At 60.4% G+C, this 115,343-nt stretch carries 93 protein-coding genes, 4 tRNA genes and 2 riboswitches (1 of these 99 running past the window's edge); of the genes, 53 read left to right on the top strand and 44 right to left on the bottom strand.

The genetic code is table 11. The features are described from left to right. The 6 genes from WHX55_RS17175 to WHX55_RS17150 all read right to left on the bottom strand — a co-directional run. On the bottom strand, nucleotides 1-610 hold the 5' portion of the coding sequence (locus WHX55_RS17175; RefSeq protein ID WP_353740868.1) for a DUF4435 domain-containing protein. The gene continues 422 nt to the left of window position 1, outside the view; the window shows 610 of its 1,032 coding nt (coding positions 1-610); the start codon lies at nucleotides 608-610; its stop codon lies beyond the left edge, outside the window. Between the two features lies 1 nt (nucleotide 611). Then, nucleotides 612-1,763, bottom strand: a complete 1,152-nt coding sequence (locus WHX55_RS17170; RefSeq protein ID WP_353740867.1) for an ATP-binding protein — start codon at nucleotides 1,761-1,763, stop codon at nucleotides 612-614. 444 nt (nucleotides 1,764-2,207) lie between these two features. Next, nucleotides 2,208-3,032 carry an abortive infection family protein gene (locus WHX55_RS17165; protein ID WP_353743060.1) on the bottom strand — a complete coding sequence of 275 codons (825 nt, stop codon included), beginning with the start codon at nucleotides 3,030-3,032 and terminating at the stop codon, nucleotides 2,208-2,210. 144 nt (nucleotides 3,033-3,176) lie between these two features. Further along, the gene (locus WHX55_RS17160; protein ID WP_353740866.1) at nucleotides 3,177-3,386 is read right to left on the bottom strand and encodes a hypothetical protein; all 210 of its coding nucleotides are present in this window, start codon (nucleotides 3,384-3,386) and stop codon (nucleotides 3,177-3,179) included. 292 nt (nucleotides 3,387-3,678) lie between these two features. After that, nucleotides 3,679-4,188, bottom strand: a complete 510-nt coding sequence (locus tag WHX55_RS17155) for a hypothetical protein (RefSeq protein ID WP_353740865.1) — start codon at nucleotides 4,186-4,188, stop codon at nucleotides 3,679-3,681. Between the two features lie 496 nt (nucleotides 4,189-4,684). Next, nucleotides 4,685-4,772, bottom strand: a tRNA-Ser gene (locus WHX55_RS17150). Between the two features lie 123 nt (nucleotides 4,773-4,895). On the opposite strand from WHX55_RS17150, the gene WHX55_RS17145 reads away from it, so the two are divergent. After that, entirely contained in the window at nucleotides 4,896-5,567 is a 672-nt protein-coding gene (locus WHX55_RS17145; protein ID WP_057714309.1) for a Bax inhibitor-1/YccA family protein, read from the top strand. 60 nt (nucleotides 5,568-5,627) lie between these two features. On the opposite strand, the gene WHX55_RS17140 is transcribed toward WHX55_RS17145, so the two are convergent. Beyond that, nucleotides 5,628-5,957, bottom strand: a complete 330-nt coding sequence (locus WHX55_RS17140; RefSeq protein ID WP_150723587.1) for a YceK/YidQ family lipoprotein — start codon at nucleotides 5,955-5,957, stop codon at nucleotides 5,628-5,630. 56 nt (nucleotides 5,958-6,013) lie between these two features. After that, nucleotides 6,014-6,451 carry an Lrp/AsnC family transcriptional regulator gene (locus WHX55_RS17135; protein ID WP_046038550.1) on the bottom strand — a complete coding sequence of 146 codons (438 nt, stop codon included), beginning with the start codon at nucleotides 6,449-6,451 and terminating at the stop codon, nucleotides 6,014-6,016. Nucleotides 6,452-6,587: 136 nt separating this feature from the next. On the opposite strand from WHX55_RS17135, the gene WHX55_RS17130 reads away from it, so the two are divergent. Further along, nucleotides 6,588-7,481: a DMT family transporter gene (locus WHX55_RS17130; RefSeq protein ID WP_353740864.1), complete on the top strand. Its 894-nt coding sequence runs from the start codon at nucleotides 6,588-6,590 to the stop codon at nucleotides 7,479-7,481. A 68-nt stretch (nucleotides 7,482-7,549) separates the two neighbouring features. On the opposite strand, the gene WHX55_RS17125 is transcribed toward WHX55_RS17130, so the two are convergent. After that, nucleotides 7,550-9,175: an NADP-dependent glyceraldehyde-3-phosphate dehydrogenase gene (locus tag WHX55_RS17125; protein ID WP_150755768.1), complete on the bottom strand. Its 1,626-nt coding sequence runs from the start codon at nucleotides 9,173-9,175 to the stop codon at nucleotides 7,550-7,552. Between the two features lie 265 nt (nucleotides 9,176-9,440). Between WHX55_RS17125 and WHX55_RS17120 the strand changes: the two genes are divergently transcribed. The 3 genes from WHX55_RS17120 to WHX55_RS17110 all read left to right on the top strand — a co-directional run bounded on the left by WHX55_RS17120 (nucleotide 9,441) and on the right by WHX55_RS17110 (nucleotide 12,527). Further along, the gene (locus WHX55_RS17120; protein ID WP_353740863.1) at nucleotides 9,441-9,827 is read left to right on the top strand and encodes a c-type cytochrome; all 387 of its coding nucleotides are present in this window, start codon (nucleotides 9,441-9,443) and stop codon (nucleotides 9,825-9,827) included. 22 nt (nucleotides 9,828-9,849) lie between these two features. Next, the gene (locus tag WHX55_RS17115) at nucleotides 9,850-11,244 is read left to right on the top strand and encodes a D-arabinono-1,4-lactone oxidase (protein ID WP_353740862.1); all 1,395 of its coding nucleotides are present in this window, start codon (nucleotides 9,850-9,852) and stop codon (nucleotides 11,242-11,244) included. Between the two features lie 74 nt (nucleotides 11,245-11,318). After that, entirely contained in the window at nucleotides 11,319-12,527 is a 1,209-nt protein-coding gene (locus WHX55_RS17110) for a DSD1 family PLP-dependent enzyme (protein WP_353743059.1), read from the top strand. 105 nt (nucleotides 12,528-12,632) lie between these two features. On the opposite strand, the gene WHX55_RS17105 is transcribed toward WHX55_RS17110, so the two are convergent. Continuing rightward, entirely contained in the window at nucleotides 12,633-13,577 is a 945-nt protein-coding gene (locus tag WHX55_RS17105; RefSeq protein ID WP_150756895.1) for a transporter, read from the bottom strand. A 208-nt stretch (nucleotides 13,578-13,785) separates the two neighbouring features. On the opposite strand from WHX55_RS17105, the gene WHX55_RS17100 reads away from it, so the two are divergent. The 15 genes from WHX55_RS17100 (at nucleotide 13,786) to WHX55_RS17030 (ending at nucleotide 30,340) form a co-directional block, all read left to right on the top strand. Further along, nucleotides 13,786-14,826 (top strand): AraC family transcriptional regulator, encoded by a 1,041-nt coding sequence (locus WHX55_RS17100; protein ID WP_150755764.1) that lies wholly within the window; start codon nucleotides 13,786-13,788, stop codon nucleotides 14,824-14,826. Between the two features lie 110 nt (nucleotides 14,827-14,936). Continuing rightward, the gene (locus tag WHX55_RS17095; protein ID WP_353740861.1) at nucleotides 14,937-15,824 is read left to right on the top strand and encodes a Dyp-type peroxidase; all 888 of its coding nucleotides are present in this window, start codon (nucleotides 14,937-14,939) and stop codon (nucleotides 15,822-15,824) included. Between the two features lie 16 nt (nucleotides 15,825-15,840). Beyond that, nucleotides 15,841-16,809, top strand: a complete 969-nt coding sequence (locus tag WHX55_RS17090) for a Gfo/Idh/MocA family oxidoreductase (RefSeq protein WP_353740860.1) — start codon at nucleotides 15,841-15,843, stop codon at nucleotides 16,807-16,809. A 231-nt stretch (nucleotides 16,810-17,040) separates the two neighbouring features. Then, nucleotides 17,041-17,793, top strand: a complete 753-nt coding sequence (locus tag WHX55_RS17085) for a GntR family transcriptional regulator (protein ID WP_353740859.1) — start codon at nucleotides 17,041-17,043, stop codon at nucleotides 17,791-17,793. Beyond that, a complete protein-coding gene (locus WHX55_RS17080; RefSeq protein WP_353740858.1) occupies nucleotides 17,790-19,520 on the top strand; it encodes a fumarate reductase/succinate dehydrogenase flavoprotein subunit in 1,731 nt (576 codons plus the stop codon). The genes WHX55_RS17085 and WHX55_RS17080 overlap by 4 nt, the downstream gene beginning before the upstream one ends. Nucleotides 19,521-19,546: 26 nt before the next feature. Continuing rightward, complete coding sequence (locus WHX55_RS17075) at nucleotides 19,547-19,792, top strand: ferredoxin family protein (protein WP_008050632.1); 246 nt, start codon at nucleotides 19,547-19,549, stop codon at nucleotides 19,790-19,792. Nucleotides 19,793-20,033: 241 nt separating this feature from the next. After that, nucleotides 20,034-21,440 carry an ABC transporter substrate-binding protein gene (locus WHX55_RS17070; protein WP_353740857.1) on the top strand — a complete coding sequence of 469 codons (1,407 nt, stop codon included), beginning with the start codon at nucleotides 20,034-20,036 and terminating at the stop codon, nucleotides 21,438-21,440. A gap of 139 nt (nucleotides 21,441-21,579) precedes the next feature. After that, nucleotides 21,580-22,362, top strand: a complete 783-nt coding sequence (locus WHX55_RS17065) for an ABC transporter permease (protein WP_353740856.1) — start codon at nucleotides 21,580-21,582, stop codon at nucleotides 22,360-22,362. Continuing rightward, nucleotides 22,362-23,210 (top strand): ABC transporter ATP-binding protein, encoded by an 849-nt coding sequence (locus WHX55_RS17060; protein WP_150755758.1) that lies wholly within the window; start codon nucleotides 22,362-22,364, stop codon nucleotides 23,208-23,210. Before WHX55_RS17065 ends, WHX55_RS17060 begins: the two co-directional genes overlap by 1 nt. Beyond that, on the top strand, nucleotides 23,207-24,169 hold the full coding sequence (locus tag WHX55_RS17055) for a HEAT repeat domain-containing protein (RefSeq protein WP_150756904.1): 963 nt from the start codon (nucleotides 23,207-23,209) through the stop codon (nucleotides 24,167-24,169). The genes WHX55_RS17060 and WHX55_RS17055 overlap by 4 nt, the downstream gene beginning before the upstream one ends. Further along, a complete protein-coding gene (locus tag WHX55_RS17050; protein WP_150756905.1) occupies nucleotides 24,166-24,459 on the top strand; it encodes a DUF971 domain-containing protein in 294 nt (97 codons plus the stop codon). Before WHX55_RS17055 ends, WHX55_RS17050 begins: the two co-directional genes overlap by 4 nt. 149 nt (nucleotides 24,460-24,608) lie before the next feature. Continuing rightward, a complete protein-coding gene (lexA, locus tag WHX55_RS17045; protein ID WP_150756906.1) occupies nucleotides 24,609-25,226 on the top strand; it encodes a transcriptional repressor LexA in 618 nt (205 codons plus the stop codon). Further along, entirely contained in the window at nucleotides 25,226-25,843 is a 618-nt protein-coding gene (imuA, locus tag WHX55_RS17040) for a translesion DNA synthesis-associated protein ImuA (RefSeq protein ID WP_150723602.1), read from the top strand. The genes lexA and imuA overlap by 1 nt, the downstream gene beginning before the upstream one ends. A gap of 7 nt (nucleotides 25,844-25,850) precedes the next feature. Continuing rightward, nucleotides 25,851-27,266, top strand: coding sequence for a DNA polymerase Y family protein (locus tag WHX55_RS17035; RefSeq protein WP_353740855.1), 1,416 nt, complete (start codon nucleotides 25,851-25,853; stop codon nucleotides 27,264-27,266). Further along, on the top strand, nucleotides 27,242-30,340 hold the full coding sequence (locus tag WHX55_RS17030; RefSeq protein ID WP_353740854.1) for an error-prone DNA polymerase: 3,099 nt from the start codon (nucleotides 27,242-27,244) through the stop codon (nucleotides 30,338-30,340). Before WHX55_RS17035 ends, WHX55_RS17030 begins: the two co-directional genes overlap by 25 nt. Before the next feature lie 121 nt (nucleotides 30,341-30,461). On the opposite strand, the gene WHX55_RS17025 is transcribed toward WHX55_RS17030, so the two are convergent. The 7 genes from WHX55_RS17025 to WHX55_RS16995 form a co-directional block, all read right to left on the bottom strand. Further along, entirely contained in the window at nucleotides 30,462-31,124 is a 663-nt protein-coding gene (locus WHX55_RS17025; protein ID WP_150723605.1) for a flavin reductase family protein, read from the bottom strand. A 12-nt stretch (nucleotides 31,125-31,136) separates the two neighbouring features. Then, nucleotides 31,137-32,624 (bottom strand): amidohydrolase family protein, encoded by a 1,488-nt coding sequence (locus WHX55_RS17020; RefSeq protein ID WP_353740853.1) that lies wholly within the window; start codon nucleotides 32,622-32,624, stop codon nucleotides 31,137-31,139. Further along, a complete protein-coding gene (locus tag WHX55_RS17015) occupies nucleotides 32,621-33,817 on the bottom strand; it encodes an amidohydrolase family protein (protein ID WP_151213703.1) in 1,197 nt (398 codons plus the stop codon). Before WHX55_RS17015 ends, WHX55_RS17020 begins: the two co-directional genes overlap by 4 nt. A 139-nt stretch (nucleotides 33,818-33,956) precedes the next feature. Continuing rightward, complete coding sequence (locus tag WHX55_RS17010) at nucleotides 33,957-35,024, bottom strand: extracellular solute-binding protein (protein ID WP_353740852.1); 1,068 nt, start codon at nucleotides 35,022-35,024, stop codon at nucleotides 33,957-33,959. A gap of 16 nt (nucleotides 35,025-35,040) precedes the next feature. Then, nucleotides 35,041-35,829, bottom strand: coding sequence for an ABC transporter permease (locus tag WHX55_RS17005; RefSeq protein WP_057714357.1), 789 nt, complete (start codon nucleotides 35,827-35,829; stop codon nucleotides 35,041-35,043). Continuing rightward, a complete protein-coding gene (locus WHX55_RS17000) occupies nucleotides 35,826-36,743 on the bottom strand; it encodes an ABC transporter permease (protein WP_353740851.1) in 918 nt (305 codons plus the stop codon). Before WHX55_RS17000 ends, WHX55_RS17005 begins: the two co-directional genes overlap by 4 nt. 1 nt (nucleotide 36,744) lies before the next feature. Then, nucleotides 36,745-37,830 (bottom strand): ABC transporter ATP-binding protein, encoded by a 1,086-nt coding sequence (locus tag WHX55_RS16995; RefSeq protein ID WP_353740850.1) that lies wholly within the window; start codon nucleotides 37,828-37,830, stop codon nucleotides 36,745-36,747. 140 nt (nucleotides 37,831-37,970) lie between these two features. Between WHX55_RS16995 and WHX55_RS16990 the strand changes: the two genes are divergently transcribed. The 3 genes from WHX55_RS16990 to WHX55_RS16980 all read left to right on the top strand — a co-directional run bounded on the left by WHX55_RS16990 (nucleotide 37,971) and on the right by WHX55_RS16980 (nucleotide 41,453). Continuing rightward, the gene (locus tag WHX55_RS16990) at nucleotides 37,971-38,660 is read left to right on the top strand and encodes a GntR family transcriptional regulator (RefSeq protein WP_046038514.1); all 690 of its coding nucleotides are present in this window, start codon (nucleotides 37,971-37,973) and stop codon (nucleotides 38,658-38,660) included. A gap of 274 nt (nucleotides 38,661-38,934) precedes the next feature. Next, complete coding sequence (locus WHX55_RS16985) at nucleotides 38,935-41,046, top strand: ATP-binding protein (protein ID WP_353740849.1); 2,112 nt, start codon at nucleotides 38,935-38,937, stop codon at nucleotides 41,044-41,046. A gap of 173 nt (nucleotides 41,047-41,219) precedes the next feature. Beyond that, nucleotides 41,220-41,453: a hypothetical protein gene (locus tag WHX55_RS16980; RefSeq protein ID WP_150723611.1), complete on the top strand. Its 234-nt coding sequence runs from the start codon at nucleotides 41,220-41,222 to the stop codon at nucleotides 41,451-41,453. 272 nt (nucleotides 41,454-41,725) lie between these two features. On the opposite strand, the gene WHX55_RS16975 is transcribed toward WHX55_RS16980, so the two are convergent. The 5 genes from WHX55_RS16975 to WHX55_RS16955 form a co-directional block, all read right to left on the bottom strand. Continuing rightward, nucleotides 41,726-42,805, bottom strand: a complete 1,080-nt coding sequence (locus WHX55_RS16975) for an SMP-30/gluconolactonase/LRE family protein (RefSeq protein WP_150755743.1) — start codon at nucleotides 42,803-42,805, stop codon at nucleotides 41,726-41,728. Beyond that, the gene (locus tag WHX55_RS16970; RefSeq protein WP_150755742.1) at nucleotides 42,802-43,947 is read right to left on the bottom strand and encodes an SRPBCC family protein; all 1,146 of its coding nucleotides are present in this window, start codon (nucleotides 43,945-43,947) and stop codon (nucleotides 42,802-42,804) included. The genes WHX55_RS16975 and WHX55_RS16970 overlap by 4 nt, the downstream gene beginning before the upstream one ends. A gap of 106 nt (nucleotides 43,948-44,053) precedes the next feature. Further along, nucleotides 44,054-44,917 (bottom strand): LysR family transcriptional regulator, encoded by an 864-nt coding sequence (locus WHX55_RS16965; protein WP_150755741.1) that lies wholly within the window; start codon nucleotides 44,915-44,917, stop codon nucleotides 44,054-44,056. 139 nt (nucleotides 44,918-45,056) lie between these two features. Beyond that, nucleotides 45,057-45,371, bottom strand: coding sequence for an SCP2 sterol-binding domain-containing protein (locus tag WHX55_RS16960; protein ID WP_015094878.1), 315 nt, complete (start codon nucleotides 45,369-45,371; stop codon nucleotides 45,057-45,059). Nucleotides 45,372-45,435: 64 nt separating this feature from the next. Then, nucleotides 45,436-46,146 (bottom strand): histidine phosphatase family protein, encoded by a 711-nt coding sequence (locus WHX55_RS16955; RefSeq protein WP_150756914.1) that lies wholly within the window; start codon nucleotides 46,144-46,146, stop codon nucleotides 45,436-45,438. A 201-nt stretch (nucleotides 46,147-46,347) separates the two neighbouring features. Here WHX55_RS16955 and sohB point away from each other — a divergent pair, with 201 nt between their 5' ends. The 3 genes from sohB to WHX55_RS16940 all read left to right on the top strand — a co-directional run bounded on the left by sohB (nucleotide 46,348) and on the right by WHX55_RS16940 (nucleotide 53,365). Then, on the top strand, nucleotides 46,348-47,370 hold the full coding sequence (sohB, locus tag WHX55_RS16950) for a protease SohB (protein ID WP_150723616.1): 1,023 nt from the start codon (nucleotides 46,348-46,350) through the stop codon (nucleotides 47,368-47,370). A gap of 483 nt (nucleotides 47,371-47,853) precedes the next feature. Then, nucleotides 47,854-49,275, top strand: a complete 1,422-nt coding sequence (gene ltrA, locus WHX55_RS16945; protein ID WP_353740848.1) for a group II intron reverse transcriptase/maturase — start codon at nucleotides 47,854-47,856, stop codon at nucleotides 49,273-49,275. Nucleotides 49,276-49,477: 202 nt separating this feature from the next. Then, nucleotides 49,478-53,365: a DUF6543 domain-containing protein gene (locus WHX55_RS16940; protein WP_353740847.1), complete on the top strand. Its 3,888-nt coding sequence runs from the start codon at nucleotides 49,478-49,480 to the stop codon at nucleotides 53,363-53,365. A gap of 51 nt (nucleotides 53,366-53,416) precedes the next feature. Here WHX55_RS16940 and WHX55_RS16935 read toward each other — a convergent pair whose 3' ends face one another. Then, a complete protein-coding gene (locus tag WHX55_RS16935) occupies nucleotides 53,417-53,911 on the bottom strand; it encodes a DUF934 domain-containing protein (RefSeq protein ID WP_150723618.1) in 495 nt (164 codons plus the stop codon). Beyond that, on the bottom strand, nucleotides 53,895-55,553 hold the full coding sequence (locus WHX55_RS16930; protein WP_150723619.1) for a nitrite/sulfite reductase: 1,659 nt from the start codon (nucleotides 55,551-55,553) through the stop codon (nucleotides 53,895-53,897). Before WHX55_RS16930 ends, WHX55_RS16935 begins: the two co-directional genes overlap by 17 nt. 523 nt (nucleotides 55,554-56,076) lie before the next feature. On the opposite strand from WHX55_RS16930, the gene WHX55_RS16925 reads away from it, so the two are divergent. Next, entirely contained in the window at nucleotides 56,077-57,162 is a 1,086-nt protein-coding gene (locus tag WHX55_RS16925) for an ABC transporter substrate-binding protein (RefSeq protein WP_150755738.1), read from the top strand. Nucleotides 57,163-57,168: 6 nt separating this feature from the next. On the opposite strand, the gene WHX55_RS16920 is transcribed toward WHX55_RS16925, so the two are convergent. Next, the gene (locus WHX55_RS16920) at nucleotides 57,169-57,387 is read right to left on the bottom strand and encodes a DUF2970 domain-containing protein (protein WP_150755737.1); all 219 of its coding nucleotides are present in this window, start codon (nucleotides 57,385-57,387) and stop codon (nucleotides 57,169-57,171) included. A gap of 263 nt (nucleotides 57,388-57,650) precedes the next feature. On the opposite strand from WHX55_RS16920, the gene WHX55_RS16915 reads away from it, so the two are divergent. Next, nucleotides 57,651-62,123 (top strand): leucine-rich repeat domain-containing protein, encoded by a 4,473-nt coding sequence (locus WHX55_RS16915; RefSeq protein ID WP_353740846.1) that lies wholly within the window; start codon nucleotides 57,651-57,653, stop codon nucleotides 62,121-62,123. A gap of 61 nt (nucleotides 62,124-62,184) precedes the next feature. Further along, a complete protein-coding gene (locus tag WHX55_RS16910; RefSeq protein ID WP_353743058.1) occupies nucleotides 62,185-64,191 on the top strand; it encodes an NEL-type E3 ubiquitin ligase domain-containing protein in 2,007 nt (668 codons plus the stop codon). A gap of 179 nt (nucleotides 64,192-64,370) precedes the next feature. Here WHX55_RS16910 and metH read toward each other — a convergent pair whose 3' ends face one another. Continuing rightward, nucleotides 64,371-68,081 carry a methionine synthase gene (metH, locus tag WHX55_RS16905; protein ID WP_150723623.1) on the bottom strand — a complete coding sequence of 1,237 codons (3,711 nt, stop codon included), beginning with the start codon at nucleotides 68,079-68,081 and terminating at the stop codon, nucleotides 64,371-64,373. Between the two features lie 156 nt (nucleotides 68,082-68,237). Here metH and WHX55_RS16900 point away from each other — a divergent pair, with 156 nt between their 5' ends. Further along, nucleotides 68,238-70,535: a fatty acid cis/trans isomerase gene (locus tag WHX55_RS16900; RefSeq protein ID WP_353740845.1), complete on the top strand. Its 2,298-nt coding sequence runs from the start codon at nucleotides 68,238-68,240 to the stop codon at nucleotides 70,533-70,535. A gap of 135 nt (nucleotides 70,536-70,670) precedes the next feature. Next, a complete protein-coding gene (gene nfuA / locus WHX55_RS16895; RefSeq protein ID WP_007912592.1) occupies nucleotides 70,671-71,255 on the top strand; it encodes a Fe-S biogenesis protein NfuA in 585 nt (194 codons plus the stop codon). A 142-nt stretch (nucleotides 71,256-71,397) separates the two neighbouring features. Here the strand turns inward: nfuA and cobM are convergent, their stop codons facing one another. The 4 genes from cobM to WHX55_RS16875 form a co-directional block, all read right to left on the bottom strand. Then, nucleotides 71,398-72,144 (bottom strand): precorrin-4 C(11)-methyltransferase, encoded by a 747-nt coding sequence (cobM, locus tag WHX55_RS16890; RefSeq protein WP_150755734.1) that lies wholly within the window; start codon nucleotides 72,142-72,144, stop codon nucleotides 71,398-71,400. A gap of 83 nt (nucleotides 72,145-72,227) precedes the next feature. Beyond that, nucleotides 72,228-72,641 carry a cobalamin biosynthesis protein gene (locus tag WHX55_RS16885; protein ID WP_102671349.1) on the bottom strand — a complete coding sequence of 138 codons (414 nt, stop codon included), beginning with the start codon at nucleotides 72,639-72,641 and terminating at the stop codon, nucleotides 72,228-72,230. Then, a complete protein-coding gene (locus tag WHX55_RS16880) occupies nucleotides 72,638-73,345 on the bottom strand; it encodes a CbtA family protein (protein WP_353740844.1) in 708 nt (235 codons plus the stop codon). Before WHX55_RS16880 ends, WHX55_RS16885 begins: the two co-directional genes overlap by 4 nt. An 11-nt stretch (nucleotides 73,346-73,356) precedes the next feature. Beyond that, nucleotides 73,357-73,548, bottom strand: a complete 192-nt coding sequence (locus WHX55_RS16875) for a CbtB-domain containing protein (protein WP_353740843.1) — start codon at nucleotides 73,546-73,548, stop codon at nucleotides 73,357-73,359. Between the two features lie 120 nt (nucleotides 73,549-73,668). Then, nucleotides 73,669-73,895, bottom strand: a riboswitch (cobalamin riboswitch). Between the two features lie 176 nt (nucleotides 73,896-74,071). After that, a riboswitch (cobalamin riboswitch) is annotated at nucleotides 74,072-74,285 on the top strand. Between the two features lie 102 nt (nucleotides 74,286-74,387). Here WHX55_RS16875 and cobW point away from each other — a divergent pair. The 4 genes from cobW to WHX55_RS16855 all read left to right on the top strand — a co-directional run bounded on the left by cobW (nucleotide 74,388) and on the right by WHX55_RS16855 (nucleotide 81,135). Continuing rightward, nucleotides 74,388-75,458 (top strand): cobalamin biosynthesis protein CobW, encoded by a 1,071-nt coding sequence (gene cobW / locus WHX55_RS16870; RefSeq protein WP_150753465.1) that lies wholly within the window; start codon nucleotides 74,388-74,390, stop codon nucleotides 75,456-75,458. Nucleotides 75,459-75,461: 3 nt separating this feature from the next. Continuing rightward, nucleotides 75,462-79,304 carry a cobaltochelatase subunit CobN gene (gene cobN, locus WHX55_RS16865; RefSeq protein ID WP_353740842.1) on the top strand — a complete coding sequence of 1,281 codons (3,843 nt, stop codon included), beginning with the start codon at nucleotides 75,462-75,464 and terminating at the stop codon, nucleotides 79,302-79,304. A 158-nt stretch (nucleotides 79,305-79,462) separates the two neighbouring features. Beyond that, nucleotides 79,463-80,470 carry an ATP-binding protein gene (locus WHX55_RS16860; RefSeq protein WP_150756919.1) on the top strand — a complete coding sequence of 336 codons (1,008 nt, stop codon included), beginning with the start codon at nucleotides 79,463-79,465 and terminating at the stop codon, nucleotides 80,468-80,470. Between the two features lie 119 nt (nucleotides 80,471-80,589). Further along, the gene (locus tag WHX55_RS16855) at nucleotides 80,590-81,135 is read left to right on the top strand and encodes a VWA domain-containing protein (RefSeq protein WP_191624869.1); all 546 of its coding nucleotides are present in this window, start codon (nucleotides 80,590-80,592) and stop codon (nucleotides 81,133-81,135) included. Nucleotides 81,136-81,283: 148 nt separating this feature from the next. Here WHX55_RS16855 and WHX55_RS16850 read toward each other — a convergent pair whose 3' ends face one another. Further along, nucleotides 81,284-82,507 carry an NADH:flavin oxidoreductase/NADH oxidase family protein gene (locus WHX55_RS16850; RefSeq protein ID WP_353740841.1) on the bottom strand — a complete coding sequence of 408 codons (1,224 nt, stop codon included), beginning with the start codon at nucleotides 82,505-82,507 and terminating at the stop codon, nucleotides 81,284-81,286. A 76-nt stretch (nucleotides 82,508-82,583) separates the two neighbouring features. Between WHX55_RS16850 and WHX55_RS16845 the strand changes: the two genes are divergently transcribed. The 9 genes from WHX55_RS16845 (at nucleotide 82,584) to WHX55_RS16805 (ending at nucleotide 89,933) form a co-directional block, all read left to right on the top strand. After that, nucleotides 82,584-82,988 carry a MerR family transcriptional regulator gene (locus tag WHX55_RS16845; RefSeq protein WP_150756922.1) on the top strand — a complete coding sequence of 135 codons (405 nt, stop codon included), beginning with the start codon at nucleotides 82,584-82,586 and terminating at the stop codon, nucleotides 82,986-82,988. 270 nt (nucleotides 82,989-83,258) lie between these two features. Beyond that, complete coding sequence (locus WHX55_RS16840; RefSeq protein WP_150756923.1) at nucleotides 83,259-84,107, top strand: transporter substrate-binding domain-containing protein; 849 nt, start codon at nucleotides 83,259-83,261, stop codon at nucleotides 84,105-84,107. Between the two features lie 51 nt (nucleotides 84,108-84,158). Next, nucleotides 84,159-84,821, top strand: coding sequence for an amino acid ABC transporter permease (locus tag WHX55_RS16835; RefSeq protein ID WP_353740840.1), 663 nt, complete (start codon nucleotides 84,159-84,161; stop codon nucleotides 84,819-84,821). An 8-nt stretch (nucleotides 84,822-84,829) separates the two neighbouring features. After that, entirely contained in the window at nucleotides 84,830-85,492 is a 663-nt protein-coding gene (locus tag WHX55_RS16830) for an amino acid ABC transporter permease (protein WP_150723636.1), read from the top strand. Further along, a complete protein-coding gene (locus tag WHX55_RS16825) occupies nucleotides 85,489-86,283 on the top strand; it encodes an amino acid ABC transporter ATP-binding protein (protein ID WP_353740839.1) in 795 nt (264 codons plus the stop codon). The genes WHX55_RS16830 and WHX55_RS16825 overlap by 4 nt, the downstream gene beginning before the upstream one ends. A gap of 30 nt (nucleotides 86,284-86,313) precedes the next feature. Next, nucleotides 86,314-86,703, top strand: coding sequence for a RidA family protein (locus tag WHX55_RS16820; protein WP_046038467.1), 390 nt, complete (start codon nucleotides 86,314-86,316; stop codon nucleotides 86,701-86,703). 145 nt (nucleotides 86,704-86,848) lie between these two features. Continuing rightward, nucleotides 86,849-87,613 (top strand): IclR family transcriptional regulator, encoded by a 765-nt coding sequence (locus tag WHX55_RS16815; RefSeq protein ID WP_150753697.1) that lies wholly within the window; start codon nucleotides 86,849-86,851, stop codon nucleotides 87,611-87,613. Between the two features lie 39 nt (nucleotides 87,614-87,652). Then, nucleotides 87,653-88,870: an amino acid deaminase gene (locus WHX55_RS16810; RefSeq protein ID WP_353740838.1), complete on the top strand. Its 1,218-nt coding sequence runs from the start codon at nucleotides 87,653-87,655 to the stop codon at nucleotides 88,868-88,870. Nucleotides 88,871-89,000: 130 nt separating this feature from the next. Further along, entirely contained in the window at nucleotides 89,001-89,933 is a 933-nt protein-coding gene (locus tag WHX55_RS16805) for a sugar kinase (RefSeq protein WP_353740837.1), read from the top strand. A gap of 115 nt (nucleotides 89,934-90,048) precedes the next feature. On the opposite strand, the gene WHX55_RS16800 is transcribed toward WHX55_RS16805, so the two are convergent. The 12 genes from WHX55_RS16800 to WHX55_RS16745 all read right to left on the bottom strand — a co-directional run bounded on the left by WHX55_RS16800 (nucleotide 90,049) and on the right by WHX55_RS16745 (nucleotide 106,192). Next, on the bottom strand, nucleotides 90,049-90,324 hold the full coding sequence (locus WHX55_RS16800; protein ID WP_007898282.1) for a peptidylprolyl isomerase: 276 nt from the start codon (nucleotides 90,322-90,324) through the stop codon (nucleotides 90,049-90,051). A gap of 65 nt (nucleotides 90,325-90,389) precedes the next feature. Next, on the bottom strand, nucleotides 90,390-92,927 hold the full coding sequence (locus WHX55_RS16795) for a PAS domain-containing sensor histidine kinase (RefSeq protein WP_150756926.1): 2,538 nt from the start codon (nucleotides 92,925-92,927) through the stop codon (nucleotides 90,390-90,392). A 190-nt stretch (nucleotides 92,928-93,117) separates the two neighbouring features. After that, nucleotides 93,118-95,076, bottom strand: coding sequence for an acetoacetate--CoA ligase (locus WHX55_RS16790; protein WP_353740836.1), 1,959 nt, complete (start codon nucleotides 95,074-95,076; stop codon nucleotides 93,118-93,120). A 126-nt stretch (nucleotides 95,077-95,202) separates the two neighbouring features. Further along, complete coding sequence (gene hbdH / locus WHX55_RS16785) at nucleotides 95,203-95,976, bottom strand: 3-hydroxybutyrate dehydrogenase (RefSeq protein ID WP_353740835.1); 774 nt, start codon at nucleotides 95,974-95,976, stop codon at nucleotides 95,203-95,205. A gap of 7 nt (nucleotides 95,977-95,983) precedes the next feature. Beyond that, on the bottom strand, nucleotides 95,984-97,375 hold the full coding sequence (locus WHX55_RS16780) for a GntP family permease (RefSeq protein ID WP_150756929.1): 1,392 nt from the start codon (nucleotides 97,373-97,375) through the stop codon (nucleotides 95,984-95,986). Between the two features lie 286 nt (nucleotides 97,376-97,661). Beyond that, entirely contained in the window at nucleotides 97,662-99,077 is a 1,416-nt protein-coding gene (locus WHX55_RS16775) for a sigma 54-interacting transcriptional regulator (protein ID WP_353740834.1), read from the bottom strand. Between the two features lie 140 nt (nucleotides 99,078-99,217). Further along, nucleotides 99,218-100,795: an ABC transporter ATP-binding protein gene (locus WHX55_RS16770; RefSeq protein ID WP_353740833.1), complete on the bottom strand. Its 1,578-nt coding sequence runs from the start codon at nucleotides 100,793-100,795 to the stop codon at nucleotides 99,218-99,220. Nucleotides 100,796-100,834: 39 nt separating this feature from the next. Continuing rightward, nucleotides 100,835-101,857: an ABC transporter permease gene (locus WHX55_RS16765; RefSeq protein ID WP_191627990.1), complete on the bottom strand. Its 1,023-nt coding sequence runs from the start codon at nucleotides 101,855-101,857 to the stop codon at nucleotides 100,835-100,837. After that, on the bottom strand, nucleotides 101,857-102,918 hold the full coding sequence (locus tag WHX55_RS16760) for a microcin C ABC transporter permease YejB (RefSeq protein ID WP_150756932.1): 1,062 nt from the start codon (nucleotides 102,916-102,918) through the stop codon (nucleotides 101,857-101,859). Before WHX55_RS16760 ends, WHX55_RS16765 begins: the two co-directional genes overlap by 1 nt. Beyond that, nucleotides 102,918-104,786 carry an extracellular solute-binding protein gene (locus WHX55_RS16755; RefSeq protein ID WP_353740832.1) on the bottom strand — a complete coding sequence of 623 codons (1,869 nt, stop codon included), beginning with the start codon at nucleotides 104,784-104,786 and terminating at the stop codon, nucleotides 102,918-102,920. The genes WHX55_RS16760 and WHX55_RS16755 overlap by 1 nt, the downstream gene beginning before the upstream one ends. 135 nt (nucleotides 104,787-104,921) lie before the next feature. After that, the gene (locus tag WHX55_RS16750; RefSeq protein ID WP_008051985.1) at nucleotides 104,922-105,203 is read right to left on the bottom strand and encodes a peptidylprolyl isomerase; all 282 of its coding nucleotides are present in this window, start codon (nucleotides 105,201-105,203) and stop codon (nucleotides 104,922-104,924) included. Nucleotides 105,204-105,310: 107 nt separating this feature from the next. Then, complete coding sequence (locus tag WHX55_RS16745; RefSeq protein ID WP_151213681.1) at nucleotides 105,311-106,192, bottom strand: triacylglycerol lipase; 882 nt, start codon at nucleotides 106,190-106,192, stop codon at nucleotides 105,311-105,313. A gap of 338 nt (nucleotides 106,193-106,530) precedes the next feature. On the opposite strand from WHX55_RS16745, the gene WHX55_RS16740 reads away from it, so the two are divergent. Continuing rightward, the gene (locus WHX55_RS16740; RefSeq protein WP_151213680.1) at nucleotides 106,531-107,595 is read left to right on the top strand and encodes a hypothetical protein; all 1,065 of its coding nucleotides are present in this window, start codon (nucleotides 106,531-106,533) and stop codon (nucleotides 107,593-107,595) included. 72 nt (nucleotides 107,596-107,667) lie between these two features. Here WHX55_RS16740 and WHX55_RS16735 read toward each other — a convergent pair whose 3' ends face one another. Continuing rightward, nucleotides 107,668-108,732, bottom strand: coding sequence for a 3-deoxy-7-phosphoheptulonate synthase (locus tag WHX55_RS16735; RefSeq protein WP_150753486.1), 1,065 nt, complete (start codon nucleotides 108,730-108,732; stop codon nucleotides 107,668-107,670). A 651-nt stretch (nucleotides 108,733-109,383) separates the two neighbouring features. On the opposite strand from WHX55_RS16735, the gene WHX55_RS16730 reads away from it, so the two are divergent. The 8 genes from WHX55_RS16730 (at nucleotide 109,384) to WHX55_RS16695 (ending at nucleotide 115,050) form a co-directional block, all read left to right on the top strand. Continuing rightward, nucleotides 109,384-109,857, top strand: coding sequence for a GNAT family N-acetyltransferase (locus tag WHX55_RS16730; RefSeq protein WP_353743057.1), 474 nt, complete (start codon nucleotides 109,384-109,386; stop codon nucleotides 109,855-109,857). Nucleotides 109,858-109,953: 96 nt separating this feature from the next. Then, nucleotides 109,954-110,595, top strand: coding sequence for a UvrY/SirA/GacA family response regulator transcription factor (gene uvrY, locus WHX55_RS16725; RefSeq protein WP_008015884.1), 642 nt, complete (start codon nucleotides 109,954-109,956; stop codon nucleotides 110,593-110,595). Nucleotides 110,596-110,597: 2 nt separating this feature from the next. Continuing rightward, a complete protein-coding gene (gene uvrC / locus WHX55_RS16720) occupies nucleotides 110,598-112,421 on the top strand; it encodes an excinuclease ABC subunit UvrC (RefSeq protein WP_353740831.1) in 1,824 nt (607 codons plus the stop codon). Nucleotides 112,422-112,453: 32 nt separating this feature from the next. Beyond that, complete coding sequence (gene pgsA / locus WHX55_RS16715; protein WP_007992985.1) at nucleotides 112,454-113,014, top strand: CDP-diacylglycerol--glycerol-3-phosphate 3-phosphatidyltransferase; 561 nt, start codon at nucleotides 112,454-112,456, stop codon at nucleotides 113,012-113,014. A 63-nt stretch (nucleotides 113,015-113,077) separates the two neighbouring features. Next, nucleotides 113,078-113,153 (top strand) — tRNA-Gly (locus WHX55_RS16710). Between the two features lie 46 nt (nucleotides 113,154-113,199). Beyond that, nucleotides 113,200-113,273, top strand: a tRNA-Cys gene (locus tag WHX55_RS16705). A 195-nt stretch (nucleotides 113,274-113,468) separates the two neighbouring features. Beyond that, nucleotides 113,469-113,555 (top strand) — tRNA-Leu (locus WHX55_RS16700). 172 nt (nucleotides 113,556-113,727) lie between these two features. Continuing rightward, the gene (locus WHX55_RS16695) at nucleotides 113,728-115,050 is read left to right on the top strand and encodes an integrase arm-type DNA-binding domain-containing protein (RefSeq protein ID WP_353740830.1); all 1,323 of its coding nucleotides are present in this window, start codon (nucleotides 113,728-113,730) and stop codon (nucleotides 115,048-115,050) included. The last annotated feature ends 293 nt before the right edge of the window (nucleotides 115,051-115,343 follow it).

The following is a 115,343-nucleotide window of genomic DNA, read 5'->3' as shown; positions in this document are numbered from 1 at the left end:
TTAGTTTCAAGCGTTGGATCGCCGAATGCAATCCATTTCTTAGTGTTTCAGCCGCTTGTGGGGTAATTACATTGGCGTAAGAAAGCAACGCCACTGTATCATGAGAGCTACAACTGAGCGCTTCAATAAGGTCGGACGGCTTCAGAACCAGTTTATTTAATTCACAAGCTGAGATGTTTGCTAGCACGCGATCAACGTGCATGGGTACCAAAAAAGCGTTATCAATCGAAAATATTTTGGTGGTATAGATGTGTTTTTTGTTTATTTTGTCTTCGTATTCGTTGCAAAACGACGAGAGAAATGATCCGTCATCATCTATACAAAAAATATTGTGTTTGCTAAGAGTGACTTCCTTGCGATCCAACATTGCCATCAGGCGTTTACACCCGGTAGCAGCTTTTCCATCAACAGAAAGAAATTGATCTGGGAGTTTGATTTCAAATTTGTAGTTGTTGTTGTCTTTTAATAGGCTGCGCCAAAATCGCTTATCTTCTCGGGACTCAACCCAAACGAATACTGTTTGTGTTTCCAGTCCGTCAAGGTTGAAGTATTTAAGTTTGCTTAGATGCGATCCGTCAATGACAAAACCCAGTTCTGAAGATTTGTGCATCTTATGCGTCCGGTGTGTATTTTGCCATGTTTATAACCTGCTCCACATCTGTATTCATTATGAGGAATGGAGAGTGGGTTGCAATTATAAATTGCGAATTAGGTGCCAGCTTTTGAAGGGCGGGTAGAAGTCTTTGCTGCCATTCTACATGTAAAGAGGTTTCAGGTTCGTCGAGGAAAAATAGCGAGCTATCTTTATATAAGTACACCATCAAAAATAAGGATAGTAATGTTTTTTCTCCCTTCGAAAACAAGAACCAATCCACCAATGTTCCATCGCACAATCTAAGCCTGATTGTGTTGTCATTCCATACAAGTCTACGTTTTGTGAGTGTGAAGAACTCATTGGATATTACAAAAAAATCGTTCGAGGAAAATACGGTGTCACTCAGGTTTGCTTCTTCTAGCTTTATTTTTTCTGAAACATATTCGACTGCTTTTTCTTCTGTTATTTCCAGTTTTTTCTTTTTGGCAGCTTTGAAGTATTCTCTCATTGCATCTTTTACAGATGATTCCAGTACGGAGCTAACGGAATCTTTTACAATGCTGGATGATACAAATTCGGTGATCAGGACTAGCAGTGTGTTATTTAGATTGTGGACGTTTTCAAATAATGCGTTTTCAACTTTTCGGGCGTAGTTGAAGTGAATTTTTTCATCGATGTACGCAACAACATTTATCGAGTTTTCAATTGCCTCTAATTCATTTTGATCGCAAAAGATAGTGCCGGCACAAAAGTTGCGAGAGTCTTCGTTTTCCGATTTTTGCGAAGAGTATGAGCCCCGGGTTTTTCCAGTTTGCAAATATTTTTCGACATCTTTGTATGTTTTCGAAAGGCTCTCACGTTTGGTTAAAATTGAGCCAACCTTTTTTTGGACCGAATCGTGGGGCATAGTTCCTCGATCGGCTTTAATTGCTCTAACTTCTATGTCGTCTTGCAATGCAATGCTCATCACCCAGTCAGATTCCTTTGCAGGAAAGTCATGATTTCGAGCTAGCGATAATGTTTCTAGAAGAGCCGATAGAACCCGCGATTTTCCTGAGCCATTGTAGCCAGTCAAAATCAAAAATTGACAGCCTTGGTCCACATTGATTTCGATTCCGTGACCAAGCCAAGGCATATTATGCAAGCCGATCCGCTCTATTTTTCTCAAAACTCACTCCTTAAAGATCCGTCAAAGTTAGCTAGCCATCGATGACGGTAAAGCTAGAAACGTTAGGTTTCGGAATGCTTCCTAACGGTTTCAGCGATGTTTGCAAATCATATAGCCTTTTTCTCATAGGCGAAATTTTTTTCAGTGCTCCTTTGCCATTATGCACGCACGATTCGATGCTAAGGAAGATAGGATGGTGGTGGTCTGGGCTCCAGTTGACTCCGGCACCTTCTATGCCAGTTGCCAAAGGGTTTTGACTGTTTTGAGCAACGATGACGATCGGAACTGCGCAAGAAACTGGGCGTGATACTAGCCCAGGGATGCGCGACCTATCTTAGGAGAGCCTACCTTTCAACAAGATCGACCCAAAGCAAGTACGTATTTCAAGCGTATCCTGTCGGTTTTGGTGCGCATCGGAAAAGCCTGTCCGCGTTGTCTCTGTTGTTAGCATGCATTCAGCTTATCCAGCATGTATCCAGCTATTACGCCGGCGAGCTCTACGGCGGCCTCTGCCTCTGCTTTTGTGATGCCTGCGGACCAAGGTCGACCGTGGCCAGTACCTTCTTTATTCCGAAGACGGTTTACACCAACAGCAGTTTGATACATGCCACGTTCCATCATGCGGCAAGGGGCCTCACTAGATAATGGTGGATCTTCGGGTGTGGCTAAGCCGAGAGCAACGAAGGCTTGGCCAAGCAAAGCAGGAAAATTGGCTTGCTGCGGGTACGCGCCGAATTTCACCGTTATAACGTGGGCTGCGGTAGCTTCCAGTAAGTCTTTGCTCGTGCCGGAGAGCAGGGCTGCATCCTCCGCGCCTTTCTTGGCACGTCTAGCGTAGGCTCGCAATGCATCTGTGAGGCTCCGGCCACTCAGTGATTCTAAGTTCTTAGATCGTAGGTCGCCATCCATTGCGAGTACGTAGCCTTCTGAGCTGAAGGCTTCTACAGCCCGCAAAATGACGTCCTTCCCAATATAGTTATCGGACGTTTCCCTGAAACCTCCGGACGCTCTAATCTTCGAGATCAAGCTCTCGATTAGCTTACCACCGGCAGCCTGGTCATTATCGAGCGCCCAAGAGAGAACAGCCCGCAAACGTTTTGATTTACCGACGCTTTGACCTTGTACCTTTGGATCGACGTTCGATAAGCCTGCGCGACCAATGTAGAAGTCCAGGTCAGAATGACTTGGTTCCCTGTATGCTCCTGATTGTGAATCATCGACCATCTTACTCACTGTGGCCACGATCAAGTCGGTAATCGGCAATGTCATTTCGTTCAATACTCTCTCTTTTGGGTTCTCGCTAACGATTGAGTCAACTGGCGGATGGAGTCTGTAGGCCGGATGTCGTTTGAGTTTGATGTGCCGGCGCCTGATCAAGTTTGGTGTGGCGATGTCCGCTTCAGCTGAAAGTAGTCATTCCGGCGCCATCATCACCGCAAGCGTCATTTTGATGAATTCTTCATTCTTGTCGATTGCTTCCAGGGCGCCGCGCACGTTATCGGCGACTTCTGCGGACCCGCGCTGCTCGACCCAATTCGAAAGCTCCATCACGGCGGCCTCTAATGCGAGTTGATTTTCATGAATTTTGAACAGTAGTGACGGTAGCAGATCAGAATTGGGCATTGGGCATCCTCCATGGTGATTTCAGCGTAGCAGCAGAAATCGAGAGGAAACGTGGGCTAGCAGGTCGATAAAACGACCTGGGAGAGAGTCAGACATTTCAGAGTGGTTTCTGGATCCTCAGTGGGAGTGGGTTGCGGAGATGGTCGAAAAGATGCGGAAACGATCATGAAAGTGGCGGCAGGGAGATCCAAACCCCAGAAACGACAAAGCTCTGAATAATCAGGGTTTTGTCGTATAAAAATGGCGGAGGCGATGGGATTCTAACTACGAAGAGAACAGCTTGAACCGCATGTTAGGCGTGGGGTGTACCTAGGCCAGGAAAGGTTTTGAGAGATTCCAAATCAAGCTTTTCCACACGGAAAGCAACGAAGTTGTGAATAAGATCCTCCGCGCAACGCTCTGAACGGTCAACGATCTCAACAAGCGCCTCGTACGACAAGATCTTCTGATCGTTGGTGTGATGCGCAACAGCTTCAAGGAAAGGGCGATCAAGAGAGTCTTGGAAAAATACGAGGCAAAGCGGGTTGTGTGCAACAAGATTTCGATTTTGCGCAAGTTTCTTGGCGCTGAGAAGCGATTGCACGAAAGCCTCCTGTGTTGCATATGTCGCATCCTGAGCCTTTGCCAGATCCCGAGCAAAGTCGATACGTGCGGATAGCGGAGCATTGGCAAAATGCTTATGGATTATTTCTCCGGCCCAATCGCGGATGCATTCATGTGTCGTTCGTTCAATGCTTCCAAAAGCGATGAACAGTCGGCCAATGATCGGGGCCCAACGAGCTGAATCTACGAGACTAACCATGTGTACGCCTGACGCCGTTATTAAGCCGAGTCGCGAAGCGGCTTCGGCGGGAATGAATTGTTAGGCCCCGCCCAGTGCACGGATGGTATTGGCCCCGGCATAGAAGATGGCAGCCTCAATTGCGGTAAATATTCATGAGGCAGCCCCGACGCTACCGATTTACAACTATTCTGTCCACTGACTGCTTATGGTTGTGGATTCAACCGGTCGATGCAAGAGATTAGCTAAAACGTTAGGCGAGCATTTCGTTGATCTTGAACAGCCGGGAAGGGAGCAGGTCTGAGTTTGGCATCGAGAATCCTCGGTTATGAGGTCAGCGTGGCACTGCGTTTCATGAAGGATTTTTAACCGTTGGCAGGACGCCGGGGAGAGGGAAAATCAGGAAAGTTTTGTAACGGTTACCAAATAGTTTTGTAACGACCTCCAGAGGCTGCACCGATTCACAGACTCCAGAAACGACAAAGCCCTGAAAAATCAGGGCCTTGTCGTATAAAGATGGCGGAGGCGATGGGATTCGAACTCATGGACCTGTTACAGTCGACGGTTTTCAAGACCGTTGCCTTAAACCACTCGGCCACACCTCCGTTTGCGTTGCGGGCGCCATAATACCTGAATGAAACACACTGTCAAACTCTCTGCATAGCTTGTTACAGAGCGTCTGTTATGATCTTTGCGACTGAACGTTTCAAACCAACAGGAGTGTCGCCATGCGCGAACAGGATTACGCAGTTAATAACAGCGTGCAGGCTGAGCAGCTAGAGGTTAGCCGCGTCCTGCGCAACACATACGGCTTGCTCGCCCTGACCCTGGCATTCAGCGGTGTGACAGCCTACGTTGCCCAGCAGATGCATGTTGGCTACCCGAACATTTTCGTGGTGCTGATCGGCTTCTACGGTCTTTTCTTCCTCACCAACAAACTCCGTGATTCGGCCTGGGGCCTGGTGTCGGCATTTGCCCTGACCGGTTTCATGGGTTTCCTGCTGGGCCCGATCCTCAACCGTTACCTGGGTATGCAGGGCGGCGCTGAAGTGGTCAGCTCGGCTTTCGCGATGACGGCGCTGGTGTTCGGCGGTCTGTCGGCGTATGTGCTGATTACCCGCAAGGACATGAGCTTCCTCGGCGGTTTCATCACGGCAGGTTTCTTCGTGCTGCTGGGTGCAACGCTGGCGAGCCTGTTCTTCCAGATCAGCGGCCTTCAACTGGCAATCAGCGCAGGTTTCGTGCTGTTCTCCTCGGTCTGCATCCTGTTCCAGACCAGCGCCATCATTCATGGCGGCGAGCGTAACTACATCATGGCCACCATCAGCCTGTATGTATCGATCTACAACCTGTTCGTCAGCCTGTTGCAGCTGTTCGGCATCATGAGCCGCGATGACTGATCCTCGGCCTTGAACTGAAAAACCCGCTCAGGCGGGTTTTTTTTTGCCACAAATCTAAAATTACTCTGCAATGACGATGCTGCCATCGGCTTGCTGGCGGTAGATGGTGTAGGGCAGCAGCAGTGTGTCCATCGCCCCGGACACGACCACGTCGAGCAGCACGATAGCGGGGGCTGGGCCATGTACCTGCGCATCCCGACCGTCCTCGAGGGGCGCGTTCAGGTAGCAGAAATCGTAGGTCACGCCGCTGTAGATTCGCGGTACCGCGCCGCAATAACTCTTTTGTTCCTTGAGGCTTTTTGCGGCCACTTCGTCACTGCGCACAACCGTCTGAATCGTGCCGCAACCCGCCAGCATCATTGCCACGAGTAGCATTGCCTGAGTTTTCATGCCGTCAATCCTTCGCCGGAAACCGTCAATCTACTTCAGGCTGAAACAAATATCACTCACGCCATGGGCGGCAACCGGCGCTTGACCGGGGTTTTCTTGACGATCGCCGTATTGGTTTCAGCGTGGGTGTTGAGGCGGTCGAGCAGGGTGTCCAGTTGTTCCATCGAGCGCACATGCAGGCGCGCAATGAAACAGTCGTCGCCGGTCACCTTGTCGCACTCGGTGAATTCGGGAATGGCCATGATTTGCCGTTCCACTTCCTGCAATTGCCCCGGCAGCGGACGAATACGCACGATGGCCTGGAGTTGATAGCCAAAGCATTTCGGGTCGATTTCAACGGTGTAGCCCTTGAGCACGCCACGCTCTTCCAGGCGACGCAGACGCTCGGCAACACTGGGTGAGGACAGGCCGCTGATTTGCGCCAGGGCCTTGAGCGAGCGCCGCGAGTCTTCCATCAGCGCCGTGATCAGCAGCTGGTCGATGTCATCGGTCATGGCGAAACCCTCTGTTAGGCATTTTTTCAAAACGGCCTTTATAAAAAAGGCAGATCCAGAGTTTAGCCTGCTTTTTGCTCTGGAGTAGCCCCTGGGTGCATTGGCATACTTTGGCCACAAACACAGGAGTCTGATGATGGACAAAACCCTACGCCGCGGTTCGTTCGAAATGACGGCCGCCATGCTGATCTCCGGCACCATCGGCTGGTTCGTGCTGGTGTCCGGGCAACCGGTGCTGGACGTGGTGTTCTGGCGCTGCCTGTTCGGTGCCGGCACCTTACTGCTGATTTGCGCGGCTTTCGGCTTTCTGCGCCCGGGCATTCTGACCCGCACCACGTTCCTGCTCGCCGTGCTGAGCGGTGTGGCGATTGTCGGCAACTGGGTGCTGTTGTTCGCGTCCTATTCCCGGGCGTCAATTGCCATTGGCACCGCCGTCTATAACGTCCAGCCGTTCATGCTGGTCGGGCTGGCGGCGTTGTTCCTCAACGAAAAGATCACCGCGCAGAAACTGACCTGGCTGGGCGTTTCGTTTCTCGGGATGCTGGCGATTGTCAGCGCCCATGGCAGCCAGGGTGGGAGCGGCAGCGATTACCTGATGGGCATTGCCTTGGCCTTGGGCGCGGCGTTTCTCTATGCGATTGCCGCGCTGATCATCAAGCGTTTGACGGGCACGCCACCGCATTTGATCGCGCTGATCCAGGTCAGCACCGGCGTGTTGTTGCTCGCGCCATTCGCGAATCTTTCGGTATTGCCGCAGGCACCGAGCGCGTGGGCCAGCCTGGTGACGCTGGGCATGGTGCACACCGGCGTGATGTACGTGTTGCTGTACGGTGCGATACAAAAACTGCCGACTGCGCTGACGGGCGCACTGTCTTTCATCTACCCGATCGCGGCGATTTTCGTCGACTGGTTTGCTTTCGGCCATCGCCTGGAGCCGCTGCAATGGATCGGAGTCGCGGCAATTCTGCTGGCCGCTGCCGGCATGCAACAAGGCTGGTCACTGAAGTTTCGGCGCACGGTGACGCCCTGAGCGTCACCGTGCGGCGTCAGATGTTCCGGCGATGTTCGTCGGCGGTTATGGCCTGGCCGTACGATGACTCAGAAGATGTAGTCGGTGGTCAGGAAGCTCGAACTGCGGCCGCTGATGATCTCGCTGATCAGGTCCTTGTTGGTCTCCTGGAACTTGGTGGCCACCAGGGTGCGGATCGAAAACACCCGCAGTGCGTCATGTACCGACAAGGTGCCTTCGGCCGAGTTCTTGCGACCATTGAAGGGGTAGGTGTCCGGGCCGCGTTGGCACTGGGCATTGAGGTTGATGCGCCCGACCTGGTTGGCGAAGGTGTCCACCAGCCGGCCGACCGCCACCGGGTTGGTGCCGAAGATGCTCAATTGCTGGCCGAAATCCGACTCCAGCACGTAGTCGATCACAGTATCCAGATGACGGTACGGCACGATGGGGATGACCGGGCCGAATTGTTCTTCCTGATAAACCCGCATCTGTGGCGTGACCGGGTACAGCACCGCCGGGTAGAAGAACGACGCACGAGCCTCGCCGCCGTTGGGGTTGACCACCTTGGCGCCTTTGCTCTCGGCGTCCGCCACTAGTGCATGCAGATAGTCGACCTTGCCCGATTCCGGCAGCGGTGTCAGGGCTACGCCACTTTCCCAGGGCATGCCGGGTTTGAGGTTGGCGAGCCTGGCATTGAATTTGTCGATGAAGGACTCGACCACGTCTTCGTGGACAAACAGGATTTTCAGGGCGGTGCAGCGCTGGCCATTGAACGACAGCGAACCGGTCACCGCTTCACTGACCGCATTGTCCAGATCCACTTCCGGCAGGACGATGCCCGGGTTTTTCGCATCCAGGCCCAGCGCCGCGCGCAAGCGGTGGGGTCTCGGATGGAGTTTTTTCAGGTCACTGGCGGCCTTGTTGGTGCCGATGAAGGCAAAGATGTCGATCTTGCCGCTGGCCATCAGCGCACTGACGGTCTCGCGACCGCTGCCGTAGATGACGTTGATCACCCCGGTCGGGAAACTGTCGCGGAAGGCCTCCAGCAGCGGGCGAATCAGCAGCACGCCGAGCTTGGCCGGCTTGAACACCACGGTGTTGCCCATGATCAGCGCCGGGATCAGCGTGGTGAAGGTTTCGTTCAACGGATAGTTGTAAGGCCCCATGCACAGGGCCACGCCCATCGGCACGCGACGGATCTGGCCGAGGGTGTCCTGTTCCAGTTCGAAACGGCTGGAGCGGCGGTCGAGTTCCTTCAGCGCGTTGATGGTGTCGACGATGTAGTCGCAGGTGCGGTCGAACTCCTTTTCCGAGTCCTTGAGGTTCTTGCCGATTTCCCACATCAGCAACTTGACCACGGCGTCGCGCTGCTCGCGCATGCGTCCGAGGAAGGTTTCGACGTGCTGGATGCGCTCGGCCACGCGCATGGTCGGCCACAATCCCTGGCCGCGGTCGTAGGCGCGCACGGCAGCGTCGAGGGCGGTCAATGCGGTCTCGGCATCGAGCAACGGCGTGCTGCCGAGGATCACTTGCTCGTCGCCATTCGGGCCGGTCAGGTACACCGGGCTGCGGACCTGAGCCAGCGGCCCGTTCCAGGTTCTGAGTTGTCCATCGACCAGGTACTCGCGCTGCTCGGTCTGGCCGTCAAGGCGGTACTTTTCCGGGATGTCGGCGGGGCTTGGGAACAGGTTCTGGAGAATATTGGCTGTGGTCATGTCGCTACCCCTCTGGATTGGCTGATGCACTGATGAATCGTTTTAGCAGACCTCAGCAACGCTTGTCATGACTCATCTCAGCGTTTTGCCGCACGGCGTGATGTCCGGGGACTTATCGGGCCTTGCGTCATGGCCTCAGAAGCTCCCCTTGTTGGCCCCCAATGCCCTCAACCCGCCCACGCGGGGTGCCTTAATGTTGACTCTCCTTGATCACAACAAAAAAAAGCTGCACCCGGCTGGCCGGGCAGCCAATGAGAGGACAGCCATGCGGGCAAGCCGACTAACTGAAAAGCCTAGCCTTTGTTTGGCCTTGGTGGGGTGTGTCTTTGCGGCGTTGCTTGCAGGGTGCGGTGAGGAGCCGAACAACCCGCCGACCCGCAGCGAAGCAAACGCCGCAAGGCCCGCCGACGCCGAGCTGGCGCAGGTCTACGACAACAGCTGCAAGCTGTGCCACGCCAACCCGGCGGCCGGGGCGCCGCTGACCGGCGATATCAAGGCCTGGCAACCACGGGTATTGCAGGGCGCCGACACGCTGCTCGACCACGCGATCAACGGTTACAACGGCATGCCGCCGATGGGCATGTGCATGCAGTGTTCGCAAGAACAGTTCCTGGCGCTGATTGCCTTTATGTCCGGCCAGCAAATCCAATAACAAGAACGGCAGGGTGCGATTCATGACGATGGACCTGACACGGCGTCAGTTGTTGCAACGGGCGAGCGTCATTGGCGCCTTTACCGCGCTCGGCTCAACGTCGGCACTGGCCGAGCTGCTGCGCGCTCCACGCCTGATTCCCTGGCGCAACTGGTCGGGCGGCCAGAGTTGCCTGCCGGCGGCGCGGCTGGCGCCCAAGAACCTGGATGAGTTGACGCAAGTGGTGCGCCAGGCCCCCGGTAGGATTCGTCCGGTGGGTTCGGCGCACTCCTTCAGCGCGCTGGTGCCCACCGACGGCACCTTGCTGTCGCTGAGCTATTTCACGGGTTTGCTTGATCACGATGCGAAAACCCTGCAGGCCGAGTTCGCCGCTGGTACGCCGATGTCACGCATGGGCACGCCGCTCAAGGACATCGGCCAGGCCCTGCAGAACATGGCTGACATCGATTACCAGACCCTGGCCGGCGCGATCTCGACCTCGACCCACGGTACCGGCAAGAACTTTCAATCGTATTCGGCGCATGTCTGCGGCATGCAGTTGGCGACCGCCAGCGGCGACGTGCTGGACTGCGACACCAGCCGCCATCCTGAAGTGTTCAGCGCAGCCCGGGTGTCCCTGGGGGCGTTGGGCGTGGCAACCAAAGTGCGCCTGCAAAACCGCCCGGCGTATCGCTTGCGGGAACGGCAGTGGATCGCCAGGACCGAAGAGTTGCTGGAAGACCTGGACAAGAACACCCGGGAAAACCAGCACTGGGAAATGCTCGTGGTGACCCATTCCGACTACGCCTTGTCGATCGCTCTGAACGAAACCACCGACCCGGCCACACCGCCGGTGCCGGCGGATGAGGAGGGCGGCAACGAGTTTGTCACGCTGATCGAGAAGATCGACAAATACACCAGCGACTTCCCGGACCTGCGCCGCACCCTACTCAATAACCTGCGCCACCTGGCCAGTTTCGATGACCGGGTGGGTGACTCGTTCGATATCTACGCCAACGTGCGCACGGTGCGTTTCAACGAAATGGAATATTCCGTACCGGCCGAATACGGCCCGGCCTGTTTGCGCGAGATCCTCAAGCTGATCCAGGACAAGGACCTGCGCACCTGGTTTCCGATCGAATACCGGTACGTCAAGGCCGACGACATTCCCCTGAGCATGTTCGAAGGCCGCGACAGCTGTTCGATCTCGGTCCACCAGCATTACCAGATGGATCATCACAACTTCTTCGCCGCCATCGAGCCGATTTTCTGGAAGTACAACGGTCGGCCCCACTGGGGCAAGTTGCACACGCTGAACGCGAAAAACCTGCAGCCGCTGTACCCGCGCTGGCAGGAATTCATCCAGGTGCGGCAGGCGCTCGACCCCAGCGGCAAATTTCTCAATGCGCATCTGTCATCGATTCTGGGGGTGAGCTGATGGCTGTCAATCGCCGCAATTTTTTGCTCGGCAGCGCAGGCGTCGGCGCCTTGTTGGTGGGGGGCGGGGCGTGGCTGCGGCCGGGTGACCGAGGCGCGCCGTACAGCGATTACTTCCGTACGCTTAACCGTGAACTCAAGGACCACGGCCCGATGCGACCGGTGATGCTGATCGACCTTGATCGGCTGGATCACAACATCGATGTGGTGATGCAATCGGTCAAGCGCGGCGGAAAACACCTGCGCCTGGTGGAAAAATCACTGCCGTCGCCGGGACTGCTGGCCTACATCGCCCGACGCGCCGGCACCCAACGCCTGATGTCGTTTCACCAACCCTTTCTCAATCATGACGCGGTGCAGTTTGCCGAGGCCGACATTCTGTTGGGCAAGCCGCTGCCGGTGCGTTCGGCCGAGTTGTTCTATCAGTCGCACAAGGGGCCTTTCGACCCTTCGAAGCAATTGCAGTGGTTGCTCGACACGCCGCAACGCTTGCAGCAATACCTCGCCCTGGCGCAGGGGCTAGGCACGCGATTGCGGGTGAACATCGAACTGGATGTCGGGCTGCATCGCGGTGGCGTCAGCGACCTTGGCGCACTCGGGCAGATGCTGACGCTGATCAGCCAGCACCCGCAGCACCTGGAATTCGCCGGGTTCATGGGTTACGACCCGTTCGTGGGCATGGGCGTGCCGGGGATTCTGGGCGCGCCCGAGGAGCTGTTCGCCAAGGTGATGGTGATCTACAACCGTTGCGTCGATTTTACCCGTCAGCAATACCCCGGTTTGTGGCGCGAAGGGCTGACCCTCAATACGGCCGGCAGCCCGAGCTATCGCATGCATGAACATGAACAGCTCAGCAGTGAAGTGTCGGTGGGGACGGCGATGCTCAAGCCCACTCACTATGATTTGCCGTCACTGGCGGAGCATGTGCCGGCCGCTTACATCGCCACGCCGGTGTTGAAAAGCACCGGGGCGGTGAATATTCCGGCGCTGGATGACAAGTCCAGGCTGTTTTCCTGGTGGGACACCAATCAGCGCGAGACGTATTTCATCTATGGCGGGAACTGGATGGCGCAGTTCGAATCGCCCGCGGGGTTGCAGAGCAATGGCGTGTATGGCCGCAGCTCGAACCAGGAAATGGTCAATGGTTCGGCGGCGGTGGGGCTGACGGTTGAGGATCAGGTGTTCTTGCGGCCGGCCCAGACGGAGTCGGTGTTGTTGCAGTTCGGGGATTTGCTGGCGGTTCGGGGTGGGAAGATTGTGGATAGCTGGCCGGTGTATTCCTGAAGAAGATTCTGAGTCTGTTAGACCGCTATCGCGAGCAGGCTCACTCCCACATTTGGAATGCATTCCAATGTAGGAGTGAGCCTGCTCGCGATAGCGTCAGCTCAGTCAAAACGCATACGGAATACTGACCTTCGCCCAAAGCATTTCCCCTTCAGGCCGGTTTTCCACGTCGAACTCCTTGGCCCAGCGAAGCTCCGCGCTGGCGTATTCGAGAAAGGTCCAGTGCAGCGCCGGGCCAATGGCAAACACCTGCCCGCGCACCCCGTCGTTCACGTCCTGGCCATTGAACTGCACGGTGTGGCCGAACTGTTTGTCGTCGGTGGTTTGCTTGAGGTAGTAGCCGTTCAACCCGAGCATCAGGTCGTCGGTAATCTTGAAACTGGCGGAATAGTCGAAGTGGAAAATCTGCCCCGACTTGTAGTCGGTGTCCTTGTTTTTCTCGTTGAAACTGTAGGTGGTCTTCATCGACACCTCGGTTCTGTCCGTCGGCAGCCAGGTGAAGGAGAACAGCGGTTTGTAGGTGTAGAAGTTGTTGCTGGTGTTGGCCAGGCGATCAACGCTGTATTCGCCGGTCGGCACGGTGACTTCAATGGCGGCGCCGAGGGTCAGGTTTGGGCCCATGTCCCAGAGAATGATCGGCGCGACCGTGGTGTCGCCCATGCCTTCGCGGGTGTCCTGCAAGCCGAACACCGAGACTTCCTGCTTGAGCCAGGGCTGCGCGATGTAGCCACCCAGCCGGCCGCCAAACACCCGCACCGGGCTGAGGTAATCCAGGCGCGGAATGACCGCCGTGGACTCGATCTCGACGTTCGGCACCTTGCCGCCGAGTGAACTGATGTTCAGCTTCGTGGCTTTGTAGTGGTTGTAGTAGAGGTTGAACGCAACCATGTTGTCCGGAAGGCTGTCGGGCGAAAGCGGCAACATGAAAAAGCCGTCGGTGCCGGTGCCGATGTTGTCCACGCCGGCCTCGGTGGCCAGTGCCGGTTGCAGGGCGCAGACGCCGGCCAGGCCAATGACCAGTAGGGGAAGTGTCGTGCGGGTCGGGATCATGGGTGTACTCATTATTATTGTTAGCGGGCTGTCCGGCATCCATACGAGGGCCGCAACATAGAAATAAGCTGTCTGCGCCCTGCAAGGCAGGGTATTGGCGGCCATTTAGGGGGACTTCTGCGGACAGCCTTTGAACCCTGTGCTAACTTCCTTCGACATAACCTGTTACAAAAATAAGAATGCAGCTCGTCCCGGAATGTATGGCCCCATGCAAATGAAAGTGATCGATCCCACCTTTGAACTGGCGCTGGTGTCGCCGTTTCTCCTGCAGACCCTGGCCGAAGTCGCCGAGCAAAAAGGCATCCACCCACAGAGCCTGTGCCGAGGGTTGGGTTTTACCTTTGAAGACCTGCAGGACCCGGCGCAGCGTATTTCCTATCGGCAGGCCGTGGCCATGATTCAGCGCGCGCTCAAGGCTTTGCCCAATCAGGGGCTGGGCTTGTGGGTCGGCGCGCAGAATGTGCTCGGTACGCTGGGGTTGTTGGGGCATGTGTTGTCGCTGTGCAAGACCCTGCGCGATGCCTTTGAACTGGGCATTCGCCATCAACACACCTCTGGCGGCATTGTCGTGTCGAGTGTGGAGGAGGCGGGGGATCGGGTGTTTATCGACGTTGAATGCCGCTTGCCGTTCGCCGACGTGCAGTTGTTCGCGGTCGAGGAATTTTTCGCCAGCCTGCTGGTGTACGGCCGGGCGCTGGTCGGGGCGGATTTCAAGCCGATGGCCGTGGAGTTCATGCATGCCGCGCCAGACTATCTCGGCGAATATTCGCGCCTGCTGGGGGCGGACGTGCGTTTTGGTTGCCTGCAAAACCGAATGGTGATCGAAGCGCACTGGCTGGGCGTTCACTTGCCCAATCACCATTCCCTGGCCCTGCGCCAGGCCGTGAAACTGCTCGAACTGGAAGCCGCGCAGGTGCACCAGAAAATGGACCTGATCCAGGCGGTGGAACGGGCGATTGCCCGGGACCTGACCGAAGGCAGCCACATCGAGAAAATCGCCGGCGACCTGAACATGAGCAGCCGCACCTTGCGCCGCCGCCTCACCGAACACGCGCTGACCTTCGAAACGTTGCTGGAACAAGTGCGGCAGGCCCGCACCATGAGCCTGCTGGCCAACCCGGACATGTCCATCGAACGCATCACCGAGGAAGTCGGCTACAGCGACGTGCGCAGCTTTCGCCGGGCGTTCAAGCGCTGGACCGGCATGAGCCCGAGTGCGTTCCGCAACGAAAGCCCCAGCGTGGTTTGATCTTTTTGTGGTGAAGGGGGTAAGCCCCTTTGCCACAGGTTCCTGGCCTCTGACGGCACACAAACCCTCGTACTCCGGTTAAACTCTGTGCTCTTTTTCAAGGAGTTCATATGAGCCATTATCAGCCGGGCATTCTCGCCACCCCCGTTCCGCCTCAAGCCCGCCATATGTTCTTCGCCCTCGAATCCGTCGAAGCATTGCCGGTCGCACTCGATAACTTGATGCAACTGGTGGACGGGAAATCGGCTGTCGTCGGCTTCGGCGAATCCCTGGTCAAGGCACTGGGTGGGCAGATCGAAGGCCTGCGCACTTTCCCGGCACTAGCTGGGGTCGGCGTCGACAATCCGTCGACCCAGCACGCGCTCTGGTGCTGGCTGCACGGTGAAGACCGTGGTGAGTTGCTCAACCGCAGTAACGCCATCGAAGCGGCACTGGCCCCGGCGTTGCGTCTGGTGCAGATGAACGAAACCTTCCGCCATATGAACGGCCATGACCTGACCGGCTTCGAAGACGGCACCGAGAACCCCCACGACGCAGCCGCCGTGGCCGCCGCCCTGGTGGGTGAGGGCGCGGACGGCACGGTGGGTGGCAGCTTCGCCGCGATCCAGCAGTGGCAGCATGACTTGAAAGGTTTCCATGGGCTGTCGGCGGATGAAAAAGACAACATCATGGGCCGCCGCTTGAGCGATAACGAAGAGATCGACGACGCGCCGGTTTCCGCCCACGTCAAACGCACCGCCCAGGAAAGCTTCGCGCCTGAGGCCTTCGTGGTGCGCCGCTCGATGCCGTGGATCGAAGGTGACCGCGCCGGGCTGATGTTCCTGGCCTTCGGTTTTTCCCTCGATGCCTTCGAAGCCCAACTGCGCCGCATGAGTGGCCTGGAAGACGGCATCACCGACGGTCTGTACCGCATCAGCCGTCCGGTCACCGGTGGCTACTACTGGTGCCCGCCGCTCAAGGACGGTCGACTGGACCTGCGCGCATTGCGCATCGGCTGAGTAGCAAGGAGAGCCTATGAACCTGGTGCGCTGGGGCATGATCGGTTGTGGCAGTGTCGCTGAACGCAAAAGCGCACCGGCCTTCTACAAGGCGCCCGGATCGGCGTTGGTGGCGGTGATGGGCCGGCGCCTTGAAGCCGTCACCGACTACGCCGCGCGCCACGGCATCGCGCGGGTCTACACCGATGCGCAGGTGCTGATCAACGATCCCGAGGTCGACGCGGTGTACATCGCCACGCCGCCCGACAGTCATCACGCTTATGCCTTGCAGGTGGCCGCCGCCGGCAAGCATTGCTGCGTCGAGAAACCGATGGCGCTGAATGCCGGGCAAAGCCGCGAGATGCAGCAGGTGTTTGCCGATGCCGGGCTGCACCTGTTCGTGTCCTATTACCGACGTTCGTTGCCACGCTTCCGGCAAGTGCGGCAATGGCTGGAAGAGGGGCGGATCGGCGAGGTCCGGCACTTGAGCTGGACCCTCACCAAAGCCCCGTCGGCAGCGGACCGGAACGGTACTGATAACTGGCGCACCGATCCGGCGATCGCCGGTGGTGGCTACTTTGCGGATCTGGCCAGCCATGGCCTGGACCTGTTTCAGTACCTGCTGGGCGATATCGTCGAAGTCGCCGGGTTCACCGCACGCCAGGCCGGTTTGTACGCGGCCGAAGATGCCGTCAGCGCCACCTGGCGGTTTGCCAGCGGGGCACTGGGCATGGGCTGCTGGAACTTCGTTGCGGACCGTCGCGAAGACCGGGTCGAAGTGATCGGCAGCAAAGGCCGGATCACTTTTTCAGTGTTCGATGAACACCCGGTCGAACTGCACGCCGATGAGCACCTCAGCCTGACCATCGAGCATCACGCCCACATTCAGTGGCACCACGTCCTGGGCATGAATGCGCATATTCGTGGCGAGGCGCAGCACCCGGCCGTGGCCGGCGAGGCGCTGAAGACCGATTGGGTGATGGACCAGATTCTCAAGCGCCACTGATTCTTCAGGCCACACATAACCCCCTGTAGGAGCGAGCCTGCTCGCGATGGTCGTCAACGATAACGCTGGAAGTCTGACACCCCACGGCGTTCTCGGGTTTATCGCGAGCAGGCTCGCTCCTACAGTTTCGGATTGCGCAGCGCATCTAACCTTATGCGCATTCGGTATTTCTCAAGCGTGTCATAACCTCTCTAAGATCACGTCATAACTCGTTATAACAAGTGATCTGCCATGACCGATAACGTTCTATCCCTGAGCAGCGTCCCATTGCACACCCAGCTGCGAGACGTGCTGCGCGCCCGCATCCTCGACGGCGAATACCCGCAAGACAGCCAGATGCCTTCCGAAAGCGAGCTTGGCGCGTTTTTCAAGGTCAGCCGCATCACCGTGCGCCAGGCCTTGGGTGACCTGCAAAAGGAAGGGCTGATCTTCAAGATCCACGGCAAGGGCACCTTCGTCGCCAAGCCGAAAACCTTCCAGAACGTCAGCACCCTGCAAGGCCTGGCCGAGTCCATGACCGGTCGCGGCTATGAGGTGATCAACCGCCTGCGCAGCTTCAAATTCATTGCCGCCGACAAGCTCGTCGCCGAGCGTTTGCAGGTCGCCGAAGGCGAGGTCGTGGCGCAGATCAAACGGGTGCGCCTGATCAATCGCGAGCCGATTTCCCTGGAAATCACTTATCTGCCCAAGGCGGTTGGCGAGCGCCTGGAAAAAGCCGACCTGGTCACCCGCGACATTTTCCTGATCCTGGAAAACGACTGCGGCCTGGCCCTGGGGCACGCCGACCTGGCCATCGACGCGGTACTGGCCGACAGCGACCTGACCCAGGCGCTGAACGTCGAACCCGGCTCGCCGATCATGCGCATCGAACGCCTGACCCACGATGTCGACGGTTGGCCGCTGGACTTCGAACACCTTTACTACCGTGGCGATGCCTTCCAGTACCGCCTGCGGATCGACCGGCAAAAAGGGGAGCAGGCATGACGCGCAGCACGTTGGAGCAGGAATACGACATCGTCGTCATCGGCGGCGGCACCGCCGGCCCCATGGCGGCGATCAAGGCCAAGGAACGCAACCGCGACCTGCGGGTGTTGTTGATCGACAAGGCCAACGTCAAGCGCAGTGGCGCGATCAGCATGGGCATGGACGGCCTGAACAACGCGATCATTCCCGGTCACTCGACGCCGGAGCAATACACCAAGGAAATCACCATCGCCAACGACGGCATCGTCAATCAGGCCGCGGTGTACGCTTATGCCACCCACAGCTTCGAGACCATCGAGCAACTGGACCGCTGGGGCGTGAAATTCGAGAAGGACGAAACCGGCGACTACGCGGTGAAAAAGGTCCACCACATGGGCGCTTATGTGTTGCCGATGCCGGAAGGGCACGACATCAAGAAAGTCCTCTATCGGCAGTTGAAGCGTGCGCGGGTGAGCATCACCAATCGCCTGGTCTGCACCCGATTGCTGACGGATGGAGAAGGCGCGGTCAACGGCGTGATGGGCTTCGACTGCCGTACGGCGGACTTCCATGTGATCAAGGCCAAGGCGGTGATCCTCGCCTGCGGTGCCGCCGGGCGCCTGGGATTACCGTCCTCGGGCTACCTGATGGGCACCTACGAAAACCCGACCAATGCCGGCGACGGCTACTCGATGGCCTACCACGCCGGGGCCGAACTGGCGAACCTGGAATGCTTCCAGATCAACCCGCTGATCAAGGATTACAACGGCCCGGCTTGCGCCTACGTCACCGGTCCCTTGGGTGGCTACACCGCCAACAACAAGGGCGAACGCTTCATCGAGTGCGACTACTGGAGCGGGCAGATGATGTGGGAATTCCATCAGGAGCTGGAAAGCGGCAATGGCCCGGTGTTCCTCAAACTCGATCACCTGGCCGAGGAAACCATCCAGAACATCGAAGAGATCCTGCACAGCAACGAACGTCCGAGCCGCGGCCAGTTCCACGCCAATCGCGGCACCGACTACCGCACTCAGATGGTCGAGATGCACATCTCCGAGATCGGTTTTTGCAGCGGGCATTCGGCGTCGGGGGTGTGGGTCAACGAGAAGGCCGAGACCTCGGTCAAGGGCTTGTACTCGGCCGGGGACATGGCCGCCGTGCCGCACAACTACATGCTTGGCGCGTTCACCTACGGCTGGTTCGCTGGCAACAACGCAGCGGATTTTGTCGCCGGGCGCGAGTTTTCAGCCCTGGATGCCCGGCAGATCGAAACCGAAAAACAACGGGTCTATGCACCGCTGGATCGTTTACACGGTCTGCCACCGGCCCAGGTCGAATACAAGCTGCGGCGCTTCGTCAACGACTACCTGCAACCGCCGAAAGTGACCAAGAAGATGCAGATCGGCCTGCAACGCTTCAGCGACATCCAGCGCGACCTCGACCAGATCAAGGCCCACAACGCCCACGAGCTGATGCGCGCCATGGAAGTCAGCATGATCCGCGACTGCGCCGAGATGGCCGCCCGCGCTTCATTGTTCCGCGCCGAAAGCCGCTGGGGGCTTTACCACCATCGCGTCGATCACCCACAACGCAACGACCGCGACTGGTTCTGCCATTGCCACCTGAAGAAAGACGAGAACGGTTTGATGAGCAGTTTCAAGAAAGCCGTCGAGCCTTACATCATCCCGCTGGATGCCGACGAGATGCAGGCCTACGACCGGCTACGGGTCGGCGCGGATGCCGCCTGAGCATCACCCAAGAGAGAGACCGTGAAATGGCCTATCAAGCCCAGGAAATCTTCTTCCGCTCCAACGCCCCCGTCACTGTCGACGAGGACAAATGCATCGCCCACAAGGGCTGCACCGTGTGTGTCGACGTTTGCCCGATGGACCTGCTGGCCATCAACCCGGCTACGCAAAAGGCCTACATGGCGTTCGATGAGTGCTGGTATTGCATGCCCTGTGAAAAGGACTGCCCGACTGGCGCGGTGAAAGTCGAAATCCCGTACCTGCTGCGCTGAACACAAATCAATGTAGGAGCGAGCCTGCTCGCGATGAAGCCAGCACTGGCGACATCTCCATTGACTGAAAGGACGCCATCGCGAGCAGGCTCACTCCTACAGTGGATCGTGGGCTGCTCAAATAATATTCAAAGCCATCCGGCCACCACCGGACGCCTGATTCACAACACCCCTCGTTTCCCACCGCGCCCTGATCGTGGCGGAGACGAACATCCTATAAATGATTCGAGGGGAAACACTCATGATGTTGCGTGCAGCTTTGGCCGGTCTGGTACTGGCTTCATTCACCCTGTCGGTCTCGGCCGAAACCATCCGCATTGCCATCGGCACCCAGGACACCACGATCAACTGCGCCGCCGGCGGATTGTTGATTCGCGAACTCGGGCTGCTGGACAAATACCTGCCCCACGATGGTCCCTACAAAGACGTCCAATACGAGGTGCAGTGGAAAAATTTCACCAGCGGCGCCCCCCTGACCAACGAGATGGTGGCCGGCAAACTCGACTTCGGCGCCATGGCCGACTTCCCCGGCGCATTCAACGGCGTGGCGTTCGAAACGGCGGGCAAGCACAGCCTGTTCATCAGCGTGCTGTCGGGCAGCATCAAGGGCAGCGGCAACGGCATCGTGGTGCCAAGCGCATCGGGCGTGCAGTCGCTGGCAGAGCTCAAGGGCAAGACCATTTCCGTGCCGTTCGCTTCCACCGCCCATGGCATGCTGCTGCGCGCCGTCGCGGCCCAGGGCTGGGACCCGCTCAAGGACGTGAACATCATCGCCCAGCCGCCGGAAGTCGCCGGCTCCGCGTTGCAGGCCGGCAAGATCGATGCCCATGCCGACTTCGTGCCATTCGCCGAACTGTTCCCCAACCGTGGTTTCGCCCGCAAGATTTATGACGGCTCCCAGGCCAACGCGCCGACCTTCCACGGTGCGCTGGTCGATCAGGCCTATGCGAAGAAGTACCCGGAAATCGTCGTCGCTTACCTGCGGGCGAGTATCGAAGCCAACCAGTTGCTGGCGGCTGAACCGGAAAAATACAGCGAGCTGATCGCCAAGGTCACCGGGGTCGATGCCGAGGTCAATTACCTGTTCCATGGCCCTCTCGGTGTGCAGACCCGCGACCTGAGCTGGAAGCCGGAATACCGTCAGGCCGTGGGCACCGCCATCGATACCCTCAAGCTGTTGAAGAAGGCCGATCGCGGTCTCGATCTCAACACCTTCATCGACGACCAATACATCCGCGCCGCCTTCAAGGCCTCGAACCTGGACTACAGCGTGCAACTGGCCAGTTACGGGCAGACGCCGCTCAAGGCCGTCGATGCCACCAGCGGCCAAGCCATCACCGACTTCAGCCACGTGGCGGAAATCTGGGTGCGCGGCGAGCCGAAGGTCCGCCAGTACGCCTCGGCGGAGTCGGCATTTACCGCGCTGACAGCGCTGAAACAGGAAGGCAAGAACATCCGCGCGGTGTACACCCAGGCCAGCGACAGCGGGATCAAGCTGCTGGCGGACCAGGCGTGGTTTGCCACTGACGGGAAGGGGCAGTTGAGTGCGTTCCTGCTCAAAGGCCAGGCCCAGCAATTTGCCACGGCGCAGGGCGGCAAGGTCTTTGACTTTACCGATGCCACAGCCCAGGCCGTGGCAGTTCGCTAATCCCCAGAACACCACTGATCCCCTGTGGGAGCGAGCCTGCTCGCGAATGCGGTGGGTCAGTCGACATCAATGTTGAATGTCAGTCCGCTATCGCGAGCAGGCTCGCTCCCACAGGATTCTCGGGTTGAGAGGAGTAATTGTGTACCGATCATATTCACGCTGGATTCCCAGAGCCGCATCCTTGCTGCTCTGCCTCGTATTCTGGCAACTCGCCGCCAGCCACCACTGGAACCTCGGCCTGGTGACCTTCGCCAACATCCCGACACCCGTGGCGGTCATTGAAGCCGCCCTCGGCCTCGGCGACTCGGGCAAACTCGCGCAGCACCTGAGCAGCAGCCTCGGCCGGGTATTCGCCGGTTACCTCGCGGCGCTGATCATCGGCGTGGCTCTGGGCCTGGCCATCGGCCGCTCGAAATGGGCCGAAGATCTCTTGCTGCCGCCCTTGGAAGTGCTGCGCCCGATCCCGGCGGTGGCATGGATTCCCCTGGCGATCCTGATGTTTCCCTCGTCGGAGCTGTCGATGGTGTTCATCACCTTCACCGGTGCACTGTTCCCGATCCTGCTCAACACCGTGCACGGCGTCGAGGGCGTCGACCCACGGCTGATCGCCTCGGCGAAAAGCCTCGGGGCAGGGCGCCGGGCAATCCTGTTGGAGGTCGTTCTGCCGGGCGCAGCGCCCAGCATCATCACCGGCCTGGCCATCGGCATGGGCACCTCGTGGTTCTGCCTGGTGACGGCGGAGATGATCTCCGGCCAATTCGGCATCGGCTATTACACCTGGGAGTCCTACACCATCCAGAACTACGCCGACATCGTGGTCGGCATGTTGCTGATCGGCGTGCTCGGGATGGGCAGCAGCCTGTTGATCAAACGTCTGGGCGGGCTGTTCACGCCTTGGCATCGACCACGAGGAAAAGCCTGATGAGCGTTTTTCAACACCTGGAAGGGCGTATCGATATTCGCGGGCTGTCGATCAGCCTGGGCGAGGGCCACGAGGCTTTCGAAGCAGTGCAGGGCCTCGACTGCCAGATCGAGCCGGGGCAGTTCGTGTGCATTCTCGGGCCGTCCGGTTGCGGCAAATCGACCTTGCTCGGCGCCCTGGCCGGCCACCTGCAACCGCGCACCGGCACGCTTAACGTCGATGGCGCTGCAGTCTCCGGTCCATCGCCACAACGCGGCATGGTGTTCCAGCAGCACACACTGTTTCCGTGGCGCACGGTGCGCGACAACGTGGCGTTTGGCTTGAAAATGCGTGGCGTTGGCAAGGCCGAACGGCACAAGGCGGCGGATGAAATCCTCGCCCTGGTGGGCCTCGAAGGTTTTGCCGGGCGTTGGCCCGATCAGCTCTCCGGCGGCATGCAGCAGCGGGTGGAAATTGCCCGGGTGCTGGTCAACCGTCCGCGCCTGTTGCTGATGGACGAACCCTTCGGTGCCCTCGATGCCCTGACCCGATTGAACATGCAGGAACTGCTGCTGGACATCTGGACGCGCATCCGCACCACCGTGGTGTTTGTCACCCATGACATCGACGAAGCGCTATTCCTCGCCGATCGCCTGCTGGTCATGAGCTCGCGCCCCGGGCGGATCATCGAAGACCTGCGCCTGGACTTCCCCCGGCCGCGCAGCACGGAGTTGGTGACCCGTCCTGAATTCTCGCACCTCAAGCGCCATTGCCTCGAACTCCTGCGGCACGAAGACGGTCGGCAACTGCCGCGCCTGAACCCGCTCGGACTTCCCCCTGAAAACAAACTGCCGCGATTTGCCCTATGACCTCACTATTCGATGTAACCGATAACGACGACATCCTTGCCCTGCAACCGCGCCTGACCGATGACGACCCCGGTGTGCGCCGTATCGCACTGATCGAGTTGGCCGATCTTGAGGAGCCGGACGGCCTGCTGTGGTTGATCGATCGACTGGCCGAAGACCCGATTGCAGACGTTCGCGCCGAAGCCGCACGCCTGCTGGAAGCCTGGGAGGACGAGCCGGTGGTCGAAGCGTTGTGCCAGGCCCTGACGGATCCATCCCCGGCGGTGCAGGTGGCCGCTGCGCAAAGCCTCAGCCTGCTCAAGAGTGAAGCGGCGGGCCGAGTCATTCTGCCGTGGACCGGGCACGTCGACAGCGGCGTGCGCATCGCCGCGTTCCGGGCGTTGCGCGAGTTGCGTTGCCCCGATGCCGCCGATGCGGCGGCCCGGGCACTGATTGATGAAAGCGCCAGCGTGCGCCGCGAGGCGGTGGGCGTGCTCGGCTGGCTCAAGCAACTCGAGGCCTTGCCGGCACTGGCGCGGCTGGCCAGCGCTGACCCGGACACCGACGTGCGACGCGCCGCCACCGGGGCGCTGGGCCTGGCGTCTGACGCACAAGTGCTACCGGCCCTGCGCCAGGCCTTGCGCGATGATGCCTGGCAAGTCCGCGAAGAAGCCGCCACCACTCTGGGCAAGGTCGGCCACCTTGACGCCGGCCCGGCCCTGATCGACGCCCTGGAAGACGATTACTGGCAAGTGCGACTGCGCGCCACCCGCAGCCTCGGTCGCTTGCGTTTTGTACCTGCACTCGAAGCGCTGATCGACACCCTCGGCCACCGCATCAGCAACCTGCGCAAGGAAGCCGCGTTGGCCCTCGGCGAATTGAACGACCCACGGGCCATTGCGGCATTGCAGGGCGCACAGGACGACGGCGACCCTGAAGTGCGCAAGGCCGTGCGCATTGCCTTGAGTCAACTGCAATGAACCCGCTGGCGATTGGCAATTCCCGCGGCAAACAGCAGTTGCGACTGAACTGGCCTGATGGCCGCGAGCAACTGCTGGACCATGCCGAATTGCGCCGGCAGTGCCCGTGCTCGCAGTGCCGAGCCTTTCGGTTGCGAGGGATGGCGCTGATGGTTGATGGGCGGGTTCAGGTGATCGAATTGCACTCGCAGGGGTATGGACTGCAACTGGTCTTCAGCGATGGGCATGAGCGGGGGATTTATCCGTGGGCCTACCTGGCGCAACTCACCCCCGAAGCTGCCCCAATCTAAATGTGGGAGCGAGCCTGCTCGCGAATGCGGTGTGTCAGGCGACATTGATATTACTGACACGACGCCATCGCGAGCAGGCTCGCTCCCACAGGTGATCTGCCCGGCAGATGATTGACGGCCCTTGCCAGGAAAAAGCCAAAAGAGTACAAATGTACTCCATGACGACTCTGACTCCCCGCCGTACCGCCATCCTGACCTTTATCCGCGATCGCATCGCCGAGCACGGTCAGCCTCCGAGCCTCGCTGAAATCAGCGAGGCGTTCGGTTTCGCCTCCCGCAGCGTGGCGCGCAAGCATGTGCTGGCGCTGACCGAAGCCGGGTTCATCGAGGTCAACCCGAATCAGGCCCGGGGCATTCGCCTGCTCGGGCAGCCGCCGCGTCCGGAGTTGCTGGACATCCCGGTGCTCGGCCGGGTGGCGGCCGGTGCGCCCATCGGTGCCGATGCCGAGGTGCACAGCCGCTTGCTGCTCGATCCGTCGATCTTCTCGCGGGTGCCGGACTACATGTTGCGGGTGCGGGGTGATTCGATGATCGAGGACGGCATTCTCGACGGCGATCTGGTGGGTGTGCACCGCAGCCCCGAGGCCGTTAATGGCCAGATCGTCGTGGCGCGACTCGACGGCGAAGTCACCATCAAGCGCTTCGAGCGGGTCGGCGATGGGGTTCGCCTGCTGCCACGCAACCCGGCCTACCAGCCGATCATTGTCGAGGCCGACCGGGACCTGGCCATCGAAGGCGTGTTCTGTGGCCTGGTGAGGCAAGGCTGATGGGTGCCGTCGTTGCGCTGGATACGCTGTTCAATGGCGGCCAGGTCTGGAAGGGCCGGCCTGCGCCACCGGCTGCCAGCCCGCAACCCACTGGGCATGCCGCGCTGGACGCCGCATTGCCCAGCGGTGGCTGGCCGGAGGCGGCACTGACGGAAATCCTGTTGGCCGGGCAGGGCGTGGGCGAGTTGCAACTGGTGTGGCCGACGCTGGCACGGCTGTCGGCGGCGGGCGAGCGCATCGTGCTGGTGGCGCCGCCTTATGTACCGTATCCCCAGGCGTGGCAGGGCGCCGGGGTCGATCTGCGTCAGTTGTCGATCATCCAGGCCAGCGAGCGCGATGCGCTGTGGGCCGCGGAACAATGCCTGCGTTCGGGCAGTTGCGGCGCGGTGCTGTGCTGGCCGCACAAGGCCGATGACCGCGCCTTGCGCCGCTTGCAGGTGGCGGCGGAAACCGGCCAGACCCTGGCCTTCGCCTATCGTCCCCTCGGTGAAGCGATCAACCCTTCGCCAGCGGCCCTGCGCATTGCCATCGATGCCCGACCGGCACAACTGCGCGTGCTCAAGTGCCGCGGCGGCCTGGCCCGTTCGGCGCCGATTGCCTTCACCGTGGGGCATTGAGGTTGCCATGCGCTGGGTCTGTATTCTTTTCCCGCAATTGGCGCTGGACGCAGTACTGCGTCAGCGCGCCGATCCCGATGAACCCCTGGCGCTGCTGACCGGCCCGGCCCAGCGCCGGGTGCTGCAGGCCGTCAACGGTGCGGCGCGGGCGCTGGGCTTGCGTCCCGGCCAGTCCATGAGCGCGGCACAGGCCTTGAGCAAAGGCTTTGTCACGGCCGAATACGACGCCGCTGAAATCGAACACTGGCAGCAGTTTCTCGCTGCCTGGGCCTATCGCTTCAGTTCCCAGGTCAGCGTGCATTACCCCCGGGCCGTGGTGTTCGAGATCGAGTCCAGCCTCGGCTTGTTCGGTGCCTGGCCGCAATTCGACGCGCTTTTGCGCCGTGAGCTCGGCGAACTGGGGTTTCGGCACCGCATCGTGGCCGCGCCCAACCCGGTGGCGGCGCGGGTGCTGGCCAACGCCTATGACGGTCTGGTGGTCCCGGACGATCAAGCCTTGCAGCATCACCTGGGGCAAATGCCCATCGACCGGATCGGCTTGGAAGCACCGGTCGCCACGGCCTTGTCGCGCATGGGCCTGCGCACCTTGAGCCAGGTGCAGGCGCTGCCCCGGCATAGCCTGGCCCGGCGTTTCGAGGCCCAGGTGCTCAAGCATCTGGATGCCCTCTCGGGTTTACGGCGGCTGGCGCTGGCGTTCTACCTGCCGCCGGATCGCTTTGATGTGCGTATCGAGCTCAATTTCGATGTGCAGTCTCACCAAGCCTTGCTGTTTCCGTTGCGCCGGTTGACCGGCGACCTGTCGGCATTCCTCAGCGGTCGCGACAGCGGCGTACAGCGTTTCGACCTGCATCTGGAGCACGCCGGGTTGCCGGATACGCTCATCAAGGTCGGCCTGCTCAGCGCCGAGCGGGATGCGGCGATGCTCTTCGAACTGGCCCGGGGGCGGCTGGAGCAGGTTCAGGTCGAGGCGCCGGTGCGCGGCTTTCGCCTGCGTGCCGAGGATTTACCGACCTTCGTGCCCCAGCATCAGGAACTGTTCGACGATCGCCCGCAGCAGTCCTTGCCCTGGGAACAACTGCGCGAACGCCTGCGTGCACGGCTGGGGGATGATGCGGTGCATGGCTTGCGCTTCCAGGCCGATCACCGCCCCGAGTGCGCGTGGCAGGCCAGTGCCGACAGCCAGCCCTGCGCGGCGCCGGTCGCGGTGAAACGGCCGGGCTGGCTGCTGACTGAACCGCTGGCCGTGCATCAGGGCTCGGCGCGCATCCTCATGGGGCCGGAGCGTATCGAGTCCGGCTGGTGGGACGGCGATGACGTACGCCGTGACTATTACCTGATCGAAACCCGTGCCGGCCAACAGGGCTGGGCCTACCGGGCGGTCGGTGAGGACGGCCCGCTGTGGTTGCAGGGCTGGTTCGCATGAGCAGCGACTATGCCGAATTGCACTGCCTGTCGAACTTCAGCTTCCAGCGCGGTGCCTCCAGTGCCCTCGAGCTGTTCCAGCGCGCGAAAAAGCAGGGTTATCAAGCCCTGGCGATCACCGACGAGTGCACCCTGGCGGGCATCGTTCGCGCCTGGCAGGCGGCGAAGTCCGTGGAGTTGCCGCTGATCATCGGCAGTGAAATACGCATCGAGAACGGTCCGAAACTGGTGCTGCTGGTGGAGAGCCTCGAGGGCTATCAGGCGCTGTGCCGATTGATCACCCGCGCCCGGCGGCGCACGCAGAAAGGCCAGTATCAGGTGCTGCGCGAAGACTTCAGCGAACCCTTGCCGGGATTGCTGGCGTTGTGGGTGCCGGACGCTGTCGATGCCTTTGAACAGGGCCGCTGGCTCAAACAGGTCTTCGCCGAGCGCCTGTGGCTGGCGGTGCAGTTGCACCGCGGCCAGGACGATGCCCGGCGCCTGAACGATCTGCTGGGCCTGGCCAGGGAGTTGCGCATTGCGGCCGTGGCCAGTGGCGATGTGCACATGCACGCGCGCGGGCGGCGCGCCTTGCAGGACACCATGACCGCTATCCGTCATCACCTGCCGGTGGCCGATGCCGGGTTGCGCCTGCACCCCAACGGCGAACGCCATCTGCGCAGCCTCGACGTGCTGCGGGCGCTTTATCCGCCCGACTTGCTGGCAGAAACGCTGAACATCGCCCGGCGCTGCACCTTTGATCTTGGCCAGTTGCGTTACCAGTACCCCCGTGAACTGGTGCCGCAAGGGCACTCGGCCACCTCGTGGCTGCGTCATTTGACCGAGGAAGGCATCGAGTGGCGCTGGCCAAAAGGGTCGAAAAGCGAAGTGCTGGTGCAGATCGACAAGGAGCTGCAACTGATCGCGGAGCTGGGCTATGAAAGCTATTTCCTGACAGTCCACGACATCGTCCGCTTTGCCCGCCAGCAACAGATTCTTTGTCAGGGTCGTGGTTCTGCCGCCAACTCGGCAGTGTGCTTCGCCCTGGGGATCACCGAAATCGATCCGGATCGCACCACGCTGTTGTTCGAGCGCTTTCTGTCCAAAGAGCGAAACGAGCCGCCGGACATCGATGTCGATTTCGAACATGAACGCCGCGAAGAAGTCTTGCAGTACGTGTTCCAGCGTTATGGTCGGGCCCGGGCCGCATTGACGGCGGTGGTCAGCACTTACCATGCGGCCGGTGCGGTGCGCGATGTGGCCAAGGCCTTGGGTCTGCCGCCGGACCAGATCAACGCCCTGGCCGATTGCTGCGGTCACTGGAGCGATGAAACACCGCCCGTGGAGCGTCTGCGCGAGGGCGGGTTCGACCCCGAAAGCCCGGTGCTGCACCGAGTGCTGAGCCTGACGGGGCAGTTGATCGGCTTCCCCCGGCATTTGTCCCAGCACCCCGGCGGTTTCGTGATTTCCGAGCAGCCGCTGGACAGTCTGGTGCCGGTGGAAAATGCCGCCATGGCCGAGCGCACCATCATCCAGTGGGACAAGGATGACCTCGACGCGGTCGGTTTGCTCAAGGTCGATATCCTGGCGCTGGGCATGCTCAGCGCGATTCGCCGATGTTTCGATCTGCTGCGTCGGCACCGGGGCCTGGACCTGAGCCTGGCGACCATCCCGTCCGAAGACGCAGCCACTTACGAAATGATCGGTCGGGCCGACACCATCGGCGTGTTCCAGATCGAGTCCCGGGCGCAGATGTCGATGCTGCCGAGGCTCAGGCCGAAGACGTTTTACGATCTGGTGATCGAGGTCGCCATCGTTCGGCCGGGGCCGATCCAGGGCGGCATGGTGCATCCGTACCTGCGGCGACGGAACAAGGAAGAACCGGAGGCCTATCCGTCACCGGAGCTGGAAGTGGTACTCAAACGCACCCTCGGCGTGCCGCTGTTTCAGGAACAGGTGATGCAGATCGCCATCGTCGCCGCCGACTACAGCCCCGGCGAGGCCGACCAGCTACGCCGCTCCATGGCCGCCTGGAAACGCCACGGCGGGCTCGAACCGCACAAGGAACGGCTGGCCGCCGGGATGAAAAAAAACGGCTACACCGCCGAATTCGCCGCGCAGATCTTCGAGCAGATCAAGGGCTTTGGCAGCTACGGTTTTCCCGAGTCCCACGCGGCCAGTTTTGCCTTGCTGACCTACGCCAGTTGCTGGTTGAAATGCCACGAGCCGGCAGCCTTCGCCTGTGCGCTGATCAACAGTTGGCCGATGGGGTTCTACAGCCCGGACCAGATTCTGCAGGACGCTCGGCGTCATCATTTGCAGGTTCGCCCGGTGGACGTGCGCGCCAGTGACTGGGGTTGCAGCCTGGAGCCGATTGCCGGTGCGCAACCGGCGATTCGCTTGGGGCTGCGCATGATCAAGGGTTTTCGCGAGGACGATGCCCGGCGCATCGAGACAGCACGCTCCAAAGGCGCGTTTGCCGACATCGCCGACCTCGGCGAGCGGGCGCGACTCGATGCCCGCGCTCAGGAGCAACTGGCCGATGCCGGCGCGTTGCGTGGCCTGGCCGGCGACCGGCATCGGGCACGCTGGGAAGTGGCCGGGGTACAAAAGCAGTTGGGTCTGTTCGCCGGCCTGCCGAGCCAGGAGGAGGGCGCGGTGTCGTTGCCAAAGCCCACCGTGGGCGAGGACCTGCAAGCCGATTACGCCAGTGTCGGCACCACCCTCGGGCCGCATCCGTTGGCCCTGTTGCGCGGTGAGTTGAAGGCGCGGCGCTGCCGCAGTTCGAAGGAGTTGCTGGACGTCGAGCACGGTCGGCCAGTCAGCGTTGCCGGGCTGGTCACCGGCCGACAACGCCCGGCCACCGCCAGCGGCGTGACCTTCGTCACCCTTGAGGACGAGTTCGGCAACGTCAACGTGGTGGTCTGGCGCGACCTGGCCGAGCGGCAGCGCCAGGTGTTGGTCGGCTCGCAATTGCTCAAGGTCGATGGGCGTTGGGAGAAGGAGGGGGAGGTGCGGCATCTGATTGCCGGACGGTTGAGTGACCTGAGCCCGTTGCTCGATGGCATCACTGTGCGGAGCCGGGATTTTCACTAACGCTGCAACTCCTGTGGGAGCGAGCTTGCTCGCGATAGCGGTCTGTCAGGCAACATGTGTGTTGACTGTTCAGCCGTCATCGCGAGCAAGCTCGCTCCCACAGGATTTGTGTTGATGCCTGCTATTTGGCAATCGGCCAAAACCGCTCCCCACCCCCCGGCGCATCCGTCCAGGCCTGCAACGAACGCGTCGGCAAGTCGAAGTAATCTCGCGTGCGCGCATAGCCATGCCCGCCCATGCGTCCGATCGCATCCAGCCCCAACTGATCGATGTAAAGGGTTTTCGGATCGATCAGTTCGTCACGCACATGGGCCATCAGCACTTCACCAAAGATGATCTCCCGGGATTGGCCGATGGACAGGGCCATCATCCGCCGGCACTCCAGCGCCACCGGGGCTTCGCCGATGCGTGGGCATTTGACCGTGGTGCCGGGGATGGCGGTGAGGCCGGCGGCGGTCAGTTCATCGAAACCGGGGGCGAAGGGCACGGCGCAGACGTTCATGGCTTCCACCAGCGCATCGCTGACGATGTTCACGGTGAATTCCTGATTGAGCTGAATGTTGCGTGTGGTGTCCTTGGGGCTTTGATCGCCGTAGTTTTCCACGCCCAGGGCGAGGATGGGCGGATCGGCCGACAGCGCATTGAAGAAGCTGAACGGCGCCGCGTTGATCCGGCCTTCGCCGTCGACGGTGGTGACCAGGGCAATCGGCCGTGGCACGACGCTGCCGATCAGAATCTTGTATTTGTCCCGTGGGCTCAATGTGCTGAAGTCGAAGCTTTGCATAGGCAGAAATCTCTAAAGGAGAGGGTCAATGGCGCACAGCGGCGCCTGTGCGCTGTAGTCGTCGGCGAACGGGATGGCTGGCTGGAACAGGCTTTTCCAGTCCGGTTGGCCAAAGGCGCGGTCGCTGTGGCTGCGCATCAGTTTTTCGAATTGTTGTTGGGCCTGGCGTTGCAGGGCGGGGTAGTCGACGCCCTCGACCTGGCCGTCCTGCATCACGCAGCGGCCGTCGATATAGCTGGCGATGCAGTCGTCACCGCGGCCGGCCAGCACCAGATTTTTCAGCGGATCGAATAGCGGTCCCAGGTGCATCCCGCGCAGGTTGAATACGGTGATGTCGGCCTTGGCCCCGGGCGCCAGGCGGCCGAGATCGTCGCGGCCCAGTGCCTCGGCTCCGCCGAGGGTCGCGGCGTTGTACAGGTCCTGCGTGCTGGTCAGCTCGTTGCCACCCTCCATCAATCGAGCGATGTTCAAGCCCTGGCGCATGTTGTCCAGCAAGTCCGCCGGCCAGGTGTCGGTGCCCAGGGCGAAGTTGATGCCCTTGGCCCGATAGCGGCCAAACGAATTCAGCGCCTCGCCGTCCCGGGCGAACACCACCGGGCAATGCACCAGGCTTGCGCCGCCATCGATCACGCGTTGCAGGTCGTCATCGCCTCGGGTGTAGATGCCATGGGGTAGCAGACTGCGCGGGGTCAAAAGCCCAAGCTGCTGCAGCCAGCCCAGTGGCGAGGAGCCGCGCAGTTGCTCGACCATCGCGACCTCGCCGAGGCCCTGGCAGCAGTGCAAGCGCATCGGTGCGCCCAGTTCCCGGCTCAGCGCGGCGGTGCGTTGCAGCAGCGCCGGGGTGCAGGTCTGGATGCGATCGGGCAGCAGCGCGCCGCGAATCAGGCCGTTGTTCACGCCATCGAAATCCCGGAAAAACCGTTCGGCGGCATCGAGCCCGGCCATGCCCCGGCCTTCGTCCCAGTGGTGCGCCAGGGTTCCATCGGCCTGCCAGTAGCTCATGCCGCTCATGTAGCAAGGGCCGAGGTAAGTGCGCAGCCCCAGTTCGGCCGCCACGCCTGCCACCGCCGCAAATTCGTCGTAGGTCTCGGCCCACTCACGGTAATACATCGAAGTGATCGGCATGGCCGTGGTGATGCCGTTGCGGATCAACTGCGTGAAGGCGTAGCGGTATTTGAAGGCTTCTTCTTCGGGGCTGTAACTTTCCCGCGATCCACGCGCCAGATACTCCGCCGACCACATCCGGCCCATGGCGCGCTCGTCGCCGTTGTCCAGGGTCAGCACCGTGGAGTCGAGATCGCCCAAGGCATCCAGATCGATGAAGCCGGGGCCGATCAGCGCGTTGCCGTAATCAATCCATTGATCCACCGGCCCTGGATAACCTCGCCCGACAAACTCGATGCGTGAGCCCGCGAACACCACTTCACCATTGCGCCACAACACATGCCGCGTGCCGTCGAAGCCGACCACGCAACTGGCCCGCAAGCCGATGCGCTTCACAAACGGCTGTCCAGCAAGCGACCACCCGCAGCAATCAACCGGCCCGCGCGATAGACCTGACGCAACGGCCGCGAAACCACCGCCTCACCCAGCGTTTGTACCGGCATCAGCAGGAAGTCCGCCGGCTGGCCGATCTCCAGGCGATTGACTTCGCAACCCAGCGCCTGGGCGCCGTTGAAGGTCGCCGCTTCGAACGCCGCCGCCAGTTCTTCGTCCTTGTTCAAATCGAAACGGAACGCCAGCAGCATCGCCCGCTCCAGCATGTCGCCGTTGCCCATGGGCGACCAGGCATCACGAATGCCGTCCGAGCCCAGGCACACATTCACGCCGGTTTCGCGCAGGGCCAGGAACGGCGGCACAGCACAATCGGCCGGGGCCGAACTCATCAGCGAAATGCCCAGCGACGCCAGGCGCTCGGCCACCGGTTTGACCTGGCTCCACGGCAACATGCCCAGGCAATACGCGTGGCTGATCATTACCCGGCCTTGCCGGCCGAATCGCTCGGTGTAGTCGGCGATCAGCGCGATCTGCCACAGGCCCAGCTCACCCTTGTCGTGCAGGTGAATGTCGACGCCACGATCGAACTCGCTGGCCAGTTTGAACACGAAATCCAGTTGTGCGATGGGGTCGTTGTCGATACCGCACGGGTCCAGGCCACCGACGTTCTCCACGCCCAGGGCCATGGCTTCGCGCATCAGCTCGGCGGTGCCGGGGCGGCTGATCAAACCCGTCTGCGGGAACACCACCAGTTGCAGGTCGATCAGGTCGCGGTAGTTTTCACGCAGTTGTTGCATGGCCTCGACATGCCGCAGGCCGAATTCCGGGTCGATGTCGACGTGGCAACGCATGGTCAGCGAGCCACGGGCGATGCAGTTTTCCAGCAGGGAACCGGCCCGTTGCGCAATCGGTGTGGTGACTTCACGCAGGATGCGCCGTTCGTTGGCGATGTAGTCCTTGAGGGTCGGGCCGGCGCTGTTGGGGCGCCAGGGTTGGCCCCAGAGGGTTTTGTCCAGGTGCACGTGGCTTTCCACCAGGGCGGGGGTGAGCAACTGGTTCTGGCCGTCGATGTCGGTCGCGGACAGGGCCGCGTTCGAAGTCGGGCGGCGTTGGCTGAAGCGGCCGTTTTCGATCAGCAGGTCTTCGGCGGTTGAGCCGTAGGGGCGCACGTTGCGTAGCCAGCGGGGTTGGGTCATACAAACCTCAAATTCAGTGTTGTGTGAGAGGGCCTCATCGCGAGCAGGCTCGCTCCTACAGGGATTTTGTGAACGCCGAAGATCCACTGTAGGAGCGAGCCTGCTCGCGATGGCCGCGACTCGGTTTCAAGTCAGCCGATCAGCCCTTGAGCTTGGCCCAGATCCGGTCCTGCAGCTCCCGCGCCTTGTTGCTGCATTCCTTTTCCGGACGCAGGCGCGAGGCGAATTCGTCGGGCATGTTGATGGCGTCCATCACTCGCCATTTGGCATCGATCAGCTTGTCGCTCTGGATGCCGTTGTCGTAGGCGATGGCGTTGGAGACGGCGGCGGCGTTTTCCGGTTTCATCATCCAGTCGATGAAGATCTTCGCGTTGCCGGGGTGCGGTGCGCTTTTCGGCACGGCGAAGTTGTCCTGGAACATCGCCAGGCCTTCCTTCGGATACACGTACTTGATGGTGCTCTTCTGCAAGGTGGCCCGCGCTGTAGAACCGTTCCAGTTCTGCATCATGATCACTTCACCGGAGGCCATGCGGTCGACGGTGTTGTCCGAGCTGTACATCTTCAGGAAGGGTTTCTGTTTTTGCAGCAGTTCGAGGATGCGCTTGGCGTCCTGGGGGTTTTCGCTGCACTCGTCGACATTCAGGTAATGACTGGCGGCGTTGATCACGCTGCTGGAGGTGTCGAGGGCGGCGAGTTGGCCTTGCAGTTCCTTGCGCGGCTCGAAGAACTCTTTCCACGAGTCGTCGAGCTTGCCGCCGGGCACTCGGGCGCTGTCATAGGAGAACCCGGTAGTGCCCCACAGGTACGGTGCCGAGAACTTGCGGCCCGGGTCGAAGCTCGGGTCGCGGAACGCCGGTTTGACGTACTGGAAGTTGGGCAGGGCCGAGGCGTCGATTTCCAGTAGCAGGTCCTGGTTGATCAGGGTGCGCATGATCGATTGCGACGGCACGATCACGTCATACGCCGCACCGCCGGCCTGCAGCTTGGCCAGCAGGGTTTCGTTGCTGTCGTAACCGTCCATGGTGACCTTGATCCCGGTCTCCTTTTCGAACTTGGCCAACAGCTCGACCGGGTAGTAGTCGGTCCAGTTGTAGAAGAACAGTTCCTTGGGCTCGGCGACCTGGGCGCCGAACGCAGTGAGCGCGGTGAAGCAACTCAAGGCCAGGCCGGCAACGGCTAAACGCATGCTTTTCACTTTCTTGCTCATATAGAAGTCTCCAGGCTTATTGTTGTTTGCCGCGCTGTCCCAGCCAGAAGGCCAGCACCACCAGCACGATGGAAATCACCAGCATCAGCGTTGAAATCGCGTTGATCTCCGGCGTCACGCCGGCCTTGATCGCCGAGAAGATGTACACCGGCAGGGTCGTCGAGCCGGGGCCGGCGACGAAGAAGGTCATGATGAAATCGTCGAGGCTGACCACGAACGCCAGCACCGAACCGGACAGCACCGCAGGCCACAGCAGCGGCAAGGTCACCCGGCGGAACACCTGCCAGGGGTTGGCGTACAGGTCGTTCGCCGCTTCCAGCAGGCTCTTGTCCAGGTCGTTGAGCCGCGCACGGATCGGCAGGTAGGCGAAGGGAATGCAGAAGCCGATGTGCGCGACGATCACCGTCAGCAGACCGAGCTTGATCCCCAGCGCCATGAACAGCAGCAGGGTGGCCACGGCGGTGACGATCTCCGGCAGGATCAACGGCAGGTTGATCCCGCCCTCGACCATTTTCTGCCCGTAGAACGGCCGGTAAGTCGCCAGCGCCGCGAGCAGGGCAATCGCCGTGGCGCACACCGTGGCGATGCTGGCGACGATGATCGAGTTCAGCGCCGCCGTCTGGATCGACGGGTTGGCGAGGATGCGTCCATACCAGTCGAAGGAGAACTCGGTCCACACCGTCGCCGAGCGGTTGGCGTTGAAGCTGTAGGCGATCAATACAAAGATCGGCAGGTACAGATAGGCCAGCATCAACAGGCTGACTTCACGGGTCAGCGGCAGTTTCTTCAGGTGCAGGGCGATCATGCTTGGGCTCCTGGGCGTTGGGTCTTGGTGGCATTGCGGCTATAAAGGGCGTAGAGCACCAGCGACACCAACATGATCCCCAGCAACAGGAACGACAGCGAACTGCCCAGCGGCCAGTTGCGCGCAGTGCCGAACTGCTGCTGGATCAGGTTGCCGATCATCAGCGTCTTGCCGCCGCCGAGAATCGCCGGGGTAATGAAGGCGCCCAGGCTTGGCACGAACACCAGCAAGGCTCCGGCAATCACCCCCGGCATCGACAGCGGCAGGATGATCCGGCGCAACGCGTGCCAGCGGTTGGCGCCCAGGTCGTAGGCGGCTTCCACCAGGCGCCAGTCGAGTTTTTCCAGGGTCGAGTAGATCGGCAAAATCATGAATGGCAGGAAGCTGTAGACCAGGCCGACGCTGACCGCGAAGTCGTTGTAGAGCAGGGTGATGCCACCGGCTTTCGGGAACAGCGCGTTGAGGCTCTGGGCGACCCAGCCGTGTTCACGCAGGATGATCAGCCACGCGTAGTTGCGGATCAGCAGGTTGGTCCAGAACGGGATGGTGATCAGTAATACCATCAGGTTGCGCCGGCGCGGTGTCAGGCTCGACATCCACAACGCTACCGGGAAACCGAACAGGAAACACAGGACCGTGGTGCCACCGGCCTGGAACACCGAACGAAGCAGCGCTTGGGCGTAGACCCAGTTCAGTTCCAGTTCGCCATCGAAACCTTCCTGGAAAAACAGTTGCACGTAGCTTTGCAATTGCCAGTCGGCCTGCCAGTCGACGCCGCCATAGACGTTGCGCGGCAACAGGCTGATGTAGCCCATGATGCCCAGCGGAATGGCGATCAGGGCCAGCAGGGTCAAAACCACCGGGCTGAGCAACAGCGCGCGGTTGAGGGCTGGGGAAGTGCTGCTGACGCTCATCTCAGGCCTCCATCAACAGGCAGGCGTGGGGCGGCAGGTTGACCGCGACGCGATCACCCACCACCCGCCCGTGGTTCAGGCCTTCGTTGTTCTCGCGCAGCATGACCTTGATGTCGTTGTTCAAGCGGCATTGATAGAGCGTGGCCGTGCCGACATACAGCACGGCTTCGATCACGCCGCGCAGGTGATGCGGCTGTGTCGGCTCGACCAGTTGCGAGCGCTCGGGGCGGAACGCCAGTTGCACCTTGCTGCCGTCAAAGCCCTGGGCCGGGCAGGGGATTTCCACTGGCATGCCGTTGGGCACGAAGAGCTTTTCGTTCTGCTGGCCACGTTTGATATGGCCGGGAAGGAAGTTGATGTCGCCGATGAATTGCGCGACGAACTGGTGTTGCGGGCGCTCGTAGATTTCATTGGGCGTGCCGATCTGCAGGATCTTGCCGGCGGACATCACGGCAATGCGATCGGACAGGGTCAGGGCTTCTTCCTGATCGTGGGTGACGAAAATGAAGGTGATCCCGGCTTCTTTCTGCACGCGCTTGAGTTCGACCTGCATTTCCTTGCGCAACTTGAGGTCCAGGGCCGACAGCGGTTCGTCGAGCAGCAACACTTTGGGTTTTGGCGCCAGGGCCCGGGCCAGAGCCACCCGTTGCTGTTGGCCGCCGGACAGTTCGGCCGGTTTGCGCTTGGCCAGGTGCTGCATTTGCACCAGCGCCAGCATCTCATCGACGCGCTGCGGGATGAGTTTGCGATCAAGACCCTGCATCTCGAGGCCGAAGGCGATATTCTGCGCAACACTCATGTGCGGAAACAGCGCGTAACTCTGGAATACCGTGTTGACCCGGCGCTTGAATGGCGGCAGGTCGTTGACCGGTTCGCCGGCCAGACGAATCTCGCCATCGCTGACATGCTCGAAGCCGGCAATGGTGCGCAGCAGGGTGGTTTTGCCACAGCCGGAGGGGCCGAGCAGGGTAAAGAATTCGTTGTCGGCAATGTCGACCGAGACGTTGTCCAGGGCTGGCGCCAGTCCCGGATCGTCGGAATAGCGCTTTGAGACGTTTCGCACTTCGATTGCTGTTGGATGACCCATAATGGTGCATTCCTCTAATTATTGTATGCAAAATCTGGATGCAATTTAGAAATACCCGGATTAATCTGCCCGTGCAAGCCCCTTTTTCAAAGGCTGTTCATTCGCCAGGGTCGGCTGCACAGGGCGCCAGGAGTTGATGAATGACGGAAAAGAAACTGGAAACCACGGTCGACCGCGTCTACCAAGGGGTTTACGAGGCGATCAGCAAACGTTCGTTGCGTCCGGGCATGAAGCTTGGCGAAGCCTCTTTGGCCGAGCTGTTCAATGTCAGCCGCACGTCTGTCCGGGCCGCGCTCAAGCAATTGGAGGCCGACGGACTGGTCACCACCGAGCCCAATAAAGGTGCGTCGGTGTCGTTGCCCAGTGACGAAGAGATCCGTTCGCTGTTCGAAACCCGGCGTCTGGTCGAGATCGGTATCGTCAGCGAACTGTGCCGTCGGCGTGATACGGCGGTGACCCAGGACTTGCGCGATCACTTGCTGCTGGAGGATGAAGCGCATCAGAGTGGTGATCACGAACGGCTGATTCACCTGCTCGGCGAGTTCCACATCAAACTGGCCCGCAGCCTGAACAACCCGGTGCTGCTCGACTGGTTCCAGAAGCTGATTTCCCGGGCATCGTTGTATGCCGCTGCGCTGGATGACGACAGCCACGAGGTCTGCCGCGACGACGAACACCTGCGGTTGATCGAGTACATCGAAGCGGGGAATCAGAGCGCGGCCATCGAGCTGACCTGCATGCATTTGAATGGCATCGAGAAGGCCATTCTGGATGTCGCGGCCACGCTGAAAAGCAGTTACAACCCGCTCAAGCATCTGATTGAGGTGTAGGTTGCAGTTTCCTGGACACTGAAGATCAAAAAGTGGGAGCGGCGGTGCGGCGATCCGACTTGCTCGCGAAAGCGGTGTATCAGCAGACGAATGTGGTGAATGACACACCGCCTTCGCGAGCAAGCCCGCTCCCACAGGATCTTTGGCGGCCACAGATTGTCTTTCAAAGAGGCACTCACTGAGGCCCGCGAGAATCAGCTATACCTCTATGAAACGAATAGCGTGCAGGATGCTTGAAACAAACGGGCGCAACTTACCGGGATAGAGCCAGCCGATGCAGTTTCTAGAGGATAGCCACGGGTGCTCCGGGTGGAACGGCGAAATGGCCGGGCGCATTCGTGCGTTCGACTGGAGCCTGACCGAGCTTGGTCCGCTCGATTCATGGTCCAGGAGCCTGAGCAGCGCGGTGCAGTTGATGCTCGCGTCTCCGCTGCCGATGGTGATGCTCTGGGGCCAGTCCGGGTACATGATCTATAACGACGCTTATTCGAAGTTTGCCGGTGGGCGTCATCCATATCTGCTCGGCTCCTCTGTAGAACTGGGTTGGCCGGAGGTCGCCGAATTCAATCGCCACGTGGTCGACACCTGCCTGGCGGGCGGCACCTTGTCCTATCGCAACAAAGAACTGGAACTGCTGCGTGACGGGGTTCCGGAAGATGTCTGGATGGACCTCTACTACAGCCCGGTGGCTGACGATGACGGACGTCCCGCCGGGGTCATGTCCATGGTGGTGGAAACCACGGAGCGGGTGATATCCGAGCAACGCCGACAAGTGGCTGAAGACGCTTATCGTGCGGATAACGAGCGGGTACGCCTGGCATTGAACGCCGGTGCCTTGCTCGGTTCCTTTGTCTGGGACATCAAGACCAACGTGCTGTCGGGTGATGAGCGATTCGCTCGCACGTTCTCTTATCCACCCGGGCAAGACTTGGGCAACCTGTCTCAGGAGATCGTCGAAGGGCGGATCCATCCGGACGACCGTAGCTGGGTTCAGGAACGGGCCACGCTGGCGGTCGAGACTGGCGAACCCTACAACGTCGAGTACCGGATCCAGCGCCCCGACGGCAGTTACTTCTGGGTGCTCGCCAGCGGTTGCTGCGAATTCGATGAGCAAGGCGAGGCATTTCGTTTCCCCGGCGTGCTGATCGATATTCACGAACGCAAGATCGCCGAAGAATCCCTGCTCAAGTTCACCCGCAACCTGGAGCAGCGGGTGGCCGATGAGGTCGAGGCAAGGCTGGCGGCGGAAGAACAACTGCGCCAGTCACAGAAACTCGAAGCCATCGGTGGCCTCACCGGCGGTGTGGCCCATGACTTCAACAACCTGTTGCAGGTGATCGCTGGCAACCTGCACCTGTTGGCACGCCATGAGCCGAATAACCCCAATGTGCAGCGCCGGGTATCGGCGTCGATTGCCGCGGTCGAGCGCGGTGCCAAACTGTCCTCGCAACTGCTTGCATTCGCCCGTCGCCAACCGTTGTCGCCCGCGGTCTTCACGTTGCGGCAGATTTTCGATGGCCTGGCGGAGCTGTTGCAGCGTGCCTTGGGGGAAACCCTTCAGGTGCACATGGCAGCGCCTGAAGACTCCTGGAATGTGTTTGTCGATCGCAATCAACTGGAAAACGCCATTCTCAACCTGGCGATCAATGCCCGGGACGCCATGCAGGGTGAGGGGACCATTGATCTTTGTGCGGACAACATCGTCCTCGATCGTAAGTTTTGCGCCGGCAAGGGCATTGCTGCCGGGGACTATGTGCGGGTTTCCGTGACGGATACCGGCGTCGGCATGCCGCCGCAGGTGCTGGCCCAGGCATTCGAGCCGTTCTTTACCACCAAGGCCGACGGGCAGGGCACCGGATTGGGCCTGAGCATGGTGTTTGGCTTCGTCAAGCAGAGTGGCGGTCATATCGAAATCGCCAGCGACGTGGGGCAGGGGACCCGGGTGCAGTTGTACTTCCCGCGCACCTTGCGCGCGGCACCCAGCGAAACGCCGGGCCCTGTTGTGCCGCAAAGGGGCGGGCACGAACGCATCCTGGTGGTCGAAGACAATGAGGCCGTGCGGGTGTCGGCGGTGGAGTTGTTGCGCGAAGAGGGCTATCAAGTTCTGACGGCGACCAACGGTGATGTCGCCATGCAAATGTTGCTGGAAAGGGTGACCGTGGACCTGATATTCACCGACGTGGTCATGCCCGGCCTGATCAAGAGTTCGGACCTGGCGGCCTGGGCGAAAGTGCAAGAACCACCGGTGGCCGTGCTGTTCACCTCGGGGCATACCCGCGACATCATCTCGCGTAATCACCAGCTCAGCCCCGACACTCACCTGTTGAGCAAACCCTACAATCCCGAAGCACTCAGGCAGATGGTGCGCATGGTGCTTAACGGCTGAAACCAGTGGAAGCGCCGGTGCAGGCAAAGGTTTTATCGCCTGTGCGACAGGACGACGAACGGACACCGCTGGTCTGACAGGTGGTCGACAGAACGGGCAAACCGAGGCCATTCTGATAGTTGGTGAACGCAATTGATCGCGTTTCGCTGCCGATCAACAAACGGAGGTGTTCCATGCCGGTGCCCCATGACCTTTATCAGGATCTGAAACGCTCAAAGGAAGAAATCCAGCAGAAACGCACCAAGGATCCGTTACTGGATTCACTGCTTAACAAGTATTCCCAGGCGGATGCCGAAGTGGTGAAAGCAGAGGAGGCCAAGTCCAACGATGACACCGTAAGGAAGCTCAAGGAGGTACGTTTGCTGGTCAAGGACAAGATCGTCAAGCAACTGGGCTCGACATCCTGACCCAGCGTGCTGCCACCGACGACCGGTGGCCGGAAAGTTGGAAGGCAACCAGAACCGGCACCTCGAATGCTCAGAGACCGATGTTACGGCTCTCAACGAGGTGCCTCATGACCCCGCCCGAATATCCCGGTGAACTGAACACTGTTCCTGTGGGAGCGAGCCTGCTCGCGATAGCGGAGGGTCAGTCACCAGTGTTGTTGAATGTGCCTCAGTCATCGCGAGCAGGCTCGCTCCCACATTGGGTCTTCAGTGTATTCAGATAGTGGTACTGCTCATTGCAATGCCTTGCTCAAAGGCAATCGCACCATGTTCTGCGCTTTCAGCGAACCGAAATACAACCAGTCCCCATACTCGCGCACCGTGGTGATCGGTGAGTAGTTGTCGCTGCTGCCATCCTGCAGGTTGGCGATCACTTTGCCCTCAAGGTCCAGGCCCAGGGCAAATCCGCGTTTTTCCACGGGCTTGGGCAAGATGGTCATGGCCCGCACGATCATCTTGCGTACCAACGGATGCGCCGCCGTGGCGTCGAGCAAGGGGTTTCGGGGGGCATAGAGTGCCACCCAGAAGCGGTCGCGGCCATTGAACGACAGGTTGTCCGGCAGCCCTGGCAGGTTGTCGATAAACAGGTCGTGGGTGCCGGCCTTCGGACCGCTGAGCCAATAACGGCTGATGCGGTAGGCACCGGTTTCATTGACCAGGACATAGGCATCGTCCGGTCCCAGGGTCACGCCGTTGGCAAACTCCAGCTTGTCCAGCACAACCGACGTCTTGCCTGTCTGGAAATCGTAGCGCAGCAGTCGACCGTCGCCGCCGTGTTCGATCACGGCCTCTGCGTCGTGGCCATAGCCGAAGCGGCTCGAAGCATCGCTGAAATAAGCGTAGTGACCAGGTTTGTCGATAACCACATCGTCGATAAAACCGAAGGGAACGCCGCCGGCCTCTGTGGTCAAGGCCACCAGACGCCCCTGGGCGTCGAGGGACAACAAGCCTTTGACGGCATCGGCGACCACCAGCAGACCATTGGGATGCCGGGCCAGGCCCAGTGGCCGGCCACCGGTAACGGCCAGGAGTTTGGTGGTCTTGCCATCCAGGCTCGTGCGGATCAGGCGACCGTCGTGCAGGCCGGTGATGAGCGTGTCGTTTTCCAGCAACAAGGCTTCCGGCCCGTCGATGTCGGCGGCACCGACGCGTTCCACCCCCTTGAGCCGCTGATTGTCGGCGTAGATTCCGCTGGTGAGGGACGGCGCAGGTTGTGGTGTCCAGGCCACCGGTCGCACCTTGGTCGGCATCAGCAACAGGAAGGCGCCGATAACGACGATGACCAGCAACAGACATTTGACGGTTCTGCTCACGCGCCGACCCCCGTCGCCGCCAGATACTTCTGCGCCATGTCGCGCAACGCCAGCATCGACGCTGCCGATTCCCGATCGATGCGTCGCTTGAGCAACAACCGGTTGGCAATGCGCATCGCCAGGCCGCTGAACTGATACTCAAGGGTGCGGACGAAGCGGGTGTCCTCGCCTGTGGCATCGCATTCATAGGTCACCACCAGCGACAGGCCGTGATCACCCCGGGCCTCAGCGCTCCAGCGCCGCCCGGGCAGGTACTCCGCCACCTCCCAGCGCAAGTGCCCGTCACGCCCGCCGGCTCGGATGTCTTCCTCGAAACGTGCGCCGGCGTGCAACGGACCTTTTGGCCCATCGATGCGTAGCGACGACGGATGCCATTGCGGCCAAAGGGTCACGGTGCTGGCGTAGGCAAGTACCTCGACCGGGTTTCCGGCAATGACAATCTGATGCTGCATGCGGGTCATGGGCGTTCTCGTCGGGTTGAGCGGCGCAGGTTCCGGCTCCCAATAGAGGGTGCCGAACAGGTAGTCCATCAGTGGGAAAACGATGTTGAAATTACGCTCTTGCATCAGTTCACGGCGGTGATGCAGTTCGTGCAGCCGGCGCATCTGGCGGATCCACGGCAAGCGTGTGACCAGGTTGCGCGGCGGCAGATGCTCGCAAGCATGAAACACTTCATAAGCCAGGTAACCGAGGACAAGAAGGCCGCCGACTAATCCGGCGACGTTGGTATTAATGTGCTTGAGCAGCCACCAGAGGGGCAGGGCGACGGCGAGGGTGTGCAGCACGATCAGCCACGCCGGAAACAGAATCACCCGCCAGTCGCGGGCGCTGTCGTAGGTCATGTGGCCAGGGGTGAAAAAGCTGTGGTGGTCGACTGCGTGACGGGCATAAAACAGCCGGGCGAAGCTCTTTTTATGATGCCCCAGGTGGCGATGCACCATGTACACACCGAGGTTGAACAACAACAGCGTGATGGGCACCGTCAGCCATTCTGCTGGCCGCACCTGATGTACGTTGCTCCAGAAAGCGCTGATCGTCACTGCCCCGAACACCAGGACAAACGCGCCGTGCAGCCAGGGGTTGTAGAGCGGATGAATGTCGGCGCGGTAACGGCTGCGGAATCCTTCGGTGGTCTGCCTCACTGCAATCACCTGTCGTTTTTGTTATCTCTTTCAGATTAGCCGATCCCGGTGATTTGACGGGCCGAACCTTGAGCACACAACGGCCATGATCCGGTGCAAACCGGTCTCAGGTCAGCGGATCCCAGCGCTGCGACCAGTCTTCGTCGGAGTCGATGACCTTGCGCAGCAGGTCGAAGGCGTGTTGCAGCGTCGGCGAGTCACGATCGCGCGAGTAGACCAGATAGGTCGGGTAGTTGAATTCCGGTGCCTTGGGCACCCGTTCCAGGGCGCCGCTTTGCAGATAACTCTGCACGACGCGGGTGCGAAAGTAGCCACTGCCGCCGTTTTCGAGAAGGTACTGCAAGCCCAGCGGACCGAGATTGAAACTCAGTGCAGCCTTGGCTTTTTCCGGCAGGGCAGCGTCGTGCTGGCGCCGGAAATCAGCGCCCCAATCGATGTACACATAAGGATCCGGCTTGTCGGACTGGCGCACGAGAATCAGCTTTTCTTCGAGAATCTGCTCGACCTGCAGACGCGGCCAATACTCGGGCTGATACACCAGTGCGGCATCCAGAACGCCCAACTCCAGTTGCCGCAGCAGGTTTTCGCCGTCGCGGATTTCCATGCGCAGGGCATGGCTGGGGATGTTCTTGCGGATTTCGCCGGCCCAGCCGAGCATCAGAGGGTTGCACAGGCTAACCTCGCCACCGATGTGCAGCACATCGCGATAACCCTCGGGCAACGGCAAATCACGCCGCGCGGCTTCCCAGGTTTGCACCAGCTGATTGGCGTACACCACGAACGCTTCGCCGTTGGGCGTCAGGCGGGCGCCGGCACGATTGCGCACGAACAGGGTGCCGCCCAGTTGGCTCTCGAGTTTTTGCACCCGTGCGGTGATCGCGGTCTGGGTGACATGGAGTTTTTCCGCGGCGGCAGCCAGGCTGCCATGGCGGACGATTTCGAGGAAGGTGCGGGCGAGGTCGATGTCCATGGGGCAGCCGGTGTGGGGAGTGTGGGCATTGTAAGAGCACCACCCAATCTGTGGCGAGGGGGCAAAAACGACGAATCCCGCCACTAAGGGCGGGATTCGTTTGCGGCAGGCACGCTCCCGAAGTTCGGGAGCCAGGTGCTTACGACGGGAACAGTTCGGACAGTTTCATCGCCAGCATCATGTCGCCTTCAGCACGCAGTTTGCCGCCCATGAACGCTTGCATGCCGTCAGTCGAACCGTCGACGATGCCTTCCAGGGTTTCGCCGTCCATCACCAGGGTCACCTGGGCGTCCGGGTTCTCGCCTTCCTGCAGCTCGCAGGTCTGGTCTTTGACGATCAGCGAGAAGTTCTTGGTGTCGTCGATGCGGAAACCGAAGACCAGGTCCAGACCGGCAGCAGCGGCTGGGTTGAACTTGGCTTTCATTGCTTGTACGGCGTCTGCTACGGAGGTCATGGTTCGATCCTTTCTTGGGTAATAAGAGCTGGGTGATTACAGCCAGGGTCACAATAGTCCGGACTCAGCGAAACGTGATGAGTTCCGGGGCCTTCAACAGTTGCAGGTGGGCATGACCGTTGAAGGAAGCCAGGGACACCTCGCGACCACGAAACTTAAGCTGGTTGAGCGAGGTGTTGACGATTTGCCAGTTCAATTCAAAGGCCTGCCGGGCAGGCATTTGTGTAATCAGGTGGAGCAGGGCGGTGATGGTGCCGCCGGATGTGAACACGGCGATTTTCTGGGTGTTGTCAGCCTGGTCGAGGATGCGATGCAAGCCGGCCTGCACCCGCTCGACAAACCCCAGCCAGCTTTCCAGGCCCGGTGTGTCAAAGGTGCCGGCCAGCCAGCGCTCGATGATCAGGGCGAAGATACGCTGGAACTCACCGCGGTTTTGCGCGGCGTTGCGCAGGATGTTCAGGGCTTCGGGTTCGTCCGGCAGCATGGCCGGCAACAGCGCGCGGATCACCGCATCGGCGTCGAACTCGTTGAAGGCGGAGTCGGTTTCCAGCAACGGCACCGGCAGGCCCGCCGCGGCGAATTGCTCCAGCGCGCTGTTGGCCGTGTGCTGCTGGCGGCGCAGATCTCCCGCCAGGCAGCGGTCGAAGCTGATCCCGAGTTCGGCCAGGTGGCGGCCAAGGATTTCTGCCTGACGAATGCCGGTCGGCGACAGGACGTCGTAGTCGTCTGCACCGAAGGAGGCCTGGCCATGTCGAATCAAATAGATGCTGCCCACGTCCGCGTCTTCCCGGTACGTTGAAGGTTTGGCGAGGTTATGAGGATGGCGGTGTGCTGTCAATGAAAAAACATACGCTTGTTTGAAATGCCCGTTACAGGCCTGCTGCCAGAGGTTTCATGGCTGGTCGCAAGGTCGGCGCATGGGTATGCTGGAGGTATCCCGCGCGCGTTCAAGCCGCGCATCGTTTGAGGAGTCCCTGTGGAGTTTTTTTCCGAGTACGCCATATTTCTGGCCAAGACCGTGACCCTGGTGATTGCCATTCTGGTGGTCCTGGCCAGTTTTGCGGCCTTGCGCAGCAAGGGGCGGCGCAAGTCGTCCGGCCAGTTGCAGGTCAGCAAGCTCAATGATTTCTACAAAGAGCTGCGCGAACGCCTGGAGCAGACCTTGCTCGACAAGGACCAGCTCAAGGCCTTGCGCAAGACCCAGGCTAAAACCGACAAAAAGCAGAAGAAAAAACCCGAGGCCAAACCCCGGGTGTTCGTGCTGGATTTCAATGGCGATATCAAGGCTTCGGCCACCGAAAGCCTGCGCCACGAAATCACTGCCTTGCTGACCCTGGCCACACCGAAGGACGAAGTGGTGCTGCGCCTGGAAAGCGGCGGTGGCATGGTTCACAGCTACGGTCTGGCCTCCTCGCAACTGGCACGAATCCGTGAGGCCGGCGTGCCCTTGACCGTGTGCATCGACAAGGTCGCGGCCAGTGGTGGCTACATGATGGCGTGCATTGGGCAGAAGATCATCAGTGCACCCTTCGCGATTCTCGGCTCGATTGGCGTGGTGGCGCAGTTGCCCAACGTCAATCGCTTGCTGAAAAAGCACGACATCGACTTCGAAGTGCTGACCGCCGGTGAATACAAACGCACCCTGACCGTGTTTGGCGAAAACACCGAGAAGGGGCGGGAGAAGTTCCAGCAAGACCTGGACATCACCCATCAACTGTTCAAGAACTTCGTGTCGCGCTATCGCCCGCAACTGGCGATCGATGAAGTGGCCACCGGCGAAATCTGGCTCGGTGTCGCAGCGCTGGACAAACAACTGGTCGACGAACTCAAGACCAGTGATGAATACCTCTCCGAGCGCGCCAGCAAGTCCGAGCTCTATCACTTGCATTACACCGAACGCAAAAGCCTGCCAGAGCGCATTGGCATGGCCGCCAGCGGCTCGGTCGATCGCGTGCTGCTGAGCTGGTGGAGCCGTTTGACCCAGCAACGCTTCTGGTAACGGGCCAGGAGATACTGCAAAACATCCAGCCGGGGCATTTGTCCCGGCTTTTTTTTGGTGCGCCAGGCATGGCGCGTTGCGCGAAGCGCAACCAGCTTGGCTGTGGTGGCCACGCTGGTGACTTGGAGGTGAAAGTCCTCTACACACCCGGCAAGGGGAAGTGTTAGCCAGAGGCAAGGGTGTCGCGGGCGACTGCGAATCTGAAGGAAGCCCGAGGCAAAATGCTGGCCTGACGAACAGGAAGCGGATAGAGGCGGCGCAGCGGGGTAAGAAGGCCAATATCTTCAAAGCCCAATACTTGCACGGAACGCTGTGACGTAGATCCGACAGGCATAAGCAGGAAGGTCGCGCGAATTACCCTGGGAGATCTGTGGGTTTGCCACTGTGCTACCGAGCGTCGAGAGGCGACGGGATGAGCCCACAGAAGTCAGCTGAGGCCGTAGTAAGTGGCGGATTACCGCGTCACCAAGGGCCGAACAGGTTATGCCGCCAGTAGGCGTCAGAGTCTCGTCGAATGTTGAAACGCAGAATATTCTCCAAGAGAAAACTGTTACCCCAGGTCCTGGACGGTATCCGAGGATGAAGGCTGACAGGGCGCAAACATCGACGGCGTCTGTGGCGTGGACGAACGCGGAGCCGGACACGCTGATGGTGCGGGTGCTTGCACCCGCCAACCTCAAGCGTGCGTATCAACGCGTGGTCAGCAACAAGGGCGCACCGGGTGCCGATGGCATGACGGTCGACCAGCTGGCGGGCTACGTGAAACAGTATTGGCCGATCCTCAAGACTCGGCTGCTGGCCGGCGAATACCACCCGCAAGGTGTACGCGCCGTCGATATCCCCAAACCCAAAGGCGGCACAAGACAGCTGGGTATCCCCAGCGTCGTGGATCGCCTGATCCAGCAGGCGCTGCTGCAACAGCTCACGCCAATCTTCGATCCGCTGTTTTCGGACTACAGCTACGGCTTTCGTCCGGGCAGAAGCACTCATCAAGCCATCGAAACCGCCCGCGCCCATGTGGCGGCGGGCCACCGCTGGTGCGTGGAACTCGATCTGGAGAAGTTCTTTGATCGGGTCAACCACGATGTATTGATGGTCTACATCGAGCGTCAAATCGAAGATAAACGTGTGCTTATGCTGATCCGTCGTTATCTCGAAGCGGGAATGATGTCGGGCGGGATCGCCAGCCGACGGCAGGAAGGGACGCCGCAAGGCGGCCCGCTCTCACCGTTGTTGTCGAACATCCTGCTCAATGAACTCGACCGCGAACTGGAACGGCGGGGCCATCGTTTTGTACGCTATGCCGACGACGCCAACATTTATGTGCGCAGTCGTCGTGCTGGCGAGCGAGTGCTGGTCAGGGTTGAGCGCTTCCTGAATCAACGCCTGAAACTGACGTTGAATCAAGAAAAGAGCCGAGTAGCACGGCCGTGGGCGTGTGATTACTTGGGTTACGGGATGAGCCTGCATAAACAGCCGAGGCTGAAAGTAGCTACGATGAGCCTGAATCGCTTGCGCGATCGGCTCAGAGAACTGCTGCGCGGAGCGCGGGGCCACAAGATGGCAAGCGTCATTGAACGGATTAACCCGGTGTTACGTGGTTGGGCGGGTTACTTCAAGCTCAGCCAGAGCAACCGCCCCCTTGAGGAGTTGGATGGCTGGATGCGCCGTAAACTTCGCTGTGTCATTTGGCGTCAATGGAAGCAGCGCCCAACGAGGGCGCGCAACCTGATACGTCTGGGGATCAGCGAAACACGCGCCTGCAAATCAGCGTTCAACGGGCGCGGGCCATGGTGGAATTCGGGAGCGTCACATATGAATCACGCGCTGCCGAAGAAGCTGTGGGACAGCCTGGGGCTGGTCCCAATACTGGATACGATAAAACGGCTTAACCGCATAACCTGAACCGCCGTATACGGACCCGTACGTACGGTGGTGTGAGAGGACGGCGGCTGTGAAGCCGCCTCCTACTCGATCCTGCGAATGCTTGCCCGATGTCCTCCACGGCTCGGCGAAATCTCTGTAGGCAGCAGGCGACCGTTCCTGCTTTCGGCAACGCGGCAGCTGGTTATGTTGGTGTTCCAAAAATAGTTGCCATGGAATGCATATGAATGACCATCAGACACCGCTTCATCCCGATCTTGCGTCGCTGCGCGAAACACTGAAGTCTGTGGTGAGCGCGGCTTTACCGCAGTCTCCCGAGCAGTTCGGTGCACAGTTGATCAAGGAAAAATGGGGGCAAGACATCGACCCGCAAACCGCCCTGTTGGTCACTCTGGATTACCGCTACCGCGGGCACCCGCCGCAGGACGGCATCGAGCAAGGCCAAGTGGCAAACACGCAAACCCTGGTGCAGGCGTTGCTGGCGAACTACCAGACCGTTGGTGACGGGCGCTTCGCCGAAAGCGCATTCGGCTTGTACACACCGCCCGATGTCGGTCCGTCCATTCGCATCGTGGAGCATGTCGATGAATTCGCCGATCACGGCAATGGCAATCACCATACCTACGAAGGCATCTATCGCCAGACCACGCCTCAGGTGTATGGATCGGCAACGCAAATTGCCCTCAGGCCAGCGGCGTTCAAGCAGTGGGTATGGGAGCTGGATTTGCAAACCCTCTATCAGGCTTACCTGGATCGCGCCTGGCCCTCCGACAAGCGAATCGCCCAGGCGCAGCCTTACGACCTGAGAACCTCGGCCAAGGCCGCCTTTATCATGAGCGCCTGCCTGCAACATCAGGAGGGCAGTTTGAGTCAGGAAGGCCTGGCCCTGGCCATGCAGGCCGCCGGTTTGCCAGCGGAGCAGGCCTGGAGTGCGTTGTCCATCGATCAGGTGCAGGCGCCCACTCGCGTCAGTGCGCCGATCGAAGTAGGTCGGCTGACGATCTATCGCTACACCTCGGACGATATCTGGTGTTACCGCCACCGTCACAGCGGCCGGGTCTTGTTGAATATTCCCGGCAACTCCTCACCCTTGCATGAATTCGCCGACTGGCGGCACCTGCGCCAATGGATCGTGGCCCAAGGCAGGGTTGCCGCCACACGGCAAGCGCTGGTCGCGCATTTTGCCGAGGACGATCGTGAGGACGGCACCTTCCATGCGGGCGTGTTGACGGCGTTGGAGGGCATGGCGGTTTACCCGAAGGAGCACTGGCTGAAAAAGAACGCGGGGTTCTTCAACAACGACGGTTTCTGGGACCCGCAGGACTATATCGACCTTGAGCGTGCGCCGACCGACACCGATCCGTTTGCGCAACTGGTGCTGACCATGAAGCAGGCCTCCATGGCCAGCGTCAAAACCATCCGTGACGATGCCCAGGTCAATCGCGACAACCTGAGCGCGGTGGTGGAACCGCTTGTGCAGTGGATCAACCGGCTTGGGCCTTTGGCATTGTTCATTCCGGGAGGTGAGGGCGTCCTGGTGCTGGCCGGCCTGATCGACGCCGGTTACGGCATCGATCAGGCCATCAACGGTAAAACACCGGAGCAGCGCTCCGAGGGCGTGACGCGTACGGTGTTCGGCTTGCTCAATTCACTCCCGTTGGCCGGGGCGGTGGCGGCACTCAAGGGCGAAGAGAAAATCGCCGGAACGCTGCACGAGTCGGGGGAGCCGGGGAACGAGCCACATCCCGGAGCGCCGGCCGAGCCCACACCCGGGTCGGTTTCGGCACCGGTGTCGACACGTGTGGAGTTGATGCGTGGCGTTTGCGCACCGCTTGCTGCCTTCAGTGATGAGGTATTGGCGCAGATCGCGCGGATCAGCACGGTCGACGACGATATGCTGCGTCTGATGCAGACCGGTCGTGCGCCGACGCCGTCGCTTGCCGACACCATCGCTCGCTTCAAGCTCGATCAGGAACTTGAAGTCGTCGCCGATCCGAAAGCACGGGCCGGATTGTTCAACGCCCGCTATCAGGCGCTCCAGCACTCGGACCAGGATTGGATTCGCCTGTTTCAGCGCGAGTACCCCGATTTGCCGAAAAGTGCCGTGGAGCAGATCCTCGATCGTTCGGGGGTCGACATCGATCGGCCCGTCGATGCTGACGAGGCGCTGCAACTGTTCAAGCGCCTGGACAACAAGGCACGCGAGTATCAGCGGCATGTACGACTCAACCGGGCCTATGAAGGCCTGTACTTGCGCTCGGTCATCGCTCCAGAAACCGATGTCCTGGCGTTGCACTCCCTGGAACGCCTGCCCGGTTGGCCGAAAGGCTTGCGCATCGAAGTGCTCGACGGGTCGATCAGTGGCCGGGTCCTGGACCGTTGCGGCCCGCTCGATTCGGCGGATTGCCGGCGCTTGATCAAGGTCGGTGATCGCTATCGGTATGCCACGGTGGCGGCTACCGACGGCGAGGGTTCGGATCTGTTTGCCGCGCTGGTCGATCTAATGTCAGGGGAGGAGCGCGCGGCGATGTCGCTAAGCTCGCCCGACGCGGCCAGCCAGTTGCGTTTGCGTATTGGCGCGCATGCCTTGTCCCGCGCCGAACTGTTGCTCGGCCTGGATCGAATGGATTCGCGGTTGTCGTTCGAAGCCGGGGGATTGCGCGGCGGCGGCTTTCCGAACACGCCACGGGGTGCTGTGCTGGCTCACGAAATCATGCGCATGCAGGTCAGGGATCTGTATCCGGAATTCTCCAATGCCCAGGCGGACGAGTTACTCCTGACGGCGGGTGCCGGGGCCCAGGCGCTGGTGGATCGCCTGACGCTCGAGGTGCGGCAGTTGCATGCCGATCTGCGTCAATGGGTTGACCAGGCCGCGCTGGATGTCAATGACATGGACGTGGATTTTCTCGCGGTGGGCGATGATGACGCCAAGGGCATGAGTCCCGAGCAGGTGGCGGCGCACAATGTCGAGCTGCTGCAAACCGTGATCGATTACGAGCGTGAAACGCGAATTGAGCTGGGCGATGAATTGATGAGCATCTGGCAAAAATGCCCGCCCCAGATCAATAGAGTGATGTCTGGCGAGGTGTTTTCCGGCTACAGGCTGGATCTGGGGTTCGAGGACTTCCATCGGCTGCCGACGATGAACGTGCGCTTCAATGATGTCGTCGAGCTATCGATGCACGGCCTGCACCTGGTCGAGCGCGAGAGCCTGAACGCTTTTCTCGAAAGTTTTCCCAATCTGCACTCCCTGAACCTGGAACGCGTGGATCTGCGTCGGCTCAATGCAGATGATGTGCTGGAGGGGGTATTGCCTCCACCGGTTCGGCAAATGACTCGACTCACAACGCTCAACCTGAGTTCAACTTTTCTTCAGCTTCAGGAGAACACGGTTTCGCAATTTCGTGATCTGGTGAGCTTGCAAGTGCTGGACCTGAGTGACAACCCGTTGACTGTCCCGCCCGTGGTATTGGGGTTGAATGAGTTGCGTGTATTGAACCTGAGAAACGCCGGGATCAGTCATTGCCCGATTGGCATCGCCGATCAGCCGTACCTCACCTCGCTCGACTTGCGAGGCAACCGGATCAGCCGGGTTCCCTACGCGATACTCAATCAGGCGGTCTCCCGGGACCGGGTGAAACTGTGGGGTAATCCGCTGACGGATGAAGAGACGTTGTTGCGCCTGGTCGATCATCGCGAACGCACCGGTATCAATCTGTGGCTGAGTGAGCCGGGTGCCGATTACGGCAGTGCGACGCCCTGGCTGGAGGAGGGCGATGAAAGCGTGCGCGAAGCCCGGCAACAGATCTGGCAACGATTGGCCGTCAAGCCATCGGGCAGTACGTTGCTCCGGGTCATGGATGGATTGAGCCTGACGGCGGATTTCCAGGTCGGTTATCGGTCGCTGCAGGCACGCGTGTGGCGCTTGCTCCACGAGGCGGATACGTCAGAAGAGTTGTGGGGTTGGTTGCGGCAGTGCGTCGAAACGCGGATGGCCGATGCGGAGAATCCGTTCCGGTTGTTCGTGGTGCTGGAGGATCGAGTCCGGCTGTACCGCGATTGGGTCGCCATGGGGCGGCCGATGCCGCTGGCCGATTATCCGGTGATTTAGCGGGCAGGGTAAAACGCCTTGAGCCCCGGGGCGGGGTTCAAGGCGTGACGGTCAGCGGCGACGGAACAGCGGTAGCGGTTCGTCGGTAGCTGCCTGATAGGACACCGAGAAGTCCTTGAGGCCTTCAAGGGCTTCGTGCGGGTCTTTGTCGGCGCGAATGGCGAATGCGTCGAAACCACAGCGATGCATGTAGAACAACTGGTCACGCAGCACGTCGCCAATGGCCCGCAATTCGCCCTTGAAACCGTAACGGTCACGCAGCAGGCGGGCGTTGGAGTAGTTGCGGCCATCGGTGAATGCCGGGAAGTTCAGGGCGATGACCTGGAACTGCGCCACGTCTTCGCCGATCTCCTCGGCTTCTTCATCGGCGTCCAGCCAGATGCCCAGGCCGCCGTCACGGGCCAGGAGCATGCGGCTGTGTTCGCGCCACAGCTGCAACGGCACGATGAGGTCGTCGCAGTTGCTGATCTCGTCGATGTTGAAATCCTTGGGCAGCAGGTGCCAGGTCTCGTCGACGACCTCGTTGTTCTTAATTATTCGCTGCATAGACACGCTCCTTGAAGAGGTCGATGCCAATACGCTGATAGGTGTCGATGAAGCGTTCGTCTTCGGTACGTTGTTCGATGTACACGTCGATCAGCTTTTCGATCACGTCAGGCATGGCTTCCTGGGCAAAGGACGGGCCGAGGATCTTGCCCAGGCTGGCGTCACGGCTGGCGCTGCCGCCGAGGGAAACCTGATAGAACTCTTCGCCTTTCTTGTCCACCCCCAGGATGCCGATGTGGCCGACGTGGTGGTGACCACAGGCGTTCATGCAGCCGGAGATGTTCAGGTCCAGTTCGCCGATGTCGAACAGGTAGTCCAGGTCGTCGAAACGGCGCTGGATCGATTCGGCGATCGGGATCGACTTGGCGTTGGCCAGGGAGCAGAAATCGCCGCCCGGGCAGCAGATGATGTCGGTCAGCAGGCCGATGTTCGGCGTGGCGAAGCCTTGCTCGCGCAGCTCGCCCCACATGGCGAACAGTTTGTCCTGCTCGACGTCGGCCAGGATGATGTTCTGCTCGTGGGAGGTGCGCAGTTGACCGAAGCTGTAACGGTCGGCCAGATCGGCCACGGCGTCGAGCTGTTTGTCGGTGATGTCGCCCGGTGCAACGCCGGTTGGCTTCAGGGACAAGGTCACGGCCACATAACCCGGCTTCTTGTGGGCCAGGGTGTTGCGCACGCGCCAGCGGGCGAAGCCCGGGTGTTGCTGGTCGAGCTCGGCCAGTGCGGCTGCCTGGTTTTCCAGGGCCTTGTAGTCCGGGTCGACGAAATGCTTGGCGACGCGCTGCACTTCGGCTTCGGTCAATGTGGTCTGGCCACCGCGAAGGTGCTCCATTTCCGCATCGACTTTCTGCGCGAAGACTTCAGGCGTCAGCGCTTTGACCAGGATCTTGATCCGCGCCTTGTACTTGTTGTCGCGACGGCCATAGCGGTTGTAGACCCGCAGGATGGCGTCGAGGTAGCTCAACAGGTCTTGCCACGGCAGGAATTCATTGATGAATGCACCGACCACCGGCGTACGGCCCAGGCCGCCGCCGACCAATACACGGAAGCCCAGTTCGCCAGCGGCGTTGTGCACCGGCTCAAGGCCGATGTCATGGACTTCGATGGCGGCGCGGTCGGAAGTCGAACCGTTGACGGCGATCTTGAATTTGCGCGGCAGGTAGGCGAATTCCGGGTGGAACGTGGTCCACTGGCGGACAATCTCGCACCATGGACGCGGGTCGATCAGCTCGTCGGCGGCGACACCGGCAAACTGGTCGGTGGTGACGTTGCGCAGGCAGTTGCCGCTGGTCTGGATCGCGTGCATCTGCACGGTGGCCAGTTCGGCAAGAATGTCCGGAATGTCTTCCACGGCCGGCCAGTTGAACTGCACGTTCTGCCGGGTACTGATGTGGGCGTAGCCCTTGTCGTAGTCGCGGGCAATTTTGGCCATCATTCGCGTCTGGCGCGAAGTCAGTTGGCCGTAAGGCACGGCGACTCGCAACATAGGCGCGAAACGCTGGATATAAAGGCCATTTTGCAGGCGCAGGGGGCGGAATTCTTCTTCGCTCAGCTCGCCTGCCAGATAGCGTCGGGTCTGATCACGGAACTGCTTGACGCGGTCCTCGATGATCCGCTGATCGTATTCGTCGTATACGTACATATAAGTCCTGTTCTCAGGCTTGGGCCGGTCGGAAACAGCGGCGTTTTTTGGCTTGCTGGCGTCCGATAAAACCTCGGCAATTCTGCGCGCACGGCCGCGCACTCCCTACGGAGCCGGGGCAAGATAACAGTTTGCAGTTATGCGTAAAAGTGATGTTTGAGCATATGTAAAGAACCAAATCGCCTAATGAGAATCGTTGTTGCAAAGACCCTGTTTGTGGTGCGGGCAATCGTCGTCTTTACTGTGCTCGAGTCTTTATGCAATCACCGATAAAACCGACAAGAGGCGATGCAATGAGCAACCCAACCAAAGCACGGAAAAGCGATAGCACCGTTGATGCATGGGCAATTTTGTTCCTGATCATTCTGGTCGTGGGGACGGCGGTTTTCTGGGTCAGTCATCAGTAAGCGACCCCGTCCGGGCCCGGTTCCGACGATTGTCTGACAAAAACCGGAAAAGTCGCCGTTTTACGGACGTTCGCTGGCTATAATGCGCGGCGAATTTCCGGGGGCTCGGACGACCAATGTTGAAGTTGTTTTGTGGCGTATTACTGGCGCTGGGCATGGTCGTGGGACCTTGTGCCCAAGCGGCGTCAGTGCTGTTCCTGAACCCGGGAACCCCCACGGAAGCTTTTTGGGTGAGTTATTCGCAGTTCATGCAGGCCGCGGCGACCGACCTGGGGATGGACTTGCGCATCCAGTATTCCGACCGCGTCTCCGAAATCACCATCCAGCAGGCTCGCGAAGCCCTTCAGGGCCACCATCGTCCTGACTACCTGGTCTTCGTCAACGAGCAATACATCGCCCCCGAAATCCTGCGGCTGGCCAAAGACAGCGGTGTGAAGCTGTTTATGGTCAACAATGCCCTGACCCCGGATCAGATGAATCTGATTGGCGCACGCCCTGACAAATACCCCGATCTGCTCGGCAGCCTGGTGCCCAATGACGAGGAGGGCGGCTACCTGATGCTCAAGGAACTGATCCGACAGCACGGCCCGGTGGCCCCCGGCCAGACGATCGAATTGCTGGCCTTTTCCGGATTGAAAATCACTCCGTCCTCGCAGTTTCGGGAGAAGGGCTTGCGGCGTGCCTTGGCCGAGCACCCCGAAGTGCGTTTGCGGCAGTTGGTGTACGGCGGCTGGACCCGGCAACGCGCCTGCGAGCAGGCCAGGTTGCTGTTCAAGCGCTACCCGCAGACGTCGCTGGTCTGGGCCGCGAATGACGAGATGGCGTTCGGTGTGATGCAGGCGTATGTCGAAGCCGGAGGTGTGCCAGGAAAAGGCGTGCTGTTCGGCGCGATCAACACTTCACCCGCCGCGTTGCAGGCACTGCTGGACCGTCGTCTGAGTGTCTTGCTGGGCGGGCACTTCAGTCTCGGTGGCTGGGCGCTGGTGCAATTGCATGACTACGATCAAGGCGTGGACTTCAGCCAGTACGGCGGCCGTGACCGACAGATTCCGTTATTGCAGCTGATTGATCGGACGCAGGCCAAACGGCTGCTGGCGATGGGCAAGGCGCAGGATTTCGGCGTGGACTTTCACAAACTCTCGGCCAAGGGACGTCCCGCGTCCTGGCGTTACCCGTTCACCCTGCAAACCCTGATGCACTGAGCCGCATCAAACTCCGGCCAGAAGCAGCACCAGCTTGACGATGCCGAACAGCATCAATGCAAACACCGCCGTAAAGAGAATCCCGAGAATCACGAAATGACTCGGCTTGCCGTGAGTGAAATCACGGGCCCGGTTCTTCCCGCTCTGCACCCCGAACGCCGCCGCCATGACGCTGTGCAGCATTTGCCAGAAGGTCGGCGGCTTGTTATCGGCCGGATCGTCCATAAATCCCTCGTCTGAAAGTGGGTGCACACAGCATAGCCAATCTGCCGATTCGTGCCGTAGCTGCCTGAAACGGTTTGTCTCGCCTTTTCGATCGTGCGGTAACTATGTACCGCAGGTATTCAGGCCTGGGGTGGTGTCCTGTCGCTCCATTTACCAGGAGAGACAGTATGAGCATTTCATCCCGGACTTCACCGCCGACGTCGAAGGTAGAGTCGCCTATTGAAGGTTCAGAATCCAAGCGGTTGCTGCCAGGAAAAAGCAGCATGCACAGTGAATCGCTTGAGCGCATGACTCCCGATTGGTTGATCAACGCGACGTCCCCAAGGCGCGCAGCGATCAAAGAAAGCGCAACACCCCTGCCGGGCTGGTATGTGCACGCATCCGGCGTGCAACAGCAGGCACTGAGGGCAAGTTTCAACGCCAGTTTTATCTCGCAGACCCGTCTGGACCAGACAATGTCCGCGCTGCACGACGCCGAAACATTCGCCGGGCCGATATTGGCCAAGGCTCTCAAGGACAGGTTCTCGATCGAAGTCGACGTCAACAAGACCTGGGTGTGCCTGCGGCGCCCCCTGGAGGTTGGCGTGTTGGATATCGAAGTCTCGTCTTTCGAGGTGTTGAAGCTATCTTTGCTTCAGGCGGCATTGCACAACTTCGAGGCCTCGGAGTGTGAAGAAGGGGCCTTCCACCGTGGTTCAGGGTTTGTCGTCGAAACGCCGACCCCCGGTACGTTCAAGGATGCTGCGCTGGGCATGACGGTCAGGCAGTTCTTGTCGCTGTGCCGAACGCTGGATATCGGAGCGCAGTATCAAACCTGCGTGAACAGGTTTTTCCAGCCAGCCGATACGCGGGCGCAAGCAAACCTGTGCGAGCAATTCATCGACAGCCAGAAAACCGCAATGAGGGCGGCAGCCGACCTGGCCTTGTTGAAAAAGGACATCGAACCGCAAGACTACGCGATGATCCTTTCGGTCATTGGCGGGGAAGTCCATCCCCGGATGGGCGACAGACAGGTCTGGTTCCGCGATCTCATCCTGATGAAGCGCCGGATGACCGGCTGTGTGGTGTTCAGCATCAGCGAGCAGTATCGCTACACCAGCGATTTCATCGTCTACATTCCCCATGATCCCGAGCATCCGCTCAAGCGTTACACTTCGGCGCAGTTGCGTGACGAATTCAAGCGCCAGTTCACGGCCGGCAATTCACGGTCTGCAAGCGATGGCAGGCCGACCGCACACCAGCGTTTTTTCAGTCAGTTCGTGGCTTACGCCGACCGCCCTTACTACTTCAGCCAGTTCACCCGCAAGGCGGCGGACGCTCCGAGCGATCCGATGCAGTCCATCTGGATCAAGGTCGCCCAGTACATTCCGCCGATCTCCACGTTCGTCGGTATCAAGGAGCTGCCCCCTGAAACCCGGGGCAAGCGCGAACCGGTGGAAGATCCTTACCTCGACCCAATGGGTACGACGCGTAAAGACGTCGCCGGAATCTGGTCCGCCAACACCGATCTGTGGACTTATCTCTACGAGCAAAACCGCGCCAAGGTCATCGCCGATGCGCGCAGCCATGCCGTCCCGACCGCTGAGGTCGATGCGAAGGCTCGGGCGGCAAAGCTCAATCACCTGCTGGAAATCGGCATGCTGGGCTTGAACATGGCGTCGATGTTCGTACCAGTGCTGGGCGAGATCATGCTGACGGTAATGGCCGGGCAATTGCTGTACGAATCGTTCGAAGGGGTTATCGAATGGAGTGAGGGTGATCGCGTTGCTGCCAAGGCGCACCTGATCGATGTCGCGGAAAACCTGGCGTTGATCGCGGCGATGGCCGGGGCCGGCAAGGTGCTCGGCAAGATTGCGCCGGTCGCACCGGAGCCGGTGATCGAAGGGCTGGACGCCATCAAGCGCCCCGATGGCGCGACACGGCTGTGGAAACCCGATCTGAAGGCCTATGAGTGCAACGTTGAGCTGGGCGATGACATCGCCCCCAATGCCTTGGGACAGTTTCGTGCGAACCGCAGGACTTACATCCGCCAGGCGGGCAAGGTGTATGAGATCACCTTTGATTCAACGCTGAAAAAATGGCGCATCAAGCATCCGTCCGATGCCGAGGCCTGGCGGCCGATTCTCGAACACAACGGCCACGGTGCCTGGCACCATACGCTGGAGCGTCCCCTGGAGTGGGATCGCCTGACCCTGTTGCGGCGCATGGGCCATGCGACCGAGGCCCTGACTGACGAACAACTGCTCACCATCGCCGATGCCAGCGGTACCCGTGACAATGCCCTGCGCAAGATGCATCTCGATCACCTGCCTCCGCCTCCCGGGCTGGCTGAGTTGTTGTCGGCGTTCGAGGCTGGCCCGGGGAACACCGAGGCGGTCAAGGGACCGGTGGCGATGCTGCGGCGTGCTTGCCCTGGGCTGAGTGAGCCCGCTGCCAACAGGGTGTTGCTCGATGCCAATGCCGAGGAACTGGCGCGGTGGCAAACGACGCGGCGGATTCCCTTGAGCATGCTTGAAGAGAGCCGCTGGTATGCACGACAAGGGCGCGTCAATCGAGCCTTTGCCGGGTTGCATCTGGAGCGTATGGCGTCGGCGGACAGCCGATGGCTCGCACTGCACTCCCTGGAAAAGCTGCCGGGCTGGTCCGACAGCGTGCGCCTGGAAGTGCGCGACGGTCACGTCGAGGGGCCGCTGATCGATGGCATTGGCAGTCAGACTGCCGTCACGCGCAAATACGTGGTCAAGAAAGGACCGGCTTACCAGGCGTTTGATGAGCGCGGCGAGGAGCTCAATGGCATTCCTCGAAATGGCGACAATTTTTACCCGTCGATCATGCACGCCTTGCCCGACTCGGCGCGCCAGGCGCTGGGTGTTCCCCATGTGGCTCAGGGCAGTCAGTTGCGCACGGCAATCATCGACCATGCCGTCGCCCATCGTGCCGAGCTGGCACAGAGCCTGGAGGCACGTACTGACAAGCATGCGACGTTCAAGCCTCCGGTTCGGGTCAACGAACGGTTGGTGGGGTACTACGCCAGCGGACGCGGGCAAGGGATCAATCCTTTGCTGGCGACGCGGGTTCGGGATGTCTATCCGGCGCTGACCGAACAGCAGGCCAACGGATTTGTCCTGGCGCAGCTGCGTGCGGGAAAAACCGATGCGCAGATTTATGGTTTGTTGCAGGCCCGCCTGCGCGAGTGGGAGACGCTTGAGGCGACGCTCGATCATTGGGTTGGCGAGCCATCGTCGGGCTCTGCCCTGGAGCGCATGTTGGGCGGCAAGGCTTCGGTCGCGCAGGGCCTCAAGGATAGCTGGCGCAACTCGCCGTTGGCCGCGGAGCACGCGCGCTTCACATTGCTTGATCTGACCAGTGACGAAGCGCTGCCTGCGTTGTCGGCGGATTTCTCCCATGTGCGTGATCTGTACGTCCGGGGCCGGTGCATCACCGACGCCAATGCAGATGCGCTGCTGGCGAATTTCCCCAGGTTGAGAAAACTGCGGATCAACGCCACGGGCGACCAGTTCAGCAATGTGCCCGAGGTCATCGGCAGGATGCCGGAGCTCACCGACCTGAACCTGTATTCATCCGCTCCCTACGCCGCCGACATGCCGTCGAGGCTGGGTGCGCTGACCAGGCTTGAGTACCTCAATGTCCATTGTTCGGGGTTCGCGCCGATTGCGCTGGATGTCAGCCAATTGCGCAATCTGCGCCTGTTGGAAGTGCTTGCACCTTCGTTGTTTGAATGGCCCGCCGGGGTTCTCGATCTACCGCGACTTGAGCGATTGAATCTCAAGGACACCGGGATCAGAACCTTGCCCGACGGCATTTTCAGCGGACATGAAAAGCTCTGGTCCGGACTGTCGCTGGACTGGTCGAATGTCCTTCGTGAAAACTTCAGGCCAGCGTATGAGTACGCCAAACGGCAATCCCCACACCTTGTTGATCTCGAGGCAATGGTCAGTGATTACAGCAAGGGTGAGTTGAGACGCCTTGGGGAGGACTCCAACGAGAATCACGAGGCGTTGTTCACTCAGTTTGTCGAGCAATGGCAGGATGCCGAGGCGAGGTACGGGGCGATCGAAGCCTTGAGTGAGCAACACCATGTGCTCAACCGTAACCTCAACGACTGGACCCATCGCGCGCGACCCATGCCAATGGCGATCAATGAGGTGGTGGGCCGAACAATCCTGGGCAACTCCGTGAGAGCCAGTTGGCGTAATGGCGTTTTCAAACGCTACGGCGCTACCGCCAACGCCTCGGTGCTCGATTTGTCGAATCTGGCGCTCAGTGACCTTCCCGAGCTTGCGCCCGGCGCTTTCTCGGAAGTGCAAACACTGCATTTGAGGGGCAGCAACGCGCCCGTAGAACAGATTCGCGGCTTCATCAGCAGGTTTACCGAGCTTCAAACTCTCGACTTGCGGGCTTGCGGCCTGACCGAAATCCCCATCGGCCCCAACGATCTCGGAAAATTGACTCAGCTGGATCTCTCCAGTAACGGGATTGTTGTCGATTCAGGGGTTCAGCAAGGTCTCGAAGGGTTGCGAACACTCGAACATCTGGACCTGAGCAGCAACCCCCCTCAACACCCTGGACGTCAGTGCAATGTCTCACCTCAGGGCTTTGAATCTGCGCTCGACCGAACTGCGGGAGTGGCCGGCAGGCGCGCAAGACCTGCCCGAATTGACCTGGCTGGATTTGCGCGACAGCCGCGTCAGCGAATTACCGGTGGCGGTGCTTGAAAGTGAGGTATTACTCAAAACCAATCTCGTCGGTGCGCCGTTGACTGCGCAAGCGGAAGCAATGCTGAAGGCTGCCTGGCAGAAAATTGAAGTGTCCAAGGGACTGCCAGAAGGTGTCCTGGAACTGTTTGCCCTGGAGCCGGTGCCACTTGCCTTCCCGCCGTCCGAGAGCGGCTTTTCGATCGCACGGCATTTGTTATTGCTACCACAAGTCCCGTCGGGAGAAGGGTCCGGGGTCGTGACAAAGCGCCTGCAACGGTTGAACCCGGCGCTTGTCGATGAGCAGGCCTCCCAAGCGCTGGAACAGATGCGCCAGCGTGGGGCAACCGACGTGCAAATTGACGAGCGCCTTGCCGGATGGGAACAGACCTTTGACGCGCTTACACGCCAGTTGAATGGCTGGCTGTTTACCCGTGGAACTCAGGGAACGGGCTGGATGACATCGTCCAGCATTCGCAGATTGGGTGCCTTGCGCATCCTGGAGTGCTGGCGCGAGGGGCTGATCGGTGCGGACGGTGTTGCCGATGCCGTGCTGAATCTCAATGGCCTGCAACTGGGCGATTTGCCGGAGCTGCCGACAACGTTCGAGCATGTCGGCACGTTGAACCTGACGAGCGTAAAACTGACCCGGCAAGGTTCCGATGGATTCCTCAATGCCTTTACACGGTTGAAAATCCTTGAACTCAACGGTAATGGGCTGGACGCAATTCCCGAGCCGGTCCGGCACATGGATACGCTCGAGCGACTGGAACTGTCTTCGAACCGACTGGACGATGCCGAACACGTGTCTGCCTCATTGAGTAATCTGGAGCGTCTGAAGTGGCTTGACCTGGGCTACAACGAACTGGAGTCCTTCGATATTGACGTTTTCGAAGCGTTGGTGACACTCGATCTGCGCAATAACATTCTGACGCAATGGCCGGGGGGCGTGCTGGATGCGGCCCACCTCAGAGTCCTGAATCTGAGTGGTAACTACATCACATCGGTTCCGGAGCAGGTTCTGGATGGCAATCACAACGTCCTGATGATCGGCATCGACCTGAGCGACAACAACCTGGCGCTTGAGAGTCTCGAGCGCTTGAGGGCCTACCGAGACTCGGGAGCACGGGACACCGTGCTGGGGATCTCGCGGACTGAACTCGACGAGTCGCTGGATGATGCTCACGACCAAAGCGACAGCATCGAGTCGGATGAAGAGCTGCCTGACGTTGAGCCTGATTCCGCGCAAAAGACCCCTTGGTTAACCAATCTGACCCCGGAGGAATTGGCCGGTAAAAGCCAGATCTGGGATCAACTGGCGGCCGAGCCGGACAATGCCGCGTTCTTTCATTTGCTATCGCGATTGCAGGACACCCAGGAGTTCCGGGTGGCCAATGCCGACTTGACGCGACGGGTCTGGACAGTGATGGAAGCCGCGGCCAGCAACAGCGAACTTCGGGAAGTCCTGTTCGCCAGTTCGGCTACCCATGGTACCTGTGTCGACGGGCGAATCCTCACGTTCAGCGGGCTGGAAAGCAAAGTGTTCACCCACAATGCCTTGCTCGACATGCCGCCTGGAGGCCTGAGTGTGAAGGGCCAGGCATTGTTGAAACTGTCCAGGCAGCTGTTTCGACTGGACAAGATCGATGATCTGGCGACCAAAGCCGCGGCTCATTCCGGCGAGGATGAGGCCGAGGTGCGCCTGGGTTATCGAATCGGTCTGACGGAGGGCTGGGATGACGGCCTGATCCTGCCGGGTCAGCCGAAACACATGACGTATGCCTCCGGCGTCACGCGGCAGCAATTGGCGCACGCGCGCGTGGAAGTCGCCAATGCGGAGCGGTCCGACGGGTTTTTCGAAGACTTGATCCAGCGCGACTATTGGGTGGGTTATCTCAAGGAGAAATACCCTGAAGTCTTTCGGGCACTCGATGAAATGGAGAGTCAGGGAGGGGAAGATGAAGGGGGTGAGAGCGCCGATGATGCCGCATTCATGAGTCAACTTTTCGAACTGGCGGCGGCGCGCAACGCGAAGATGATCGAGTTGTCCCGCAAGGAAGTCTCGGAGCTGGCGGGTGAAGAACCGTAACCAGGGACATCGGCCAGGAATAGCTAAATCAGCCGCTGGCTAACTAATGTAGGAGCGAGCCTGCTCGCGATAGCGGTCTATCAGTCAACATTAATGTTGAATGTTACTCCGTCATCGCGAGCAGGCTCGCTCCCACAAGGGATCTTTACCGACCACGATGTTGTGGTCGGCAAAGCAGTTTAGTTGTCGTAACCCAGGTTCGGCGCCAGCCAGCGTTCGGTCACGCTCAGCTCCTGGCCTTTGCGCGACGTGTAGCTCTGCACCTGGTCCTTGTCGATCTTGCCCACGGCAAAGTATTGTGCCTGTGGGTGAGCGAAGTACCAGCCGCTGACCGCTGCCGCCGGGAACATCGCGTAGTGTTCGGTGAGGAACACGCCGCTGCGGCCTGCGCGCATTTCCTGGGCTTCTGGATCGAGCAGGGCGAACAGTTGGGCTTTCTCGGTGTGATCCGGGCAGGCCGGGTAGCCCGGTGCCGGACGGATACCGCTGTACTGCTCCTTGATCAGTGCCTCGTTATCCAGCGCTTCATCCCTGGCATAACCCCAGTAGTCTTTACGCACCTGCTGGTGCAGCCACTCGGCGCAGGCCTCGGCCAGGCGGTCGGCCAGGGCCTTGACCATGATCGAGTTGTAGTCGTCGCCGGCATCCTGGTAGGCCTTGGCCACTTCTTCGGCGCCGATCCCCGCGGTGGTGATGAAGCCACCCACGTAGTCGGTCACTTCACTGCCTTTGGGCGCGACGAAGTCGGCCAGGGAGAAGTTCGGCTTGCCGTCGGTCTTGATGATCTGCTGGCGCAGGTGATGCAGCTTGGCCATTGGCTTGCCGTCATCGCCATAGAGCTCGATGTCGTCGTCATGCACCTGGTTGGCCGGCCAGAAACCGAACACCGCGCGGGCGCTGATCAGCTTCTCGTCGATCAGTTTGCTGAGCATTTCCCGGGCGTCTTTGTAGAGCGAGGTGGCGGCTTCACCGACCACTTCGTCCTGGAGGATGCGCGGGAACTTGCCGGCCAGGTCCCAGGAGATGAAGAACGGCGTCCAGTCGATGTACTCGGCCAGGACGTTGAGGTCGATGTTGTCCAGCACCCGGGTACCGGTGAAGGTCGGTTTGACCGGCGTGTAGCTCGCCCAGTCGAATTGAGGTTTCTTGGCGATGGCCGCGCCATAGCTCAGGCGCTCGGTGCGGGCGCTGCGGTTGGCGGTGCGCTCGCGAACCTCGATGTAATCCTGGCGGGTTTTCTCGACAAAACCGGCCTTGAGCTCCTTGGACAGCAACTGCGTTGCCACGCCCACCGCGCGGGAGGCGTCGGTGACGTAGATCACCGCATCGTTGCTGTACTTGGGCTCGATCTTCACCGCCGTGTGCGCCTTGGAGGTGGTGGCGCCACCGATCATCAACGGCAGATGGAAGTCCTGGCGCTGCATTTCCCGGGCGACGTGGACCATCTCGTCCAGCGACGGGGTGATCAGGCCGGACAGGCCGATGATGTCGCACTTCTGTTCCTTGGCCACCTGGAGGATTTTCTCCGCCGGCACCATTACGCCGAGGTCGACGATGTCATAGCCGTTGCAACCGAGCACCACGCCGACGATGTTCTTGCCGATGTCGTGCACGTCACCTTTCACCGTGGCCATCAGGATCTTGCCCTTGGCTTGCGGCTTGTCACCTTTTTCCAGCTCGATAAACGGGATCAGGTGGGCAACGGCCTGTTTCATTACGCGGGCGGATTTCACCACCTGCGGCAGGAACATTTTGCCGGCGCCGAACAGGTCGCCGACGATGTTCATGCCGGACATCAGCGGGCCTTCGATCACTTCGATCGGGCGGGCGAAGGACTGACGGGATTCTTCGGTGTCTTCGACGATGTGGGTGGTGATGCCCTTGACCAGTGCGTGCTCCAGGCGCTTGTTGACGTCCCAGTTGCGCCACTCTTCGGTCTCGGCTTCCTTGACGCTGCCGTCGCCCTTGTACTTGTCGGCAATGGCGAGGAGGGCGTCGGTGCCTTCCGGGGTGCGGTTAAGGATCACGTCTTCCACGGCGTCGCGCAGTTCTGCCGGGATCTGGTCGTAGATCTCCAGTTGACCGGCGTTGACGATGCCCATGGTCAGGCCGGAACGGATCGCGTACAGCAGGAACACCGAGTGGATCGCCTCGCGCACCGGGTTGTTGCCACGGAACGAGAACGACACGTTGGACACGCCACCGGAGGTCAGCGCATACGGCAGTTCGTCACGGATGTAGGCACAGGCATTGATGAAATCGACGGCGTAGTTGTTGTGTTCTTCGATACCGGTGGCGACGGCGAAGATGTTCGGGTCGAAAATGATGTCTTCCGGCGGGAAGTCCACTTCGTTGACCAGAATGTCGTAGGAGCGTTTGCAGATTTCCTTCTTGCGCGCTTCGGTGTCGGCCTGGCCGGCTTCGTCGAAGGCCATCACCACCACGGCGGCGCCGTAGCGCTTGCACAGCTTGGCGTGATGGATGAACTGCTCGACGCCTTCCTTCATGCTGATCGAGTTGACGATGCCCTTGCCCTGGATGCACTTGAGGCCGGCTTCGATCACTTCCCACTTGGAGGAGTCGATCATGATCGGTACGCGGGAGATGTCCGGCTCGCCAGCAATCAGATTGAGGAAGGTCACCATGGCCTTCTTCGAATCGAGCATCCCTTCGTCCATGTTGATGTCGATCACCTGGGCACCGGCTTCGACCTGCTGCAGGGCGACTTCCAGGGCTTCGGTGTAGTTGTCTTCACGGATCAGGCGGGCGAACTTGGCGGAACCGGTGATGTTGGTCCGCTCGCCGACGTTGACGAACAGCGAGTTGCGATCGATGGTGAACGGCTCAAGGCCCGAGAGGCGGCAGGCCTTCGGGATGTCCGGAATCTCGCGTGGCGCATAACCGGCCACGGCCTTGGCGATGGCTTCGATGTGGCCCGGCGTGGTGCCGCAGCAGCCACCGACGATGTTGAGAAAGCCGCTCTGGGCGAATTCTTCGATGACCTTGGCGGTTTCCGACGGCAGTTCGTCGTACTCGCCGAATTCGTTCGGCAGGCCGGCGTTCGGGTGCGCGGAAACGTGGGTGTTGGCTTTGTTCGACAGCTCTTCGAGGTACGGGCGCAATTCGCTGGCGCCGAGGGCGCAGTTCAGGCCGACGGAAATCGGTTTGGCGTGGGCCACGGAGTTCCAGAACGCTTCGGTGGTCTGGCCCGACAGGGTACGGCCCGAGGCGTCGGTGATGGTGCCGGAAATCATGATCGGCAATTCAATGCCCAATTCCTCGAACACGCCCTGGACAGCGAAGATCGCGGCCTTGGCGTTCAGGGTGTCGAAAATGGTTTCGATCAGGATCAGGTCGGCGCCGCCTTCGATCAGACCCTTGGTGGACTCGGTGTAGTTCTCCACCAGTTCATCGAAGGTCACGTTGCGGTAGCCGGGGTTGTTCACGTCCGGGGACAACGAGCAGGTGCGACTTGTAGGACCGAGCACGCCGGCAACGAAGCGCGGCTTGTCCGGGGTTTCCAGGGTCTTGGCGTCGGCGACCTTGCGCGCCAGGCGTGCGCCTTCTACGTTTAACTCATACGCCAGGCCTTGCATGCCGTAGTCGGCCAGGGAAATCTGGGTGGCGTTGAAGGTGTTGGTTTCCAGAATGTCGGCGCCAGCGTCCAGGTAGGCTTTTTCAATGCCGCCAATCACGTCCGGGCGAGTCAGTACCAACAGATCGTTGTTGCCTTTGACATCGCTTGGCCAGTCAGCGAAGCGTTTGCCACGGTAATCCTGCTCTTCGAGCTTGTAGCTCTGGATCATCGTGCCCATACCGCCATCGAGAATCAGGATGCGCTCTTTGAGGGCGTGCTTGAGAGCTTGAAGGCGAACGCTGCGATCGGACATTTGGACTACTCGGTAAGGCCATGACGAAGGGCCGGGATGATAGCAAACCTGTGCGCTTTTGGAGCATGACTCGAAATTGCATGAATATCGTTCATGTTGGTAAGGATGACAGACCGGTAGAATCGCGGCGTTTTTTCAGGATCCGGGACCAGGGACATGTCGTATCGCTTCGTCATCAGCACATTGTTGTTGTTTTTAAGTTGGGGCGCTCTGGCGCAAAGTCCGGCGATTTCCTCTGCCATTTCATACAGCCGTGACATTCAGCCGATCTTCACTGAAAAGTGCGTGGCCTGCCACGCCTGCAATGACGCCGCCTGTCAGCTCAACCTGGGCAGCGGCGAGGGCGCAGCGCGTGGTGCGACGAAAGTCCCGGTTTATGACGGTGACCGCACTAAAGCGGTGGCACCGACCCGACTGTTCTATGACGCCTCCGGCAAACAGGCCTGGCAGCAAAAGGGCTTTTATTCGGTGCTCGATACCCAGGGCAGCCAGGCTGCACTGATGGCGCGGATGCTGGAGCTTGGCCACAAAACTCCGTTGCAACCTAATGCGAAGCTGCCGCAAGACATCGTCCTGGGCCTGAACCGGGAAAACATGTGTGCCATGCCCGCGGAGTTCGACGGTTATGCCGCCAAGCATCCGAAGGAGGGCATGCCGCTGGCGGTGACCGGCCTGACCGACCAGCAGTACCAGACGCTGCAACGCTGGCTGGCGGCCGGCGCGCCGATCGATCAGCAGGCGCTGGCGCCCAGCGCCAGGGAAGCCTTGCAGGTGGTGCAATGGGAAAACCTGCTCAATTCGCCGGGCGCCCGGGAAAGTCTGGTGGGGCGCTGGCTGTACGAGCACTGGTTTCTCGCCCATCTCTACTTCAAGGATGGCGAGCCTGGGCATTTCTTCCAGTGGGTGCGTTCGCGCACCCCGACCGGCCAGCCGATTGACCTGATCAACACCCGTCGCCCGAACGATGATCCGGGCACGCAGTTTTACTATCGCTTGTGGCCGGTGCAGGGTGTGATCGTGCACAAGACCCACATCACCTATCCGCTGAGTTCGGCGAAGCTGGCGCGGGTCAAGAGCCTGTTCTACAGCGGCAACTGGCAGGTCGATGCGTTGCCGGGCTATGGGCCACAGAGCCGGGCCAACCCGTTCGCCACCTTCGAAGCGATTCCGGCCCAGGCGCGCTATCAGTTCATGCTCGATAACGCCGAGTACTTTGTGCGCACCTTTATCCGTGGGCCAGTGTGTCGTGGTCAGATCGCCACGGACGTGATCCGCGATAATTTCTGGGCGCTGTTCCAGGCGCCCGAGCACGACCTGTATGTCACCGATCCGAACTATCGCGGGCAAGCCACGCCGTTGCTGGCGATGCCGGGGCAGAACGATGATGTCGACAGCGTCCTCAGCCTGTGGCACGACTACCGCGATAAGCGTAATGAGTACGAAGCCTTGCGCCGGGACAGCTACGCCGACGAGTCAGTGCCGAGCTGGTCGACCCTGTGGGCCGGCAACGACAATGCGCTGCTGAGTATCTTCCGCCATTTCGACAGCGCTTCGGTGACCAAAGGCCTGATCGGCGAGGTGCCGCAAACGATATGGCTGTTCGACTATCCGCTGCTGGAGCGCACCTACTATCAACTGGCGGTGAACTTCGATGTGTTCGGCAACCTGTCCCACCAGGCTCAGACGCGCTTGTATTTCGACTTGATCCGCAACGGCGCCGAGCAGAACTTCCTGCGCCTGATGCCCGCCGATTCCCGGGATGACTACCTGGACGACTGGTATCAGAATAGTGGCAAATTCAAGATGTGGCTCGACTACGAGACCATCGACGACGACACGCCGACCGCGCTGAATCTGAATTCGACTGATCCCAAGCGTGACTTTGCCAATCAGTTACTGGCCCGATACGGCGACCTCAATGCCAGGCCCGACCCGATCAATCGCTGCGATGGCGCTTACTGTTCGCGGCCGAACATCGACTCGGACCTGCAAAGTGCCGAGCAGGCGCTGAGCCGTCTGACTTCGCGGCCGGCCGCCGGGCTGAAGGTCATCGACCAGTTGCCGGAAGCCACCCTGCTGCGTATCGAAACCACCAGCGGCAAGCGTGAGGTCTATAGCCTGTTGCGTAACCGTGCCCACAGCAACGTGGCGTTTTTGCTCGGTGAATCACTGCGCTACCAACCGGGGCTCGACACCCTGACGATTTTCCCGGGGGTGCTTAGCAGCTACCCGAACTTCATGTTCAACATCCCGGCCGGGCAAGTGCCGGCGTTTGTGGATGCGATGGAAAGCGCCAAGGATACCGACAGCTTCGAGAAAATCGTCGAACGTTGGGGAATACGGCGCAGTCATCCGCAATTCTGGGCTTATTTCCATGATCTGAGCCGCTATATCTACGAAAACGATCCGGTGGAAGAGGGCGTGCTGGACATGAACCGCTACGAGAACCTCTGAAACACCACTGATCCCCTGTGGGAGCAAGCCCGCTCCCACAGAGGGATTTGTCGAAATCTTTCCCGACAAAAATACTAGGACTTTGTCCGGCGCGTTGATTGGCGTAAACTGCGCCCAAGCCTGCGAGGAGTTTCCATGACCGCTATTACCATCACTGACGCCGCCCACGATTACCTGGCTGATCTGCTCTCCAAGCAGAACACCCCGGGCATCGGCATCCGCGTCTTCATCACCCAGCCTGGCACCCAGTACGCCGAAACCTGCATTGCCTACTGCAAGCCGGGCGAAGAAAAACCCGAAGACACCGCGCTGGGGCTCAAAAGCTTCACCGCGTACATCGACCACTTCAGCGAAGCCTTCCTGGACGATGCTGTAGTCGACTACGCCACCGACCGTATGGGCGGCCAGCTGACCATCAAGGCGCCAAACGCCAAGGTACCGATGGTCAACGCCGACAGCCCGGTCAACGAGCGCATCAACTACTACCTGCAAACCGAGATCAACCCGGGGCTGGCCAGCCACGGCGGTCAGGTCAGCCTGATCGACGTGGTCGAAGACGGCATCGCCGTCCTGCAGTTCGGCGGTGGTTGCCAGGGCTGCGGCCAGGCCGACGTGACGCTGAAGGAAGGCATCGAGCGCACTTTGCTCGAGCGCATCCCTGAGCTCAAGGGTGTTCGCGACGTGACCGACCACACGCAGAAAGAAAACGCCTACTACTAAGGTGTTCGCTGCGAACAAAAAAAACGGCGCCCCGTGAGCGCCGTTTTTTTATGGGTGAAATTGACCGACGCCATCGCGAGCAAGCTCGCTCCCACAGTCGACCGTAATCCAATGTGGGAGCGAGCCTGCTCGCGAAGGGGCCTTATGGACGATAGAGATGCGCATGCCCCGCGCGATACAGCGACGACTCACTGAAGTGATCGCTGCCCAGCACCCGACCCACCAGAATTAACGCCGTACGGCGAAAGCCCTTGGCTTCAACTTTTTCGGCAATATCCTCAAGCGTTCCCACCACCCAATCCTGATCCGGCCAGCTCGCGCGGTGAACCACCGCAATCGGGCAATCGGCGCCGTAATGGGGCAGCAGTTCCTCAACGATCTTCGCCAGGTGATTGACCCCCAAGTGAATCGCCATGGTCGCGCCGTGCTGCGCCAGGCTGGAGAATTCCTCCCCAGGTGGCATGGCGGTTTTGTCGGCGTAGCGCGTCAGGATGACGCTTTGCGAAATGTCCGGCAGCGTAAGTTCCGCACCCAAAAGCGCAGCGCAAGCGGCTGTGGCCGTCACGCCGGGTACTATTTCAAATGCAATGCCTAGCTCACGCAGATAGCGAATCTGCTCGCCAATGGCGCCATACAGGCTCGGATCGCCGGAGTGCACCCGGGCGACGTCCTGGCCTTTGGCGTGGGCGCTCTTGATCAGGTCGATGATCTGTTCCAGGTGCAGTTCGGCGCTGTTGACCACCTGTTCGGCACAATGACCTTCCAGTACGGCGGCAGGCACCAGGGAACCGGCATAAATGATCACCGGGCAGCTGCGAATCAGCCGCTGGCCCTTGACGGTAATCAGTTCGGGGTCGCCGGGACCTGCGCCAATGAAGTAGACGGTCATCGTCGGTTCCTGTGGGAAAAAAGGGGCTGAACAGGGCTTCAGATGAAGAATGTTCATGATCAAAGGCGGGGATTATCGGTTTTTTACGCAGCGCCGGCCAATGCAAGTGTTGCCTGGGCGTATTTTTGCCGTGGAATCAGCAGTTTTGCCGGGGCCTGGGCCAGTTGTTCCGCCAGGGCCAGTGCGGCGCTTTCCGCCACGCCGTAGCAACCGGTGCGTTCAAACGCTATTTGCGATTGATGACTGAGTTGCGGTTCATAAGCGGCCAGTTGTTCACTGCTGAAATACATCAATTCCAGACCAAGCTGCTGAGCCAGTTCGATCAGCGCAGGTTCGTCGCGCTTCGAATCGATGCTGGCCAGCGCCTTGATTTCATGACGAGCAATCTGGTGTGCCTCCAGCGCCTGATCGAGCAGCGCCAGCAACGTGCTGACAGGGCAGCCTCGCTGGCAGCCCAGGCCGACCACCAGGGTCGGCGCTGTGCTGACGTCAGTCATGCGTGGTATTGGCCATCGCTTTTGCGACGGAACAACCAGGCGCTGATCAGGCCCAGGGCCAGCCAGAACGCCACGTTGGTCAGTTGCGAAGCGATTTTGAACTGGGTTTCCAGCGCCTCTGGAGCGAGCATCGAATGCACTTGCGGTTGTGGTGCACCAATCACATGGGGAACGGCGATGATCGCCGCGCCGAGGACTTTCATCAGCCAGTGCCGGCTGAACACGATCAGCGCGATACCGACGGCGGTGGAGGCGGCGGTACCGATCCACCACAGTTGCCGTTGTGCCAGATCGGCGGCGGCAGTGCCTGGCAGTTCAGGTGGCAGGCCGAGGGTCGGCGCGAGCACGAACGTCGCATAACCGGCCAGGCCCCAGAGCAGGCCCTGGGAGGTTTTGGTCGGCGCACGCAAGGTGTACAGGCCGGCCAGCATCAGGGCGAAACCGACGGCCACCACCAGGTTGCCACCGGTGGTCGACAGCACGCGCTGCCAGCCGTCTTCCGGCTCCCAGGCTTGTGCATCGTGGGTATGGGCAGCCATCGCACCGTCGGCGTGTTCATGCATTTCAACAGCGGCCGGTTCGGTTTTTTCGTAGGTCTCGGCCTGCAAAATCAGCGGAGCGACCCAGAAGCTTTGCAGCAGGGTCAGCAACAAGGCGGCCAGCAGCCCGGTGAAACCTGCGGTTTGCGCAATACGCTTGATCATGTCGACAGCTCTCAATGGCACGGGAACGCGGAGCTGTGGCGGGTATCGTGGGCGGCGTTGTGCACCGCTTCGATGTGCGAGAAACCGGCGAAATACACAAGGCAAGCGCCCAGGATCGACGCGCAGACGGTGACGGTCAGACGTTGGGTCAGGGTTGAGGTGGTGCTCGCGGATGTGTGTTCGGCGCTGCTGATGATCGACATGGCGTTTCCCTCTGGTCTGTCAGCGGGGAATAAGAGCGCATGCAAAAACCCGCACGACCAGGCGCGCAAGGTTTCAAACAGCGCCCGCCCACCGCGGGTTTGTTGGTTCAGTGATCGTACTGGTCACTTTGTGTTGCGGGCCGGTCTCCGGGCTCACGAGGGGCAAAGGCTTGGGCCTGAACCTGAAAACATCACCTTCCCATGCCGCAATGGCACAGTGGATCTGATGCTTCGCTCGCTTACCGTTGCGGGGGCAGCACCGGACTGACATGGCTTAAGAGTAAAGCACATGATTCACCGGTTTCCCGTTTCACCCTGTGAAGGGCACCCGTAACAAGGTGTGTAGGAGAGCATGGCCGGGGGTTGGGCGTCAATTGGCAAGGGTTCTCAACTCGAAACCGAGGTGACTTCATCGCGAGCAGGCTCGCTCCTACAGGGGAATGCGATCAACTGTGGGAGCGAGCCTGCTCGCGATGGGGCCGGTGGCGGCGCTACAAGACATTGACCCGCCCCAATACCATGCGTAGCCTTGCGCTTTCGAGGTTCTTCGGCGTTTGTCGAAGCTAAGAAGGGAACGCGGTCGATGCCGCGGCTGCCCCCGCAACTGTGAACGGTGATGTTCGTTGCCACGCCACTGCAGGCTCAATCCATGAGGCCGGCGGGAAGGCGCAGCGAATGCCAGGCTCAAGGCCGGCACACCGTCAGCCAGGAGACCTGCCTCGTCACAGATTCTCACTTTCAACCGGGCGGGGTGATCCGGTGGCGAACTCTTCAGGCACGCGCGTTCGCGTTGCCGGTCGTCGTCCCGTATGCCCGCCACATTAGCCATAGGGCATCCGATGAAAACACTGGCCAAACTCCCCGTCACCATCGTTACCGGCTTTCTCGGCTCGGGTAAAACCACGCTGCTGCGGCACATGCTCGACAACGCCCAGGGTCGCCGCATCGCGGTGATCGTCAACGAATTTGGCGAGTTGGGCATCGACGGCGAAATCCTCAAGCAGTGCTCCATCGGTTGCACCGAAGAAGAAGCCAACGGCCGTGTCTATGAGCTGGCCAACGGCTGCCTGTGCTGCACCGTCCAGGAAGAATTCTTCCCGGTAATGCGCGAACTGGTGGCCCGTCGCGGCGATCTGGACCACATTCTCATCGAAACGTCCGGCCTGGCGCTGCCAAAGCCGCTGGTGCAGGCCTTCCAGTGGCCGGAAATCCGCAGCGCCTGCACGGTGGATGCGGTGATCACCGTGGTCGACAGCCCGGCCGTGGCCGCCGGCACCTTCGCCGCGTTCCCGGATCAGGTCGACGCCCAGCGCAAGCTCGACCCGAACCTGGACCACGAGTCGCCGCTGCACGAACTGTTCGCCGACCAACTGGCCAGCGCCGACCTGGTGATCCTCAACAAAGCCGACCTGATCAACCCGGCGGACCTGGCCCGCGTTCGTCTGGAAGTCGCCGAGGAATTGCCGCCAGCGGTGAAAATCATCGAAGCCAGCAGCGGTCGCCTGCCGCTGGACGTGCTGATCGGCCTGGGTGCCGGCTCCGAAGAACACATCGACAGCCGTCACAGCCACCACGACCATCATCACGATGGCGACGACGATCATGACGACCACGATCACGACGCTTTCGATTCGATCTCCATCGAACTGCCGCAAGCCGACGAAAGCCTGCTGCTGGATGCGCTGACCCAGCTGGTGGTCCAGCACGGCATCCTGCGGGTCAAGGGTTTTGCGGCGATCCCCAACAAGCCGATGCGCCTGCTGATCCAGGGCGTGGGCACGCGTTTCGACAAGCACTTCGACCGCCAGTGGGGCGCCGAAGAAGCACGCGTAACCCGCCTGGTGCTGATCGGCCAGGAACTGGACGCCACTGTTCTCGAAGCGCAATTGCGCGCCGCGCTCAGCGTGTAAGCCATGCACCTGCTCAGGACCCAACCCGGCGGTTTCGTGTCGGATGACAACATTGCCGACCTTGGACAAACCCCCGCCGAGTTGGTGGTCCTGTGCAGCGGCGATTCCAGCCTGGCGCTGCTCGCCGAAGCGGCGCAGCAATTGCCCGACGATTACCCGAGCGTGCGCCTGGCCAACCCGATGCAGGTGCAGAACCATGCCTCGGTCGATTTGTACGTCGACGAAGTGCTGCGTCATGCCAGGGTGATCCTGATTTCACTGCACGGCGGCATCGCCTATTGGCGTTACGGCATCGAGCGCCTGGTTGAGCTGTCGCAGCGCGGTGTGCAGGTGATTCTGGTGCCAGGCGATGATCGCCCGGACCCGGAACTTAGCGACTTGAGCACCGTCGGCGCCGAGGATCGCGACCGGCTCTGGCAGTTTCTGCGCCAGGGCGGCATGGGTAACGCCCTCGATTTCTTCCGCTGCCTGGCCAACCGCTGGCTGGCGCGTGATTACACCTGGGGCGAGCCGCAAACCCTGCCACGCACGGCGATTTACCATCCGCACAAACATTCGGCCGTACTGAGGGACTGGCAGGCCGACTGGCACGCCGATCAACCGGTGGCGGCGGTGCTGTTTTACCGCTCGCATTTGCAAGCGGCGAACACGGCTTTCATTGATGTTTTTTGCCAGCGCTTGCAGGCCGCGGGGTTGAATCCGTTGCCGATAGCGCTAGCCAGTCTGAAAGAGCCCGGTTGTCTTTGCGTGGTAGAGGACTGGCTGGATGAGGCCAGCGTCTCGGTGATCCTGAACACCACCGGCTTCGCCCAATCCAGTCCTGAAGCACCGCATCTGCGCCCGTTTCGCCGCAATATTCCGGTGATCCAGGCGATTTGCGCCCAGGACAACGAACCCGGTTGGCGCGCCAGCGAACAGGGCCTCGGCCCCCGTGACCTGGCGATGCATATTGCCTTGCCGGAGCTGGACGGACGCATCATCAGCCGCCCGATCAGTTTCAAGGACCTGGCGTGGCGCAGTGAGCGCAGTCAGTCGGATGTGGTCTGCTACCGGCCACAACCGGAACGCATGGATTTCGTTGCCGAACTGGCGCGGCGCTGGATCGATCTGGCGCGGGTGCCCAATGCAGAAAAACGCATTGCCTTGATTCTCGCCAATTATCCCACCCGCGACGGTCGCATCGGCAATGGCGTCGGCCTCGACACCCCGGCCGCGGCGCTGAATATCCTGCGGGCGCTGCATGCCGAAGGTTATCCATTGCCGGCTGAATTGCCGGACAGCGGCACCGCGTTGATCCAGCAGTTGCTAGGCGGCGTCAGCAACGATCTCGAGACCCTCGACCTGCGTCCGTGCCAGCAAAGCCTGGGGATGGATGACTATCTGGCGATGTTCAACGCCCTGCCCGAAGCCAACCGCGCAGCGGTGCTCGAACGTTGGGGCGCGCCGGAAAGCGACCCGATGTGTCGCAGCGGACGGATGATGATCGCCGGCCTGCGTTTTGGCCTGACCTTCGTCGGCATTCAGCCGGCGCGGGGTTATCAGGTCGACCCGAGCGCGGTGTATCACGACCCGGACCTGGTGCCGCCGCACGGCTATCTGGCGTTCTACTTCTGGCTGCGCAACACCTACGGCGCCCATGGCGTGATCCACGTCGGCAAGCATGGCAACCTCGAATGGCTGCCGGGCAAGGGCGTCGGGCTCTCGGAAAACTGCTGGCCGGATGCACTGCTCGGGCCGCTGCCGAACATCTATCCGTTCATCGTCAACGACCCGGGCGAGGGCGCCCAGGCCAAACGGCGTACCCAGGCGGTGATCATCGATCACTTGATGCCCCCGCTGACCCGCGCCGAAACCTACGGCCCGCTGCGCAACCTCGAACTGTTGGCCGACGAATATTACGAAGCGCAGCTGCTCGATCCGCGCCGTGCCCGAGAGTTGCAGCGCGACATCCTGCAACTGGTGCGTGACACCCACATCGACCGTGAACTGCAACTGGACGAACAGCTCGACAGCGATGCCGATGCGGCGATCTGGTTACCGCGACTCGACACATACCTGTGCGACTTGAAAGAGTCGCAGATCCGCGACGGCCTGCATGTGTTCGGCGAATCGCCCACCGGTCGTTTGCGTATCGACACCTTGCTGGCGTTGTTGCGTATACCACGGGGCGATGGGCGGGGCGCGCAGTCGAGTTTGCTGCGGGCACTGGCCAAGGCCTTCGTATTGGGCTTCGACCCGCTCGATTGTGCTCTGGCCGAACCGTGGACAGGGTCTCGTCCCGAACCACTTTTGCTTATCAGCGACGAGACTTGGCGCACGGCGGGCGATACCCGCGAGCGCCTGGAGTTGTTCGCCGCGCAGTTGATCTCGGACGCCTTGAATAGCCCCTGTAGGAGCGAGCCTGCTCGCGATGGTGTGTCAGCCACATTGATGTCAACTGACACACCATCGCGAGCAGGCTCGCTCCTACAGGAGGCGGACTGGATCGAGGTGCAAGCCATCATCGATAGCCTGCGCGAGGTGGTCGCCCCGCGTCTGGACGCCTGCGGTCCGGCAGAAATGCGCGGATTGCTCGATGCCTTGAGCGGACGCTTCGTCCCGGCCGGCCCCAGCGGCGCACCGAGTCGTGGTCGCCTGGACGTACTGCCCACCGGTCGCAACTTCTATTCGGTGGACGTGCGCAACCTGCCGACCACCACGGCGTGGCGTATCGGTTTCCAGTCGGCCAACCTGATTCTCGAACGGCACCTGCAAGACCACGGCGATCATTTGCGCCAGCTCGGTTTGTCGGTGTGGGGCACCGCGACCATGCGCACCGGCGGCGATGACATCGCCCAGGCCATGGCGCTGATGGGTGTGCGTCCAGTCTGGGCGACCGGCAGCCAGCGGGTCGATGACTTCGAGATTTTGCCGCTGAGCCTGCTCGACCGTCCGCGAGTCGATGTGACCTTGCGTGTGTCCGGTTTCTTCCGTGATGCCTTTGCCAATCTGATTCGCTTGTTCGACGCGGCGGTGCAAGCGGTGGCCGACCTCGATGAGCCGGACGAACTCAACCCGTTGGCGGCCAAGGTGCGCGCCGAGCGTGCAGCCTTGCTGCAGTCAGGGCTCGATGAAGACGCTGCGCGGCGTCAGGCCGGCTGGCGGATTTTCGGGGCCAAACCCGGTGCCTACGGCGCGGGAGTGCAGGGCGCCATCGACGGTCGCCTGTGGCAGAGCCGCGAGGACCTGGCCGAGGTCTACCTCAACTGGGGCGGCTACGCTTACGGCGGGTCCGACGAAGGCACCGCCGCCCGCGAACAGTTCAGCCAGCGCCTGAGCCAGGTACAGGCGGTACTGCAAAACCAGGATAACCGCGAGCACGATCTGCTCGACTCCAACGATTACTACCAGTTCCAGGGCGGCATGCTCGCGGCGGTGGAAAGCCTGAAAGGCGAGGCGGCGGCCAGTTATCATGGCGACCACAGCCAGCCGGACCTGCCGAAGATTCGTACCCTGAAGGAAGAGCTGAACCGGGTGATCCGCTCCCGGGCGGCCAATCCGAAATGGCTCGAAGGCGTCAAGCGTCACGGCTACAAGGGTGCGTTCGAAATGGCCGCGACGGTCGACAACCTGTTCGCCTTCGACGCCACCACGCAGTTGATCGACGATCACCAGTACGCGTTGCTGGCCGATGCCTATTTGCTCGACCCGGACACCCGGGATTTTGTCCGCGAACACAATCCCCATGCCTTGCGCGACATGACCGAACGCATGCTCGAGGCGCAACAACGCGGGATGTGGAAGGAGCCCGGCGAGTACCGCGAGGCGCTGGAGAATTTGTTGCTGGATATAGAAGAAGACGGCTAATCACTTCCCTGTGGGAGCGAGCCTGCTCGCGAAGGCGATTTGTCAGCCAACGATGATGGTGGATGTGATGGCCTCATCGCGAGCAGGCTCGCTCCCACAGGGATAAAGGCGACTGTAATTTTTGTAGATAGATCACCGACCAGGACTGAGTATTGAAGATGACCGACACCCCGCATTTCCCGCTCTCCGCCGTGGTCGGCGCCGACGATTTGAAGCTGGCCCTGTACCTGACCGCCATCGACCCGAAAATCGGCGGTGTCCTGATCGAAGGCCCGCGGGGCATGGCCAAGTCGACCCTGGCCCGCGGTCTGGCGGACCTGCTGGCCAGCGGTCAGTTCGTCACCTTGCCGCTGGGCGCCACCGAGGAACGGCTGGTCGGCACCCTCGATCTCGACGCGGCGCTGGGCGAAGGTCGCGCACAGTTTTCCCCTGGTGTACTGGCCAAGGCTGACGGTGGCGTACTCTACGTCGACGAGGTCAATCTGTTGCCCGATCACCTCGTTGACCTGCTGCTCGATGTGGCCGCCAGCGGCACCAATCTGGTGGAGCGTGACGGTATTTCCCATCGGCATTCGGCGAAGTTCGTGCTGATTGGCACCATGAACCCGGAAGAGGGTGAACTGCGTCCGCAACTGCTCGACCGTTTCGGCTTGAACGTCGCCCTCGGTGGCCACACCGCGCCGGCCGAGCGCGGTCAGATCATCCGCCGTCGCCTGGATTTCGACAGTGATCCGCAAGGTTTCTGCGCTGAATGGGAGTCCGCGCAGGCGTCTCTGCGTGAACGATGCCAGAACGCACGCAATGCACTGGTAAACATTCCCCTCGATGATCAGGCGCTGGAACACATCACCGAACGCTGCTTTGCCGCCGGTGTCGATGGTTTGCGCGCCGATCTGGTCTGGCTGCGCGCCGCCCGGGCGCACGCCGCCTGGCGCGGGGCGAACGCGATCGCCGAGGAAGATATCGACGCCGTTGCCGAGTTCGCCTTGCGCCATCGTCGTCGCGAGCATTGCGCACCGGCATCTCAGCCATCCCAGGCTGCGCAACCCTCTGCGCCGCAAAACGCCAACCCGAGCGAAGGGCAGGGCCAGTGGGGCGAGTTGCCTGCCCAGGCACTGGCGGTCGGCGCACGACGTGAAGTGCCGAGCTGGCCAAAAAAGCCCTAGGCATTCGCCCTCGCTCCGTTGCGGGGGCGAATGCCAGACCCCGAGCCGGGCGGCTGGACCACGGTAAACAGGGCAAGCGTCATGCAGCACGCAGCGGCTCGGTCAACTGGCCCGGCACATTGCTCAATGGCCGGCCACGTCAGCGTGACGACCTGTTGTTTCACCTGCGCACTCGCTCGCCCCATGAACTGTGGCTGGTGATCGTGGATGCCTCCGCATCGACCCGCCGTCATCAGGCATTGAGCGATGCCAAGGGCTTGCTGGCGCAGTTGTTCGACGATGTCTATCGCCAGCGTGCGCGACTGGCGTTGCTCACGGCCAGCGGTGCTGCACCCAAGTGGCAGGTGCAGGGATTGAAGGCTTCCAGCGGATTACGCCAGTGGCTCGATGGTCTTGGCGCCGGTGGCGGCACGCCGTTGCTGGCGGCATTGGGCGAAGCGGGTCGATGGTTGGGGGCGCGGCAAAAGCGTTTTCCGGCGGAGCAGCAGCGGTTGTTGCTGGTGACCGATGGCCGGCTCAAGGACTGGCCGTTGTTGCCCGTACTGGAGTGTCCGGGTTTGCTGATCGACATCGAGCGCGGGCCGATCCGGCTCGGGCGCAGCAGGGTGTTGGCGGCGCAGTTGCAGGCGGAGTATCGGCACATTGACGAGCTGATTCCTGGCTGAGATCTGTCGTGCCAGGACTGGCCTCTTCGCGAGCAGGCTCGCTCCCACAATTGATCCGGTTGGAACGCAAAATTTGTGATCGCCCAACCCCCCCTGTGGGAGCGAGCCTGCTCGCGAAAGCGGTGTACCAGCCGACCTCAAATTTGAATCACTTACCCATCGCCTGCCGATACTGACGGGTACGCTTGCCAATGTACAACCGGTCGAGAATCAACGCCCATAGCGCCGAGACTTCAGGTCGGGTTTTGCGCCCACGGCTCAAGCGATGCAGCTGGAACTTGACCACCGCCATGCTCGCCAGCGCCGCCAGGGGCTTGCGCTTCCAGCGGATCGGCGGCAATTGCGGATGGCTGTTCTGGCCTTCGCGCCAGTGCTTGACCAGGTGCGGTTCCACGGCCAGCGCGGTGCCGATGCCGGCCATGGCAAGGCCGCTGTCGAGGACCTGTTCGACGATTGCCAAACGCCGGATCCCGCCGGTCACCATCACTGGCATCCGCGCCACGCTGGCCAGTTCACCGGCCATTTCCAGAAAGTACGCCTCCCGTGCCAGGGTCCGGCCGTCGCGTGCTTCGCCTTGCATGGCCGGTGCTTCGTAACTGCCGCCGGAGAGCTCCAGCAGGTCGATCGCTTGTTCGTTCAGCCACTGGATCACTTGCCGTGCATCATCGGCATCGAAACCGCCGCGCTGGAAATCCGCTGAGTTGAGTTTTACCGACACACAAAATTGCGGCGACACCGCTTGGCGAACCGCCTCGACGACGGACAACAGCAGGCGCGCGCGATTTTCCAGGGAGCCACCCCATTGATCGGTGCGCCGATTGGTGAGCGGCGAAAGGAACTGGCTGAGCAGGTAGCCGTGGGCGGCGTGGATCTGAACACCGGTAAAACCGGCTTTCTCGGCCAGTGCAGCACTGGTGGCGAAGCGTCGGATCACCTCCTGGATGTCGTCCTCGCTCATGGGCTTGGGTTCGGCGAACATCTTCGAGAACTGGCCCAGATCCAGCGCAACTGCCGACGGCGCCAAGGCTTGCTGGCCGAGGTTGGCCATGGTCTGGCGGCCAGGATGGTTGAGCTGCACCCAGAAATGCGCACCGCCGGAGCGGCCGACGCTGGCCCACTGGCGGAAGCGCTCCAGGTGGCGCTCGTCTTCCAGCGCTACACCGCCGGGGCCGGTCATGGCGCGGCGGTCGATCATCACATTGCCGGTCAGCAGCAAGCCGGCTTCGCCCTCGGCCCAGGCCTGATACAGGCGCAACAGCGCCTGGTCGGGCACCTGATCGGTGTTGGCGAGATTCTCCTCCATCGCGGCTTTGGCAATGCGATTGCCGATGGTCTGGCCGTTGGGCAGATTCAATGTCTGGAAGGGCGACATGCTTGACTCCTCGTAGTGATGAGCAGAGGCTAAGCTTAAAGTTAACTTTAATGTCAAGCAGGTAAATGAGGCCGCAATGAAGATTGGTGAATTGGCGCAGTTGAGCGGGTTGACCGCATCGCGCATCCGTTTTTACGAGTCTCAGGGCTTGATCCGCCAGGTCGAGCGTTCTGCCAACGGTTATCGGCGTTACTCGCAACAGGCGCTGCAAACCCTGCAACTCATCCAGTGCGCACAACAAGCCGGTTTCAGCCTGGAGGAACTCAAGCAGTTGCTGCCGGATACTGTGACGGGCGCGTTCAAGCACGATGAGTTGATGGCCGGCCTGCATCGCAAGATCGAGCAGATCGAAGAGATGCAACGGCACCTGGCCCATAGCAAGGCGCAGTTGCTGGGCTGGATCGACACCATACAGGCCAAGCCCGAAGGTATGAGCTGCGATGACAATGCTGAACGGGTGATGGCGTCATTCAAGCACTAGGTCAGCCAGGCGCAGGGGAATCAGCGTACCGACTCTCCAGGCGCCCGGTTGTGAACCAGATACCCGTCCTTTGTAGCAAACGGTAGCGATCAGGGGGCCGTGCGTTTGGTAACGGTTTTTCCTGTTTTCTACGCATCCCCATGATTCAAAACAAATTTCAATCTCCCTCACATTCCCTCCACATCCTGTGGCACACTTTCTGCTGTTTATTCCGTTGTTACATACCATGTTCCGGTGTAGCGGAATAAACATCACCCTGGAGTGCTTGCCATGCATCGCCGACCTTCCTTGTTCAAAGCGTGTGTTTTTCTGTTCGCGGCTTCTGCCGCTGCCATGGGTGTAGCCCAGGCGGCGGACAGTAAGCTCGATAGCGTTCTGGCCCGCGGCAAACTGATCGTAGGCACCGGCAGCACCAACGCGCCGTGGCACTTCCAGGGTGCGGATGGCAAGTTGCAAGGCTTTGATATTGATATCGGGCACATGATCGCCAAGGGGTTGTTCAACGACCCAGGCAAGGTTGAGTACGTGGTGCAATCGTCCGATGCGCGGATTCCCAACCTGCTGACCGACAAGGTCGACATCAGTTGCCAGTTCATCACCGTGACGGCCAGCCGCGCGCAGCAAGTGGCGTTCACCCTGCCGTACTACCGCGAAGGTGTCGGCCTGCTGCTGCCGGCGAACAGCAAGTACAAGGAAATCGATGACATGAAAGCCGCCGGTGACAGTCTCACCGTGGCGGTGCTGCAAAACGTCTATGCCGAAGAACTGGTGCACCAGGCGCTGCCCAAGGCCAAGGTCGATCAGTACGACAGCGTGGACCTGATGTACCAGGCCGTGAACTCCGGCCGCGCCGACGCGGCAGCCACCGACCAGTCTTCGGTGAAGTACCTGATGGTGCAGAACCCTGGCCGTTATCGCAGCCCTGCCTACGCCTGGAGCCCGCAGACCTATGCGTGCGCGGTCAAGCGTGGTGATCAGGACTGGCTGAACTTCGTCAATACCACCCTGCATGAGGCCATGACCGGTGTTGAGTTCCCGACTTACGCGGCGTCGTTCAAGCAATGGTTCGGTGTGGATCTGCCTACCCCGGCCATCGGTTTCCCCGTCGAATTCAAATGATCCCGTGAGAGCAGGGCGCCCAAATGCGCCCCGCTCAAGGTACTGTTGACCATGAACTATCAGTTGAACTTTGCCGCCGTGTGGCGCGATTTCGACACCTTGCTGGTGGGGCTCGGTATGGGGCTTGAACTGGCCCTGGTGTCGATCGCCATCGGCTGCGTGATCGGCCTGATGATGGCGTTTGCTTTGTTGTCGAAGCATCGCGCATTGCGGGTTCTGGCGTCGGTGTATGTCACGGTGATTCGTAACACGCCGATCCTGGTGTTGATCCTGTTGATCTACTTTGCGTTGCCGAGCTTGGGGATCCGGCTGGACAAGATCCCCTCGTTCATCATCACCCTGTCGCTGTATGCCGGGGCGTACCTGACTGAAGTGTTCCGCGGCGGCTTGCTGAGCATTCCCAAGGGCCTGCGTGAAGCAGGGTTGGCCATTGGCCTGGGCGAGTGGCAGGTCAAGGCCTACGTCACCGTGCCGGTGATGCTGCGCAATGTGTTGCCGGCGCTGTCGAACAACTTCATTTCGCTGTTCAAGGACACTTCGCTGGCGGCCGCGATTGCGGTACCGGAGCTGACCTATTACGCGCGCAAGATCAATGTCGAGAGCTACCGGGTGATTGAAACCTGGCTGGTGACCACGGCGCTGTATGTGGCGGCCTGTTACCTCATTGCCATGATGCTGCGTTACCTCGAACAGCGTCTGGCGATTCGCCGATAGGAGCCCCCATGTACGAATCCCCCAGTTGGTTGCATGAGTTGTGGGTGGCGCGGGAAGTGCTGTGGCAGGGCTTTCTGACCAGTGTCCAGGTGTCGGTGCTGGCGATTTTGCTCGGCACGCTCGTTGGCGTCGTCACCGGTCTGGTGCTGACCTACGGCAAGTTCTGGATGCGCGCGCCGTTTCGTTTTTATGTCGATGTGATTCGCGGCACGCCGGTGTTCGTGCTGGTGCTGGCGTGCTTCTACATGGCGCCGGCACTGGGCTGGCAGATCAGCGCGTTCCAGGCCGGTGCACTGGGTTTGACGCTGTTCTGCGGTTCCCATGTCGCCGAGATCGTGCGCGGTGCATTGCAGGCATTGCCGCTCGGGCAGATGGAGGCGAGCAAGGCCATCGGCCTGACGTTCTACCAGGCCCTCGGTTACGTGCTGTTGCCCCAGGCATTGCGGCAGATCCTGCCGACCTGGGTCAACTCGTCCACCGAGATCGTCAAGGCCTCGACCCTGTTGTCGGTGATCGGCGTGGCGGAATTGCTGCTCAGTACCCAGCAGATCATTGCCCGGACTTTCATGACCCTGGAGTTTTACCTGTTCGCCGGTTTCCTGTTCTTCGTCATCAACTACGGCATCGAGTTACTCGGCCGGCACATTGAAAAGCGGGTGGCTTTGCCATGACTCAGACTCTAACCAATGCACAAAACGGCCAACCGCTGCTGGACATTCGTGGCCTGCACAAGCGTTACGACCAGCTCGAAGTACTCAAGGGCGTGGACCTGAGCATGCAGCGCGGCAACGTGGTGACACTGATCGGCTCCAGCGGTTCGGGCAAGACCACGCTGCTGCGCTGCGTGAACATGCTTGAAGAGTTCCAGGGCGGGCAGATCTTGCTCGACGGCGAATCCATCGGTTATGACGAGGTCAACGGCAAACGCATTCGCCACCCGGAAAGAGTCATTGCCCGCCATCGCGCCATGACCGGCATGGCGTTCCAGCAGTTCAACTTGTTCCCGCACCTGACTGCATTGCAGAACGTCACCCTGGGCCTGCTCAAGGTCAAGAAGCTGCACAAGGACGAGGCCGTGGCCCTGGCCGAGAAATGGCTGGAGCGCGTTGGCCTGCTGGAACGTCGCGATCACTTTCCGGGTCAGTTGTCTGGCGGTCAGCAGCAGCGCGTGGCGATCGCCCGGGCGATTGCGATGAACCCGAGCCTGATGCTGTTCGACGAAGTGACCTCGGCCCTCGACCCGGAACTGGTGGGCGAAGTGTTGAGCGTGATCAAGGGCCTGGCCGAAGACGGCATGACCATGCTGCTGGTGACCCACGAAATGCGCTTTGCGTTCGAGGTCTCGGACAAGATCGTTTTCATGAACCAGGGGCGTATCGAAGAGCAGGGACCACCCAAGGACCTGTTCGAGCGCCCGCGGTCGCCACGACTGGCGGAATTTCTCAAAAGCACCCGTTTTTGATCCTTCAATTTTCAATCAGGAGAAACACTCATGAGCATTACTCGTTACGGCACCGGTAGCACCGCCGCTGGCGGTCAGCCTCGCCCTTTCGCCCGCGCCGTTGAAGCCGATGGCTGGCTGCACGTTTCCGGGCAGGTGCCGGCGGTGGACGGCGAGATCATTACTGGCGGCATTGTCGAACAGACCCACCAGACCATGAAGAACCTGATCGCGATTCTCGAAGAGGCAGGTTTCGGCCTGGAAGACGTGGTGCGTGCTGGCGTGTGGCTGGAGGATCCGCGGGATTTCACGAGTTTCAACAAGGTGTTCTCCGAGTACTTCAAGCCAGAACACGCCCCTGCGCGGGCCTGTGTGCAGGCGAACATGATGGTCGATTGCAAGGTCGAGATCGACTGTATTGCGTACAAGAAAAAGGCTTGAACCGAGGTGACTTCATCGCGAGCAGGCTCGCTCCTACAGGGGAATGCATTCCAAATGTGGGAGCGAGCCTGCTCGCGATGGCGGCCTGACTTTCAACGCAACACATTGGGTACACTCCCGGCGACTTTGAATGGGAACCACTGAAATGACCGAAGACACCATCAAGCGCCGGGCACGCGGTCTGGACCGGGCGTTCGATATCCTCGATTTCCTCAAGGAAGTCGGCCAGCCCCTGCGCCCGAACGACATCGCCAACGGCATCGGCAGCCCCAAGTCCACGGTCTACGAACTGGTGGCCTCGCTGCTGGAACGACGGATCCTGGAACCGGTGGGCAAGGACGGTCATGTCTACCTCGGTCGTCAGTTGTACTTTCTCGGGCAGGCACACCTGCGGCATTTCGACCTGACTCGCGAGGCCGATCACGCCTTGCAGGAAATCGTCAGCCAGACCCATGAAACGGCGCAGATGTGCCTGCTCAACGGGCGCAAGTACACCGTTGCGCTGATGAAGGAGGGGGAGCGGCATTTCCGCATTTCCTCGGACATCGGCGAAAATGCGCCCATCCCCTGGACCGCCTCCGGGCGCCTGCTGCTGGCGCACCTGAGCGACCAGGCAATCGTCGACCTGATCGACCGCGACGACTTCATCCTGCCCGATGGCGAACGCTTACCGCTGGAGCAATTCCTCAAGGAAATCCGCCAGGCCGGTATCGATGGTTTCTTTTCCTTCGATAGCGTCGCCGACACCTTTACCCATTGCTTCGCGGCGCCGGTCAAAGACCCCAGCGGCGTGGCCATCGCGACCCTGTGCATCGTTGCCCCACGGGCCGATGCGAAGAAAAACTACAACGACTACCGCCGGGTGCTGATTGAAAGCGCCAACAGCCTGGCCCGTCGCATCAACGAATAACAGCGGCTGCCTGCGGCCGCGTGAACGAGGAGTTCGACCATGTCTTCTGCCCCCAATACTGCCGCCGTGGAAAAAGGCACCGCGCCCATTGGCGCCAGCCTGGTGCGTGACGTCAGCCTGCCTGCGCTGGTACTGCACCGCGAGGCGCTGGAACACAACATTCGCTGGATGCAGGCGTTCGTCAGCGACAGCGGCGCGGAACTGGCGCCCCATGGCAAAACCAGCATGACCCCGGCGCTGTTCCGGCGCCAACTGGACGCCGGTGCCTGGGGCATCACCCTGGCCAGCGCGACGCAAACCCGTGCCGCTTACGCCCATGGCGTGCGTCGGGTGTTGATGGCCAACCAGTTGGTCGGCACGCCGAACATGGCGTTGATCGCTGACCTGTTGGCCGACCCGACGTTCGACTTCTATTGCATGGTCGATCACCCGGACAACGTCGCCGACCTCGGCACCTATTTCGCCTCCCGCGGCGTGCGCCTGAACGTCATGATCGAGTACGGCGTGGTCGGTGGTCGTTGCGGTTGCCGCAGCGAGCAGGAAGTGCTCGATCTGGCCAAGGCCATCGCCGCGCAACCGGCCCTGGCCCTGACCGGGATCGAGGGCTACGAAGGCGTGATCCATGGTGATCACGCCGTGACCGGTATTCGCGATTTTGCCGCATCACTGGTGCGCCTGGCGGTGCAGTTGCAGGACAGCGGCGCCTTCGCCATCGCCAAGCCGATTATCACCGCGTCGGGCTCGGCCTGGTATGACCTGATCGCCGAATCCTTCGAAGCACAGAACGCCGCCGGACGTTTCCTCAGCGTGCTGCGTCCCGGCAGTTACGTGGCTCACGACCATGGCATCTACAAGGAAGCGCAGTGCTGCGTACTCGACCGTCGCAGCGACCTGCACGAAGGCCTGCGTCCGGCGCTGGAAGTGTGGGCGCACGTGCAGTCGTTGCCGGAGCCGGGGTTTGCGGTGATTGCCCTGGGCAAACGCGACGTGGCCTACGATGCCGGTTTGCCGGTGCCGTTGCTGCGTTACAAGGCGGGCGTGGTGCCGGCCAAGGGCGATGATGTGAGTGCCTGCAAGGTGACCGCGGTGATGGACCAGCATGCGTTCATGACCGTGGCGCCGGGGGTTGATCTGCGGGTGGGGGACATCATTTCGTTTGGTACCTCGCACCCGTGCCTGACGTTTGACAAGTGGCGTGTCGGCTGTCTGGTGGATGAGCAACTGAACGTCATCGAGACCATGGAAACCTGTTTCTAAGGTTCAGGACCGAGGTGCGGCCTTCGCGAGCAGGCTCGCTCCTACATTGGAATGCGTTCCCCTGTAGGAGCGAGCCTGCTCGCGATAGCGGTGGCCCAGACAACACAGAAACACCAGAGACCCCACAACAATGAACACCATCAACACCCTCGGCCCCAACACTCCACGCATCGCCCTGATCGGCGAATGCATGATCGAGTTGCAGCATCGCGCCGACGGCAGCCTGCAACAAAGCTTCGGCGGCGACACCTTGAACACGGCCGTGTACCTGTCCCGGGAACTGGGAGAGGACGGCGCCGTGGATTACGTCACCGCCCTGGGCGATGACAGTTTCAGCGATGCGATGTGCCAGAGCTGGGCAGCGGAAAATATCGGGCTCGGCATGGTCCAGCGTCTGCCCGGACGCCTGCCGGGTTTGTATTGCATCCAGACTGACGCCGCCGGTGAGCGACGCTTTCTGTACTGGCGCAACGAAGCGGCGGTACGCGATTGCTTCACCACCCCGGCCGCCGCGCCGATCCTCGCTGCGCTGCCGGATTACGACGTGCTGTACTTCAGTGGCATCACCCTGGCGGTACTCGGTGTGCAAGGCCGGGAAAAATTGCTGGAAACCCTGATCGAAGCCCGCCAGCGCGATGCGCGGATCGTGTTCGACAACAACTACCGGCCACGGCTGTGGGCATCGGTCGAGGACGCCCGGGCGGCGTATCGCCGTGTGCTGCCGCAGGTTGATCTGGCGTTGCTGACGGTGGATGACGAGCAGGCGTTGTTTGGTTATGCCGATTGTGACGCGGTGTTTGCCGCGTATGAGCAGATCGGTACGCCGGAAGTGGTGCTCAAGCGCGGCGCCCAAGCGTGCCTGATTCGTTGTGATGGCGAGTCATTCGAGGTGCCGGCGCAGAAGGTCGAGCGCGTGGTGGACACCACGGCGGCAGGGGATTCGTTCAGCGCGGCGTATCTGGCTTCGCGGCTCAAGGGTGGCAGCCCGGCGGACGCCGCCGAGGCCGGGCATCGGTTGGCGAGCCGGGTGATTCAGGTGCCGGGGGCGCTGATTCCAAGGTGAGCGGTGAATGGCCGCTGGCTGCGCCATCGGTTCGCGAGCAGGCTCGCTCCCACAGGGGAGTGCATTTCAATGTGGGAGCGAGCCTGCTCGCGAAGAGGCCCGAAAGCCAACAGCATCAATCCCGGTAAAACACCTGCACCAGGTGATACCCGAACTTGCTCTTGATCGGCCCATGCACCACCCGCAACGGTTTCTTGAAGATCACCGCATCGATCACGCCGACCATCTGCCCCGGCCGCACTTCGCCGAGATCGCCGCCGCGCTTGCCCGATGGGCAGGTCGAGTACTTCTTGGCCAGCACGTCGAACGCTTCACCCTTGGCGATGCGTTGTTTGAGCTGCTCGGCTTCTTCCGAGGTTTTCACCAGAATATGGCGGGCTTGAGCTTTCATGGGCGGTACCTTGCAACGGTGGTGGCTATGTGGGTGGCAGCGGGGGCGCGCGATTATGCCTCAACTCAGTCCGGTTGACTGATCATCGTGCGAATCTTGTTGGCCAGCAGGTCGATGGAAAACGGCTTGGCCACCATGTCCATGCCTTCTTCGAGGAAACCCTGGCGCTCGGCGGCGATCCCGGCGTAACCGGTCATGAACAGCACTTTCAGTTCGGGACGATGCTGGCGGGCGATTTCCGCCAGTTGGCGGCCGTTCATGCCCGGCAACCCGACGTCGGTCACCAGCAGGTCCACCCGCACGTCCGACTCCAGTACCGGCAGGGCGCTCTTGGCATCTTCGGCTTCATGGGCGCGGTAACCGAGCTCCTTGAGCAGGTCCAGTACCAGCATGCGCACCGCCGCATCGTCTTCGACCAGCATCACGGTTTCGCCGGCAATCGCCGCCGGTGCCTCGCCGACGACGGACGACAGGACTTTTTCCGGCTCGGTCGAATGCAGGCGCGGCAGGTACAAGCGCACGCTGGTGCCCCGTCCGGGCAAGCTGAACAGGCTGACATGGCCCCCCGTTTGCTGGGCGAAACCGTAAATCATCGACAAGCCCAGACCGGTGCCCTGGCCGATGGGCTTGGTGGTGAAGAACGGGTCGAATGCCTTGGCCAGCACCGAGGGCGTCATGCCGGTGCCGTTGTCGCTGACGGCAATCATCACGTAGTCGCCGGCCTTGACCGGTTCCAGGGTCGTGATGTCGCTGCCGTCGAGGTACACGTTAGCGGTTTCGATCTGCAACTCGCCGCCATCGGGCATGGCGTCCCGGGCGTTGATCACCAGGTTGAGCAAGGCGTTTTCCAGCTGGCTGACATCGGTGCTGACCCGCCAGGTGCTCTCGGCCAGTTGCAGTTTGAGTTCGATATGGTCGCCCTTGGTACGACTGAACAATTCTATGAGCGAGTGAATCAACTCGTTGGGGTTCAGCGGCTTGCGGTTGAGCGACTGACGCCGGGAGAACGCCAGCAAGCGATGGGTAAGGGCGGCGGCACGGTTGGCCGAGGACACGGCCGCTTCGGTGAACCGGCCGATCTCGCTGGCGCGGCCGTCGGCAATGTAGCGTTGCATCAGGTCGAGGCTGCCAATGATGCCGGTAAGCATATTATTGAAGTCATGGGCGATGCCGCCGGTAAGCTGGCCGACCGCATCCATTTTCTGCGCATGGCGCAAGGCGTCTTCGGCACGCTCACGCTCGAACATCTCGTTCTGCAAACGCTCGTTGGCCTCGGCCAGTTGGCGGGTGCGGGCGGCAACCCGTTCCTCAAGGGTTTCGTTGAGGTTGCGCAGGGCTTCTTCGGTTTTTTTGCGTTCGGTTTCGTCGATCACGAAGATGTAGAAACCGTTCACCGCGCCATCCGCGCCGTGGCGTGGCAGGTAATTCATCAAGGCCTGGCGGATGCTGCCGTCGCGGTGTGGCGTGCTGATGCTGAAACAGCAGGGCCGGCCGGACAGCGCCTCAGTGATGTGCGGGGCGCGCAGCGCATAGGCTTCTTCGCCGAGTACTTCAAGAATGGTTCGTCCGTAAAGCTCTTGCGGCGTCAGCCCGTACCAGTCGAGGTACGCCGCATTGTTCAGGCGAAAGCGTTCTTCGCGGTCGACGTAGCTGATCAGGACCGGCATGGCGTTGATGATCAGTTGCAACTCGGTCTGGCTCTGGCGCAGGGCCTGTTCGGTGTGTTTGCGTTCGGTCAGGTCCAGGGCGGCGCCGAGGAAACGCATCGGCCGGCCATGGTGGTCCTTGTAGCAGCGACCGCGGGCAAACACCCAGCGCATCTGGCCGTCGGTTTGCAGCAGGCGATATTCCTCGGCGTATTCGCTGCCGTGGGTGATGCAATGCTTGATGCTGCGGGCGATCAGGGCGCGGTCTTCGGGGTGTACGCCGTGCAGGTACTCACTGATCGGCAATTGACTGGCCATGGCCGGGTCGATGCCGTGCAACTGGGCAAAATGCGCATCGGCGATGAAACGGTCCTCGCTGATGTCCCAGTCCCAGGTGCCGACCGCATCGGTGGCGGCGAGGGCAAGTTGCAGGCGTTCCTCGGTTTCACGCTGGGCCTTGAGGCTGGCCGCCGAGCGCTGTTCGAGTTCGAGGGCGATGCGCCGGCGTTCGTTGGTTTCGATGGCGGTGACCAGGATCCCGGACACCTCGGCACTTTCATCGCGGATCGGGCTGTAGGTCAGGTCGAGCCAGAAGTCGGATTCCCGGTCCCCGTGTTGCAAGGTAAAGCGCTGCTCGCTGTAGGTTCGCACCTGACCTTGCAGGACGGCGCTGTAAATCGGGTCGGTAAAGTCTTGCAACTCTGGCCAAATCAGGTGTGCCGGTTGTCCGAAAGCGTGTGGATGCTTGCTTCCGGCGAGCAGGGCGAAGCCGTCGTTATAGATCTGCGTCAGTTGTGGGCCCCATAGCAGCAGCATCGGCATCGGTGAGTGAATGACGATGTCCACGGCGGTTCGCAGGCTTTGTGGCCAAGTGCTGGCAGCGCCCAGCGGACTGCTTGCCCAGTCGATTCGGGCGATCAAGGCCTGGGCATCGCTGGCGGTTGGTGTTGCGTTCATCTGGGAGTCCTGCGCCAATTCGCTATAGCTGGCGTCTATTCTTGCACAGGTGACAGGCGCAGGTTGATTCGAAGGCTTGAGCGGTTACTGTGGGAGCGGGCTTGCTCGCGAAGAGGGCGGTACATTCAACGTCAATGTCGCCTGAATCTACGCCATCGCGAGCAGGCTCGCTCCCACAGGTAATCCCATTTCAATCCATCAGCTCGGGCCTGTTTCGGTACTGTTCCAGCGCTTCGGGATTGGCCAGCGCATCGGTGTTTTTCACCTTCTGCCCATGCACCACATTGCGCACCGCCAACTCAACGACCTTGCCACTGATGGTCCGGGGAATGTCCGTCACTGCAACAATCTTCGCCGGCACATGACGCGGCGTGGTGTTGGCGCGAATCGTCTCGCGGATCTGCTGTTGCAGTGCCTCGTCCAGTTCGAGCTCGTCGCGCAAGCGTACGAACAGCACCACCCGCACATCATCCTGCCACTGCTGACCGATGGCCACGCTGTCGAGCACCTGGGGGACTTTCTCCACCTGACGATAGATTTCTGCCGTGCCGATGCGCACGCCGCCGGGGTTGAGCACGGCATCGGAGCGACCGTGGATCATCATCCCGCCATGGGGCAGTTGTTCGGCGTAGTCGCCCTGGGCCCAGACGCCGGGGAACAGGCTGAAATAGGATTGGCGCAGTTTCTCGCCATCGGGATCGTTCCACAGGCCAATGGGCATCGCAGGGAAATGGCGGGTGCAGACCAGTTCGCCTTTTTCACCGATCACCGGGTGGCCTTCGTCGTTCCACACTTCGACGGCCATGCCCAGGCTCTTGCCCATGATTTCGCCACGCCGCACGGGCGACATCGGGTTGCCGTTGACGAAGCACGAGACGATGTCGGTGCCGCCGGACATCGAGGCCAGGCAAACGTCGGCCTTGAAGTCGCGATAGACGAAGTCGTAACTGTGCGGCGACAGCGCCGAACCGGTGCAAAGCAACGTCTTGAGGCTGCCCAGGTCATGGCTTTCACGGGGCTTGATACCGCTGCTTTCCAAGGTTGCGAGGTATTTGGGGCTGGTGCCGAAGACGCTGATGCGTTCGTCGTCGATCAAGTCGATCAAGCGTTGCGTTTCGGGCTGGAACGGTGAGCCGTCGTACAGCACCACGGAACTGCCTGTCGCCAGCGCCGACACCAGCCAGTTCCACATCATCCAGCCGCAGGTGGTGTAGTAGAACAGCCGTTCACCGGGGCCGAGATCGCCATGCAGGCCGTGTTCCTTGACGTGTTGCAGCAACACGCCGCCGGTGCTGTGAATGATGCACTTGGGCACACCGGTGGTGCCGCTGGAGTAGAGGATGTACAGCGGATGGGCGAAGGGCACCGGGACGAAATCCGGTTCGCCGCCGGGTTCGTAGAAATCGTCCCACAGCGTCACGTTGGCCTGGGTGCGGAATTCTTCTATGTGCGCCTGTGGCCGGGCGTAAGGCACGACGATCAACTGTTGCAGCGAAGGCAGGCGCTGGAGGATCTCGTTGACCTTGGCGGTCTGGTCGATCTCTTTGCCGGCATAGCGGTAGCCGGCGCAGGTCACCAGCACTTTCGGTTCGATCTGGCCGAAACGGTCAACCACTCCTTGGGTGCCGAAGTCCGGCGAAGAGCATGACCAGATGGCGCCAAGGCTGGTGGTGGCGAGCATGGCCACCAGTGTCTGCCAGGTGTTGGGCATGCAGGCGGCGATCCGGTCACCCATACCGACGCCGGCGGCGATCAAGCCATTCTGAAAACCGGCGACCTGTTCGACGAGTTCAGCCCAGGTCAAATGTTCACGCTGACCGTTTTCGCCGACGGCTATCACGGCGATCGCATCATCACGACGCTGTAGCAGGTGTTCGGCAAAGTTCAGCGTTGCACCGGGGAACCACCACTGGGCGCTGGGCATCCGGGGGCCTTCGAGCAGCACGGCGTCGGGCTGCTCGTGGAAGCGGATGTCGAAGAAGTCGACGATGGCCAGCCAGAAGTCCGGGCGCTGATCGATGGACCATTGGTGCAGGGCAGGGTAGTCGTCGATCTTGAGGTGGTGCCGCTGATTGATGAAGCGCCGAAAGGCCTCCATGCGGGTCTTGCCAATGCGTTTGGCGTCGGGTTGCCAGAGGATGTCGGACATGGTTTGCCTCTTTTTGTTGGCGAGTGCTACGCACTCGATCGCGAGCAGGCTCGCGCCCACAGGGATCGCATTTCCTTGTGGGAGCGAGCCTGCTCGCGAAGAACGATAACGCGGTCTGGCAGATGATCACTGCGCCAACCACCCACCATCAACATTCCACGCCGCACCCCGCACCTGGCTGCCGGCTTCGCTGCACAAAAACAGCACCAGTTCACCCAGTTGCGGCGGTGTCACGAACTCCAGCGATGGCTGCTTTTCAGCGAGCAAATCGTGTTGCGCCTGCTGCGGGTCAACCCCGTTGGCGGCACGATCATCAATCTGCTTTTGCACCAGCGGCGTCAATACCCAGCCTGGGCAAATCGCGTTGCAGGTGACCTGGGTAGTCGCGGTTTCCAATGCGACCACTTTGGTCAAGCCGATCACCCCGTGCTTGGCGGCGACATAGGCGGACTTGCCCACCGAACCGACCAGACCATGCACCGAGGCAATGTTGATCACCCGGCCCCAGCCCTTGGCGCGCATGCCCGGCAGGCTCAAGCGGGTGCTGTGGAACACCGACGACAGGTTGATGGCGATGATCGAATCCCAGCGCTCCACCGGGAACTCATCCACCGCTGCCACGTGTTGAATGCCTGCGTTGTTGACCAGAATGTCGACGCCGCCGAACTCGCGCTCGGCATAGGCAATCATGTCAGCAATTTGTGCCGGATCGCTGACATCGGCCGGGTGATGGCCGACCTTGCCGCCGAACTGTTGCACCTCGGTGATCACCTTGGAGGCATCGCCGAAACCATTGAGGACCAGGTTGGCCCCGGCCCTGGCCAGACTGAGGGCGATCCCCAGGCCGATGCCGCTGGTGGAACCGGTGACCAGTGCGGTCTTGCCCGAAAGAGTCGTCATGAATACCTCACACAATGCCAGTGGCGTAGAAGGTGCCGATCACCACGAAGACCGCCAGGGTCTTGATCAGCGTAATACAGAAAATGTCTTTGTAAGCCTCGCGGTGGGTCAACCCGGTGACCGCCAGCAGGGTGATCACCGCGCCATTGTGCGGCAGGGTGTCCATGCCACCGCTGGCCATCGCGGCGACCCGGTGCAGCACTTCCAGAGGAATGTTCGCCGCATGGGCGGCGCTGATGAACTGCTCGGACATCGCCGCCAGCGCGATGCTCATGCCGCCCGAGGCGGAGCCGGTGATGCCGGCCAGCAGGGTCACGGTAATCGCTTCGTTGACCAGTGGGTCGGGAATGCTCTTGAGCCAGTCGGCCAGCACCAGAAAGCCGGGCAAGGACGCGATCACGGCACCGAAACCATATTCCGAGGCGGTGTTCATCGCCGCCAGCAACGCACCGCTGACCGCACTTTTACTGCCTTCGGCCAGCTTGCGGCTGATCGCCTTGTAGCCGAACGCCAGCACCATGAGGATGCCTACCAACAGCGCGGCCTGGACCGCCCAGATCGCCGTGAGCTTGGCGATTTCCGTGGTCACCGGCGCGGCCATGCCCGGTAGCGCGAGGCTGTGGGTCTTGCCATATACCTGCGGAATCCAATGGGTGAACAACAGGTTCATGATGCCCACCGCCAGCAGTGGCGACAGCGCGAGCCACGGGTTGGGCAGCTTGAGGTCGGCGGCGGTTTCCGGCTCGTTGCGCAGGTCCGAACCATAACCTTCACCGGCACGCTGGGCCTTGTTGCGCTGGCGCTGGAGAAACAGCATGCCGGCGCAGAACACGAAGATCGTGCCGATCACACCCAGCCACGGCGCGGCCCAAGCGGTGGTGTTGAAGAAGGTGCTGGGGATGATGTTCTGGATTTGTGGCGTGCCGGGCAGGGCGTCCATGGTGAACGAGAAGGCGCCCAGGGCAATGGTCGCCGGGATCAGTCGCTTGGGGATGTTGCTCTGGCGGAACATTTCAGCGGCAAACGGATAGACCGCGAACACCACCACAAACAACGATACGCCGCCGTAGGTCAGCAGGGCGCAGACCAGCACGATCACCAGCATCGCCTGACGGGTGCCGAGCAGGCGAATCGCCGCCGCGACGATGGAGCGCGAGAAGCCGGACAGTTCGATCAACTTGCCGAACACCGCGCCGAGCAGGAACACCGGGAAATACAGCTTGATGAAGCCGACCATTTTTTCCATGAACACCCCTGTGAAAGCGGGGGCGACGGCAGACGGGTCGGTCAGCAGGACAGCGCCGAGGGCGGCAATCGGGGCAAAAAGGATAACGCTGTAGCCACGGTAGGCAGCCAGCATCAGCAGCGCGAGGGCTGCCAAGGCAATGATCACACTCATGGTGTGTCTCCTGGGTTGTTATTTTTGTTGGGTGAAGCCTGGTAGGAGAGGCGTATAGCGAGTTTTGTGCCATCTTATTAAGTTGTTGAAATATAAGGATATATTTTGCTTTTGTGGGCTGGGCTCGAATGCTTTGTCTCTAATCGGAGACTTATGGCGATAGTGCTGGCCTCATCGCGAGCAGGCTCGCTCCCACAGTAGACCGTGTTCTCCCGAACTACTCCGTCTCCCTGTGGGAGCGAGCCTGCTCGCGAAGGTCTGTCTAGCAATGGAGATGCATGTCTCTTTATGGAGACTCGGCAATCCCCAGTGCCACCATCTTCTTGTACAACGTCGACCGTCCAAGCCCCAGCCGCGCCGCCGCATCAATCACCTTGCCCCCGCATTGCGCGAGGGTGGTTTCGATCAGTTGCCGGTCAAATCGCTCTCGCGCCGCACTGAACGTCTCATGGGCAAGCGGTTCGATGGTCAAGGGTGCCACGCGCTCAACCTGTGTGAAGGTACCAATTGCCGCGCGGATATCCGCTGTCGTCAGGCGCAAGTCATCACTGAGCAACGCGGCCCGCTCCAGCACATTGCGCAGCTCCCGGATGTTCCCCGGCCAGGCGTGTTGGCCCAACAGTTCCAGGGCTTCGTGGTGCAGTTCATGCTGGCTGCGCAGTTCTTCGAGAATGGCTTCACTGAGCGCCGGCACGTCATCCAGGCGGTCGCGCAGGGGCGGAACTTGGATCGGCAATACGTTGAGCCGGTAGTACAAGTCGGCGCGGAATTCACCGCGTTTGATCGCAGCTTCGAGGTCCGTAGAGGTCGCGGCAATGACCCGCACATCACTCTGGATCACTTCGTTGGAGCCCACCGGCTCGAATTCCTTTTCCTGCAACACCCGCAGCAGTTTGCTTTGCAGGGGCAGCGGCATGTCGCCGATTTCATCGAGGAACAGCGTGCCGCCCTGGGCGATCTGCAATTTGCCGGCGCGGCCCTTGCGGTCGGCACCGGTAAACGCACCCGGGGCGGTGCCGAAGAACTCGGCTTCCAGCAATGATTCGGGAATCGCCGCGCTGTTGATACTGACAAACGCCTTGCGCGCGCGGGGCGAGGCATTGTGGATCGCCTGGGCCAACAACTCCTTGCCGGTGCCGGTTTCGCCGAGCAGCAATACCGGCGATTCGGTACTCGCACTGCGCCGGGCGCGGCGTTTGACTTCCAGGCTGGCGGCGCTGGTGCCGATGAAGTGGGCGAAGTTGTATTTGGTCTGCCGCGCCCGCAGCAGCGAGCGGGTTGAGGCCAGTTCTTCCTGCATGCTCATGTAGCGCTTGAGCATCGGCGACAGGCTGCGCAATTCGTCGAACAGGGCGAACCCGATGGCGCCGATCACCACGCCGGCATCGTCGTGAATCGGCAGGCGCATGACCACCAGCGGCTCTTTGGGGGTGTCTTGCATATCCAGCAAAATCGGCCGGCCGGTGCGCACCACCTCACGCAGCAGGCTGCCGGGGATCACGCTTTCGCAGGGCTTGCCGATCGCGACTTCGGCCGATTGCAGGCCGAAGCGCCGGGCATAGCGCTCATTCATCCAGACGATGTTGGCATCGCGGTCGACAATCACCGTGCCTTCACTCGATTGCTCGATGATTTCGAACAACGAACGGATCGCCAGCAAGCGAACGCGCTGGTAGTCCTTGAGGCTTTCGGTGGTGTTCATGGGGGCTGATCCTGATTATGTTTTGTCTGTGCCGGCCTCTTCGCGAGCAAGCCCGCTCCCACAGGGGATTTGTGTACGACACAGATCAACTGTGGGAGCGAGCCTGCTCGCGAAGGCCGCGATGCGGTCTGACGGCCTGATTATGCCTGCCCCAACAACGCCGCCGCCAACAGCTCCTTGGTATACGGATGCTGCGGTGAGTCAAACACCTCATGACTGGCACCGCGTTCCACCACTTTGCCGTCCTTGATCACGATCATGTCGTGGGCCAGGGCGCGCACCACTGCCAGGTCATGGCTGATGAACAGATAGGTCAAACCGTATTTTTCCTGAAGCTGGCGGAGCAGGGCGACCACTTGTTTCTGCACCGTGCGGTCCAGCGCCGAGGTCGGCTCGTCCAGCAGGATCAGCGCCGGTTTCAGCACCAGCGCCCGGGCGATGGCGATGCGTTGACGCTGGCCACCGGAGAACTCGTGGGGATAGCGATGGCGACTTTGTGGGTCGAGGCCGACTTCGCTGAGTGCCCGGATCACCTCGGCATTGCACTCTTCAGTGCTCAACTGGCTGTGCACTTCCAGGCCTTCGCTGATGATCTGCGCGACCGACATTCGCGGGCTGAGGCTGCCGAAAGGGTCCTGGAACACCACCTGCATCTTCTTGCGCCACGGTCGTAGCTGTTTTTGCGTCAAACCGTCCAGCGCCTGACCCTGAAAGCGGATTCCGCCTTCGGAGTCGAGCAAGCGCAGGATCGCCTGACCCAGGGTGGATTTGCCCGAACCGGACTCGCCGACGATGCCGAGGGTCTTGCCGCGTTGAATATTCAGGCTGATTCCATCCACGGCACGCAGCCAGGTCTTGCGTTGGAACAGGCCACCACCGACGGGAAACCGCACCTGCAGGTTGTCCACCTCCAGTACGTTTTCGCGCTCGTCCCGGGGCAAGGCTTCGCCCTCGGGTTCGGCGTGCAGCAATACGCAGCTGTAAGGGTGCTTGGGTTCGGTGAAGAGCGTTTCGCAAGGCGCCTGCTCGACGATTTCCCCGGCCTTCATCACGCACACGCGCTGGGCGATGCTGCGCACCAGATTGAGGTCGTGGCTGATCAGCAGCAGCGACATGCCCAGCCGCTGTTGCAGGGATTTGAGCAGCAGCAGGATCTTGCGCTGCACCGTCACATCCAGCGCGGTGGTCGGTTCGTCGGCAATCAACAGCTCCGGTTCGCAGGCCAGGGCCATGGCGATCATCACCCGCTGGCGCTGCCCGCCGGACAGCTGATGGGGATAGGCCTTGAGGCGTTCCTCGGGTTTCTGGATGCCCACCAGGTGCAGCAATTCGAGGATCCGTTCTTGCGCCGCCTTGCCCGCCAGGCCTTTGTGCACCAGCAACGTTTCGCCGATCTGCTTTTCGATGCTGTGCAGCGGGTTGAGGGAGGTCATCGGCTCCTGGAAGATCATCGCGATGCGGTTGCCGCGCAGTTGGCGCAACTTGCCGGCATCGACGCCCACCAGTTCCTGGCCGCGATAGCGGATGCTGCCCGTCGTCTGTGTATCGGTTTGCGGCAGCAATTGCAGGATCGAGTGGGCCGTCACCGACTTGCCCGATCCGGATTCGCCCACCAGCGCCAGGCATTCGCCGGGGTGGATGTCCAGGCACAGATTGCGCACTACGGTCTGGCCGCTGAAGGCCACGCTGAGGTCACGGATTTCGATCAGGTTGGTCATATCAACATCCGCATCAAGATCGTGGATCAAGATCGAGGATCAAGATCGTGGATCAAAGGCGTCGCGCAAGGCTTCGCCAATGAACACCAGTAAAGAAAGAATCAACGCCAGGGTGAAAAACGCCGTCAGTCCCAGCCACGGCGCTTGCAGGTTCTGCTTGCCCTGGCCGATCAGTTCGCCCAGGGAAGCGCTGCCCGCAGGCATGCCGAAGCCGAGGAAGTCCAGCGCCGTCAGGGTGGAAATCGCCCCGGTGAGAATGAACGGCAAGTAGCTCAAGGTCGCGTTCATGGCGTTGGGCAGAATGTGTCGCACGATGACTTTGCGGTCGGTCAGGCCCAGCGCGCGCGCGGCCTTGACGTATTCCAGGTTGCGTCCGCGCAGGAACTCGGCGCGCACCACGTCCACCAGCGCCAGCCATGAAAACAGTGCCATGATCCCCAGCAGCCACCAGAAGTTCGGCTCGACGAAGCCCGACAGGATGATCAGCAGGTACAACACCGGCAACCCGGACCACACCTCCAGCAGACGCTGGCCGAGCAAGTCCACCCAGCCGCCGTAATAGCCTTGCAGGGCCCCGGCGGCGATGCCGATCAGGGCACTGACAAAGGTCAGCATCAAGGCAAACAGGATCGACACCCGGGCCCCGAAGATCACCCGGGCCAGAACGTCCCGCGCCTGGTCGTCGGTGCCCAGCCAATTGACGCTGGAGGGCGGGCTGGGGGCAGGTGTGTTCAGGTCATAGTTGGGCGTGTCGTCACTGAAGGGAATCGGTGGAAACAGCAGCCAGCCGCCATCCTCCTTGATCAACTTCTGCACGTAGTCGCTGCGGTAATCGGCCTGGAACGGCAGTTGCCCGCCGAATTCCTGTTCGGTGTGGCGCTTGAAGGCCGGGAAGTACCACTGGCCCTGATAGCTGACCATCAGCGGTTTGTCGTTGGCGATCAGTTCGCCACCAAGGGTCATTGCGAACAGGCCGACAAACAGCCAGAGCGACCACCAGCCCCGACGGTTTTTCTTGAACCGCTCGAAGCGGCGACGCGCCAGCGGTGAAAGCTTGAGCATCAGGCATTCCTCGCGGCGAAGTCGATACGCGGGTCGACCAGGGTGTAGCAGAGGTCGCCGACCAGTTTTATCAGAAGGCCAAACAGGGTGAAGATGAACAACGAGCCGAACACCACTGGATAGTCCCGGGATACCGCCGCTTCGTAGCTCATGCGGCCCAGGCCGTCGAGGGAGAAAATCACCTCGATCAGCAGCGAGCCGGCAAAAAACACACTGATGAACGCCTGGGGAATGCCCGACACCACCAGCAGCATGGCGTTGCGGAACACGTGTCCATAGAGCACCCGTCGTTCACTCAAACCCTTGGCCCGGGCAGTGACTACGTACTGGCGGGTGATTTCATTGAGGAACGAGTTCTTGGTCAGGACGGTCAGCGTGGCGAAGCCGCCGATCACCAGCGAGGTCACCGGCAACACCAGATGCCAGAAGTAGTCGGCCACCTTGCCAAGGGTCGACAGCGATTCGAAGTTGTCCGAGACCAACCCGCGGACCGGAAACCAGTTCAGCGAAGTGCCACCGGCAAAGACCACGATCAGGAACATCGCAAACAGGAACGCCGGCATGGCATAGCCGATGATGATCGCGGTACTGCTCCAGATGTCGAATTGGCTGCCATGGTGCACGGCCTTGCGGATGCCCAGGGGAATCGATACCAGATAGGTGATCAGCGTCGCCCAGAGCCCGAGGGAGATGGTCACGGGCATTTTTTCGAGGATCAGGTCGGTAACGGTGGCGCCGCGGAAGAAACTCTTACCGAAGTCCAGGCGCGCGTAGCTGGTGAGCATCAGCCAGAGGCGTTCGTGTGCCGGTTTGTCGAAGCCGTACTGTTTTTCAATGTCCTTGATCAGTTGCGGATCGAGCCCGCGGCTGGACCGGGACTTGCCGCTCATGGATTCGCCGGAACCGCCGCCAACCGCGGCGCCGCCAATGCCTTGCAGGTGCGCGATGGCCTGTTCGACCGGCCCGCCCGGCGCGGCCTGGACGATGACAAAGTTGACCAGGAGAATGATCACCAGCGTCGGAATGATCAGCAGCAGGCGCCGCAATATGTAAGCCCACATCAGTGCGGCCCTCCGGGTTTGCCACGGCTGATACGCTCGGCCGTCATCTGTTGGTTGGTCAATGGCGTGGTGCTCATTTCCCACCAGCTTTCGATGGCTTCATCATTGCTAGCTTGTACGTTCGGGATGCCGAAGCGGTTCCACCACACCGTCGAGGTGCCCGGCGGGTAATAGTTGGGAATCCAGTAGTAATTCCATTGCAGCACCCGGTCCAGGGCATGGGCGTAATGCAGCATGTCGGCCTGGGTATTGGCGCGGATCAGCCCGGTGATCAGCGTGTCCACCGCCGGGCTCTTCAACACCATGTAGTTGTTGGAGCCAGGGTCGGTGGCCGCCGCCGAGCCGAAATAATTGACCAGTTCGCCCCCCGGAGAGGTAGTGACCGGGTAGCCGGTGACGATCATGTCGTAGTCGCGGCTCATCAGGCGATTGACGTACTGGGAGGAGTCGATGCGGCGGATGTTCAGGTCGATGCCGATCTGTTTCAACGTGCGTTTATAGGGCAACAGCAGGCGGTTCATGCCGTTCTGACTGACCAGGAAGGTGAAGCTCAGCGGCTCGCCGTCGGCATTGACCAGTTGGTCGCCGTCGGGTTTCCAGCCGGCCTGTTCGAGCAAGTCCAGGGCTTGCAGCTGCTTGTCGCGAATCACGCCGCTGCCGTCGGTCTTCGGTGCCTCGAACACCTTGGTGAAGACTTCGTCGGGAACCTGCCCGCGCAGCGGTTCGAGAATCGCCAGCTCACCGGCATCCGGCAGTTGCCGGGCCGCGAGATCGGTATTGGAAAAAAAGCTCTGCTGGCGGATGTACATGTCACGCATCATCTGCCGGTTGCTCCACTCGAAGTCCCACAGCATCACCAGTGCCTGACGCACGCGGCGATCCTGGAACATGGGCTTTTGCAGATTGAACACAAAACCCTGGGCCGGTTGCGGCGCCTCTGTGGCGAGGTGGGCTTTTTGCAGGCGACCATCGCTCAGGGCCGGACTTTCGTAGCCGATGGAGTAAGCGGTGGCGGAAAATTCCCGGTTGTAGTCAAAGGCGCCGCCGCGCAACACCTGGCGCGCCACGTCGGTATCGCCGAAGTACTCGATGCTGAAATGATCGAAGTTGTACAGGCCACGGCTGACCGGCAGATCCTTGCCCCACCAATCGGGGTTGCGCTCGAAGGTGATGCTGCGCCCCGAATCGATCTTGCCGACTTTATAGGGACCGCTGCCCAGCGGCGCTTCATAACCGCCGCCACCGGCGAAATCACGGCTCTTCCACCAGTGTTCGGGAAACACCGGCAAGGTCGCGATATCCAGGGGCAGGGTGCGATTTTCGTTGTTCTTGAAATCAAAGCGCACGGTCAGTGGCGATTCCACTTCGACGCCTTTGACGTCGGCGAACTGGGTGCGGTAACGCAGGCTGCCCTGGGTCATCAGCAGGTCGAAGGTGTAACGCACGTCTTCGGCGGTAATCGGTTTACCATCGGCAAAACGCGCCTTGGGGTTGATGAAAAAGCGCAGGGACAGGCCGTCCTCGGAGCGCTCCATCTTCTCTGCCACCAGACCGTACACGGTGTAAGGCTCGTCCAGCGAGCGTTGGGCCAGTGGTGAATAGAGCAAACCGTCGATCTGTGTGACGCCGATGCCTTTGTCGATGTAAGGCAAAACATGGTCGAACTGACCGATTTCGATCGCTGAGCGCCGCATCGTGCCGCCCTTGGGGGCCTGCGGGTTGGTGTAGGCGAAATGACTGAAGCCGGCAGGGTATTTCGCCGGTTCGCCGTACACGGTCATTGCCGGTTGCGGTGCCGCATTCACACCCGCGGCAGCCATCAGCAGGGTCACGGCAGTGAACAACAAGGTAGGGAAAGCAAGTCGCATTGTCAGCCTTGGAGCCGGGTGGTCGTTAACGACAATTTGTACGCTAGCGGCGCGTCCCTCGCCAGCCGTATTACGCATCGCAAACACAACGGCCCACCAAAAGGCGGGCCGTTGTGTGAATAGCTCAAGCGTCGATCAGTCCTGACGGCTGGTCACTTCCAGCAGGTGGAAACCGAACTGGGTCTTGACCGGACCCTGGACCACGTTGAGCGGTGCGCTGAAGACCACGGTGTCGAACTCCTTGACCATCTGGCCCGGACCGAACGAACCCAGATCACCGCCCTGGCGGCTGGAAGGGCAGGTGGAGTTTGCCTTGGCAACTTCGGCGAAATCGGCGCCAGCCTCGATTTGGGCCTTGAGTTCGTTGCACTTGGCTTCGGAGGCAACAAGGATGTGACGGGCAGTGGCTTTAGCCATGGGAAAATACTCCTTTCAATACTCGATAAAGTGCTGAGCCTACCGGATTCAGTGAGCTATTTCTCCTCAAAGTTCCGTTCCACGCGGGATCCACGGCAGGCAGTACCTCAAAGGCCGGCGTCTCTCAAACGCTCGGCGTGCTGAACATACAGCTCAATCGGATCGACACCTGTGCGCAACTGGCCGGTCGGTTGGCCAATGGTGTCCAGATGATCCAGCGCATAGTCGGAACGGATAACTGTGCCCAGATGGGAACTGAAGCGACCGACCAACCCGTCGTTCTGCTCGCTTTCGGTGACGAAATAACCGGAAAGGGCCCGGCAGAAGGCGTTGAGCGGATCGAACGCATTGAGCCCTGCCTCGAGAACACTCGACTGCAGCACGCCGCTCCACGAGTAGTAACGAACACCGTTGACCCGTTCGCGCCCCTTGCCACCCCAGGTGCTGGGCAGCCCTTGCGGGTATTTGTCGTTGAATGCGCCTACGCCTTCGGTGGTCAGCGCCTTGAGGGCCGAAATGGCGTTCTTCGGTTGGTACTGATTGTCGCTCAATGTCGCGAGGAAGTCGGCGAACAGGGTCACCACCGTCTCGGCCACCTGTTCCGGCAGGCAGCCTGGTATCAATGCCTTGCGCAGGAAATCGGCCAGCTCCGAGCCATGGTTCGGCCCGCTGACGGAGGTCACCGACGCCACACTGTGTGGCGCAATCGCTGCGGCATAACGTGCGGTCAGTGCGCCCTGGCTATGGCCTATGAGGTTGACTTTGCGTGCACCGGTTCCTTCCAGTACCCGCTCGATCTGCGCGAGCAATTGGCCACCGCGTGCTTCGTTGTCGTGGATGGCCGACAAGTGGGGAACGAACACCCTTGCTCCGGCGTTCCTCAGCGCCTGCCTGATGTCGTGAAAGAGCTCGAACTTGCCGATTCTGTCGAAGCCGAAAAGGCCGTGAACCAGCAGTATTGGGTAACAAGTGCTTGCATTCCTTTGCATGTTCATACCTTTGCACAGAAGTTCGTTGGGACTGCATGGCACTTCACTCTAAAACACTCGAGGTTGGCGCGGTGTATGAAAAGTCCGCCGAAGCTTGCGGATAACGGAATAGAACAAGTGCGAAAACTCAAGAATGGCTGAGGCCTTAGTCGGAACAGATTGAGGACTTTTCACGGCAATCAGCTTGCTACTGATCAAAGACCTACTTCGTGTGTATCGATTTTCCGAGCGAGCCGGAGTAAGTGACCGACATCACGGCTGTTTGCCGTGAGATTAAATAGACGCCATCCAAAGCCGGCCACCCGTTCGGTGTTTATTCCAAGGACTGGAGCGAATGAATGACTGTTTATGAACCCGATACCTTGAATCTCGCGCAGCAACCATTACCACCTCCCATACTTGAGCAGGCGCAAAACGGCGTTCTGAACCCCTCTGACAAAAAAGCCGTCATCAAGGTCCAGCCTTATCCAGGCATGACCTGCGGCGACAAATTGCTAATGAATTGGGCGGGTCTGGATGCCGATGGCCTCGCCAGCAATCATCAGGTGGCGCGTTTTGTCAGTGAGGACCGGGTCGGCGAGGAGATGATCTTTGCCGTGGGTAGCGCACATATCGCGGCGCTTGACGGTGGTTCACTCGAAATCAGTTACTCACTCACGAGCACCCGTTTTGCCGAGTCCGTGCATTCCCATCGATTGCAACTGAGTGTGGGTGACGTGCATTCCGACCTGTTGCCTGCGACGGTGAACGATGCGGTGGGTAGAACACTTGATCCGGATCGGGTGAAAGAAGGGGCGATCGTTACGATCAAACCCTATGCGCGCATGGCGGCGGGCGACTGGGTGTTGTTGACCTGGGCGGGTGTTTCGGTCGAAGGAAGTTCCAGTGATGCACTCAAGGTCGAGTCCTTTGCTGTGGGGGGCGAACTGTCGTTTTGGGTCAGCCCGGAGTGCATTGCGCCCAATCTGGGCTCCTCCATTTCCGTCGATTATTGCGTCAAGCAAGCAGGGCATGGTCCTCGTTACTCTGAACTGACGACACTGATGATTGGCAGGATGGAGCGGGGACCATTGCCAGCACCCACTGTGTTGGAAGCCGACGAAGGCTGGGTGGATCTGCATGATGCGCAGGATGGCGTGACCGTCGTCATCGAAAACGCCAAGGCTGAAAAAGGGGAACTGATATGCCTGGAATGCGACGGGGAGAAGTTCGATCACCGTGACGACCGCGAAATAACCGGAGACACCGCCGGCGAGCCGTTGGTATTCATCGTTCCCTACAGTTTCTGGAGGGAACATCGAGATTCTACGATCCGTGTTTCCTATTCAGTCGAGCGCGTTGACGGCACACTCCAGCAATCCGGGGTGACGCCGGTTCAGGTGCAGTCCCTGATGGGACATTGATTGCCATTTACCCTCCAGTATTCGAATGAAGGCCGGAGGGCGGACGGATGATGCCGGCTATTGGGCGTAGTTTTACGCTCGTAGCCGATCCGCCGCTTCAAGCAGCAGTTGTTCTGTCCCGGCCCAGCCAAGGCAACCATCGGTCACCGACACACCGTATTGCAATGACGAACTCAACGGCTGGCAGCCCTCGAACAAATGGCTCTCGATCATCATGCCGATCAGTGAGCGATCACCTTGCAGGCGTTGCTCAAGTACATCCTTGAACACGGATGGCTGGCGTAACGGGTCTTTTCCGCTGTTGGCATGACTGCAATCGACCATGATTCGAGCCGGAATCTTCAGTCTGGTCAGGTCGCTGTTCACCTGGGCGACGCTGGCGCTGTCGTAGTTCGGCCCGCGATGGCCGCCGCGCAATACCAGGTGAGTATCCGCATTGCCCGGGGTTTGAATGATCGCCGGATGTCCCTGGCTATCGACACCGAAATGGCGATGGGGATGGGCGGCGGAACGCATGGCGTCACTGGCGACACCGACACCGCCATCAGTCCCGTTCTTGAAACCGACTGGCATGCCCAGGCCGCTGGCCATTTCCCGGTGGATCTGCGACTCCGTGGTCCGGGCGCCAATCGCCACCCAGCTCAACAGATCGTCGAAGTAACCGGCCGCCATCGGTTGCAGCAGTTCAGTGGCAACGGGCAGGCCCAGTCGGAGCATTTCGCACATCAGTTCGCGGGACAGCGTCAGGCCGGCGGCCATGTCATCGCTGCCATCCAGGTGCGGGTCGTAGGCCAGGCCTTTCCAGCCAACCGTGGTACGGGGTTTTTCGACGTAGGCGCGCATCACCAGCAGCATTTCGTCGCTGACTTCGGCGGCGAGGCGGGCAAGGTTGCCAGCGTATTCGAGGGCTGATTTCGGATCGTGTATCGAGCATGGGCCGACGATGACCAGCAGGCGGGAGTCTTCACCGTTGAGGATCGCGCGAACCGCCTGGCGGTGGGCGGTGACTTGTCGGGACAGGGCGTTGCTGAGGGGCAATTGCTGTTTGAGTTGCAATGAGCTGGGCAGACGCAGGGTCAGCGCTTCATTGGCAGGGCTCAAAGTGGACAGCGGCAGTGCAGAGACGGACGAGTTCATATTCAAGGCTTCCTGGGCTGGTGGCGGGTTCGTGCCCGCGCGCTCGGCCCTACTGGGGTGTTCGACAATTGGCCGGATTGGCTGCGTGTGTGTGCTTGCCACCTGTGGGTGACCGATCGGAGGCGGCAGGCTGTCCCGAGCGGAGGGTGGTAAATCGCCAGGCGGTAAAACTGTCGTAACGGTAATAAGTGGCGTAGTTCATGTTCTGAATCCTCTGAATGTCTGGTGTGTCGCTGAAAGTGTTGGGGCTGAAAAAACAAAACCCCCGGTCGGGAGGCCGACCGGGGGTTGAGAATTCTCTGGTGGCGACCCGTTTAAAGTGGGCGCCGTGTGGGTATCAGGCGCGCCAGTGGCTAAACCAATACCCAAAATAAAAGCTGACTGGAGTACAACCGTCGTTCACCCGGGCAGCCGCAACCGAGCGCAGGGCGCTGGCGGTACGAAGCTGTAAGAGGGCGTTGAACATGGTCTGTCTCCGATGGATGGTCCGAGCTTACTAGAGGCCGGTACGCAGATTCAATCAGAAAATGCTATCGGCCATCGACGGCACTTTCTATCGCTTGAGTGCCCCCAAGGTTGTGACACACTTTGCGCCGCAACAACAAACCTATCGTCAAGGACGCACCTGACCCTCGCCGTGGAGCTGCAATGATGGAACACCAATGGCGTCCGGCAACACTGGATGACCTCGAATTCGCCCGCGAACTGACCTGTAGGGGCATGCTGCGTTACTACATTGAGCATGACCTGTTGTGGCAGGACGAAGCGTTTGACGTGGCCTGGGCCGGGCGGGACAACCGCGTGATTGCTACGGGCGACAGAGTGCTGGGTTATGTCAGCCTGAGCCGTGATGCCAGAGCCTTGTATATCCGCGAATTGCATATCGTCGAAGCGTTTCGTGGGCAGGGCACGGGGTCCTGGGCGATCGATCAGGCACTGGCTCTGGCGCGCCAGGAGCGGCGCCCGGCGTTGCGCCTGACGGTTTTCGAAAACAACCCGGCGCGAGCGTTGTACGAGCGCAAGGGATTGAGGGTGGTGGGCAAGGACGAGTGTTTCCTGAGGATGCAGCTGGATATCCCTGTCCTGGATTGCTGCAACTCGCTTGCGACAAGCCTTTCAAGATGAATTGAAACTTTTAATCTGACGCTTTCCGCTAGGTCTGCCAGATGCTTTTTGCTAAGGTGTCTGATAACCAATAAGACCATATCGCGAGGTGTCTGCTTGATTAGGGTGCTAGTAGTCGATGACCATGATCTCGTTCGTACAGGCATTACACGAATGCTGGCTGACATCGATGGCCTGCAAGTAGTCGGCCAGGCCGAGTCGGGTGAGGAATCCCTGCTCAAAGCGCGTGAGCTGAAGCCCGATGTGGTGTTGATGGACGTCAAGATGCCGGGTATCGGCGGTCTTGAAGCCACTCGCAAGTTATTGCGAAGTCATCCGGATATCAAAGTCGTCGCGGTGACCGTGTGTGAAGAGGACCCGTTTCCTACGCGGCTGTTGCAAGCCGGTGCGGCAGGGTACCTGACCAAGGGGGCAGGTTTGCCGGAAATGGTCCAGGCCATCCGTCTCGTGTTCGCCGGGCAACGCTACATCAGCCCGCAAATTGCCCAGCAACTGGCGATCAAGTCCTTCCAGCCCACCAACGATTCGCCTTTCGATGCCTTGTCGGAGCGGGAAATCCAGATCGCGCTGATGATTGTCGGCTGCCAGAAAGTACAAATCATTTCCGACAAGTTGTGCCTGTCCCCGAAAACCGTGAATACCTACCGTTACCGCATCTTCGAAAAGCTTTCGATCAGCAGTGATGTCGAGTTGACGCTGTTGGCGGTTCGTCATGGCATGGTCGACGCCAGCCTCTGAAAATGACCGAAACCTTTGATCCGAGCGCCTTTCTGTCGACCGTTAGCGGGCGCCCCGGCGTGTACCGCATGTTCGACAGCGAAGCGCGATTGCTCTACGTCGGCAAGGCGAAAAACCTCAAGAGTCGCCTGTCGAGTTACTTCCGCAAGACCGGGCTTGCCCCCAAGACCGCCGCACTGGTAGCGCGTATCGCCCAGGTCGAGACGACGATCACCGCCAACGAAACCGAAGCCTTGCTGCTTGAGCAGACGCTGATCAAAGAATGGCGCCCGCCCTATAACATCCTGCTGCGCGACGATAAATCCTACCCCTACGTCTATCTCTCCGACGGAGAGTTTCCGCGCCTGAGCATTCATCGCGGCGCGAAAAAGGCCAAGGGCAAATATTTCGGGCCTTACCCGAGCGCTGGCGCGATACGCGAAAGCCTGAGCCTGCTGCAAAAGACGTTTTTCGTTCGGCAATGCGAAGACAGTTATTACAAGAACCGCACGCGTCCATGCTTGCAATACCAGATCAAGCGCTGCAAGGCGCCCTGTGTCGGGCTGGTGGAACCTCAGGTGTACGCCGAAGATGTGCGCCATTCGGTGATGTTTCTTGAAGGGCGCAGCAATGCGCTGACTGACGAGTTGTCCGCCGGGATGGAAGAAGCGGCGATCAATCTCGAATTCGAACGAGCAGCCGAGTTGCGGGACCAGATTGCATTACTGCGCCGGGTCCAGGATCAACAGAGCATGGAAGGTGGGACCGGGGACGTCGATGTGATTGCCGCCCTCGTCAACCCGGGCGGCGCCTGCGTCCACTTGATCAGCGTGCGGGGCGGGCGGGTACTGGGAAGCAAGAACTTCTTCCCTCAAGTCGGTATTGAAGAAGACGTTTCTGAAGTCATGGCCGCGTTTCTTGGCCAGTACTTCATCAGCAGTCCTGAACGCGACTTGCCAAGTGAACTGATCGTCAATGTGGTCCACGATGATTTTCCGACACTGATCGCCGCCATCGACGAGTTGCGCGGTCGTGAACTGACCATCAGCCATCGCGTGCGGGGTACGCGGGCGCGCTGGCAGCAATTGGCGGTGACCAATGCCGAGCAGGCACTGAGTGCGCGCCTGGCGAATCGTCAGCACATTACGGCACGCTTCGATGCACTGGCCGAGGTGCTGAAGCTGGATGAGCCTCCTCAACGACTTGAGTGCTACGACATCAGTCATTCCAGTGGCGAGGCGACGGTGGCGTCCTGCGTGGTCTTCGGCCCCGAAGGCCCGATCAAGGCCGATTACCGCCGGTACAACATCGAGGGCGTTACGGCCGGCGATGATTACGCAGCGATGCATCAGGCGTTGACCCGACGCTTCAGCAAACTGAAGGACGGGGAGGGCAAGCTGCCGGATATCCTGCTGGTGGACGGCGGTAAAGGTCAGTTGTCCATGGCCCGCGATGTGCTCGATGAATTGGCCGTGCCTGACCTGATTCTGCTGGGCGTGGCAAAGGGTGCGACGCGCAAGGCCGGTTTCGAAACCCTGTACCTGAACGACGCTGCACATGAGTTCACGTTGCGCGGCGATTCTCCCGCGTTGCATTTGATCCAGCAGATTCGCGACGAAGCCCACCGGTTTGCCATTACCGGGCACCGCGCCCGGCGTGGAAAAACCCGTCGGACGTCTACACTGGAGGGCGTCGCCGGCGTCGGACCCACACGTCGGCGTGATTTGTTGAAACATTTTGGTGGATTGCAGGAGCTGTCTCGTGCAAGCATCGAAGAAATTGCCAAAGCCCCCGGGATCAGTAAAAAGCTCGCAGAGTTGATTTATGCAAATCTGCACAGCGAGTAGAATGCCCCCTCACCTCGTAGCCAGTTGTGCCGATGAATATCCCTAATCTGATTACCGTTCTACGCGTCCTGCTCATACCGATCTTCATTTTGCTGTTCTACCTGCCTTACCAATGGAGTTACCTGGCTTCCGCCTCGGTCTTCGCATTCGCTGCAGCCACCGATTGGCTGGACGGGTACCTGGCCCGCCGTCTGGAACAAAGCACACCGTTCGGGGCTTTTCTCGATCCGGTTGCCGACAAGCTGATGGTTGCGGTTGCATTGGTACTGTTGGTCCAGGAACACGGAAACCTGTGGCTCACGCTGCCAGCTGCCGTGATCATCGGTCGCGAGATTGTCGTCTCGGCACTGCGCGAATGGATGGCCGAACTGGGCGCTCGTGCCCACGTTGCCGTGTCGAACCTGGGCAAATGGAAAACCGCCGCGCAAATGCTGGCGCTGGTGATCCTGCTGGCCAATCCCAAGGATTTCAGTTTCTGGGTCTTGCTGGGCTACACCTTGCTGATGGTGTCGGCCGGCCTGACTTTGTGGTCGATGGTCCAGTACCTGCGGGCTGCCTGGCCACATCTGAAGACCGACGTTGAAAAGAAATAAAACTTTTTTGAATCAAAGGGTTGACGGGGCTTCTGGATTCTATAGAATGCGCCACACCAAGACGCGGGAATAGCTCAGTTGGTAGAGCACGACCTTGCCAAGGTCGGGGTCGCGAGTTCGAGTCTCGTTTCCCGCTCCAAGTTTGTACGCATTTGATGTCGCGCTACTGACAGCAGATGTTTTGAGGCCGAGTAGCAAAATGGTTATGCAGCGGATTGCAAATCCGCCTACGCCGGTTCGATTCCGACCTCGGCCTCCACTAATAAACAAGCTCCGTAGATCTATGATTTACGGAGCTTTTTTATTTGCAGTAGCCTGCAAGATTTAGTCTTGAAAAGGGTATTTGCGAACTTGCTTCACCGGGGCGGGATGTATATATTTCCACCTCTGCTGCACAAGCGTCAGAATTGTCAGATCGTTATTTGGCAAAACCTGGACGCTTCACCGCGCTACCGCCCGAATGGCGAAACTGGTAGACGCATGGGACTTAAAATCCCCCGCTCGTAAGGGCGTGCCGGTTCGATTCCGGCTTCGGGCACCATCTTGCATTCCACTGAGCGCTTTTAAGTTCTTTGGAAGCCTTGAAAAACCTGCCTTCTGGCGGGTTTTTTCGTTTTAGCATTCCGTCGGATTCTTGTCCATTCTTCTGGAATCCAGTCATTTAGAGGGTAAAGTTAGGGGTAGTCTTTGGTTCGATTAAGGATAGTACCCTTATGTCGCGCACAACTGCTCCGCTTACCGACGCTGCTTGCCGTTTAGCCAAGCCAACAGACCGTCCCTACAAGCTTTTCGACGGCGACGGTCTCTATCTCCTAATCCAACCCCATGGCCGTAAAGGCTGGCGTCTCAGGTACGTAAAGCCTGACGGCCGGGAGGGGTTGACCTCCCTCGGCAGCTATCCTGTGATTGGCCTTGCCGATGCGCGCCAGAAGCGTTTAGATGCGAAGCGGATGCTCGCAGACGGCATTGATCCTGTTGAGAGCAAGCGTAAAGCCAAAACGGAAGCTGCTGGCAACGGCCGTACCTTTGAAAGCGTTGCGTTGGACTGGCACAAGAACATGTCGGCCAGATGGACACCCGACCATTCCAAGAATGTGTTGAACCGTCTGAATAACTGTGTTTTCCCGTTTATCGGTGCCCGCGCGATTGCTGATCTCGATACTTATGATCTGATGCAACCTTTGGAGGCGATCAGAAAGCGAGGAACGATTGACGTCGCCTTAAGGGTACAAAGATACCTGCAAAGTATTATGCGTGAGGCAAAACGCCTTCGTCTTATTCCGATAAACCCTGCGTACGATCTTCAGGGCTTGATCAAAGCGCCGCGAGTCTCCCATCGGCCTGCATTGCCCCTGTCACGCCTGCCTGAATTACTGGCACGAATCAATGCCTACAAGGGCCGAGAGCTGACCCGGCTAACGCTCATTCTGTCGCTTCACGTGTTTGTTCGCTCGAGTGAATTACGTTTCGCTCGCTGGTGTGAGTTCGACCTCAAGCGTGGCGTATGGGAGATCCCGGATACTCGGCCGGAGCTGGAGGACGTACGCCATTCAACGCGGGGGACGAAAATGGCGGGTGATGTCCATCTTGTGCCTTTATCGCCGCAAGTTGTGGCCGTGCTTGAAAAGATCCATACCCTCACTGGCACATTCGACCTGGTATTTGCCGGTGATGCTAGGGCCTGGAAGCCGATGTCAGAAAACACCGTGAACAAAGCGTTGCGCACCATGGGGTACGACACGAAGACAGAGATTTGTGGTCACGGATTCCGCTCAATGGCCTGTAGCGCACTGATCGAGTCAGGGCTGTGGTCTGAGACGGCTATTGAAAGGCAGATGAGCCATCGAGAGCGCAACAGCGTTCGTGCCGCTTACATTCACAAGGCAGAGTTCATTGAAGAGCGCAGGCTGATCATGAACTGGTGGAGCCGGTACCTTGAGGCCAATCTTCAGGAGCATGTCACCCCTCACGAGTTTGCGAATCAGGCCGACGAGAATGTCGCTCGGTTAAAAGTAAAACGTGGCGCAATGAAGTAGGCGTACCGGTAATGCTTCGTTGGGGGTGGCGATTAAAAGGTCGTTCGCCAATTGATGTCCTCACTCCGGATAATTTCGACGTGACCACGCGGTTCGTGTGCAGTGCCCTGGGCTCAAGCTGAGGTGTTAACTTCGAGCGGTGGCAAAGGATGTTACCGTTACAGTTGATTGCTTCTGATGGGCGTTTGTTGTTCTTCGAGTTGCCACTGGAGGGCTGGACTTCACATGCCACCTGAGGCATCGGGAGAAACTCGAAAAATGACGGTCAGCATCTGATTTCTACGGGCTAATGA

The sequence above is a fragment of the Pseudomonas fluorescens genome, assembly GCF_040448305.1.
GTDB classification, from domain to species: domain Bacteria; phylum Pseudomonadota; class Gammaproteobacteria; order Pseudomonadales; family Pseudomonadaceae; genus Aquipseudomonas; species Aquipseudomonas fluorescens_BH.
The sequence above is the reverse complement of the archived record's forward strand: the minus strand, read 5'-3'. Positions and strand labels throughout refer to the sequence as shown.

Coding starts and splice junctions, on each gene's coding strand:
- WHX55_RS17115 (WP_353740862.1), top strand. CDS start 9,850: ATGACGATGGACCTGACACGGCGTCAGTTGTTGCAACGGGCGAGCGTC.
- WHX55_RS16800 (WP_007898282.1), bottom strand. CDS start 90,324: ATGAAAGCTCAAGCCCGCCATATTCTGGTGAAAACCTCGGAAGAAGCC.
- WHX55_RS16980 (WP_150723611.1), top strand. CDS start 41,220: ATGCCGGTGCCCCATGACCTTTATCAGGATCTGAAACGCTCAAAGGAA.
- WHX55_RS16920 (WP_150755737.1), bottom strand. CDS start 57,387: ATGGACGATCCGGCCGATAACAAGCCGCCGACCTTCTGGCAAATGCTG.
- WHX55_RS17085 (WP_353740859.1), top strand. CDS start 17,041: ATGACCGATAACGTTCTATCCCTGAGCAGCGTCCCATTGCACACCCAG.
- WHX55_RS16840 (WP_150756923.1), top strand. CDS start 83,259: ATGCATCGCCGACCTTCCTTGTTCAAAGCGTGTGTTTTTCTGTTCGCG.
- WHX55_RS17015 (WP_151213703.1), bottom strand. CDS start 33,817: ATGACCCAACCCCGCTGGCTACGCAACGTGCGCCCCTACGGCTCAACC.
- WHX55_RS17140 (WP_150723587.1), bottom strand. CDS start 5,957: ATGAAAACTCAGGCAATGCTACTCGTGGCAATGATGCTGGCGGGTTGC.
- WHX55_RS16940 (WP_353740847.1), top strand. CDS start 49,478: ATGAATGACCATCAGACACCGCTTCATCCCGATCTTGCGTCGCTGCGC.
- WHX55_RS17120 (WP_353740863.1), top strand. CDS start 9,441: ATGCGGGCAAGCCGACTAACTGAAAAGCCTAGCCTTTGTTTGGCCTTG.
- WHX55_RS16960 (WP_015094878.1), bottom strand. CDS start 45,371: ATGACCTCCGTAGCAGACGCCGTACAAGCAATGAAAGCCAAGTTCAAC.
- WHX55_RS17135 (WP_046038550.1), bottom strand. CDS start 6,451: ATGACCGATGACATCGACCAGCTGCTGATCACGGCGCTGATGGAAGAC.
- WHX55_RS17165 (WP_353743060.1), bottom strand. CDS start 3,032: ATGACATTGCCGATTACCGACTTGATCGTGGCCACAGTGAGTAAGATG.
- WHX55_RS16775 (WP_353740834.1), bottom strand. CDS start 99,077: ATGAACACCACCGAAAGCCTCAAGGACTACCAGCGCGTTCGCTTGCTG.
- WHX55_RS17035 (WP_353740855.1), top strand. CDS start 25,851: ATGCGCTGGGTCTGTATTCTTTTCCCGCAATTGGCGCTGGACGCAGTA.
- WHX55_RS17125 (WP_150755768.1), bottom strand. CDS start 9,175: ATGACCACAGCCAATATTCTCCAGAACCTGTTCCCAAGCCCCGCCGAC.
- WHX55_RS17130 (WP_353740864.1), top strand. CDS start 6,588: ATGGACAAAACCCTACGCCGCGGTTCGTTCGAAATGACGGCCGCCATG.
- WHX55_RS16695 (WP_353740830.1), top strand. CDS start 113,728: ATGTCGCGCACAACTGCTCCGCTTACCGACGCTGCTTGCCGTTTAGCC.
- WHX55_RS16770 (WP_353740833.1), bottom strand. CDS start 100,795: ATGACCAACCTGATCGAAATCCGTGACCTCAGCGTGGCCTTCAGCGGC.
- WHX55_RS16835 (WP_353740840.1), top strand. CDS start 84,159: ATGAACTATCAGTTGAACTTTGCCGCCGTGTGGCGCGATTTCGACACC.
- WHX55_RS17100 (WP_150755764.1), top strand. CDS start 13,786: ATGCAAATGAAAGTGATCGATCCCACCTTTGAACTGGCGCTGGTGTCG.
- WHX55_RS16935 (WP_150723618.1), bottom strand. CDS start 53,911: ATGCAGCGAATAATTAAGAACAACGAGGTCGTCGACGAGACCTGGCAC.
- metH (WP_150723623.1), bottom strand. CDS start 68,081: ATGTCCGATCGCAGCGTTCGCCTTCAAGCTCTCAAGCACGCCCTCAAA.
- WHX55_RS16805 (WP_353740837.1), top strand. CDS start 89,001: ATGAACACCATCAACACCCTCGGCCCCAACACTCCACGCATCGCCCTG.
- WHX55_RS16830 (WP_150723636.1), top strand. CDS start 84,830: ATGTACGAATCCCCCAGTTGGTTGCATGAGTTGTGGGTGGCGCGGGAA.
- WHX55_RS17055 (WP_150756904.1), top strand. CDS start 23,207: ATGACCTCACTATTCGATGTAACCGATAACGACGACATCCTTGCCCTG.
- WHX55_RS17145 (WP_057714309.1), top strand. CDS start 4,896: ATGCGCGAACAGGATTACGCAGTTAATAACAGCGTGCAGGCTGAGCAG.
- lexA (WP_150756906.1), top strand. CDS start 24,609: ATGTACTCCATGACGACTCTGACTCCCCGCCGTACCGCCATCCTGACC.
- WHX55_RS16735 (WP_150753486.1), bottom strand. CDS start 108,732: ATGAACTCGTCCGTCTCTGCACTGCCGCTGTCCACTTTGAGCCCTGCC.
- pgsA (WP_007992985.1), top strand. CDS start 112,454: ATGAATATCCCTAATCTGATTACCGTTCTACGCGTCCTGCTCATACCG.
- WHX55_RS16795 (WP_150756926.1), bottom strand. CDS start 92,927: ATGAACGCAACACCAACCGCCAGCGATGCCCAGGCCTTGATCGCCCGA.
- WHX55_RS16850 (WP_353740841.1), bottom strand. CDS start 82,507: ATGTCGCCCTTCCAGACATTGAATCTGCCCAACGGCCAGACCATCGGC.
- WHX55_RS17010 (WP_353740852.1), bottom strand. CDS start 35,024: ATGAGCAAGAAAGTGAAAAGCATGCGTTTAGCCGTTGCCGGCCTGGCC.
- WHX55_RS17060 (WP_150755758.1), top strand. CDS start 22,362: ATGAGCGTTTTTCAACACCTGGAAGGGCGTATCGATATTCGCGGGCTG.
- WHX55_RS16965 (WP_150755741.1), bottom strand. CDS start 44,917: ATGGACATCGACCTCGCCCGCACCTTCCTCGAAATCGTCCGCCATGGC.
- hbdH (WP_353740835.1), bottom strand. CDS start 95,976: ATGACGACTCTTTCGGGCAAGACCGCACTGGTCACCGGTTCCACCAGC.
- WHX55_RS17155 (WP_353740865.1), bottom strand. CDS start 4,188: ATGGTTAGTCTCGTAGATTCAGCTCGTTGGGCCCCGATCATTGGCCGA.
- uvrC (WP_353740831.1), top strand. CDS start 110,598: ATGACCGAAACCTTTGATCCGAGCGCCTTTCTGTCGACCGTTAGCGGG.
- cobN (WP_353740842.1), top strand. CDS start 75,462: ATGCACCTGCTCAGGACCCAACCCGGCGGTTTCGTGTCGGATGACAAC.
- WHX55_RS16730 (WP_353743057.1), top strand. CDS start 109,384: ATGGAACACCAATGGCGTCCGGCAACACTGGATGACCTCGAATTCGCC.
- WHX55_RS16780 (WP_150756929.1), bottom strand. CDS start 97,375: ATGAGTGTGATCATTGCCTTGGCAGCCCTCGCGCTGCTGATGCTGGCT.
- WHX55_RS16765 (WP_191627990.1), bottom strand. CDS start 101,857: ATGCTCAAGCTTTCACCGCTGGCGCGTCGCCGCTTCGAGCGGTTCAAG.
- WHX55_RS17080 (WP_353740858.1), top strand. CDS start 17,790: ATGACGCGCAGCACGTTGGAGCAGGAATACGACATCGTCGTCATCGGC.
- WHX55_RS17070 (WP_353740857.1), top strand. CDS start 20,034: ATGATGTTGCGTGCAGCTTTGGCCGGTCTGGTACTGGCTTCATTCACC.
- WHX55_RS16880 (WP_353740844.1), bottom strand. CDS start 73,345: ATGATCAAGCGTATTGCGCAAACCGCAGGTTTCACCGGGCTGCTGGCC.
- WHX55_RS17000 (WP_353740851.1), bottom strand. CDS start 36,743: ATGAGCGTCAGCAGCACTTCCCCAGCCCTCAACCGCGCGCTGTTGCTC.
- WHX55_RS16740 (WP_151213680.1), top strand. CDS start 106,531: ATGACTGTTTATGAACCCGATACCTTGAATCTCGCGCAGCAACCATTA.
- WHX55_RS16810 (WP_353740838.1), top strand. CDS start 87,653: ATGTCTTCTGCCCCCAATACTGCCGCCGTGGAAAAAGGCACCGCGCCC.
- WHX55_RS17105 (WP_150756895.1), bottom strand. CDS start 13,577: ATGATCCCGACCCGCACGACACTTCCCCTACTGGTCATTGGCCTGGCC.
- WHX55_RS16750 (WP_008051985.1), bottom strand. CDS start 105,203: ATGGCTAAAGCCACTGCCCGTCACATCCTTGTTGCCTCCGAAGCCAAG.
- WHX55_RS16885 (WP_102671349.1), bottom strand. CDS start 72,641: ATGACTGACGTCAGCACAGCGCCGACCCTGGTGGTCGGCCTGGGCTGC.
- WHX55_RS17075 (WP_008050632.1), top strand. CDS start 19,547: ATGGCCTATCAAGCCCAGGAAATCTTCTTCCGCTCCAACGCCCCCGTC.
- WHX55_RS16755 (WP_353740832.1), bottom strand. CDS start 104,786: ATGCGACTTGCTTTCCCTACCTTGTTGTTCACTGCCGTGACCCTGCTG.
- WHX55_RS17050 (WP_150756905.1), top strand. CDS start 24,166: ATGAACCCGCTGGCGATTGGCAATTCCCGCGGCAAACAGCAGTTGCGA.
- cobM (WP_150755734.1), bottom strand. CDS start 72,144: ATGACCGTCTACTTCATTGGCGCAGGTCCCGGCGACCCCGAACTGATT.
- WHX55_RS16790 (WP_353740836.1), bottom strand. CDS start 95,076: ATGTCCGACATCCTCTGGCAACCCGACGCCAAACGCATTGGCAAGACC.
- imuA (WP_150723602.1), top strand. CDS start 25,226: ATGGGTGCCGTCGTTGCGCTGGATACGCTGTTCAATGGCGGCCAGGTC.
- WHX55_RS16910 (WP_353743058.1), top strand. CDS start 62,185: ATGCTGAAGGCTGCCTGGCAGAAAATTGAAGTGTCCAAGGGACTGCCA.
- WHX55_RS16845 (WP_150756922.1), top strand. CDS start 82,584: ATGAAGATTGGTGAATTGGCGCAGTTGAGCGGGTTGACCGCATCGCGC.
- ltrA (WP_353740848.1), top strand. CDS start 47,854: ATGCCGCCAGTAGGCGTCAGAGTCTCGTCGAATGTTGAAACGCAGAAT.
- WHX55_RS16900 (WP_353740845.1), top strand. CDS start 68,238: ATGTCGTATCGCTTCGTCATCAGCACATTGTTGTTGTTTTTAAGTTGG.
- WHX55_RS17005 (WP_057714357.1), bottom strand. CDS start 35,829: ATGATCGCCCTGCACCTGAAGAAACTGCCGCTGACCCGTGAAGTCAGC.
- WHX55_RS16925 (WP_150755738.1), top strand. CDS start 56,077: ATGTTGAAGTTGTTTTGTGGCGTATTACTGGCGCTGGGCATGGTCGTG.
- WHX55_RS16995 (WP_353740850.1), bottom strand. CDS start 37,830: ATGGGTCATCCAACAGCAATCGAAGTGCGAAACGTCTCAAAGCGCTAT.
- WHX55_RS16985 (WP_353740849.1), top strand. CDS start 38,935: ATGCAGTTTCTAGAGGATAGCCACGGGTGCTCCGGGTGGAACGGCGAA.
- WHX55_RS16930 (WP_150723619.1), bottom strand. CDS start 55,553: ATGTACGTATACGACGAATACGATCAGCGGATCATCGAGGACCGCGTC.
- WHX55_RS17095 (WP_353740861.1), top strand. CDS start 14,937: ATGAGCCATTATCAGCCGGGCATTCTCGCCACCCCCGTTCCGCCTCAA.
- nfuA (WP_007912592.1), top strand. CDS start 70,671: ATGACCGCTATTACCATCACTGACGCCGCCCACGATTACCTGGCTGAT.
- WHX55_RS16875 (WP_353740843.1), bottom strand. CDS start 73,548: ATGTCGATCATCAGCAGCGCCGAACACACATCCGCGAGCACCACCTCA.
- WHX55_RS16825 (WP_353740839.1), top strand. CDS start 85,489: ATGACTCAGACTCTAACCAATGCACAAAACGGCCAACCGCTGCTGGAC.
- WHX55_RS17160 (WP_353740866.1), bottom strand. CDS start 3,386: ATGCCCAATTCTGATCTGCTACCGTCACTACTGTTCAAAATTCATGAA.
- WHX55_RS16745 (WP_151213681.1), bottom strand. CDS start 106,192: ATGCAAAGGAATGCAAGCACTTGTTACCCAATACTGCTGGTTCACGGC.
- WHX55_RS16860 (WP_150756919.1), top strand. CDS start 79,463: ATGACCGACACCCCGCATTTCCCGCTCTCCGCCGTGGTCGGCGCCGAC.
- WHX55_RS17090 (WP_353740860.1), top strand. CDS start 15,841: ATGAACCTGGTGCGCTGGGGCATGATCGGTTGTGGCAGTGTCGCTGAA.
- WHX55_RS16815 (WP_150753697.1), top strand. CDS start 86,849: ATGACCGAAGACACCATCAAGCGCCGGGCACGCGGTCTGGACCGGGCG.
- WHX55_RS16990 (WP_046038514.1), top strand. CDS start 37,971: ATGACGGAAAAGAAACTGGAAACCACGGTCGACCGCGTCTACCAAGGG.
- WHX55_RS16820 (WP_046038467.1), top strand. CDS start 86,314: ATGAGCATTACTCGTTACGGCACCGGTAGCACCGCCGCTGGCGGTCAG.
- WHX55_RS16915 (WP_353740846.1), top strand. CDS start 57,651: ATGCACAGTGAATCGCTTGAGCGCATGACTCCCGATTGGTTGATCAAC.
- WHX55_RS16760 (WP_150756932.1), bottom strand. CDS start 102,918: ATGTGGGCTTACATATTGCGGCGCCTGCTGCTGATCATTCCGACGCTG.
- WHX55_RS17025 (WP_150723605.1), bottom strand. CDS start 31,124: ATGCAAAGCTTCGACTTCAGCACATTGAGCCCACGGGACAAATACAAG.
- cobW (WP_150753465.1), top strand. CDS start 74,388: ATGAAAACACTGGCCAAACTCCCCGTCACCATCGTTACCGGCTTTCTC.